This window comes from Mesorhizobium sp. M1273 (assembly GCF_040318195.1).
Classification (GTDB): domain Bacteria; phylum Pseudomonadota; class Alphaproteobacteria; order Rhizobiales; family Rhizobiaceae; genus Mesorhizobium.
The window spans coordinates 113,029-203,820 of the sequence record NZ_JAMYLV010000010.1; the positions used below are offsets into that span (position 1 = coordinate 113,029).

Here is a 90,792-nt window from a genome sequence, read left to right on the forward strand (position 1 = left end):
ATGATCACGAGGGAACCAGCCATCACCAGCAGGACGATGAGTACGCCAAATGCGAGCGCCAGCACGTTGTTGGTGTTGTCCGGGCCGGTTGTGATGTGGAGGAAAAACACCAGATGGATGCCCATCTGGGCAATGGCGAGAACCGCAAGCCCAAGTGGGATACCCGGTGCCCAGATGAGCGAGGTACTGGCGACCCAGAACGAGATCGCGGTGAGGATCACGGCGAACAGCAGGCCGATGCTGTAGACGAGGATTCCGGAGGACGCCGCTTCCTGCTCGGTCGCAATCGACTGGTCGCCGGGGGCGCGATCGAAGCGTGCTTCAGTCATTGGGTCACTCCCATCAGATAGACGACCGTGAACAGCCCGACCCAGACGATGTCGAGCGCGTGCCAGAACAGCGAGAAGCACTGCAGCCGGCGCTGGACGGCAGGCCGAAACCCCTTCGATGCGACCTGCCCCATCATCACCGCCAGCCAGATCAAGCCGGCGGTCACGTGCAGCCCGTGGCAGCCGACAAGGGCGAAGAAAGCCGAGAGGAAGGCACTGCGTTGCGGGCCGGCACCTTGCGCGATCATGTCGGCGAACTCGCGGATCTCGAGGGAGAGGAACGCGGCACCGAGCACGAATGTGAGCAAGGCACCCAGATATGTAGCGAAACGTCGCCTCGCCTTGACCGCCAGGCTCATCAGCCCGCATGTGTAGCTCGAGGCTAGAAGACACGCCGTTTCGATGGCTACCCTCGACTGATTGAACAGCTGGGCACCGGCTGGACCGCCCGCATTGGCATGCTGGAGCACGGCGTAGCTGGCAAACAGCGCGGAGAACATCACGATGTCGCTCAGCAGGAAGATCCAGAAGCCGTAGGCAACGACAATCCGCTTCGGCGCCGGTGCGCTGTGCAGCGCTTCGCCAGACTCAACAGCAACAGTGACGTTCATATCGCGACCCCCGCCTGGTGAAGCCGATCGAACTCCGCGATTTGCTCTGCCAGCACCTCGGTTTCGTCCCCGTCGCGGAAGGCGAAGACGAGGATCGCCAAAAACGCGCCGATCAGGCCGAGCCCGGCCATCCACCAGATGTGCCAGATCAAGGCAAAACCGATGACGACGGCAAAGAAGGCGTTGACGAACCCGACCGGACTGTTCTTCGGCACGTCGATCGCCTCGTACTGGCGCGCCGGCTGCGCGTGCTGTGTGCTGGCTCGCTGCTTGGCGACCCAGAAGCTGTCGCGCTCGGCCACTTGCGGCAGGATCGCAAAATTCCACGCCGGCGGGGGCGACGCCGTGGACCACTCCAGCGTGCGGCCGTTCCACGGATCTCCGGTCACGCGAAGCCTGTCGCGGTCGCGGATCGAAACAACCAGCTGAACGATCTGGCAGAGGATGCCGCCCAGAATGATGACGGTGCCGATCGCCGCCACCACCAGCCATGGCTGCCAGGCGACATTGTCGTAGTGTTGCATGCGCCGGGTCATGCCCATCAGGCCGAGAACGTAGAGTGGCATGAAGGCGACGTAGAAGCCGATCAGCCAGCACCAGAACGATGCCCTGCCCCAGCGCTCGTCGAGCTTGAAGCCGAATGCCTTGGGGAACCAGTAGTTATAGCCCGCCATAACGCCGAACACGACGCCGCCGATGATGACGTTGTGGAAGTGGGCAACCAGGAAAAGGCTGTTGTGCAGCTGGAAATCGGCTGGCGGCACAGCCATCAGCACGCCGGTCATGCCGCCGATGACGAAGGTCACCATAAATCCGATCGACCACAGGATCGGCACTTCGAAGCGGACGCGCCCGCCATACATGGTGAACAGCCAGTTGAAGACCTTCACGCCTGTCGGCACGGCGATGATCATGGTCATGACGCCGAAGAAGCCGTTGACGTCGGCGCTGGCGCCCATGGTGAAAAAATGGTGCAGCCAGACGAGGAAAGAGAGGACGCAGATCGCCATCGTCGCGGCCACCATGGAGCGGTAGCCGAACAGCGGCTTGCCCGAGAAGGTTGCGACGACCTCGGAAAAAATGCCGAATGGCGGAAGGATCAGGATGTAGACTTCCGGATGGCCCCAGACCCAGAACAGGTTGACGTACATCATCGCGTTGCCCTGCCCGTCGACCGTGAAGAAATGAAAGCCGAGATAGCGGTCGAGCAGCAGCATCCCCAGGGTGGCGGTCAGGACCGGGAAGGCAGCGACGATAAGCAAATTGGCGGCAAGCGACGTCCAGCAGAAGACGGGCATGCGCATATAGCCCATTCCCGGCGCCCGCAATTTCAGGATCGTGGTGACGAAATTGATTCCCGTCAGGAGCGTGCCGACGCCGGAGATCTGCAGCGACCACAGATAGTAATCGACGCCCACACCTGGGGAGAATTGCAGCTCGCTGAGCGGCGGATAAGCGATCCATCCCGTCTTGGCGAACTCACCGACGACCAGAGAGATGTTGATCAGCAGCACCCCCGAGGCCGTCAGCCAGAAGCTGACCGAGTTCAACGTCGGGAAGGCGACGTCGCGCACGCCAAGTTGCAGCGGCAGGACGAAGTTCATCAGGCCGATGACGAACGGCATCGCCACGAAGAAGATCATGATGGTGCCGTGCGCCGAGAAGACCTGATCGAAATGCTCCGGCGGCAGATATCCATGTGCGCCGCCGGCAGCGACGGCCTGTTGCGCCCGCATCATGATGGCATCGGAAAAGCCGCGCAGCAGCATGACCAGCGCCAGCAGGAAATACATGACGCCGATCCGCTTGTGGTCGACAGAGGTGATCCATTCACGCCAGAGATACGGCACATATCCTTTCAGCGTGACCCAGGACAGGAGGCCGACTACGGCCAGGACCATGAAGGCCCCTGCCCCCATGATGATCGGTTGGTCGAACGGGATGGCGCTCCAGTCGAGCTTGCCGAGCAGGTTCATTTATTTGTCCTTTGTGACGCCAGGTCTGCGAGCCGCGGGGGATCATTCGGCTGCATTGCGAGGCTCTGCACGTGGTTGAACAGGTCAGGAGCGACGTCTCCATAGGTGAACGGCGCTATCGACTCGCTTGGCCTGGCGAGTTCGGCATAGGCCTGCGCGTCGAGCATCGGTCCGGCGTCGTGCGTCGTATTCACCCACTGCGTGAAAGCCGCAGCCGGCACAGCGTCGACGGCAAATCGCATGTCGGCGAATCCCTCGCCGCTATACTGGGCAGACAACCCACGGTACCGTCCGGCGTGATCGGCCAGCAGTTGAAGGTGCGTCACCATGCCGGCCATGGCGTAGATCTGGCTGCCGAGCTGCGGTACGAAGAAGCTGTTCATCACGCCTGACGACGTCAATTCGAAGCTGACCGGGGTACCAACGGGGATGGTCAATCGATTGACGCTTGCGATGCCCTGGTCCGGATAGATGAACAGCCATTTCCAGTCGAGCGAGACCACCTGGACCCTGACAGGGTTGACCGTGGAGGCAATCGGCTTGCGCGGGTCGAGGTCATGCGCACCGACCCAGGCAACGCCGCCAACCAGCAGCACTGTCATGGCGGGGATCGACCAGACGAGCAACTCGAGACGGCCTGAATACTCGAAATCGGGCCTGTAGCGAGCGCGCCCGTTCGACGAACGAAACCAGAAAGCGACACCCAGCGTGGCGAGGATCGTGGGGATCACGATTGCCAGCATGATGCCGAGGGAGTTGAACAGAATCTGACGCTCGGCGGAAGCGACAGGTCCTTGAGGACTGAGAACGCCCTCCGAACAGCCTGCAAGGATTACCAGGCCGATCAAGGTGGTAGTCAGCAGCCTTAGCCGCATGTCGGGTCTCCTCATGATCAGCGTCCATCCCTCAAATTTGCATCTGCCAAAACAATTATGCTTGTACGGTGCTGCTCAGCCGGGGCCGATCATGCTCATAGAAGTGCTCATCAGCGAGACAGGCGCATCACTTCGGTTGCCTCGCCGATGAGCTTTCGACGCGCGCATGCCATTCGGTGCAGTGACGATTTGTGGAATGAAACGCTGAGCTTTAAGCGCGGTTCCGTGAACCGCCGGGCTGCGAAAATCCCAGTCCACAGTCGCGGAACCGTCTTTGCTGCGAAACAGATCGGCGGCAGGTTAAAGGAAGTTTTCCCTCACCATTTCCCAGACGTCCCCTCCGCGACCGTGCAAAACGGCGCGCGCCGAATAGAGTGCCATGCCGACTGCCGGCGCCGCTGCCATGAAGGGTGGCATGACCAGCTGCAATGGGCTGACATGCACGTGCAGCAGAGCAGGCCCCGGTTGCGCAAGCCAGCCTTTGACGCCTGCCTCGAGGTCGTCCGCCTTGGAAACCGTTTGGCCCCAAAGACCGAGCGCTCGTGCAACGTCGCCAAAGTTTGGGTTTTTCAGCCGCGTGAACGTATCGAGCATGCCCTCGGCCTTCTGCTCGATTTCCACGAAGCCGAGCTTGCCATTGTCATACACCGCAATCTTGATCGGCAGTTGCTCCTGGACCACGGTCATCAGGTCGCCGAAGAGCATGGAGAGCCCTCCATCACCGGCCAGACAGATAACCTGGCGGCCTGGCTGAGACTTCTGCAGCCCAATGGCCGACGGCATGCCGCCAGCCATGCTTCCGTGCAGCAGACTGGCAAACGTGCGGCGCTGACCATTGGTTTCGATGTAGCGGACAAGCCAGGCGGCCGGTGTGCCGTCGTCCGCCGAAAAAACCGCGTCTTTCGCTGCGTGGCGGTTGATCGCTTCGGTCAAATAGGTTCCGGGAATGCAGCCGTCACGACCAGCCACGGCCTTCGTCTTTTCCGATTGTCTGGCTTTGGCATAGCGCCGAACGTATTGGTCGCGGAAGGAGGCGTCGGTGCGCTCGACCAGCTTCGGCAGCAATGCTTCCAGGGTTGCCTTGACGTCGCCGACAACGCCCTTTGTGACTGGATGCCGTCGCCCGAGATGCGTCGGGTCGATATCGACCTGAATGATCCTCGCCTTGTCGGGATAGAACTGCCGCCAGGCAAAATCGGCGCCCAGAAGCAGCAGCGTGTCGCAGTCGAGCAGGACGTGATAGGCGGCCTCGTTGCCGAGCATGCCGGTCATGCCGATATTGTAGGGATTGTCGAACTCGAGAAAGTCCTTGCCGCGCGAGGTATGAGCGATCGGGGCCTTCAGCCTCTCGGCAACGGCCAGGATTTCCTGATGCGCGCCTTGGCAGCCGGCTCCGCCATAGATGGCAAGGTTGCCGCTGCTGTTGAGTATCCCTGCGATCTCATCGAGATCGGCTTCGCTGGGACGAACAATGGGCGCTGAAACGTGAACTGCATAGGGAATGTCGTCGGCCACTGTCGAGGCGGAAACGTCGGCCGGCACGATGAGAACGGCGACACCCCGCTTCGACAAGGCGGTCTGGCAGGCGATGACGGTTTTGCGTCGCGCCTGGTCCGGCGTATGGATCATGTCGCAGAAGACACTGCAGCTCTGGTAGATCTGTTTGAAATCGACCTCCTGGATGAAGTCGAAGCCCAGTTCGTCGCGGACAATCTGGCTTGCAATGAGAATGACGGGCGCGCGGTTTCGGTTCGCTTCAAAAATCCCGTTGATGAAATGCAGGCTGCCCGGGCCGCAACTTCCGGCGACGGCCGTCAAATGACCCGTCAGCTGTGCTTCGGCCTGCGCGGCGAAAGCGCCGGCCTCCTCGTGCCTCACCGACACCCACCCGATCTTGCTTCGCTCGAGCGAACGCGCGATCAGATTGAGCGTGTCGCCGACGACGCCGTAACAATGTTCGACGCCTGCGTTCTGCAGCGTTTCAACGATGATGTCTGCTACCTGCCTGCTCATGCCGCCTAGCACCTGTTAAGACCCTTTTGAGCCCTCAATATGCGGCGTCCCCGATGGCCGATCTTGGTTGGAACTGCGAGGATTTGGAGCGGATTGCTGCGGTGGTCCGCAGTTGCTTTTAAGCGCAGCAACAGGGGTCTGTCGGGCTGATGCAGTCAGCGGCGCCACAGGGTCTCGCGTTCGCGCCGCCAGTTGGCGGGGCTTTCGCCAAAGGCATGCCTGAAAAGCTTGGACAAATGCGCCTGGTCGGAAAATCCGACGCTCAAAGCGATCTCGCTCAGCGAAGCTGCGCTGGTCAGCATCAGGTGACAGGCCTCCTCAAGTCGCCGCCTCACGATGTAGGCATGCGGCGGTTCTCCGAATGCCTGTTTGAACGAGCGTGAGAAGTGGGCTGTACTCCGCCGCGCAACCTCGCTGAGATCACTCGCATGGATCGTTCGATGCAGGTTCCGGTCGATGAAGGAACGGACCCGGGCGATCTGCCAACCCGCCAATCCACCCGTTCTGGAACTGTTGACGCCAGAACGGCGCTCGATCTCCAACTGGAGGATGGATGACGCCGCAGCCAACGAGGTCCTTGCGGCATCCTGGTCATGCTCGAGTTCGCTTTGGGCTGCTTCAAGCAGCAACACGAGGCTGTTCGCCAGCGAGCCAAACTCAAGATCGATTTGAGATGAAACATCTGCAGCCTCGCTGTATTGCCTGTCCATATCGAACCCTCAACAAACATCGGTACCAGCCGGGCCGAACGTCATGCGCCGCCTCTCAAGGAGGGCCGGAGCATGGAACTTTCCGTGGTGACGGGCAGTTTGACGGTCCGCAATGCGGCGATCTATTGCACGCGGGTGGCGCGCAATAGCGTCATGGTCTCACTGGACTGAACTTTGGCTTACACCGGGAATAACCGCAGACCAAATATCGTTGGAGCCACCCCGGTCGATGCGGCTTCGCTTCAGGAGTATTGCGGTTCCTGGTCGGGAACCAGTTGCAGCTTTTCCGCCATTCGGCTGAGTGCGAGAAGCGAGTTGGCCTTCATCTTTCGCATCAGCCGGCTGCGGTGCACCTTCACAGTGGCTTCGGCGATGCCGATATCGCCGGCAATCTGTTTGCTGAGTCGACCGCGCGCGACCTCGATCATGATCTCGCGCTCCCTGGGACTCAGCGACGCGAACCGCTCCCTGAGGACGACCAGACCTTCTTCATTCTCCCGCCGGGCACGATCGCGAGCGAGACCGAGCTGGATGGCATCGAGGAGTTCCTGATCGCGAAACGGCTTTGTCAGGAACTCAATGGCGCCGCCCTTCATCGCCTGCACCGACATGGCGATGTCGCCATGGCCGGTGATGAAGATGATCGGGATCTCCCGGTTCGCCATCGCGAGCTGGCGTTGAAGATCAAGGCCGCTTCGTCCCGGCAATCTGACGTCGAGCACCAGGCAAGTAGGACCGTTCGGCGGATCCGCCTTGAGAAACTCCGGGATTGAGGCAAACAGCCGGGCCTCCAGGTCGAGCGATCGCAACAAACGACCGATCGAGGCTCGCAGGGCCGCATCATCGTCGATGACCAGGATGGTAGCGTTCGCATCCGACATCACTGCTGCTCACGATCAAAGGGCGTGCAAATGAGCCTTTGTCTCGGCTTGCAAGGTTCGCGTGGCTCCTCCGCTGCAAACTTAGTCCCGACCGATGGCCATGAACAGTCTCATTTTCCCTCCGACGTGTGCGCGGGCGTAAACGAAAGTTTATGCGCGCCGCGATCCGCTTGACGGGCATCCCGCCATACGGCGGCGGAATTTGCGTCCCGGCATAAGCCAAAGTTTACGAACACCAGTATTGCTCCTGCCTCACTCTTGGGCGCAGGCTGACCCATCGCATGGGGGGTGCGGGGGCGTTGTCGGGGCGCCGCACCGCAATTCCTGCGCATTCCGGAGCACACCTATGCCGGTAGTGTCGTTGGTCTCGGTCGTCGAAGACGACCAGTTCTTTCGCGAATCCATGAAAAGGCTCATGAGATCGCTCGGTTACGACGTTGCGATCTTCCCTTCGGCAGCCGATTTCCTCGCGTCGCCTTGCCTCGGCAAAACCGCCTGCCTGATCGCTGACGTCAATATGCCGGCAATGACAGGGCTCGAACTCCATAACCACTTGATCGAGGCTGGTTACGCGATCCCGACGATCCTCATTACGGCCTACCCCGATGACCTTGACCAGGCCCGCGCGATGAACGACGGCGTTATTTGTTACCTTCGTAAGCCGTTTGATGAGCGGCATCTGATACGGAATCTCCGTCAGGCTCTCCAGTTCGGTCGTCCGGGTGACGAGAAATAGTGGGTTCCTTGTCTGGGCTGGGCAAGGAGAACCGAAGCATGGCCCCACCTGATGCGTTCTTGTCTGCCCACAGCCGGCCACCGTGGGCATCGATGATCGACCGGCAGATCGACAGTCCCATCCCTACGCCGCTCGACTTCGTCGTGTAGAAAGCGTCGAAAATACGATCAATGTGGTCGGCATCAATGCCAGGCCCTGAATCGCGCACCGACACAAAAACTCCACCGGTCTGGGCTTGGTCAGTGCTGATTAACAACTCCCGGGGCCCTGCCTCGATTGTGCTCATGGCTTCGACCGCGTTCAGGATCAGATTCAGCACGACCTGTTGCAGCTGAACACGATCCCCCTGGACGTCAGCCAGCGCCTCCGTCAGAAGAGTACGGACCGAGACTCCGTTCGTGTTGATCGCGCCCTGCGCCAACCCGATCACTTCATCTATCGCCCCGTTCAGGTCGAAACGAGACTTTCGCGGCGGCGCTTTCTTGATGTGGTCACGTATGCGGTCAATGATATCCCCGGCTCGGTCGGAATCGCTGACGACAGAGGCGAGCGCTTCTCGGATTTCGTCCAGATCCGACGGATGTCTGTCCAGAAAATGCATCGCCGCACGGGCGTTGTTGCGGGCGGCGGCAATCGGTTGCGTGATTTCGTGGGCCAGTGAGGCGGCCAGTTCTCCCATCATGCTCAGGCGATTCATGTGCGCTAGATTCGCCTCCAGCTGACTCAGCCTCTCATGCTCCTCCTGGGCGTGCTTGCGTTCGGTCACGTCGAGGAGTGTGCTGACAACCTCCACAAGGTCTCCACTTGCCGAGAACTTGGGATAGGAGGTCGATTCGATATATTTGATGAGTCCTGCCGGCAGTGCGATTCTGTACTGGAGTTCATAGTTTTTCTTCTGCCGCACCGCTCGCAGGGCCTTTTCGCGCGCCCGTTCCAGATCATCGGGATGTATCCTTCGCTCAACGGCTTCGCGGCTCGGGAGACCGTTGCGCGGATCAAACCCAAAAATTCGATACGTCTCGTCCGACCAATAGAGAATCTTTGTATCGTTGTACGCCGCGGAACCGGTGTGACTCAGGCTTTGCGCTTCAGCCAGATAGGCTTCGCTGCGGCGCAACCGCTCTTCGGCCTCCTTGGCCTCATCGATGTCGACGGACAAGCCGTACCACTGGACGATGCGTCGCTGATGGTCGCGCAGCGGCTCACCCCGAGTATGGTGCCAGCGAAACTCGCCGTCTGCCCGACGCAGACGATTCACAGCCTGGTACGAAGTTCCGGTCTGAATTGCGTGCTGGAGAGCGCTTGCGGTTTCTGGAATGTCATCAGGATGCAGGAAGACCTCCCAACCGCCATGCTTGAAGTCCTCAAATCGCATGCCGGTATAGTCCAACAGGCGTTGATTGAGTTGGGTCGGTTCGCCGGCGGGGTCCGCTGACCAGAGGAGACCTGGTACCGTTTCGAAGATTTGACGGAGCTTGTATTCGCTTTCCCGAAGGGCCTCCTCGGCGTGTTTGCTTTCCGTCACATCGATCTGTGTGCCGATCATCTCGACAAGCTCCCCGCTTGGCGAGAATACGGGTTGGGCGATTGATTCGAGGTGTTTGGCCGTTCCATCGGGCAGTACGATTCTGTACCCGTGCGAGTAGCCTGTTTTCTCGCTGAACGAATGCTCGGCCTTCGCGCGCACCCCGTCCCGGTCGTCTGGATGGATCCGTTGCCACACCGCTTCGCGGCTCGGCATACCCAGTGCCGGATCAAATCCCCAGATCCGGTAAGCCTCCTCCGAAAAATAGAGAATCGTCGACTCGTTGCCAACCGACACTCCGGTATGACTCAGCCTCTGTGCCTCGGCCAGATGGGCTTCGCTACGGCGTAGCTGATCTTCGGCCCTCTTGCATTCATCGACATCGACACACAAGCCGTACCACTGGACAACGCGTCCCTGCCGGTCGCACAGAGGCTCGCAACGAGCGTGATGCCAACGAAACTCGCCGTCCGCCCGGCGTAGACGCGTCAGACCCTGGTACGCCGTGCCGGTCTGAATTGCGTGATAGAAAGCCTTCGCGGTTTCCGGATAGTCATCCGGGTGTACGAATGCCTCCCAACCGCCCTGCTTGAACTCCTCAAATCGCATGCCGCTATAACTCAACAGGCGCTGACCTACATGGGTCGGTTCGCCGTCGGGGCCATTTGACCAGATGAGGCCTGGTACCGTTTCGATGATTTGACGAAGCGTGAATTCGCCTTCCCGAAGGGCCGCCCGGGCTCCGTTGCAATGCTTTGACATAGATCGCTCCATGGCCGGCAGGTAGGAAGCGGGGGCACACACCGTGAGCGTATGCGCGGCGGCTTTGCGACCTAACCTGAAAGACCGCTGCCGGTGGCCAGAACCTTGCGCCTGCTGCCGCTAGTAGCCCGTTGATCGAACGAAGGCCCTGTCGATAGCGTCGAGCGAACGGCCACGCAGACGTGACGGTAACAATCGATTGTAAATTCGTCAATAGAGCTCAATATCGCTCATTTGAGCGGATAAAATGACGCCGAATTCCGGCTCGATATTTCGGTCGGAAGAGGTCCACTGGATTGGATGAAGCTGCTGCGTCCGGAAGAGGTCTGTTGGATTGAATGAAACTGCTGCGTCTAGCTGACTAGGCGTCGCGCAACACCCGCGTCGGTAATGAGCGTATTGATCCAGCGGCCGCGCAGAACCGCCGCAATCGCGTCTGCCTTTTCGAGGCCGCCGCCAATTCCGATGACATCGGGGATATGGCGTATTTGTGCACTGTTGATGCTGAGACCACGGTCGTCGAGCTCGCTTGGGACTTCGCGACCGTCCGCGGCGATCAATGTACCGCAGACGTCGGCCCGCACGCCCGCCGCGATCGCCTTTTCTCTCCATGCCTTCGGAAAGCCGGCCGAAAGGCAAGATTCCTCGGGAATCCAGGATCCCAACCCAATGACCAATACATCGAGGCTGTCATATTTGCCGATGGCGTTTGCCACCGAGGGTTCGTTGCGCAGGCTCTGGATCAGTTTGGGGTCTTCAGACCACATCGGGCTGTAGACCGGATACGCGATGCCGCCGCTTAAGCCGGCAAGGCGGTGTACCAGTTCCACCGGTGTCTGCGAGGTGTCGAGGCCGGCAGGCGTGCCGGCGACCTGTACCACATCTACCTTTGGCAGATGGGTCAACGCCTTGGCCATGGCTGCCAGTGTCCGCCCCCAGGCAATGCCGAGAAGCTGGCCATCGACAAGCGTCTCGTCGAGAAACGAAGCGGCCAAATTGCCGAGCGGTGTGGTCAGAGCGCTGGTCGAAAGGTCGGGCCCATCCAGCACCAGTACGGCCTTGAGGCCATAGATGCGACGGACCGCTTCTCCGAGTTTGGCATTCAAGTCCTCAGGCTCGGAAATGACGAACTCGATGATCTTCTGTTCTATCGCCGCATCGATAAGCCGAGCGACCTTGAAACGCGAGATGCCAAGATCATCGGCGATCTCGGATTTTGTCTTCCGCTCGACGAAGAAGAGCCGAGCGGCTAGCGAAGCCTGAACTCGCTGAAGTGGACGGCGCGGCATTCCGATCTCTCGATCCTGATTCCGATCGACCGAGTGCGAAACGCCTGGACGTCGCCAAGTCAGTCGTAAAATCGTCGTTTCTGCAAGATTCCAACTAACCATCGGCCGTAGAATCCCGCCCGAATGTACCTTGCGCTCGTATGAGCAGCAAGATGCTCACATATCAGAGGCTCGAGAATCGTTAGCACGTATGTCGTGATGACGGGTCGCCAACCCATAGACACTTGATCGAGGCGGGTCACGCGATTCCGACGATCCTCGTTATGGCCTACCCCGACGACCTTGATCAGATCCACGCCCTGAGCGTCGGGGTCGTTTGCTACCTTCGTAAGCCGTTTGATGAGCGGCACCTGATAGGGTGGCTTCGTGAGGCTGTGCAGTTTTGTCGACCGGGCGATGAGAATTCGTGAGCTCCTTGCCATCGACGGGCAAGGAAAACCTAAGTGCGGCCCCACCTGATGCATTCATGTCTGCCCACAGCCGGCCCCCGTGGGCTTCGATGATCGACTGGGAGATCGACAGTCCCATTCCTACCCCATTTGACTTCGTGGTGTAGAAAGCCTGGAAAACGCGATCGAGATTATCCGGATCGATGCCCGGACCTGAATCGCGCACAGATACGAGAATTCCACCGGTCTGGGCTTGCTCGGTGCTGATCGACAACTCCCGTGGCCCGGCCTTGAGCGTGCTCATGGCTTCGACCGCGTTCAAGATCAGGTTCAGCACGACTTGCTGCAATTGAACGCGATCCCCTTCGACAGGAGACAGCGCCTCCGCGAGGCGGGTTCGGACCGAGACTCCGTTCTCGGTGATTGCACTTCCCGCCAATCCAATCACTTCGTCGATCGCCTTGTTCAGATCGAAACGAGACTTTCGCGGGGGCGCTTTCTTGATGTGATCACGGATGCGGTCGATGATATCTCCGGCTCGGTCGGCATCGTCAACGATAGAGGCGAGCGCTTCCCGGATTTCGCTCAGATCCGGTGGATTTCTGTCCAGAAAGTGCATCGCAGCTCGGGCATTGTTGCGCGCCGCGGCAATCGGCTGCGTGATCTCGTGGGCCAGCGAGGCGGTCAGTTCTCCCATTACACTCACGCGGTTCATATGCGCGAGATCCGACTCCAGCTGGCGCAGCCTCTCATGCTCTTCCTGCGCGCGCATGAATGCTGTCACGTCGGTGCCGGTGCCGCGATAGCCACGGAATTCGCCCTCGGCGTCAAACACCGGCTTGCCGGTCACCTTCACATGGATGGAAGAGCCGTTCTGGCGAGCGGAGTGATATACGAAGTCACGGAACGATTTGCGTGCATCGAGAGTTGCCCGCAAAAGCCGCCATTTCTCTGGCTCGGTTTCAAGATCGAGAGCGCGATCCCAGCACGCCATGCCGATTCGATCAGCCGAGTCCGCACCAAACGCATTGTCGGTCAGGAGCGTAAACCTGTAGTCCGGACCGATTTCCCAAAACCAGTCGGAGGCACTTTCGGCGTAGTCGCGGAATTTCGCCTCGCTCTCGCGCACTGCCTCCTCGGTGCGCTTGCGTTCCGTCACATCGACATTTGTGCCGATCACTTCGGCAAGTTCTCCGATCGTGGAGAACAGGTGATGGCTGGTTGCCGCCAGATGTTTGACCGTCCGATCGGGGAGCACAATTCTGAACTCGCCCGAGTAATCTTCCTTGTGGCGCAACGCCTCCTGGATTCTTGCCCACACTCCATCTCGATCGTCTGGGTGGATCCGCTGCCACAAAGCGTCGCGGCTCGGAAGGCCGTCCCGTGGATCAAACGCCCAGATTCGGTAACTCTCGTCCGACCAATAAAGATATTGCATCGTTGTCGTATTAAGGGCCCAGGTACCGGTGTGGCTCAACCTTTGCGCTTCCGCCAGATAGGCTTCGCTGCGCCGCAACTGGTCTTCGGCTTTCTTGCGCTCCGTCACATCGATCTGTGTGGTGACAATCTCAGCCAGTTCCCCGCTTGGTGAGAACACAGTTTGGCCGATCGTTTCGAGGTGTTTGACCGTTCCGTCGGGCAGCACGATCCTGTAGCCGATCGAGTAGCCTCTCTTCTCGATCACCGCGCGCTGAACCACTTCGTTCAGTCGGTCGACGTCACCCGGATGGATCCGTTGGAACACCGCTTCGCGGCTCGGAACACCTTCCGCCGGATCAAACCCCCAGATGCGAAAAGTCTCGTCCGATCCATAGAGAATCTTCGTCTCGTTGTAGGCCGAAACACCGCTGTGACTGAGCCTCTGTGCTTCCGCCAGATAGGCTTCGCTGCGACGTAGCCGGTCTTCGACCTTCTTGGCTTCATCGATGTCGACAGACAGGCCGTACCACTGGACAATATGTCCCTGCCGGTCGCGTAGAGGTTCGCCGCGCGTATGGTACCAGCGAAACTCGCCGTCCGCTCGACGGAGGCGGTGCACAGCCTGGTACGACGTTCCGGTCTGAATTGCTTGTTGGAGAGCCCTTATGGTCTCGGAAGAGTCGTCTGGGTGCAGGAAAGCCTCCCATCCGCCATGCTTGAAATCCTCGAACAGCATGCCGGTGTAGTCCAGCATGCGCTGATTGAGTTGGGTGGGTTCGCCGGCGGGGTCCGTTGACCAGAGCAGGCCGGGTACCGTTTCGAAGATCTGACGGAGCCTATGTTCGCTTTCCCGTAGGGCGTCTTCGGCTCTCTTGCGTTCCGTAACATCGATCTGTGTGGCGACAACTTCAACAACAAGCTCCCCGCTTGAGGACAACACAGGTTCGCCAACCGATTCGATGTGTTTGACCGTTCCGTCGGGCAGTACGATTCTGTAGCTGTGCGAGTAGCCTATTTTGTCGCTGAGCGCGCGTACGGGCTGTGCGTGCGCTCGGTCACGGTCGTCGGGGTGAATCCGTTGGGTCACAGCACCAAGAGCCGGAATGCCTTGTTCCGGATCGAACCCCCAGATGCGGTAAGTCTCCTCCGACCAATAGAGAATCTTTGTCGCGGTATAGGCCGAGGCGCCAGTATGGCTCAGCCTCTGTGCTTCAGCCAGGAAGGCTTCGCTGCGCCGCAGTTGGTCTTCGGCTTGCTTGCGCTCCGTCACGTCCATGTTTATGCAGAAAAACTCGACAATCCTTCCGTCCGAAGAAAAAACAGGACGGCCGATTGTGTCGAGGTGTTTGACCGTTCCATCGGGCAGCACGATTCTGTACTCGATCGAGTAGCCTCCTTTCTCGGTGTACGCGCGCTCAGCCGTTGCGACCACCCGGTCCCGGTCGTGGGGGTGGACCCGTTGCGTCGCCGCTTCGAAGCTGGGAAGACCCCGTGCCGGATCAAACCCAAAGATGTGGTAAGTCTCTTCCGACCAGTAGAGAAGCGTGGTGTCGTTGTAGCTCGTGGAACCGGTATGGCTCAGCCTCTGTGCTTCAGCCAGGAAGGCTTCACTGCGGCGCAGACGGTCTTCGGCTCGTTTGGCTTCGTCGATGTCGACAGAAAGGCCGTACCACTGGATGACGTTTCCCTGTTGATCTCGCATAGGTTCGGCACGGGTATGGTGCCAGCGATATGCGCCATCCGACCGACGCAGACGGTGCACAATCTCGTAGGAAGTTACGGTCTGGATTGCCTGCTGGAAAACTTTTGCCGTTTCCGGACGGTCGTCGGGGTGTATGAATGCCTCCCAACCACTGCCAATAGTTTCTTCAAATGGCGCGCTGATATAGTCCAAGATGCGCTGGTTAACATAGGACATGTTGCCGTTGGGTTCGGCCAACCAGATGAGTCCTGGCACTGTCTCAAAGATCTGACGGAGCTTGTATTCGCTCTCCCTAACGGCCTCCTCTGCGTTCTTTTGATCGTCAACGTCGATGAGGACGCCGTACCAGCGGAGCACGCGGCCGTCGCTGGCCTTCAGCGGTGCTCCCCGCACATTGAACCAGCGATGCTGGCCATTGGCTCCGCGAAATCTGCAGACCACATCGGAAGGACTTTTGGTCTCGAGATTTGCGAGCCAATTCTTCACCTTGAAAGCGACGTCATCCGGATGAACTCTATCCACCCATCCCCAGCCGGTGATTTCGTCCAGCGGCGCGCCAAAATAGTCGAGCACACGCTTGTTGACGTACTCGATATTCCCCTCGGGCTCGGCTTGCCACACCAGCGTCGGAAGCGTTTCCACCAACAGGCGAAGCTCTTGCTCGCTGCTGAATGGAGCCGCTTCGGCTCCGTCACCGTCCTTTGACACGGGTCGCTCCATGGCCGGCCTCCAGATTCGGACCTGCCTGTTGCCGGAGACCATGTAACAGAGGACCGCTAACGATCCGGCAAAGGTGGCACGGTCACCTTATCTGCTGCGCCGGAGACGGACTATCCCCTCGCCTCATTCGGGCGATTGGCGAGCTTCAGGAGTTTTCGCCTCTCCTCCCAGGCCACAATCTGCAAGCTGGTATTGGCAAATCCAGCGAATGCGTTCGAGAAAGACGATCTCACATCGTCAATCCATATATGTCTGCAATGAGGGGCTTGTTCGACATGCGGCCAACCATTCATCCACTGCTGGCTTGCCTGTGGTGAGCCTTCCGAAAGATTGCCTGAAAAACGGTCCATACGGTGTCGGAATATTAGCGGAAGCTTAGCCGGGAGGGATGTCTGTCGCTTGCATCCGCATGCTGCGATTTGGTTGTTTCTGCGCACTCTGCCGCCACGCGCAAGGCGGCCCAAACGGCCCTCCCTATCTCGGATTGCGGTGCCGCGCGGCGCGCGCCGCGGCGTCCGCGGGAACGATTGTGACCTAGTGTTCCCTGTATTGCTCTCTGAGCTTCTTCTTGTCGAACTTGCCAACGCTTGTCTTGGGGAGCGCATCGACAAACAGGATTTTGTCCGGGATTCCGAATTTCGATATCACGCCGGCATCAGCAAAGGTTTTCAAATGCGCCTTTATCTGCGTGTCGCTGACATCGCCGCCTATGCGAGCATCCCGGATGACGAGCGCCAGCGGTCGCTCCCCCCATTTGTCGTCCTTGACGCCGATGACGGCTGCTTCCGACACACCCTGGCACTGCGACAGGATATCTTCGAGCTGCAGCGATGACACCCATTCGCCACCGGTCTTTATGACATCCTTGATCCGGTCGACGATGCGGACGTATCCGTCAGGCTCGATGACGCCGATGTCGCCGGTGTGCATATAGCCGTCGGCCCATAACTGCTCTGACGCTTCGGCGTTGTCGACATAGCCCTGCGTGAGCCAGGGCGCGCGCACGACGATTTCGCCCGGCGTTTTCCCGTCATGCGGCAGCTCGCTGCGGTCCCTATCGAGCAAACGGATATCGACCAGCGGCGCGGCCATGCCGGCCTTGGTGCGGATATCGATCTCCTGATCGGAGCCGCCTGCCAGATCGGCGGATTTCACCTGCGCCAGGCAAAGCAGTGGTGCACTCTCCGACATGCCGTAGCCCGCATAGACGTCGACGCCGAGCGCCAGCGCCTGTCTGGCAAGCCCCTTCGGCAGTTCGGATCCGCCGATCACCATCTTCAGGCCGGCGAGATCGGTGTTTGCCGCCGTGGCCGCGCCGAGCAGCATCTGCAGGATCGTCGGCACGCCGTGCGTGAAGGTTACGCCTTCGGTCTTGATCAGCCTGAGGAGCACGGCGGGATCGTAGCGTCCCGGATACACTTGCTTGACGCCGGACAGCGTCGCCGTCCACGGAAACCCCCAGGCGTGGACATGAAACATCGGGGTGATCGGCATGTAGACGTCGTCGCGGCAGAACCGGCCTTGTTTCGCAGCGCTGCCCAGGAAGGCCATTTCGGCGAGCGAATGCAGAACCAGCTGGCGATGGCTGAAGTAGACACCTTTCGGCGCACCCGTTGTGCCCGTCGTATAAAAGGTGGTGGCAATCCTGTTCTCGTCGAAGTCTGGGAAAGCATAGTCGGGCGAAGCGCCGCGCAGCAGCTCCTCATATTCGCCGGCGAAGGAAAGCCCACCTGTCTCAGGCACCGCTCGATCCGACATCAGGATCAGCGTCTTCACTTTGGGCAGTTGCTGCTTGATGCCTTCAAGAACCGGGACGAAGTCGTCATTGACGAGAAGCACCGACGACCCCGCATGATCGATCATGTAGGCGATCTGCTCCGGCGACAGACGCACGTTCACCGTCTGCAAGACCGCGCCCATCATGGGAACCGCGAAATAGGCTTCCAGGAACCGGTTGCTGTCCCAGTCGAGCACGCCGACGGTGTCGCCGGCGCGTACACCAAGCCTGTCGAGACTGTACGCCAGTCGCCCGATGCGCTCGCGCAACTGGCGGTAGGTAAACCGAGTCCTGTCCCGATAGACGATCTCCTGATCGGGTGCCTGCAGGAGCGGCGTATGCCACAGCTGCTTGATCAGCAGCGGATACTGATATGCGGCGCACGCGGGTCTCGCAGCCATGGCGGCGTCCTCGGGATATGTCGCTCGTCAGCGCTCGATGGCGAGGACGCCGGCCAAATGGCTTGATGATGGCGGGCCTCACCTGGCCCGCCTCGGTTCTAGGCGCCGCGATTGGCCTTACTCGACCGCGCCGCTTCCGCATTCGCCTTGTTTCGCAATTCCAGAAGTCCAAGCAGGACCTCGTCGCGCTCGGCGGCGAGATCGTCGATCGACCGCGAACCCACCTCGGCGTGAACACCATCGATCAGCTTTTTCTGCAACTCGGGCGTCAGTTCCGGCGAACCCAGCACCTTCCACCAAGCCGACATCGGACCGGTGAATTGCTGCAGGAAATGCTCCATGCCGCCCTGTCCGCCGCCGAGATGGTTGAGCAGAACCTGACCCATGATGCCCCACCGCAGCCCCGGTCCCCAGGAGACCGCGGTGTCGGCGTCGGCGACGCTGACGACGCCTTCGCCAACCAGATAATACACCTCGCGGGCAAGCGCTGCCTGCAGGCGATTGGCGACATGCCCGGGCACTTCCTTGTGCAGGCGGACCGTTTTCTTGCCCAGACCGGTGTAGAATTCTGACGCGCGCCGGATTGTCTCCTCTGACGTCTTGGCGCCGCCGACGATCTCGACCAATGGCACCAGATGCGGCGGATTGAACGGATGCGCGATCACGCAGCGTTCCGGGTGGTTCGGGCACCCCGACTGGATTTCGCTCATTGTCAGGCCGGACGAGCTCGAGGCGATGATCACATCGGCCGGCAGCAGTTCGTCGAGCTGGCCGTACAGCTTCTTCTTGAAGTCGATCCGCTCCGGTCCGTTCTCCTGGACAAGATTGGCGCTCTTGAGGGCCTCCGGCAGGTCGGCGTTAAAGGCCAGCCGCATCGGCGAGGCCCCCGGAGCGAGCCCCAGCCTGTCGAGCGCCGGCCAGGCCGCTTCGACGAAGCGCCGCAACGACGCTTCCGCATTGGGAGCGATATCCGTCGCCACGACATCCAGGCCCTTTGCCAGGAATTGTGCCGCCCAGCTGGCGCCGATGACACCCGTACCGATAATGGCGACCTGAGAGATTTGCTTGCTGCCAGCCATGGTCATTTCTCCTTCGAGGGGATTTCGGCGTAGGCGATGCCGGTGAGGTTACCTTGGGCGAAGAGAAACGCCCGGTTCTTGGAACCATCGAGCTGTGCGACATAAACGGAGCCGGCGAGGTCGGTGAAGAACATCCGATTGCCTGGAACGTCGAGCGCGATACCGATGCCTTCCATCAGATCGCCGACAAGGAGCTCAGGTCCATAGCCATTTCTGGCGGGCGCATCGATCGAGGCACGATTGACCGTGTTGCCGGCCGGCGGATTGCCGCGATCCGTCCAGTAGAGAAAGCGGCTTTCGAGATCGAGCTCGAGGTCGATCGGCTCAGGCAGTTCATCGAACCATGTTTCGATGTCCGTGCGACTGGCGGCGTCCTCGCCCCTGGGTATGTCTATACCCGCCCGAAAGATGCAGCCGAGGCCGGCATTGTCCGGACCCTTCTGCGTCCAGTAGATTTGTCCACGCACGGGATCGAGCGTGATGCCGACGCACCATTTGGTGGCGTCGCGGCTGTCGTCTTCGCCCTCGCCTGTCTGGACCAACGTCTCGATGTCGGTGCCGTCGAGATTTGCGCGCATCACCCGCATGCCCTCGCGGTCGCACCAGTAGAGCTTGCCGGTCCGCTTCTCCAGGTGGATCTGCTTGGGCGTGTGGGTGACGCCTTTGGGGACGATGACCGTGCGATTGCTGCCATCAAGGTCGGCGCGTTCGATGGTGCCGTCGTTGAGGTTGGGCACGCCCATATTGGTCCAGTAGATATGGCCGGCCTCGACATCGACCACGATGCCGTCAGGAACACGACAGCCGGTGACGATGACCTCCGGGCTGGAGCCGTCCGAATTCATCGAGTGAATGCGCCCACCACTCGCCTCGAGAACGAACAGTCGGCCAACCGTGTCCTTGCTGCCCGATGTTGATTTCGATTTCGTCGCGGAAGCGTCGTTCATGGATTTCTCCTTCGCGGCCTGGGGCCTCGATGCCAAAGCGCGGCATCACTCACATTCGATCGCAAGCCAACCGCTCTATGCGGCCGCTGCAGGTTTCCTGGTTTTGGTGAAGTCAGGCGGGCGCTTTTCCAGAAAGGCAGTCAGCGCTTCCTTCGCCTCCTCGGAGCGGACATGTACGCTGAACGCCTCGTTTTCGGCCCGCATCGCCGCCTTGACCTGTTCGCGGAAGGAACGCTTCAGAAGTCTCTTGGACGCTTGCAGCGCACCAGCCGGTTTAGCTGCCAGCTTCCGCGCCGTTTCGCTCGCCACCGGCAGCAGGTTCTCATCGAGCACGACCTGCGTGACCAGTCCCAACTCCGCGGCGCGCCTGGCATCGAACGCCGATCCCAGCAGAATCAACTCGGCCGCGCGGATGTGCCCGATCGCAGCCGGAACGGCGTAGCTCGAGCCAAATTCAGGCACCACGGCAAGGTTGATGAAAGGCATCTGAAACCTGGTGCTTTCGCCCGCATAAACGAAATCGCAGTGCAACAGCACGGTGGTTCCGCTACCGATTGCGGCGCCGCGCACGGCCGCAACGATCGGCTTGCCGAAATCAGCCAGCGCGTTCATCAGTCGGGCCTGGGGAGATTCTCCAGCGCCTGGAGGGTTCTTCAAAAAGTCTTGGATATCGTTGCCTGCGCTGAAAGCATCTCCCGCGCCGTGCCAAAGCACCACGCGGACGCTGTCGTCCTTGCCCGCGTCATTGAAGATATCGGCGAGCTTCGCGTACATGCTCGAAGTCAGCGCGTTCTTCTTTTCCGGCCGGTTCAATTCGACGCGAAGTATGCCTTCGGACCGTTCCGTCACTATCTCGTCCATCGTCTGCAACTCCCGTCCGTCCAGGATCTGTTTAAGCTCGGCAAAGCTCAAGCAGCTGCGGTACTTTACTCTAGGCGGCACGTCCTGGCGCTTTCGGAACCGTGCCGCCGGCGTGCAAGCTGTCTATCTCGCCGGTGTTGAAGCCAAGCTGCTTCAGGATCTCTTCGCTATGCTCACCTAGCTCGGGCGCGCGTCGGGCCGGAGCCTTGGTGACGCCATGCACCTGCAGCGGGCTGCCGATCGTGAGGTTAAGGTTGCCGCCGGCGCCTTCGAGCGGCACGACAATGTCGTTTGCCCTGAGCTGCGGATCCTTGATCACGTCGGCAGGTGCCTGCACCACGCCAAAGGTCAGATGGGCGTGTTCGAAGACTTCGATCCAGTGCGCCATCGGCTGCGCGGCAAAGGTTTGATCCAGGATCGCGGTGAGCTGCCCCGAATTCGCTGCCTGTTTCGCAGGGTCCGCGAAACGGGCATCCGTCAAGAGATCCGGACGGCCAATCGCATTGGAAAGAGCCGGCCATTTGTCGGGCGTCAGCACGATCAGGAACCATGTGTCGTCAGCCGCCCGATAGACATTCAAGGTCGCGTTCGGCGGGTTGGCGCGATCGTGCAGCGGGAAGAACGTAGCTTCGGCAAGTGCTGCCTGTGCCATGACTCCGGAAGCCCAGATGCCTGCAGCGAGCAGCGAAGTGGTGACGTACGAGCCCTTTCCGGTGCGTTCGCGCCGGTAAAGCGCGGTGACGATTGCCGAATAGAGGCTGACCGCCGTCGCATGATCACCGCTGCCGGTAACCGGGAAGGTTGGTGGGGCACCGGCATCGCGCGTCAGCGACAGCAAGCCGCTTCGTGCCCAGTACGCCGTGAGGTCGAAGCCCGGGAGTTGGGCGTCAGGACCGTTATCGCCATAGCCGGTGACATCCGCATAGATCAGACGCGGGTTCCATGCTGCGACATCGTCATAGCCGAGCTTCAGTTTTTCGCGCGCCGGGTGCGGTGTGTTGACGATCAGAACATCCGCCCACACGACTAGCCGCCGCAGGACTTCCTGCGCTTGCGGCGACTTCAGATCGAGCGATAGTCCACGCTTATTGCGATTATTGAGATGCCAGGGATAGTTGTCTTTTGACCGCGGTTGCGGCGGAACCTTGTAGCCAATGCGCCACGTGTCGCCGGTTGGCGGCTCGACCTTGATCACGTCGGCGCCGAAGTCCGACAGGATGACCGCGGCGGCTGGCCCCGCGATGAAGCTAGCCAAGTCGACCACCTTCAGTCCGGCGAAAATGTTGTCGGTTGCCATAGGGCTGTCCTTTCTGAATTGCCGTGTGCGTCGGGTTTCTTCAGCGTCCACGGAACTGTGGCGCACGCTTTTCCAGGAAGGCGGTCGTGCCTTCCTTCTTGTCCTCGGTTGCGGCGCACAGCCCGAAGTAGGCGGCCTCAAGCAGCAGGCCTTCGCCCTGGCTCGTCTCCATCCCCTTGTTTGCCGCTTCGAGCGCGAACCTGATGGCGACCGGGGCGTTGGCGGCGATCTTGTGCAGGATCGCCTCTGCGCGCGTGATCAGATCGGCAGCCGGAACGATCTCGTTGACCAGCCCGATGCGGTATGCCTCTTGCGCTGTGATCATCTCGCCGGAAAGGATGAGCTGAAGGGCGCGGCCCTTGCCAACGAGCCGTGGCAGTCGCTGCGTTCCGCCGCCGCCAGGCACCAAGCCCAGTGCCACTTCCGGCTGGCCGAACCTGGCCGTTTCCACGGCGATCCTGATCGTGCACGCCATCGCCGTCTCACAGCCGCCGCCAAGAGCGAAGCCGTTGACGGCCGCGACAACCGGCTTGCCCAGATTTTCGATGAGGTCGAGCACTCCTTGCCCGAAGCGGCTGGACTGCTCGGCCTCGAATGCCGATACCTGCGCCAGCTCGCCGATGTCGGCGCCCGCGATGAACGCCTTGTCGCCGGCGCCGGTCAGAATGACGCCGCGTATCGCTGCATCGTCGCGGGCATCCTCGAACGCCTTTTTCAGATCCGACCACGTCGGCGTGTTCAGCGCGTTGAGCACCTTCGGGCGATTGACGGTGACATAGGCGATTGCACCCTTCTTCTCATAGAGAACGTTTGCGAGCGCCGGGCCCGCCGTTTCCACGGCCATGATGATACTCCTGTTCAGGAAAGGGCGGCGAGCCAGGGTGGGGGGAGCGACCCCGGCTCGCCGCTGCTCAGACGAAGGCGCCAAGGCCGGTAATGGCTTTGCCGACGATCAGATTCTGCATCTGATATGTGCCCTCGTATGAGTAGAGCGCTTCGGCGTCGTTGAAGAAGCGCGCCACATTGTAGTCGGCAACGATGCCGTTGCCGCCGAGCAGCTCGCGGCCCCATGAAACAGTCTCGCGCGACTTTGCCGTGCAGAACGCCTTGGCCAGCGAGGCGTGGTGGTCGGCAAGCTTGCCTTCGTCATCCATCTGCGCCAGGCGAACCATCAGGCACTGGCAAGCGGTCAAATTGGCGAGCATCTTGGCCAGGATATCCTGCACCATCTGGAAAGAAGCGATCGGCTTGCCGAACTGCAGGCGCTCCTGTGTGTATCTCAGTGTCGCCTCGAACGCGCCCATCTGAATGCCGGTCGAAGCCCAGCCGACCATGTAGCGCGTCATCCGCAGCACCCGCGCTGTATCGCGAAACGAGTTGCCGCCCTGCAGGCGGTCGGCTTCCAACACGCGGACGTCCTTCAGCGTAATAACGCCGTTCTGAACGACCTTGAGCGCGATCTTGTGCTCGATCTTCTCGACGCTGAATCCCGGCGTCGTCTTGTTCTCGACGATAAAACCCTTCACCTGGTTGTCGTCGAGGTCACGCGCCCAGATGATCGAAACGTCGCACCACGTCGCGTTGCCGATCCAGCGCTTCTGTCCGTTGAGGAGCCAGGTGTCGCCCTCGCGCTTGGCCGTCGTGGTCAGCCCGCCGCTCGTGCCCGAACCGACCAGCGGCTCGGTCAGACCAAAGCAGCCGATCTTTTCCCAGCGCGCCATCGGCGGCAGCCACTTCTGCTTCTGCTCCTCAGAGCCGTCGAGATAGATCGAGCCCATAGCCAGGCCGCTGTGCACGCCGAAGAAGGTGCAGAACGAAGCGTCGACGCGGGCCAGCTCCATGGCGACGAAGCCGAACAGCTTCTGGCTGCCGCCGGCGCAGCCATAGCCCTCATAGCCGAGGCCGCCGAGCCCGAGCTCCTTGAACGAAGGCAGCAGCTCGAAGGGGAACGCGTCGTCGGACCAGTATTTGTTGATGATCGGCTGGACCTTGCTCTCCATGTAGGCCCGCACCTTCTTGACCACCGCCAATTCGTCTGGATTGAGGAGATCGGCCAGCTGGTAGAAGTCGCTGTTCGGCGCCGGCAAAGGCTTTGCCTGCCTCTCGTCCTTCGCTGCGGTTGCCACTGCCATCCTCGTTCTCCTGCTCGATTGTCCGATCTTTCGGAATGAAGTGCGTGAGCAGGACTATGGCTTCGGGCGGCGCTTTCTTCTTGGAGAACTCTGCGGCGGGTAGGACGCCTGTGCCCGATCATGCGCATCTGGATTCGTATGTGGAGTGCCATCAATCGTGACCCACAAACGGGGAGCCAAACGGACGGCGAAGACCTCTCGCCCTTTATCGAGGCGCCACCTGTTCCACGACGAGACCGGAAACGGCAATGGTTATGTCACGCAGCTTGGTGGCAAGATCCGTACTCACCAGCGTCAGCAGGTTGGTGCGGAGTGCCGGCCTGCTGGCCATGAACTCCACCAGCTGCTGCCAGTCCCACTTTACGACAGTTGCGTGGCCGCGAGCCGTCCGCGCCACGCCCCGTCAGCGACGCGACGGCTTCGAGAAATCGCCGCTTGGCGCGCCAGACAGAGTCACGGTGCTGTGGTTTCCTTAATCGGAACTGCACCACCCGCCAGGGGAGGCGGTTCGGAGATCAGCCGCGAACTGCGCTGGCCGGTCAGGTAGGACCACAGCCATTGCGATTGAACCCGCCAACGATTTTGAAGTTGGGGGAGAGCCAGCAGATGAACGAAAGCCCATATGAACCAGGTCAGGAAGCCAGCCATTCTCAGATGACCGGACTCCAGGATGGCGTAGTTCTTGCCGACGACCGCCATGTTGCCCTTGTCCCGGTAGCGAAACGCGCGCTTTGGTTCGTGCCCTTTGATTTTATCGGAGATCAGGCGGCCGACATAGCGCCCTTGCTGGATTGCCGCCTGCGCGACGCCGGGCACGGGTTGCCCGTTCTGTTGCTGTATGGACGCCGCGTCGCCGACCACGAATATGTCGGGTTGACCCGGCACATTGAGCGAAGGCTCGACCAGCGCCCTGCCCGCGCGATCCGCCTTGGCACCAACCATGTGGACGACCGGCGATGCGGCCATGCCTGCGGTCCACAAAACAGTTGCACTGGGAATTCTTTCGCCTCCCGCGATGACGCCCTCGGCGTCGACACTGTCGACCTTGACGCCGAGCAAGACCTTGACGCCGAGCTTGGCAAGGTGTCTGGCGACCTTCTTTGAGAGCGACGGAGCGAAGGTCGGGAGAGCCCGATCTCCTCCCTCGATCAAGGTAATCGTGCTGGTTGCCGGATCGATCCGCCTGAAATTCCCACGCAGCGTCACCCTAATCATTTGTGCGATCGACGCCGCGAGCTCGACACCGGTCGCTCCGGCGCCGACGAGCACGAAATTCATCTGGCGCGCGCGCTCATTCTCGTCATCGGTCGCTTCGGCCATCTCGAAGGCGCTCAGAATTTTGTTTCGGATCGCCTCCGCGTCGGCGAGAGTCTTAATCCCCGGTGCAAAGGCTGCGAACTCGTCATGGCCGAAATAGCTCGGGCGCGTGCCCGTGGCGACGACGAGGAAATCGAAGCGCACCTTGCGGATACCGATCCCGGGATAGACGGTATCGACGGTGCGATGGGGCAGATCGACGCCGACGATGTCGGCGAGCATCACATCCAGATTGGCCTGCTTTGCCTCCAGCTGCCGGATCGGCGCGGCGATCTCGGACGGTGCCAGCACGGCGGTCGCCACCTGGTAGAGCAACGGCTGGAAGATATGATGATTGCGGCGATCGATCAGGACCACGTCCGCATCGGATCGCTTGAGAGCCCTTGCCGCTGCAACGCCGGCGAAACCGGCACCCAGGATAACGACTCGCGGCCGCCTTGTGTGCGAACCATTGGCGTCAATTTCAGAGGGATCAATCTCGGCCAACATCGCTCATCACCTCATGACTCGTGCATCTGGCCGATCTGACGGCCATACAATGCGATACCTTCCTAATGCACATCCTGCTTGTACCGACGTGTCGCGAGCGGAATGATTTTGCGGCGTTCGGATGGTGGCAATTCACGTCACCGGCAGCCACAGATCGACGGTCGTGCCGCGATGAGGCGCGCTGACGATCGACAGCCCGCCGCCCTGACGTTCCATGACCTGCCGGACGGTGGCCAGACCGAGGCCGGTTCCATTTGTCTTGGTTGAGAAATGAGGCTCCCCCGCCATTTCCAGCGTGGCCTCATCCATTCCGCTGCCGGTGTCGGCGACGGTCAGGCGGATCATCGAGTTGCCGCCGCGCACCGGACCGGCGGGATAGCAGTCCTGTGCAACCGCGATGGTCACACGCCCGCCTTCCAGCATCGCGTCACGCGCATTCAAAACGAGATTGAACAACACTCGGTCGATCAGTTGCTGGTCGATGAAGGCCTTGGGGAGATTTTCGGCGATGTCGAGATCAAGACGAATGCGTCCCGACAACAAGCTTGCAAGCGGCGCCTGAAGCCGTCGCAGAAGGCTGCCGACATCGACCGCGGCAAGCTTGACCGGTTGGGGGCTCGCAAAATCCACAAGTTGCCGTGCGAGTGTCTTGGCGCGGAAGGCACAGTAGATCGCGCCGTCAATCCTTTTCAGCTGCCGCCCCGTTCCCGCCCCGCGACCTTGCATCTCCTCCAGGACCGACACGATCGGCGTCAGCAATATATTGAAATCGTGAACGATGGAGGCAAGCAACATGCGCGGATCGGGAACTGCAGCCAGGCAAATATCATCGTCAGCGACGCGCTGTCCCGATGTCATGTTGAAATTGTCGGCCATGGCTTCTCTCCATCGAGAGCGTCGGAAAGTCTGGTTTCCCTGAGCTGCATCTGATCACGTCTCAAGAGTCGGAGCTTGTACGCAGCATCCGATCCTTTGACGTTTCTCGCGGGATCTTCCCGGCCGTCGGGCAAGCCCGGCAATGCTCCGGTGGCATCGGCGTCACAATCGACATGCCGACGGGGTCGGTCACCGTTTCGGCAACCGCATGTCGGGCCGCCAAAATCCTTCAGCGCCACGCTATCGCTGTTGGAGCATGAACATGCAGCCGACGCAAAGCCGATACAATCAAATCGAGTTGGTGCCAGTAAGCTCCTGGCAAAGGCGATCAGCGACCGAAGCCCGAAAGGAACGACGTCGGGGCATCGAAAAACTCACCATCGAAATCAGATCAAGGAGACCATCTATGAAGACGATCGCGACGCTTGTTGTCATGAGCGTTCTTGCCACGCACGCGGCAGCGACCGAGCGGCACGACACTTTGCAGATGTCGTGCAATGCGATCGGCTCTGCCCTTGAACTGGAGCAAAGTTCCATTCTTCGACACCCGTCGTCACGCGTGGAGAACCTGATGCTTTCCGACCTGTATGTGCGTGATCGTGAGTCCTGCGGTCCCGATCAGACAGCTGTGCCGGCGCGGGTTCTTGCCGAGGGTGGCCCATGCAGCGTCTACCGATGCGCAACGGTCACCAAGACATTCAAGCGCCTCTGAAGCGCCCCGCGAACATGCCGGCGCAGCTGAACGCCGCCGGCGGCGTGGCGCACGTCACCTCGCGCCCGGTCGACTGATGCTGATCAACAGGGCGGATATCGCGCGTGCAGGCAGGTGTCACGACGCCTTGGCTATCACGTGCAGTTTCTGGTTCACGCTGAGCCTGCCCGGGTGAATGTCCCGCTCGCGCCGACCGGTGAAGCGATTCCTGATGACCGCGGCGATCGCGGTCGGCCTGTCGTTGGCGCTCGCCTCCCCGTTCGTGACCTCCACCCCGCAATCAACCGATCCGACCGGAGCTGCGCGATAGTTCTTTCGCGCCGTGATCGCGATTGGTCCCGTAAGGTCACAGCTTGAACAGCTGCCTGATGCGCGCCCGCAAGGGCGGTATCGTCGACGCGGCGTTGGCTCCGTTGCCTCGGCCGAGCCGAAGCTGCTCCGACGCGTTCCTCTTCGCGAGGAGCAAGGCCAGTTCATCGGCGATCGCGGGGCGATCCCGCAACAACGGCGCGAGGCCCTCCTGTGTGATCTCATAGACGACCACCAAGGTAAGAGCCTTGACGCTGCCTAATTCGCCGGCTTCCGTCAGAAGACCGCCTTCACCGAGGCAGTCACCGGGCGCAAGACGCCCCAGTACCATCTCGCTTGCGCCGTCGCGCCGGTTGACGGTCACAACGCCGCTGCGCACGATCATCAGCGACTTCAGCACCTCACCTTGCTCCGCCAGGGTCTCCCCCTTCCGGAACGTCCGGCGCGTCATCGTCGAAGCGAGCGTTTCCTTCTCGTCCTCGGTCAGCGGGGCAAACAGCGGGATCGCGTCCAGAAGCCGCCTCGGTGTCGTGTGGAAGCCGAACGGCATCTCGACCTCATTCGGGTTTGGGGATTGAGGGCCAATAGATCCCAAAGGCGCGGCAAGACTGAGTCCGGCCGCCTTTGCGTGGCGGAAGATCAGGTCGAAGATCTCGCTCTTTGCCTTGCCGGCAAGTGCCCTGTCGGCGACCCTGAAGGTAAGCTCCAGCTCCACCGCGCCTCCATCCAGCGACACTGTTTGGACGCTCGGCTCCGGTTGCGCCAATATCGAATTGCTGCTCAGGAGAACCGCGCGCATCACGTCAGCCATCGTCGACGGTGCGGTGCTCGACCGAAAACGGACCGTGAGCGTGACGCCATGGCTCCGCTCGGGACTGCTGAGATTGGTGAGTCTTGCTTTCGCCAGGTCGCTGTTAGGGACAACCACCAGGTCGTTTGCACCCGTTAGAAGGTGCGTGGCCCGCCAGTTCGTCTCGACCACCGCGCCTTCGATGCCGTTGCCCAGCACAAGCCAGTCGCCGATCCCGTAGGGCTTGGCAAGATTGAGCGCTATGCCCGAGAAGACGTCGCCCAGAGTGCTCTGCAGGGCAAGGCCAAGTACAATGGCGACCGCGCCGGATGTGGCGATCAGCGTTCCGACCGGAGCGTTGAAGACGTAGGCGATAATCGACAGGACCGCTGCCACATAGATGATGCCGACAACAAGATCCTGAAGAAGCCGCCCTTCACGGGGCTTTTGTTCGAGGATGAGAAAGACGCGGACAACGCCGATCAGCGACCATGCGGCATTGATCCACCAGATCACCTTGACGATATCAAGGAATACCCGCTCCAGCGTAGAGACATCGGTCGGACCGACCGCGTACGGGAGGATTCCGTGATAGAGCAGCAGCGCCGTAAGCGCCAAAAAGAATGCCAGCTGACCGACCAGGCGCAGCGTTGGTCGGCCGCGAAGCAGAATGCCCGTGACCAGCGCGCCGCTCGCCGCGACCATACCGGTTTGAACGATGGGATCGGCAATAACGTTGGATAGATGTGCGTAATCAACCATGGGATTGGGAACCACATATTGTTCAACGATAAGGGACCTCGGTGCGAAAGTCCTGCTATGCAGGCTTGCCACGAGGTTGGCGGTGGCGGCTGAGACTGCCGCTCGAATTGGACTGGAAGTCATTTTGCGGGCAGTGAAGAATTGCTTGTTGAAGAAGACGATCGCATGCGCCAGGCGCCCGCGGATTATGGCCCTCCTGACCTTGGCGCAAAAGCCGACGGCAGCTTTGCCGGTCTTCCTGCCGCGGCCACACCAAACTCATCCGACGAACCCTTCAAGTCCCAGGTTGCGTGCTGAGCCAGACGGTCATGCCGGGTTCCAGCCCTTCGGTACTGCCGTTTGGCTCAAGGCGGAGACGAAAGGAATTGAGATCGTGATCGCCGACGGCGCGGGCCGCGCGCCAGGTTGCGAATTCCCCCAATGGACGCAGTTCCGTCACACGAGCATCGATCTGGCGCCCGTCCTGCACCGTCAGCACCAGCGTTTTGCCGAGCGTTATGTCGTGCAGATCGTCTTCACGCAGCGTGAAAGCGAACCAGGCCTGACCATCCGCCTCCATCGTCATCACCGGCTTTCCCGGGCCGATGATCTCACCTGGCTCGGCAACGCGGATGCCTATTGTGCCGTCCGCCGGTGCGATGAGTCTGGTCTTGTCCAACTGGACCTGAATATCCCTGACTGTCGCCTCGGCCAGCGCCACCTGGGCATCGGCGAGAGCACGCTCCTCGGCGGTGGGACCGGCGCTCGCTTCTGCAGCTTGCGCCTGTTTGAGATCGAGGTCGGCCTTCGCCTTTGCAAGCGAGGCCGAACTCGTGTCGAGCGTTTGTTTGCTGGCGAAGTCCTTGCCGGCAAGTGCCGAGGCGCGGTCATACTGTTGCTGGGCGAGTACAAAGTTGGCCTGGGATGTCTGAATGGCCTGGTTGGCGATTGCCACCTCTTCCGGCCGCACTCCCGAATAGACGTTATCCCGCTGTGCCTTGGCGCTCGCCGCGGCGGCTTTGGCTTCACCGGCAGCTGCCGTCAGTTCCGGATTGTCGAGCACGGCAAGAAGATCGCCCTGATGGACATGCTGGCCCGCAATGACAGCCACCGTCGCCAGTCGCCCCGTAGCGTCGGGGGCGACGCGAATCTCGGTCTGCCGAACCATGCCGGCGATCGGCGGCTTTGCCTGCTCTGCCGAGGCTTCGCAAACGAAGCAGATTATCGCACCTGCCGCGGCCAGCGCGACTGCCGAACCATATCGCGACCTAACGAGCATCGGACACCCTCCAGCCCATGGTGATTCTGGCCGAGGCGATAGCAAGGATCGCGTAGACGCCGGTCAGCACCCACAGCCACATCCAGTCTTTCGAGACATCAGTCACCGTCGCTCCCATCTGGTTGATCCGCACCAGGCCGTCGATCCCGAAGGTGCTGGGAAGGATGAAGCTGGCGGTGCGAAGTATTGGCGGGATTGCTTCCAGCGGCCATGCAACGCCGACCAGGAAGAAGATCGGAAGACTGATGGCAATGAGCAGGAGAACCGAGGTTTCGCGCCGCTTGAACCAACTGCCGACGAACTGGCCGAGCAGGCTGACCGAGAGGATATAGGGAATGGCCAGGACGATCAGGTCGAGCACATGATCGCTTGCCGAGAAACCGTAGACCCTCGACAACACGACGAGGAACAGAGCGTAGCCTGGCAATGCAAGCAGCAGGTGGGCGAGACTTTGACCAATCACCGCCGACACGGTGCCACGACGGCGGCGCGCATCGTGGCCGCCCTGCTCGTAGGCCACCCCACCCAGCGTCGCCGACCCCATCAGCAGCGTCTGCTGCAGGATCAACAGGAAAGCAGCCGGAACGACGTAGCTGCCATAGCCGCCGGTGGGGTTGAAAAGGGGCTGGTTCAAAATCTCCACGGGCGAGCTTTTCGCGAGCGCCGCCCGGTAGAGGCTTCCATCCGGCCGGGCGCTGCGCGCCGCGAGCTCCGCTGTGACTGCGCCCACACCTTCCTGAATGCCCTGCAGCGTGCGGCTGTAGAGCAGGAAATAGGTTGAATCGACATAGGCAGGCAGCCTTGCCTGATCGCCCTTCAGTATCTCGCGCTCGGTTCCGGCCGGAATGCTCAATATGCCGAACACTTCGCGGCGAGCGAGTGCGGCCTGTGCTTCTGCCAATGTCGTCGGTCGAAGCACCACCTTCACCGCTTCGTCGGCATTGACAGCCTGGATGATCGTGCGACTGACGTCGGAGGAATCATCATCCACGACGGCAATGGGGATGCTCTTGATAAGTTGGCCGAGATAGGGTTGCGGGTAGAATAGGCCGTAGATGATCGGCGCCAGAACGATGAGGCTGAAGGCGCTGCGGTTACGTATGATCCGGCCATATTCGTTCGTGAATGCTCGAACAATGCCGATCCTTCCTCTAGCGCTGTCTTGTTCAGGGGTTCCAACCGGCTCTGGCCGCGGATGCCGAGCAACAGATCGCAACCTCAGCCAGGCCAGACCGAAATAGAGGACCGCCAATCCGCCCAGCATCATGAAAGGCTCGGCGGAATTCCCTGCCGGTACGCCGCGAGCCGCCTGGTCGAACAGGATCTGGATGTACCAGCGTAGCGGCAGCATCGCACCCCAGGCACGGGAGAAGCCGTTCATGGCCAGCACGGGAAAGCCGACGCCGGCAAAGCCGAATGCCGGCGAACAGATGATGCCGGTCAGGCTGAGACCAAAGGCAAGGTTCCTGACGAGAAGCTGCAGAAGCGCCCCCAACGACAGATAGGCAATGATCAGCTGGCAAGCGCCGGCGGCCACTAGCACCGGGTCGCCGCGGAAAGGTATTTCGAAGATGCCGTGAATGGTCCCCAGCCCAACAGCCATCATGACGAGGAAGATGCCGAAATAAGGTGCCAGCTTGCCGACGAGCGCGATGAGCATGCTATCGCCGGCCGTCGCCAGCCATTCCCGCATGTTGCGCGACCCGAACTCGGAGCCGACCGCATAGCCGGCGGAAATTGCGGTCACGATGTGGAGCACGGTCGGCAGGATGGCGCGCAAAAGGAACTGCGCGTAGTTCAGGGCGGGATTGGTCAGAACGTATTGCTCGACGGCAAGCGGACCCGGCGCGAAGGCGGCGCTGCGTGGCCCTGCCGGCAGGTCGGCAATTGCTGCCGATATCGCCGCCTGCAGCGAATTCGAGGCGACGTTGCCGGGCGTGAAGAACTGCTTGTTGAAGAAGATCACGACCTGCGGCCGGCGCCCCGCCGCGATATCGCGTTCGAGATTCTGTGGGACATAGACCGCTGCAATGGCCTCGCCGGAGCGGACGGCATGCATGGCTCCGTTAAGATCGGAGGAACGTCTCGCAAGATTGACGCCCGGTGCCGAGTTGATCGCCTGCACAAAGGTTTCGGACGTTCTCGACCTGTCCTGATCGACCACGTCGACCCGCAGATCACGGATGACGGCATTGCTGAACGTGGCGGCAAGGATCGCAAAGGCAATCAACGGGATACCGACAACGAGAAGCAGGGCGACCTTGTCGCGCCAGATCCAGATCACCTCGCGGCGAGCGACATCGACAATGCCGAAACGACGCCCGCTGGCCATCAGTGCACCCCGTTCCAATCGGCGTAGGCGCTCATGCCAGGCCTGAGGATGGGGAGCTTGTCGACCGGATAGGCCCGCACCTCGAAGGTCCTGAGATCGAAGTCGCCAGTCGCACGCGTTGCGCGCCACCCGGCATACTCGCCGCGGGTGGCAATCGTCCGCACCTCGACGGTTATGGGCATGTCACCAAGTGCAGGGATTTTGACCGTGAACCTGTCTCCTATTTTCAGACCCTTCACCAAGTCCTCACGGAGATCGAAATGCACCCAGACGTCGCTGAGGTCGACCAGCGAGAGCAATGGCACACCAGGCGAGACATATTCGCCAACCTCCGCGCCGAGCTGATAGACCTGCGCTGCAATCGGCGCCTTGACGGTCATCTCGTCGACCTGTGCCTGCAGGGTCGCGATCGCGGCCTCGGCCTTGGCGACCGCGGCCTGTGCCACGCCGCGTTCCTCGGCTGTGTAGCCAGCGACAGCTTCCTGATAGGCGAGCTTTGCCTGTTCCGAGGTTCGCGTCGCCACGTCCAGCGAAGCGGTCGCCTCGTCGAGCTTCGCGACCGACTCGAAGCCGCCCTGGGTGACCTGCTTGACGCGGTCGTAAGTCTGCTGGGCAAGCGTCAAGCTGGCCTGCGCCGAGGCGACCTCGGCCTTGCGTTCCGCCACCACTTCGGCGCGCGTACCGATCTGGATGCGCGTGAAGTCCGCCTGGGCGACGATCCTTGCTGCCTTCGCCTCGTTGAGCTTCGTCAACAGCTCCGGATTATCTATCGCCACCAGCAGTTGCCCGGCCGTGATGTTGTCGCCGCGCGACACCGGTCGCTGCCCTACCCTGCCGTCGATACGAGCCGCAATGTCAATGCGCGTGGCATCGGCCTCGCCTTGCACCAGGAGCGGCTGCGGCCGAACGAGATACCACAATGACAAACCAACGATCGCCAGCACGCTGAGCACGACGATGGCCGCCGCCATTTTCGAGGTTCTGGGCGGCTCAGCCGCAGCGGGCTCGACTGATGCGGGCGCTAGGCGATCCGGCAATTCATCCCGTGTCGCATTCGCACCGACCGCTGCGACGCTCCCCCGCAGCGACTCGTCAGTCGAAACTGATGTCTTGCTCATCGGGTCACGCGACATATCCGGCACCGTATGTCTCCCTTTGGTCTGGACAATGCCTGATGGCGATTGTCATCTTGTCTCGACCTGCTCTTCCAATGAGTTTGCGCTCTTGTCGGAGGCTTTCGAAAGCTGCCGACGCATCACCGCCCTTCATCGGAAGGCTCATCAAATCCAGGCGGCGTCTTTTTCCACGACACACCGTCATGGCCCATTTCATAGCCCTTCGCGTACAGCGCGCGCATGAACCTGTTGTCGAACGGGCTCTTCGCCTCCACCGTGAAGTCCGCCGGGATGTCTATGGCGTTGAAGTCGATCCCGTCGCGTTCGGCGATTGCGTAGAGCCGGTAAAGGTCGCCAATGGCTTGCGTCTTGATCAGCGACGACACCGCCTTCTCGGCGATATCCGGCAGGGTGGCCTTGACCGAGCTGTACTCCGGCGTGGTTCGACCATTGCGGATCACGTACAGCCGCGCCTTGACCCTGGTGTGGAAGGTCTTGTCGAGTTCGCCGAGCGTCAGGCCGGCAGGCATGAGGAAAACCTCGTTGGCGGTGCCGCCGTCGACGTGCATCTCGTGATAGGTCCTGCCGCCTGCAGCCACTTCCAGGTCGACTGGTGGAAAGATGCCTGGAATGGATGTTGAGGCGAGGATGACCTGGTTGAACAGTTTCCTGCGATCCGGCCGCCCGCTTGCCGCGATGGCTCCCATATCCCAGATGACTGCCCGGTCTGCATCGAGATTGGTCGTTCCGACAAACAGGCGGCGCCCCTTGGAATACTCGCTGGCAATCTTGGCCAGCATGGCGTCGGTGATGTGTTCATCGAGCATCTTGGCAAGCGGCGCGTTGCTGGTGAACGAACCGCTGGAGAGTGCTCCGAGAAGACTGTGTCTGGTGTAGATGTTGGCGTCGGTGACCTCGGTGAACCCTGCCTTGAGTTGGTCGTCATAGGCCGGACCAAGAAAGGCAAAGGGCGCGATCAGCGCGCCGGCGCTGATCCCGGTGACGATATCGAATTTTGGTCTGGTTCCAGCCTTGGCCCAGCCGGCAAGAATGCCGGCTCCGAAGGCACCGCTGCTGCCACCGCCCGACAGTGTAAGGGCGTTCAGTGCTCTGACATTGATGGACGGATCGCCCTTCGACGCCTTCAGCCTCTCATCGTGGAATCGGACAAGTCGTGCGGCCGGATAGCTGGCATAGGAATCGCCCCAGATCCGGATGTCGCGCTGGTAGCCGGGCGGCTCGGCGGCCGACGCCAATTGCTGTGGGACGCTGTCGCGGGGGGCGGCCGCAATGCATCCTATGAGCTGGCTTGCGCACAGGCCAAGCGCAATCATGCTGGCCCCTGCCCTTCGGGAGCGATTGACGAGGTTGCTGCCGCGCTGAAGGATGCGCATGGCGACGGGAGAACATGCAGTCGTGCGGCGAGAGAAGGACCGGGACCAGCTGCCTTCCGGTGACCATGAGGTCCGGACTGTCGTCATTGACCTTTCCTCATTCAAGCTAACGCGTAGCGAGAGAGGCTGGCAGCAGACTGCTCCTCAACCGTCTCGACACTTCTGCTCACGAAGCATCCTTCGACCACAGGCCGGTGTCCGGGGCTTGTACAAAGCGCTGGGTTTTTTGACGTCTCATGCATGATCGATATCGGAACTCACGCCGTCCGACGTAGCCGCCGGTAATCCCGCGATAACTGTCAAAAGCGCGGACACTTCCTACAAGCCCTGAATTTCAGCGCGTGGTCAGGTGCGAACCACGGAAACGAGGCCTCCCGACCGACCCTCTCGATAGCGCGCTGCGTGCAGGTACACGCACTCGCCGGTCGAGGCTCCGCACCGAACATCAATCCATTGCAAACGAGGACGACCATGCCGACAAATGCCACTCCTACACCCGGTTCCGAGCTGATTTCGCCGAAGGACCACACGCTGATCATGATCGACTTCCAGCCGCAAATGTCCTTTGCCACCAAGTCGATCGATGCCGTCCTGTTACGCAACAACGCCGCGCTGGTCGCCCATGCCGCCGCCGGCTTCGGCGTTTCGACCATCCTCACCACCGTCGCCGAGAAGACGTTCTCGGGACCGATGTTCGACGAGATCACAGCCGCCTTCCCCGGCCAGCCGCTGCTCGACCGCACCTCCATGAACACCTGGGAGGACGCCGCCGTCATCAGCCAGGTCAATGCGATCGGCAAGAAGCGCCTCGTCCTGTGCGGTTTGTGGACCAGTGTCTGCATCGTCGGCCCATCGCTTTCCGCGCTCGATCAGGGCTTCGAAGTCTATGTGATTGCGGACGCATGCGGTGACGTCTCCGAGGAAGCGCATGAGCGCGCCATGCAACGGATGATCCAGGCCGGCGTGCGGCCGATGACATCGCTGCAATATCTGCTGGAGCTGCAGCGCGACTGGGCGCGCGGCGATACCTACGAGCTGACGACGGGAACCGCCAAAAAGTTCGGCGGCGCCTACGGCCTCGGTGTCATTTACGCCAAGACCATGCTCGGCGCGCATGAGGGCTGAACCGTCCGCAGTGGCGCTGGCGAAGTCGCCGGCGCCGCCAGGCAATCCCTTCCATTCGCCCGGAGCGCCACATGAAACCCTATCTCATCTCGCTTGCCGCTGGCCTGCTCGTGGGCGTCATCTATGGACTGTTGAATGTCCGCTCCCCGGCCCCGCCGATCATCGCGCTCGTCGGCCTTCTTAGCATCCTCGTCGGCGAGCAGATTCCGCCGCTCGTCAAGAATATGTGGCGCAGCCAACCGGCAGCACTTTCATGGCTGCATCAGGTGCGCCCGCATGTATTCGGGCATTTGCCGCAAGGCGGCATGCCATCCGAAGCGTCGGAAGCCCGGCGCGCAGACAAGAGCACACAGGGTTGAATTCCAACATCTGCGAGGCAGCGAACCATGGTTGAAGACACCATCGCCGACCTGATCCTGCATCATGGGCTGATCACCACGCTTGACCGTTCCAACCCGACTGCGAGCGCCGTCGCCATCAAGGATGGCAAGATCCTGGCTGTCGGCCACGACCAGGACATCATGGCATTGGCTGGCGCCGGCACCAAGATTGTCGACCTCAAGGGCAAGCGCGTGCTGCCCGGGCTGATCGACAACCATACCCACGTCGTCCGCGGTGGGCTGAACTTCAACATGGAACTGCGCTGGGACGGTGTCCGCTCGCTGGCCGACGCCATGGCGATGCTGAAGCGGCAGGTCGATATCACCCCGCCGCCGCAGTGGGTGCGGGTCATCGGCGGCTTCACCGAGCATCAGTTCGCCGAAAAACGCCTGCCGACCATCGAGGAACTCAACGCCGTCGCCCCCGACACGCCGGTGTTCATTCTCCATCTTTACGATCGCGCTTTGCTCAACGCCGCAGCACTGCGCGCCGTCGGCTACACCAAGGACACGCCGAATCCACCCGGCGGCGAGATCGCACGCGACGCGACCGGCAATCCGACCGGCCTCCTGCTTGCCAAGCCGAACGCCGGCATCCTCTATGCGACGCTTGCCAGAGGTCCGAAGCTGCCCTTCGACTACCAGGTCAATTCCACCCGTCATTTCATGCGCGAACTCAACCGTCTCGGCGTGACCGGCGTCATCGACGCAGGCGGCGGCTTCCAGAACTATCCAGAGGACTACGCGGTCATCCAGAAGCTTGCCGACGACGGCCTCATGACGGTGCGGCTTGCCTACAATTTGTTTACGCAGAAGCCGAAGGAGGAGAAGGACGACTTCATCAAATGGACTGCCTCGGTCAAATACAAACAGGGGTCGGACTATTTCCGCCACAACGGCGCCGGCGAAATGCTCGTCTTCTCGGCCGCCGATTTCGAGGATTTCCGCGAGCCGCGTCCAGACATGCCGCCGGACATGGAAGGCGACCTCGAAGACGTCATCCGCATCCTTGCGCAGAACCGTTGGCCCTGGCGGCTGCACGCCACCTATGACGAGACCATCAGCCGGGCGCTCGACGTCTTCGAGAAGGTCAACCAGGATGTTCCGCTCGAGGGCCTGAACTGGTTCTTCGACCACGCCGAGACGATTTCGGACCAATCGATCGACCGGGTCGCGGCGCTGGGTGGCGGCATCGCCGTCCAGCATCGCATGGCCTACCAGGGCGAATATTTCGTCGAACGCTACGGCCTGGGTGCTGCCGAGGCGACACCGCCGATTGCAAAGATGCTGGAGCACGGTGTGCGCGTTTCGGCCGGCACCGATGCCACTCGCGTCGCCTCCTACAATCCATGGGTCTCGCTCGCCTGGATGATCACAGGGCGCACGGTCGGCGGCATGCCGATCTACCCGCGCCGCAACTGCCTCGACCGCAAGACGGCGCTTCGCATGTGGACCGAGAATGTCACCTGGTTTTCGAACGACGAAGGCACGAGAGGCCGGATCGAAAAAGGCCAACTCGCCGACCTCATCGTTCCCGACAAGGACTTCTTCGCCTGTACCGAAGACGAGATCTCCTTTCTCACCTCCGAACTCACCCTTGTCGGCGGCAAGGTGGTCTACGGCGCGGGTGATTTCGCCAATCTCGACGAGAGCGCCGTTCCGCCCGCAATGCCGGACTGGTCACCGGTCCGCGTCTTCGGCGGCTATGGCGCCTGGGGCGAAGTTGACAGAGCCGGGCGCCATGCGCTGCGAAGAACCGCGATCACCTCCTGCGGCTGTTCGTCCGCCTGCGGCGTGCACGGTCACGACCATGCCGGCGCCTGGACCTCGAAGCTGCCGGTGTCCGACATCAAGGGTTTTTTCGGTGTGCTCGGCTGCAGTTGCTGGGCTGTCTGATCAGGGGAGCCGCCCATGAATACGAACACTGTCTTCCCGGGACAAAGTCTCGCCGGCCGGCTATTCACCGCGCCTGCCGCGCGCACTCTGGCGTTGCTTGCCCTGTCTGCCGCCTACATCCAGGGGCCGATCGTCAAGCTCCTCGATTTCGGCGGCGCCATCGCCGAGATGGAACATTTCGCGCTTCTGCCGGCACCGCTTTTCGCCGCCGCCGTCATCGCCTTCGAACTGGCCATGTCGGCGCTGATTGTGACGGGATACTGGCGTTGGCTCTGAGCGCTGGCACTCGCCGTCTTCACACTTGCCGCGACATGGATCGCCCTGCGTTTCTGGGAGCTGCCGCCCGGCCCCGCACAGTCCATGGCCATGAACGCGTTCTTTGAGCACATCGGGCTTGCCGGCGCTTTTGTCTTCGTTGCCGGGAACGACCTTGCCAGCCGTCGAGGTCCTGCCAAATACGGCTCTTTTCGGAAAAGATGCGGCTCCCGACATCCATAAGGGGTAGCCAGGTGATAAGGATGGTTCGAGAACGATCATTGCCATTGCACCCGCGCCGCATTCGGAGTGAATCGCCAGAGGAATATTGCGCAAGCGGAGAGCTTCATGACCAGACCGTCGCTCGGCATACTTCTCAGTTTCAACGGCGGTTATGTCGACACGATGGGCTTCCTGGCCCTTGCCGGCCTGTTCACCGCCCATGTCACCGGAAATTTTGTGACGCTCGGCGCCGCGCTCGTCTTCGGAACGACAGGAATTATCGCGAAGCTGCTCGCATTGCCGGTCTTCTGCATCGTCGTCCTGCTCACGAGTGTGCTGTCGCTGCGCCTCAAGCTTGAAGGACGAAGAGCCATCGTCACGCTCCTGTCCCTCATGTTTGTGCTGTTCACGATTGCCGCTATCGACGCATACGTTCATGGCCCTGTCTCGAATGGCGACTCGGTGGCTGCGATAGGCATCGGGATGACTCTTGTAACGGCCATGGCAATCCAGAACGGGCTGCATCGGGCCCATCTTTCCAAGCTACCACCAACAACGCTGATGACCGGCACGACGACGCAGATCATGATCGATCTCGCCGACCTCATGTCCGGCACAGCAACCGACCACATGCGCGAGGTCAAGGAGCGCCTGAAACGCATGGCAGCCAGCCTCTTCTGCTTTGCAATTGGTTGCGCTGCCGCGGCACTGGCCTTCGTCGCCTCCCCGACTTGGTGCTTCGTCGTGCCTGTTGGCCTGGTCGCCATCAGCCTTCTGACCCAGTCCGGCGAACCGTCCGAGGCGTGAGCTCGGCAATCTCAAGGAACACGCCGCGCAAACCAAAGGACTGAGCGGTTTTCTCACCAGTCTCAGAATGGCGGGCCGGATAGCAGGTTCTTCACCACAGCGCCGCCTTGTTGACCCGTGGCGCCGGTGACGACGACGGTAAGCTTTTCGCTCATGATCCAACTCCTTGACCTAGCCGCTCAGACCCGTCCGCTTCGATATCCCTGCCCGGCTGAAAAAGCCGGCCGTGCTCAGCAAAGGCCACCACTGCCAGGGTGGCGAGGCCGCAGGCCAGAGTACCCACCAAGAGTGGAACCACTGTCCCGTCGAACGCCTGGCCGATGGCGAAGCCGACAAAGGCCCCCACGACCATGGTAATGAAGCCCTGAGCCGAGGCGGCAGAGCCGGCGATGTGACCCATGGGCTCCATCGCCAGGGCTCCGAAATTGCCCGCCATCAAGCCGAAGCAGAACATCCACAGCCCCTCCAGCACGAGGAAACTGACCAGCGTCTCGTGGCCGCTTAGACCAACCACCAGGTGGACGGCCGCGACGGCGATCGAAACCGCCAAAGCGCCCTCGCCCAGTAGCCGGGCGCCCAGCCGCGGCACCAAGAGCGCGTTCAGCAGGGACGCGATGGCGGTGAATACCGAGACCGCACCGAACACCAGAGCGAAGTCCTCGCCAGCATGGAACGTGTCGTTGATCACCTGCGAGGCCGACGTGATGAACCCGAACAGCGCGGCGAAAGCGAGGGCGCCGGCAAGGGTGTAGCCCATGCCCTGCCGGTTGCGGATCGTCATGCCGAAGGCCGCCAGGACCTCCTTGGCGTTGATGGCCCGCCGATCTCGCGGATGCAGCGATTCCGGAAGACCCGCGCCAAGCCAAACCGCCAGCGAGAGCGCCAACAGCGCCAGCGCCGCCAACAGCCAACGCCAGGACGCAAACGCCAGCACCGACTGGCCCAGCGCCGGGGCGAAGACCGGGCTCGCCATGAAGACCAGCATGGAGATCGACATGACCCTGGGCCATCCTTGGGCCATGGTAGCGGTCCCGGATCACCGAAACCGCGCCGACCCGGGCCGAAGCGATCGACACACCCTGAAGCGTGCGCGCCACAAGCAGTATTGGCAGGCTCGTCGCGACCGCCGCAAGGGCGCTGGACAGGGCGAACCCTACGAGGCCGGCGAGCAGCACGGGCTTGCGGCCATAGCGATCCATCAATGGCCCGTAGACGATCGTGCCCAAACCGATGCTCAAGCCATAGACCACAACCACCAGCTGGCTCGCGTTGGGTGAGCGGATGTCAAGATCGTGCGCAATCGTCGGGAGACTTGGCAGCATGCCGTCGAGGCCGAGGGCCCCAAGCATCATGAGCGCAGCCATCATAGCGACAAACGCGGCGAAACCACGATCGGGCGGGGATGGGGCGGTGTTTTCGGTCATGATGGCAATCTTTCCAAGAGCGTCCGCAGTCCGCTCCAGCTCGAACGAAAAGCACATGTTCGTTCGACCTGAAGCTCAAAGGCCTGTTGCGGCGGGTCAGGCGTTCAGTCGAGCGACGCCTGTGCGGACGTCGCCTGCCGCCCGGTTTGCAGCGTTCGGCTCCACCAGGACAGGTCATCCAGCAGAGCGGCCGCCGCCTGTTCGAGATGCGGATAATCCGCGAAATCCTTGCCCTGCTGCCAGATGCCAAGGAACTCGGCCATGCCGATGTTCACAGACTTGGGGACCGGCGCCATCTGAAGCTCGACGGCAACCAGGCGCAATTGCTCGATGGCCCGTGCGGCGCCGACGCCGCCATATCCGACGAAGGCTCCCGGCTTGCGATTGAATTGCTGGAAGGCATAGTCCAGCGCGTTTTTCAGCACCGCGCTGTAACCGTGATTGTATTCGGGTGTCACGAAGACGAACCCGTCGAGCTCGGCCAGCTTTGCCGCCCAACGTTCCGCGGCGGGGTCCTTTGGCGGCACCCAGGCCGGCGATGCCGGCTCATCGAAGAGCGGCATCGGGTAGTCGCGCAGGTCGACGGTCTCGAAGCTGAGATCCGTACGCCGAGCCGCAATCATGTGAAACCACGCAGCCGCACGCTCACTGAAGCGGCCCTGTCGCGTCGAGCCGATGATAATGCCGATATGCGGGTTCTTTGCCATGATGACGTTTCCATTCCGGTTGATCGAAGCAACGGGACTGGACTGCAATTCCCGCTGTCCCCGAAAGGTGGTCACCACATATTTGGTCGATTAGATGGGGATATTGGATTTAACTCCCCCATTTTTTGGAGGAATATCAACTGTGCTCGACCTCAACGACATCGGCCTGTTTGTGCAGGTTGTTCGCTTCGGCAGTTTCGCGGAGGCCGGACGTCGCCTGGGGATTCCTGCCAATACGGTCAGCCGGCGCATTCAGGAATTGGAAGAACAACTCGGCGCCCGGCTGATGCAGCGATCGACCCGGAAGCTGAAACTCACCGATGCCGGGCATGAACTCTACGGCAACAGCGCCGCGGCCGTAGACGGACTCGAACAAGCGGGAGAGGATCTGATTGCTGGCGCGCGAATACCCAGGGGGTTGATCCGTGTTGCAATGCCCGCCGACTTCTTCGACTTCTACAAGATGGAATGGGTGGCCGAATTCCTGGCCGCGCACCCGCAGGTGCGCATCGAGTTCGTCCTAGGCGACGCCACTGTCGATCTTATCGAAGAGGGCATCGATGTCGCGTTTCGAGGCACGCAGACGCGCAGTCCCAACCATGTCGTGCGCAAGATCCAAAGCCGGTCAGTCGGACTTGTTGCCAGCCCTTCCTATCTTGCTGCGCGCGGGACGCCGGCCACGCTGCAGGACCTGACCCGCCATGACTGCCTGTTTGTGCCACAGGCCAGGGATTATACGACCTGGCATCTGCAGGGCCCCGACGGGGTCGAGGAAGAAGTGACGGTCACCGGCCGCGTGATGGCGAACACCGCGCAAGCGATCCGAAAGGCGGCAATTGCAGGTCTCGGCATCGCATTGGCTCCGATCGCAGGGACGGCCGATTTCGCGGCGGGCCGACTGGTGCCGGTGCTGCCGCAATACGCGCGCCGCAATCTCTCCATGAGTGTCGTCTACCCCAGCCGGACTCATCTGCCATTGGCGGTTTCTGCATTCATCGATTCCGTCATCGGCAAAATGCGCATCGAAATAATGAGCGCACAAGGATTTCTGTAATCCGAAGCTTCAGGCCGCTTTGCAGCAATTCCATTGCCTGTGTTCCCTCCAGGTAAGGCTAGCCGCAAAACAGTGGCCTCGTAGACGCAGGCGAGAGCGGGGTGCTGCACCGCTTTGACTTCATCGCCTCAAAATTCTGCTCCCCCGGCCGGATTCTTGGTCCGACCGCGCGCCCGTCCTTGGTGCGGAAGCCGGCGTAAAGAGCTGCGCCATCAAAAGAGGCACTGACCTGGCCCAACCCAGCTTTTGTGCCATCACGAGGTCGGCCAACCACTAGCCGAGCAGCTCGGCGTCGGAACGCTCGGCAAGAACGTGCGCGACAATCGCCACAGCCGGAGGGTGGACGATCACGGTGCACGGGCATATCTGCCACAGACGCTTTCAACCCTGCGGGCGCAAGTCTGTCACCGGCCGGTAGAAGATCACACGCACCGACGGAACAAGCTGGTTGAGGTAGTCGAAATCCCGAACATTGCCGGTCAGGACCGTCGCGCCCAGCAGACCGGCCTGGTGAAAGATCAGCGCATCGTTGAGGAAGCGGCGTTCATGCCCCTCCCCTTTCGGCAGACGGCTCAGCCGGAACAGCAGACCGGCAAGCATGCCGGCGCGTCCCCAGGCTGTGGCGTCGGGTGCATGCAGCCGGCGCACTGGGATGTCTTCAATCGTGCCTGCAACCACTTTCAAGACCGACTTCGTCGTGGGGTGCACTGGCTCGAGCCGGCCGAACAGGTGGCTGAGCTCGGCAAGGCAGACGGCCGAGTGCTGACAGAGCCGATAGGTCAGAAGGTCATCGACCACTTTGGGCGTGCGGCCCTGAAGGACATCCAGATAGACGGTCGTGTCGAGAAGCAATGCACCGCCGACAGGCGGCTGGTCCCCTGCCCAGGACAGAGCGGAATCCGGCCGCCGTTCCAGCCCCCCGGCACGCCGCTGTGGTTTGAGGGAACGCAGTGCGCTCCCGAGATCAAACGCCAAGATCAATGTCTGCGGAGATGCTGCCCTTTCGGCGGACGAGCCGGGCGCCAAAATCGTCCTCGAGGGCCAGCCGCGACAAGGCGAGCTCCAGCAGCTCAGTGTCGGAGGTCACATGAGCGCGCTTCTTTGCCGCCTCGATCAATTCCGACGGCACCCTGCCGGAAAGGCGTGTGTTCTTGGCCGCGCCGAGAAGGCCGACCGCCCTCGCCTGCTCAAGCACCAGACGGTTCCGGGTGTGGGCGATCCGCTCCTCGCTTTCGGCTGCCGTTGCGCCACGTACGCTCATCCTGGATTCTCCTGTTGAACGAAACATAAGGGATGTTGAACATGAAGGCAAGGATCGGCACTGAGAAAGAGGGCCCTAGGAGGGTCAACACTGGATCGGACATGGTCCGTCGCCCGGTCATGCTATAGCACGACCCAGCGTGTGGTCGTACGCGTCCGGCGCAAATCTCGGGAGCTATTGGTCAAGCACCTCGCGGTGGACAATTGGGCGCTTTGGTCGCACGTTGGGGCTCTCACAATCGCACCACTGTGGCATTCAAATGATCGAGAGTTTCGATGGGCAGTCCCCGTAATTTCATGACGCCCATCGACGCGGTCGACACCAGCGACCTGCCTGACATTGTCGACGTCGTCATGGAAATGGGGCACCCGGATGAGGCTCCCTCCCCTCCCACGCGGGTCCTCGACTCGCGACAAGCATCACTGCCTGCGCATCTCGAAGAGCTGGCCGACCGCGCGCGCGATTACGTCGAGGCGGCGAGTTCGGCAAACACCCGTCGCGCCCATGCCGCCGACTGGAAGCATTTTTGCGCCTGGTGCCGGCGCCAGGCGTTTGATCCGCTGCCGCCAGATCCACAAGTCGTCGGCCTCTACATCACAGCCCAGGCCTCAGGATCGGAACGGGACAAAAAGTCTGTGTCGACCATTGAGCGCCGCCTGTCGTCGCTGACCTGGAACTATACGCAACGCGGTCAATCGCTCGACCGGAAGGACCGGCATATCGCGTGCTCGCCGGTATCCGCAATAAACACGCCTCCCCTCCTCGTCAAAAGGAAGCCATCCTGCGCGACGATCTTGTCGCCATGCTGGAAACGCTCGATCGTGGCACGCTGCGCGGACTGCGCGGCCGCGCCATGTTGCTTTTGGGCTTCGCCGGCGGCTTGCGCCGCTCCGAAATCGTGGGCCTCGATGTTGCGCGCGATGAAACCGAGGACGGCTGCGGCTGGATTGAATTTTCCCGGACAAGGGCGTCCTGGTTACGCTGCGAGGCAAGACCGGCTGGCGCGAGGTCGAGATTGGCCGCGGCTCGTCCGATGCCACCTGCCCGGTCGTCGCCCTGCAGACCTGGCTGAAGCTGGCCCGCATCGCGCATGGCCCCCTCTTCCGCCGCGTCACGGGGCAGGGCAAAGCTGTGGGCGCCGAGCGGCTCAACGATCAGGAGGTGGCGCGGCTGGTCAAACGCGCGGCCTTGGCCGCCGGCGTGCGCGGTGATCTTTCCGAGGGCGAGCGCGGCCAAAAGTTTTCGGGCCACTCGCTGCGTGCCGGCCTCGCGTCCTCTGCCGAGGTTGACGAGCGCTACGTGCAGAAGCAGCTTGGTCACGCCTCGGCAGAGATGACACGCAAATACCAGCGCCGGCGCGATCGCTTCCGCGTCAATCTTACTAAGGCGTCAGGATTGTAGAGTGCGGTACGCCCCCAGCCGCAGGTGACTCTGGATGCGCCAATCCACCCCGGCGCCACAGATCCAACCATCAAGTTGATGGGTTTCTAAGGTTTATTGGTGCGGCGCAAGCCTCCAACTTGAAGAGCTGTTCCCAGCTGGGAACTCAAAGTACGGGTTGTGCGAGAAGTTTGCTTTCGATGAGTCTCCAGGATCCTTCGCCGACACGCAGGAGCCTCTTCCACGACGCTGGAGGAAAGTGCGCCTGGACAGGACCCCCACGTGCCAAACAGTGCTGATTGCTGTCAAATCGCGTGGTACGCTTGGCGACGGATCCTAGCCGCTTAGTTGCCATTCGCGAGAGTCGCTCGGCCCGGAAGGAATGCCTCGCTGCAGGGTAGGGGCCGTGGGGCGTCTAACTTGTCAGCCTGGGGGCGATCACCGAAGTGACATCGGAAGCGGCGCGGCATGGCTGCATCACAAACACAACCCATCGTCTCGGACGCAAAGGATGGTGACTCCCCTAGGAACTGCGCGAGCTCAGTGCCTCCTTCACAACGGGAATTTCGCCGCCGCGCCAATGTGGGGGTATCTTTCCATGCGCCGAAACCTACCTGCGCTTCTGTAGGTTGCTCGCCGCCGTACGCGGAAGCCCGAGGCCAACTGGTACACCAACGTCGACTATCTACGAGAACAAAACGGGAAACGGGGCTCGCCCGTGCCCCATGCTGCGTGACCAACTTCATAGCTGTCTTTTTCAATGCCTGATGCGCAACTTTTACGGCACAGGGAAGCCAGCGATAGCGAAAAGTTCCCAGCTGGGAACTGCCCTGTGTCCATTTGCTCGAATTCTCCGAATCGGGCATACCTCCAGTAACGGAAAAACCGCGTAATTCGAAAAGTTGGCGTAGTTGGCGTGGCGTTAACAGCTTGTTAACCACAGTCGCTATCAATAGGCGCTGGGTGCAAGAGGAGAATCTCGGTGACGCGGCATCTAAGTAGCCTTCAGTTCATGAATACCTTTTCGACGAAACTCGAGAAGGCACTCAACAATCTTTCGCTGGCTCAGTATCCTCCTGATGCGATTCGTACCATGCGCAAATTCACTTCGACGGAAGTGGCAGCATTGCTAGGAGTGACCGAAGCTTACATACGACAGGTCTCCTTAAAAGGGCAGGGACCTGAGCCAGAGACAACGACCACCGGAAAGCGCCTATATTCTGTGGAGCAGGTGCTGGACCTTCGGATGCACCTGGCGGAAAAGGCACGGAAGAAATGGATCAATCCTCGTCGTGTTAAAGGCGAGGATTGCCAGATCATCGCGATCACGAACTTCAAAGGTGGATCGTCCAAGACAGCGACCACTATTCACTTGGGTCATTGGTTGGCACTACGTGGATATCGCGTTCTCGCAGTCGACATGGATCCCCAGGCGTCGTTAACAAGTCTGCAAGGAGCGTTACCCGGATTTGACTACCGAGAAGGTGACACCCTTTACTCAGCGATTCGGTTTGATGATCCGGTGCCAACGGAAAAGATTATTCATCAGACGCATATCATCGGATTCGACGTCATCTGCGCCGGTCTTGAGCTGACAGAATTCGAAACGGCCGTTACCCTTGAGATGCGCAAGAGCGGTGGAACCAGTTTTCTGCTTCGAGTGTCACAGGCCCTCGAACAGATCGTCGATAGCTACGACATCGTTCTTCTCGACTGTGCGCCGTCACTCAATTTCCTGACGCTTTCGTCGCTCACTGCCGCTACCGGAGTCCTAATCCCGGTCCCAGCGCACATGCTCGATGTCGACTCCACAGGGAAGTTTTTGGAGCTGGCCGCATCTTATATGCAAATCCTGGATGAGGCTGGTGCAGGCGCACGTTGGGATTTCGCCAAATTCCTCATCACAAAGTTTGAGGCCAACGACCACCCGCAAGCCAACATGCAGGCCCTAATGCGCCAAGTGTTTGGCGAGGATTTACTTCTGAATTCAGTCTCCAAATCCACTGCGGTTGCGGACGCTCTCACTTGGAAGCAGAGCCTCTATGAAGTGCAACGATCGAGGTTTTCGGCACCTAAAACTTATGATCGTGCAATCGAATCGATCAATGCCGCGAACGCGGAAATAGAAAGCCTCATCACAATGGCATGGAGGCGTGAACAGTGAGCCGTAAAGATTCTAAGGGCATGTTTGCTGCTGTTTTGGGGCAACTCGGGGAGGACAATTCGGAGGAGGGCGTCAGCCGCCGCACGTCATCGCCGCACCTGATGAAGGTGGCGGCTGGTGTTCGCCAAATGCAAGAGCGTAGCGATATCGCCGACAAGTTACTGAAGTCAGGCGAACAGATCATTGAACTCGATCCCGACAAAATACGGCCGTCGTCTATCACCGATCGATATGATGACGCCTACGAGATTTCCGCCATTGCTGAGATCACTGAATCCATGCGGGAGCGCGGTCAAATTGTGCCTGGATTGGTTCGGCCAGTACAAGGCAAGGATGGCGAGTTTCAAATCGTCTATGGTCGCAGAAGATTAGCGGCAGCTAAGCAGCTCGGGATCGGATTCAAAGCGGCCGTCCGCGAGTTAACTGATGAACAAGCAGTCATTTTCCAAGGCGAAGAAAACACCGCTCGAGAGGATCTTTCATACATTGAGAAGTGCGCTTTTGCGCTTGCACAGCAGGAAGCGGGATACAAACGGGACACCATCTGCGCTTCGCTGTCGACAGGAAAATCGCATGTCTCCGAGATGATCAAAATCGCCTCATCGGTAGACAAGGAGATACTGCAATCGATTGGTAAAGCTCCCGGGATTGGTCGAGGACGATGGCAGGAATTCTCGAACCGCTATTCCATAGACGGCTCACTCGCAAAAGCTTTCGATCTTATTCGCAAAAACAAATTCCGCGAGGCAACGTCCGACGACAGATTCATTATTCTGCTTGAGACGCTTCCATCGGATCAAAATGCGATCAAAGAAGCTGCGGGTCCGGCCAAGCCATCAAAGCCCAAGATTGCTATGAAATCCTGGGCTGCTCCAGACAAAACAGTCAGCGTCAGCCTCAAAGACAACGGAAAAACTACCATGATTGCCGTGGGAGAGGCTGAAGGATCGCGTTTCGCAGCGTTTATCGCCGGACAACTGGACGACCTGTTTGAGGCCTTTCGGAAGTCCATCACGAAACAAGGAGTCTGAAACCGCAAAAGAAAAAGGCCCCCGAACGGCAAGCCGTGGAAGCCTCTCTCTGAACTAAGCACTCTGAGAATCGCATCTCCACGAATCACTGTCAAGAGTCATTGGCGTCGTTTTGGCGAGCAGGTTTCTTTTGCCTAATCGAGGGTGAAAGAAAATGGAGACGAATATTGCGACGACGCCCTTTGGGCGGCGGCCGATGACGCTTGGCATGATTTCAAGCCAAGTCACCGCAAGGGCCATGGCGAAGGACGCGACCGTCCACAAATGGCATGTCTTCCAAGATATCAAGGACGCCAGGATCGCTCTGGGCGCCACTGATCGCGCTTTGGCTATTCTCGACGCGCTGTTGTCGTTCCATCCGGACACGACGCTTTATGGCGACAGCGAGCTGGTTGTATGGCCATCCAACGAGCAGCTGATCCGCCGCGCCAATGGCATGCCCCCAACGACCTTACGGCGACACTTGGCGGTTCTGGTCGAGTGTGGATTGATCATCCGTCGGGACAGTCCAAATGGCAAGCGCTTCGCCCGGAAAGGGCAGGCGGGCGAGATCGAGCAAGCCTATGGCTTTGACATCTCGCCGATCGTGGCGCGCGCTGAGGAGTTCAAGGATCTTGCGGATGCGGTCAGATCTGAGAAGAAGGCATTTCGTCTCGTTAAGGAGCGGCTAACCATATGCCGACGTGATATCGTCAAGATGATCGACACCGGCATTGAGGAAGGCGTGCCGGCGAACTGGGGCAGGGTTCAGCAGGCCTACCAGGCGATTGTTGGTCAGATACCACGCACTGCACCTAGGCAGACTCTCGAGGTGATTGCCGAAGAACTTGAAGGCCTTTGGGCTGAAGTGCGTGAGGCATTGGAATCATTTGTAAAAACACAGAAAGTGGACGCCAATGAGTCCCAAAATGGGCGCCACATACAGAATTCAAAACCAGACTCTAAATTTGAATCTGAAACCGGCTCTGGAAATAAAGATGAAGCGGGCGGCAACGTTGCGGACACCGACAACGTACGGAGCCTACCGAAACGCGAACTGCCGCTAGGGATCGTGCTGGATGCCTGCCCGAACATGCTTTGGCTCGTGAAGGGCGGCGGCGGAATCCGCAACTGGCGTGAATTTCTGGCCGCGGCCGAGGTTGCCCGACCGTCCATGGGCGTCAGCCCGAGCGCCTGGGAGGAAGCGCGAACGGCAATGGGTGAGCAGCAGGCGGCGATTACCATTGCCGCGATCTACCAGCGGCAGGACCAGATCAACAGCGCCGGCGGCTATTTGCGCAGCCTGACAGATCGAGCAAAGGTCGGAAAGTTCTCGGTCTGGCCGATGGTGATGGCCTTGTTGCGGGCCAAGCTTGACGCGTCGAAGACGACCGGAACCGGAGCTGAAGCCGCTGCCGTCGATTTGGAGGCGGCAGGCAAGGTTGTGCGCACCGAATCCCGGCTGGAAATCAGCGACGCGTTGCGCCGCAGCCTCGACAAGCCAGGGCGCGGATCATGATCAGCCGGGCGGGTTTCGATCCGTGGACGGTGGCTGCAGCGCTTGTCGGGACGAGCGTCTTATGAGAGCATCGAAGGCATGAAAAACCAACACGACCAGGAACCGACGCCCGATGAAACCGCCGGAATGGTGTGGTGGAACTCACTCGCCGAAACCGATCGAGCGGCTTGGCTGACGCGGGCCGGCAGCGCTGTTCCAGCTGATGCCTGGGCCGCGTACAAGCGGCTCGGGAATGTCGAGCGTCAGCCAGGGACCGCAAACTGAGGACTGTTGTGCAGCGGGATGACGGTCAGCTCGCGGGTAGTTCGGCGACGAGTCCAAGCCGGCGGGCTCGATCGAGTAGGTTCTTGACTGAGGAGGCAGACCATTTTGCGCTTCCTCGTGGGGTTCGCTCATGCAGGCGCTCGAGCTGGCCAGCGATGTCGCGGAGCGACAGGTCTGGGTTAGACTGCGAAATCCCTGCCACAAGAGTCATCAGGCGATCTTCGGGAGGCAGAGGAGACGCCCGCTTTAGCAGTGTGGATTCGGCCAGGTGCTGGGTGACGAGCCACCTCACTGCCCGCCGCAGTCGTTCAGGCGTCCAGTCGAGGCCGCGCTGCTTCAGGACCCGAGCGATGTCGTCCCAGTTATGGTCTGGTCGCATCCGGCGGACCGTCGGAAGCCACTGGTTCATAGTTGATTGTAGCCGTCGGCCATAAGCCGCCTTTTGTATCGCGGTCATTTTCGCCAGGGCTTCGGGCCTGCGCTCCCGGATACCAGGATTGCCTGGCAGTCGCCCCTTGGATCGCGCAGCGATGATGCCGGCCTTTGTCCGCTCCGAAATAAGCGCACGCTCGAGCTGGGCAACGGCACCGAGTACCTGTAGCGAAAACATGCCCTGTGGCGTCGACGTGTCGATTGGATCTCGGAGAGATCGGAAATGCGCGCCCTTCTCAGTCAGATCCTCGATCACCTGAAGAAGATGGCTGACCGAGCGCGCAAGGCGATCGAGACGCACGACGACCAGGACATCGCCGGCGCCGATGTCGCTCATCAACCGCAGTAGGGCCGGGCGAGCTCTCGACGCACCGGATCCATGTTCCTGAACGACGACGTCACAACCGGCCGATCGCAGCTCAATCTCCTGCGCTTCCGTCGCTTGTTCGTCCGTCGACACGCGCGCGTAGCCGACTTGCCGGCCTCTTGGTCGTCCGGAGCGTCGATCTTGCGCTTCACGGGCCATTTGCGGCGTCTCTCAGTATGGGAAATTGGCGTTTGTACAAACACCGAAGATATCAACAAACGATCGTTTGTAAACGTCTCTAGCCGCCCTTTACATCGCTCCTGCCGCTTCGATGAGCCGGTAAATCAACGTTTTCCGGCATCCTGAGCGTCCCAGGGCGTAGCGCTGTACAGTCCCGATATGAGGTCATTATCGATAGTGATTTTGCTCCCTAAAGAAACACGAGGTAAGTCCAGTGATAAGCTCACTAGCTTGACCAAGGCGAATCAGCCATCATGAAAACAATGGCTTACACGCTCGACAAACTGCCCCTGGAAACCCTGATCGGGCCGCTTGCCCGCGCGACCGAGGTTTTGGTCCGCCTCGACGAGCGGGTCGCCCGTTCGCCGGTCCGCGACGGCTTTGTCGAGCGCCAGCATTTTGCCGACGCGGCTTCCGCGCTCTGGCTCGAGGGCGAACTCGTCCACCTCGAGGACCTCGTGCTGCACGACGCCCACATGGACATCCGCACACCGACCCACGAACTCACCCGGGCGCATGCGGTGCTGCGAACCCGCCGGCGGATTTTTGCGCAAAAGCCGGACTGGGCGTTCAGCCGCGACGGTTTTCTGGCGCTGACCGGTCGCGGCGGCGCCATGCCGGCGGCGGGCCAAAAAGGCCGGGACGGGGAGGGGGCTGGAACTGCCTCTGTGGAAGCCGCCGATCGCGATGACGCCGAGGCCGACCGGCTGGCCGAAGAATTTGCCGAGATCGATGCCGTCCTGGCGCGCTCGTCGAAGATTCTCAGCGGCGCCGACGTGCCGGCGAAAGCGGCGCGCCCGGACGACCGGCCGGACCTAATTTATGATCTCGACTGGAATGAGGAAGAACGGCTGGCCGAATGGCAGGCTGTGCTCGCGGAAACGCGGGAATTCCCGGTCGTGCTGCGCGGGGCGGTCCTGCTCGAAGCCTGGTCGGACATCGAGGTGCTGCAGCATGCCACGTGGCTCGGGCCACTGTTCGTCGCCTCGCTGCTGCGGCAGGAGGGGCTCGCCGCTCACCATCTCGCTTGCATTCATCTCGGCGCGAAAAACATTCCGCGGGAGCGGAGGCGGGCGCGCAATCGCGGCGATCGGCTGCTCGCCTTGCTCGATGCCATTCACGACGCAGCAGTGGCTGGCCTGAAGGAGCATGACCGTCTCGTGCTGGCAAAAAGCCAGATGGAGCGGCGGCTGCGCGAACGCCGCGCCAGCTCGAAACTGCCCGACCTGCTCGAGCTGGTACTCTCGCGGCCGCTCGTCTCGACGGGCATGATCCAGGAGCGGCTAAAGGTGACAAAACAGGGGGCGCTCAACCTGGTCGGCGAGCTTGGCCTGCGCGAGATGACGGGGAGGGGAAGGTTTCGGGCATGGGGAATTGTTTAGTCCGCAGCCATTCGCTACTAACTTTACGAAATTATCGAACTTGACGAACTTGCGATCTGCAACCATATTGGGTGACGGCAGGAGGTTCTCATCATGACCGCTCCAAAACGCAGCAATCATAGCGAGACCGCATCGCATGCGGGAGTCGCCGCCCTGAGTTTCACGACAAAGCTGCCGGCACAGGCAGTCTTCAAGAAGATAGTGCTCGAACGCTATCAGGAAGCGATCGCACGCAGCCGCAAGATCGGCCATCGCGTATCGTTTCGGGTAGAGGTCGATGCGGCGGCTGATGCGCAGACGATCACGCCGGTCGAAGAGCAACCGATCGCTTCAGACGACATCTTTCCCGTCGAGGACACGGGTATGGATGCCGATCTCGAGGCGGCTCTTGCCGGAGCGCGCGCGCGTGGCCGCAAGCGTGTCGCCGAAGTTGTCGCCGGCGAGGACATGCTGAGCGCGGATGCCTTTGCCAAGCTGCTCGGCACGTCGCGGGTGACGGTCAACGCCAGGCGGCAAAGCGGACAGGTGCTCGGGATCGATGGCGCCAAACGCGGTTTCCGCTTTCCTGTCTGGCAACTCGACAAGGACGGTCGTCCCTTTGGCGCATTGGCGGCGCTGCATGCCATGTTGGGCAATAGTGCCTGGGCCGTCTATCGGTTTCTGGTGTCGCGCCATGGCGCCCTCGATGGCCGGACCGGCCTTCGAGCCCTTCAACAAGGCGATGACGCCTCGGTTTTGGCCGCGGCGGAAGGCATGGCCAGGGGCGATTTCGACTGAATGCCTGGCGTTCCACCTCCACCCGATTTCGGGCGTGCAAACCTCGAAATCGAGGCCATACCACGGGGTCGGACGTTCGGTCGGATCTACTGGAGCACCTACCCCGATCCGTTGGGATACGGGAAGTCGCCGAGCCGGTTCAGCGATCCTCGACGCCGCGGTGACGCCAACCGGTTTGGCGTTCTTTACCTCGGCGACTCCCTGAAGGTGTGCTTCCTAGAGACCGTGCTCCGCGACCGCCGCGAAGGAATCCTTGACGATCTTCCAATAGAGGAGGTGGAGCTGACCCGACGGCGCTATGCGGAGATCGCGACCACGACAGACCTACGCCTGGTCGATCTCAGAGGCGACAATGCCGTTCGGATGGGTGTGCCGACCGATGTCGTTCGGGCACAGCGCCAGAACCTGGCACGCCGGTGGTCACTGGCGTTTCACGAGCACCCATCTGAGCCCGACGGGATCATTTATCCCTCGCGCCTCAACGAGGCGACCAATCTTGCCATTTACCATCGCGCGGTACCGAAGCTTCAAGCGAGGCGTGTTGTGACCCTTCTCGGCGCGCGAGGGCTGGCTCAGGTTCTGGAGGATTTCAGGGTGGGGTTGGTGTGAAGATGCAGCTCGTATCCGTATCGCATGCGAAGATGGCTGTAGCGCCAGAAGCATCCACTAAGCCGGAGCAACGCAACGACCGGTGTGGGCCGGAATTGGAACGGCAGGTTAACTGCTCGGAACCTCCTTAAGCGGACCTGGCGAGCCATCTGATAGACCTTCAGAGTTAATGGCCAACGATAGCGATGTAGTCCGTGAATACAATAAATTGCACAGTGGCGTATTCCCTACCGTGCGACAACGTCACGGCGCGTCGGCTAAAGTCTATCGAATACGGAGCCCATCCTAGGGCTGAACAGTCGGTCATAGGTCCTCAGCAAATACCCATCCGTCATGCCGGCGACATAGTCACAGATGTGACGCAAGGGATCGGAAGCCTCCCTATATCGTTCAAAAACGTCGGCTGGCAGAAATTTCCCCGGGTCCGAACGCATCACCTCAAAGACAGCGATGACCATCATCTGGCCTTTGAACTCGAGGTGCTGAACGCTTGGGCTGTAGATGACTTCCTCCCGTACGAGGTCCTTGATCGCCACCACAAATGCCATCACCGGCGCCGGGAGCACGGCTTGATATTTAATCCGCGGTTCGGCGAACTCCGCTTTCTCGCGAATATCGACCGAAGGAATCACCATATTCAGAACGCGATTGATCTGATGTTTCCGCTCGTTCCCGTCGCCAAAGAGCCGGTTAGCAAACCCTGCATAGACGTCATTACCGTATTGGCCTGGGTATTCCGAATTAAGATAGTCCAACAGCGCGGTGCAATGCTGAGGCGTCACGTGCTTCTCGAAATCGACCCGCGAAATAAGCTGCATCGCCAGCACATCTTCGAGATCGTGAATACCGAAGCTGATGTCGTCTGCCAGATCCATCAGAGTGCATGCAAACGATTTATGCCGGGCTTCTTGATGCTTACCCGGCACGTCGTTGAACGCTTGGAACTCCTCTCGATCGGCCGGCGTGAGCGGCTCGAGAAGCCAGTCGACGACACCCTGTTCGCAATCGAGGTAGCATTTCGGTGGTTTCGACGCCTTTCGATCGAGGATTGGCGTACCACTAGTATCTTCCAGGAGCTTCGGTCTCTTGCTTGGGCTTGCGGCTTCCTTGTACGCGACTGGATATTTGAGCACGCCGAGCATCGTTTCGCGCGTGAGGTTGGAGCCAGCCGCTTTCGACATCTTCTCAAGCTTCGAGAGGATGCGAAGCGTCTGCCCGTTACCCTCAAAGCCGCCGGCATCGCGCATGCAATAGTTTAGCGCTACCTCACCGCCATGGCCGAATGGCGGATGGCCTAGATCGTGCGTGCAGGCGATCGCCTGCATCATGCTTCGCTCGGGCAGGTAATGGATTGCATTGTGGCTAGGCAGATTGTGCCGGAGTTGGATTGTCAGCCCGACAGCTATCTGAGCTACCTCGAGGGAGTGCGTGAGACGTGTTCTGTAAAAGTCGCTGTCGCCCAGATTCAAGATCTGGGTTTTGCCTTGGAGGCGCCGAAATGAAGCTGAGTGGATGACGCGCGCATAATCGACATCGCCTGGCGTGCGCGCGTCGAATGATCGTTGTTGCCATGCCTCGCGGCGATCTGCCCACACCATCGCCGCTCCCCGCAAACGACACAACTAAGATGACCCGTTCAGCTGGCCTTTAACCTCGAACTCACCGGGTAGACCAAGATCAAGACATTAAAGGTGGTGTCAAAGGCTTCTGCAAGGCACTCATGGGCGTGGCCGTTGCGATCGGCGACCGAGACAGGTTTCGCCCGTCTCACTTTGCGTCCGATGGAAAGCACTTAATAAGGTTGATGTGCCCGTTTCCGTGCATCTTCATTGGAACAGCCAGGCCAGCATCCATCCCAACGATGTTGGGACACGAACATTCAACCGCACGTTCTAAGGCCACGAACTTGCGAGGCGCCCAGCGGTAACCTTAGCTTCTGAATGAGCTGTTGACATTTGCATAAGGTTGCATGATGTTGCGGCATGATGCAGAATGATCGGCCTGATTTTCTATCGCTTGCGGATGCCGCCGATTATGTCGGTGTCTCAAAGGATACTCTTCGACGTTGGGATGCCGCCGAGAAGCTGAAACCCGTAAGGCGGCCGGGCAGCGGCTACCGCTTTTATCGACGGGCTGACCTCGAACCATTTCGTCTCGAATATAAGCGCGCCGAGCAAGCGGTTTCGGATGATGAACATCTTTTTCAAACTCTGACGGCCGACATCGAGGCGAACGTCTTGGTACGCGAGCCGCAGCAGGGCGCACATAAGGCAGTTCGCACCCACTTCGCGGCATCGAATGAGCCTGTGATACTCCAGATACCGGTCGGTTGCGGAAAGACGGGTGTCATCGCCACGTTGCCCTTTGGCATTGCCCAAGGACGGGCGCTCGTCATCACCCCTAATCTGACGATCAGGAAAGGAGTCGCAGAAGCGCTGGACATCACGAACCCCAAAAACTTCTGGCGGCGCGCCGCCGTGCTGCACGATTTCTCAGCTGGTCCATTCCGGGCTGTTTTGGACGGTGTCGACGCCAACCTTCACGATTGCAATGACAGCCAATTTGTCGTCACAAATATTCATCAGCTCGCCAGTTCGGCCGACAGGTGGTTGCCGCAGTTCCCGCCGAATTATTTCGACATTATCATGGTGGACGAAGGCCACCACAATGTTGCAGCAAGCTGGACCAAGGTCTTCGAGAAATTTCCGAATGCCAAGGTCGTCAGCCTCACAGCGACGCCGTTCCGCGGCGATGGCACACGTCCGCTCGGCAAGGTAATCTATCGCTATCCCTACACCAGGGCGATGGTGAAGGGATACATTAAGCAGATTCATTCGCGCAACGTCGCACCTTCAGAACTATATTTCACCTACAGGGACGATACACGTCGCCATACCTTGGAAGAAGTGATGACACTCCGGGAAAACGCTTGGTTCCGCCGGGGCGTTGCGCTTGCGCCGGAATGCAACGCCCACATCGTCGACGCGAGCATTAAGTACCTCCGGGAACTACGCGAGCGCACCGGCTTCAGGCACCAGATTATAGCAGTAGCCTGCTCCGTCGATCACGCCCGCCAAGTGCGCTCCCTGTACGAAGAGCGCGGGCTGAAAGCGCAGGAAATTTATGGCGAGATGGCCGACGAGCTAAAGGACCGGGTGATCGAAAACCTCCGTGGTGGGAGGCTCGATTGCATCGTGCAGGTGCAGATGCTGGGGGAGGGCTTCGACCATCCCCCGCTTAGCGTCGCCGCGATCTTCCGACCCTTCGCCAGTCTCTCTCCCTACATCCAATTCGTCGGCCGCGTGATGCGTGTCGTGCATGAGGCGAAGCCGGAACACCAGGACAACAACGCTTATGTCGTCTCTCACGTCGGGTTAAACACCGATGCGCATTGGGACGACTTCCGTGAGATTGACTTCGATGACCAGGCCCTCATCAGAAAATGGCTGCAGGGTCAGGACGAGGAGCCGGAAGGGGACGGCAGCGGTGAACCTCGTCGCTTTGACGTTGGCATGTTGGTCGACAGCGAGATCATTGGATCGTTCATCAACCGCTCGTTTCTCGATCCCGAAGACGACCGCGTTCTTGAAGAAATGCTCAACCACGAAATTGGAGGCGGGATTCGGCTCCGCGACCTTATCAAGAAAGAAGTGCTGCGCGAAACCTTGCGGAATAAACAACAAGACCGCGCCGATTTGGCCGAGGTCGCGAGCCTGCCAGTGCAGCCGCAAAGCCGGCGCGTTCAAGCCCGCAGGCGGCTTTCGCAGCGCACGAATTCCGTCGTTGCCCGCATCCTGAAGGACCTTGGATATACGATTGCAGGCCGTGAAGTCGGTAAGGCGATCAAGACGGTCGCTGGCCGAGACAACCGGGCAGCAGTCGCCAGCCTCTTGCACACCGCAGTCAACGAGCATCTGGGCATCGCCTCGGGTAGCCGGAAAGAGCCCGGCGCCGACGACAATGAGGATGCACTGGCGGCTCTGGACATGCTCGGCGATCAGGTTCGGGACGCCATTCGAAAGGAGATCGGGTCATAATGCCCAAGGTTAGAGATATCCTTATTCATGTATCCGTCGAAGAGGCGCAACGACAACGAAAATGTCGGCGTAACACCAGTCACACAATTGCAAAGGGTGAGATATGCCTTGTCGTCAAAACAAATCCAACAAACGATGATTATAGTTATAGCTTGGTTCCGGCTAAAGAGATGCTCGACACAGCATGGGCTAAGCTAAAGATCATTTACGCAAGTCTGGGAATCGCGCCGCCATCATAAGGTGACCACCTGATAATCACCGGTAGGGGGAAAATTGAACCGTGCAACAGACAATGGTACGCGCCCTTGATCAAAACTGCAGGCCCCGACAAGCGGCCGAGTATAGCCTGCGCGAAGATCGTTTCCTTGTGCCGCCGCGCATTAATGTCCGCTTTCGAGAAGCGGTTGGGTTGACTTGAACGGCAGAAACGCGGCGCGTTCCCGCCTGGCAGCTTTGGGCCGTGGAACGAACCCGCTGCGCTGGAGGGGCGCCTGCGGTTGAGGTAGAGATCAAGAACCGGTCGTCGCGCTGGCGTTGAGCGTCGTTCGGCTCGAGCAGAGCATGACGGGCTTCTTCAACAAGGAGCCTGACCATGCACCATCCCGTTCTCGATGCACCCATCAGCCCGCTGCGCCAGCGGCTGATCGACGACATGAACATGCGGCGTTTCTCACGCGAGACGCAGCGCAACTATCTCCGCGATATCGGACGCCTGGCGACATTCCTCGGGCGTTCACCAGACACAGCGACCGCCGACGACCTACGTCGGTTTCAGATCGAGCAGCAGGAAGACGGCGTTCCCGTGCCGACGATGAACAGCATCGTGTCGGCGCTGCGCTTCTTCTTCACCCAAACGCTCGACCGCCCGGACCTGGCGCGTCGGCTCGTCCGGCTGGCGCATCCGCGCAACCTGCCCGTGGTGCTCAGCCGCGACGAGGTGGCCCGGCTGCTCAACGCCACCACCTGCCTCAAGCACCAGGCCGCATTGTCAGTCGCCTATGGCGCGGGCCTGCGTGTCGCCGAGGTGTCGATGCTGAAGGTTGCCGACGTCGACAGCGAGCGCATGCTGCTGCGCGTCGAGCGTGGCAAGGGCGGGCGCTATCGCAACGCCATGCTCTCGGAGGACCTGCTCTTGTTGCTGCGTGAGTGGTGGAAGGTCGGACGTCAGCAGGGCGTGATGCACCGCGACGGCTGGCTGTTCCCCGGACAGCACGCGATGAAGCCGATCAGCACGCGGCAGCTCTATCGCATCGTCGTCGAGGCGGCCCAGGCCGCCGACATCGCCAAGCGGGTCGGGCCGCACACGCTACGCCACAGCTTCGCCACCCACCTGCTGGAGGACGGCACCGACATCCGGATCATCCAGGTCCTGCTCGGGCATGCCAAGCTCAACAACACCGCCCTTTACGCGAAGGTGGCGACCCGGACGGTGCGTGCCGTGACGAGCCCGCTCGACAAGCTCGGGCTGTTCAAGCCGGGAGAGGTCTCGCCCGACATCTGAGCCGTGCGTGCCTCGATCGAGGTCGCCGACATCTTCCGTGCTGCCGGACCCGTTTACCGGGCTGCCCATGCAGGTCACCTGAGCCTCGCCCAGCTCAAGGTCATGTCGGCGATCGAGTATTGCCGCACCGCAGCCCTTGGCGGTCACGTCGAAGCCTGCGAGGACTGCGGCCAATGGCGCATCGCCTACAACTCCTGCCGCAACCGGCACTGCCCGAAGTGCCAGGGCGCGGCCGCACGGACGTGGTTGGCCGAGCGCGAGGCCGATCTGCTGCCGGTCGGCTACTTCCATGTCGTGTTCACGCTGCCCGCCGAGGTCGCCGACATCGCCTTCCACAACAAGGCGCTCGTCTACGAGCTGCTGTTCAAGGCGGCAGCGGAGACGATGCTGACGATCGCTACGGATCCGAAGCATCTCGGCGCGCGCATCGGCATCACCGCCGTCTTACACACATGGGGATCGGCGATGACGCACCATCCGCATGTCCACATGATCGTGCCGGGCGGCGGCATCGCGCCGGACGGAAGCCGCTGGATATCGTCGCGCCCGGCCTTCCTGCTCCCGGTGAGGATTCTCGGGAAGCTGTTCCGCCGCCTGTTTCTCACCCGGCTGGTCGCGCTGCACGAGGCGGGCCGGCTCAGCTTCTTCGGGTCGATCGCGCACCTGATCAAGCGGCGGGCATTCCTGCGCCATCTTGCTCCCATCCGGAAGAAGCGCTGGGTGGTCTATGCCAAGGCGCCGTTCGCGGGACCGGAGGCGGTACTCGCCTATCTGTCGCGCTACACGCACCGGATCGCGATTTCGAACAGCCGGCTGATCGCCTTCGACAAGAGCGGCGTCACCTTCCGCTACAAGGACTACCGCCGCGACGGCGCCGATCGTCAGCAGGTCATGGTGCTCGCGACCGACGAGTTCATTCGCCGCTTCCTGCTTCATGTCCTGCCACGCGGCTTCCATCGCATCCGGCACTACGGCCTGCTCGCCGGTTCCGCTCGCAAGGCCAGCCTCGCGCTGGCGCGCGAACTGCTGGGCGTCGCCGCGCCGCCCGACCCCGGCGACCCCGATGAACCGGACGACTTTCACCCGCCATGCCCCTGCTGTGGCGGACGCATGATTGTCATCGAGGTGTTCGAACGGTGGAAGCAGCCGCGTGGACCGCCGGATGCGCCGACGACAAACCGGCAGAAGTGTCCATGACCCGGCATGGCATGCTCCAGCGTTCAGCCGCAGGCGCCCAGCCTCCGGCAACGGACCCACGCGTGTCCATGGTGATCATCGACGCCGAACGGGTCGCGTCCGGCCGCGCGCCGAGCCGACAATACCGCGTGGCTGAAAGGCGAAGCGGTCCGTCCGCATCAAACCCGCCGCTTGCCGACGGCGGTCGCGCCGTCGCCGACACCAGCCGCAAATCGAAATCCCCATAGCCATCGACTGTGGCCCACGGGTTCCTTCCTCGGGGACTTTCGTACGCCTGCCGGCGCCCGAAACTCTTCACGCCTCCAGACGGTCTGCTGTTAGAGGGCATAACGCAGATAGCGGACGTTCGGCTACCGACCCCATTTCGGCCATTCAAGCCCTACTCACGCCGCAGCAGATTCTGGCCCAAAGCGGACATACGCAAAGCGTGGATTGGCGGAAGAACCGAAAAGTTTACCGTAGGCCAGAGGTAGGCGTCGTGATAGTAATAGAGGAACCTCAACATGGACGGTTAGAATATGGCAAAGTCCCCGAAAAGTTCACCTGAAACAGCGGCGCCGACAGCCGGCCCCAAACACAAAATAACTCTGACTATCGTTGTCAATGGTGAGCCAGTGGCTGTGGAAGCCAATGTCAATTCGCCGTTGCATACAGTTATCGCTAAGGCGCTAGCTGATTCCGGAAACGTCGGCCAGCCGCCGGAGAACTGGGAGCTGAAGGACGAGGCAGGAGTTGTCCTAGATGCAAGCAAGAAGATCGAGGACCTTGGGATCATTGAGGGCCAGAAGTTGTTCCTGAGCCTCAAGGCCGGTGCAGCAGGTTGATCGAAGGTCAGTTCGTCGACGAGTCGGTTTCTAGACGTAAGTTTGACCGCGAAGTCGCGCAGTACCGAAAGCTTGACCATATATATCGTCGGCGAGGCTGGTTCCTTGTCGAGGCCGACTTTCCGACTGTAGTCGTGTTGTTTGCCGCCCTTAAAGTTAAGCCCCCGGCACTGGTTTGCGCAGTGCGATTGGATTTTACCAACTACGACCTTGTCCCTCCGTCGGTGAAATTCGTAGATCCTGGTACCGGCGCGGAACTGCCCTTCAAGAGCTTGGGCTTCCAGATGCTCCGTTTGAACGGCATCGAAAATGCCTCGCCTGAAACGATAACCGCTCTAGCGCAGCAACAACGCCTACCGGCTCAATCTTTGCTTCAGGCACACGACCCTGACGATGTCCCTTTCCTTTGCTTGCCCGGGGTACGCGAATATCACGACCACCCGGCCCATACAGGTGACTCATGGCTTTTGCATCGTCGCTCTGGAGAAGGCTCCTTGCACTTTATTCTCGAGCAAATCTGGGCCAGCGGAATCAACCCGATCCAAGCGGCCAATTACCAGATTCAGATCGCCTTCGCGGGGTTCCAGCACAACCCAGCAGCCTTTCCAAGGTAAGGAGCAGCCTTGCCACTGCCGAGAAATTCATTGTCCCCCGGGCTGCATTCGATGATGTGCACGCGCATCTAGTCGAGGTAGGGCGATCCGGATACGAGGGACTGGGCCTTTGGGTCGGTCGCATAGGAGCGGGCACAGCCACAGTGGAACGAGCACTCATTCCCGAGCAGAGGCTCATTCGTGGCCCTGCTGGTGTCGGCGTGCTTGTCGACGGGGCCGAGTTGCACCGTATCAACGTTTGGCTCTTCGATAATGGTCTACGCATCCTGGCGCAGATTCACAGCCACCCCACGGATGCGTATCACTCCGACACCGACGACGATAATGCGTTAGCAACGACGGTAGGCTCGCTTTCCCTGGTCGTTCCAGACTTCGCGAGAGGGCCGGCGGATTTGTCCCAAACAGCCGTCTATCGGCTTAACGGCGCCGGAGACTGGCTCCCCGTAACCGCCGTGGATGTAACACGTCTCATTGAAATTGTGGATTGACCTAGCATGGCGCTCGCAAGCTATTTCGGCCGTGCCGCAACCGCCGCCTCGCAAGTGCTGCAGGGGTTCCAGACAAAGGATTTCGAGCAGCTACTCAACGGGCTGGTGATTGGAATTGCCTTTGACGAAACTGCCTGCTCTAGCGAGGGCAGAGCATCGCTAGATCTCGCGGTCCGGCTGGTCGCCCGCCTTTACCCCAATATCTGTTTCCTTCCGGAAGGCGACGAGGCCAAGAAGTTGGCACGTAGCCTCAGTGCGCTAGCGCGCTCTATAAACGGACAAATCGATATAGTCCGCCCACGCGTAGGGGCGCCCTCACAGTGCCTGGTCGTCGGCTTGGCAAGCCCGGATGTCGCCTGCCCTCAGATGTTCTTGGGGTCTGACGGTTGGATGGCCAAATTCTCAACAGAGCAGCCGGTGGGTTCCGGCAATAGTAGCAATATGTTCGGTGCAGGTGCTGCAGCGTGCATCGCCGCATCGAATTTGTTTCGAGCGATATTCAACGAGCAGATCGGCGGAGCGACGGTGGACCGTTCTGTTTCGTTCTCACTGTTTGACTACGCACCTGGATCCGATGCCAACCCGCCACTTGAGGCTAACACCATCCTCGATGCCGTGTTCCTGTTAGGACTGGGTGCAATCGGCAACGGCGCGGTATGGGCCCTCGCGCGCGTGCCCGGCCTCCAAGGGCAGTTGGGGATCGTCGACGGCGAGGAGATCGACCAAGGTAACCTGCAGCGCTATGTGCTAGCTCTGGAAAAGGACGTCGGCGGCAGCAAGGTGAAGCTTGCCCGCCGTCACTTGACATCTCAAGCTCGCTTCTCGCTTGAGGAGCACCCTTACAAATGGCAGACCCTAGCGGGGTCGCACTCGCTGCAGCACGTTGCGATCGCGCTAGATACAGCGTCTGATCGCATCGCGGTCCAAGCTGCCTTGCCTCGCTGGACCATCAACAGTTGGACGCAGCGGGGGGATCTTGGCGTGTCGCATCATCGCTTCGATGGCGAACTGGCCTGCCTGGCGTGTCTTTATCTACCTACTGGATCCGTTCCGGATGAAGATCAGGTCATTGCTCAGGCACTAGGCCTTGAGGACCGAAAAATGGATATCGTGCGACCCATGCTTCACAGTGGCGCGCCCGTCAACGTGGAATTGATGCATGAGATCGCAAGCCGCCTGACGGTCCCTGTTGGGCCGCTACTTCCATTTGTCGGCCAGCCGCTAAGAAGCTTATATCAGGGAGCGATATGTGGAGGCGTGGTCTTCGAGCTGACTGGGGGCAATAAGCCCGTACGCGTCGAAGTTCCGATGGCCTTCCAGTCAGCGATGGCCGGCATCATGCTGGCCGCAGAAGTCGTCAAACGCGCCGCCCGCAGGGATGCGCCCAGGTGGACAACCGCGAAGCTAAACTTGCTCCGCAAAATGCCCTCTGACGTGATTACAGAGCGCAGAGCAAAGGATCGTCTGGAGCGCTGTATCTGCCAAGATGCGGATTATCTGGATGCATATCGGGCAAGATACAAACCAGTGGCGTCGCACTGACGGCGATGAATTTCCCGCCGCCGTCGCGCCGCTAGCGGCTGCAGCCTCTGATGCCGACGCCGCGAGAGGTAGTGCATCTCGCGGCCGAAGCGCTGCGAAAGCTGACAACCGCCATCGAGTCCGGCAGAGGGTAAGGTGGGCGCCATCATAGCATACGAACTTGCCGCCCCAATGTCTGCTATGAGGCGCGTTCCCGCCTGGCAGCTTTGGGGCCGCAGAACGAACCCGCTGCGCGGGAGGGCGCCTGCGGTTGAGGTAGTTGAGGTAGAGGACACGGGCCGATCGTCGCGCTCGCATTGAGCGTCGTGCGGAGGCGGCAGAGCATGACGGGCTTCTTCAACAAGGAGCCTGACCATGCCCTATCCCGTTCTCGATACACCCGTCAGCCCGTTGCGCCAGCGACTGATCGACGACATGAACATGCGGCGCTTCTCCCGGGAGACGCAACGCAACTATCTCCGCGACATCGGACGCCTGGCGACATTCCTTGGGCGATCACCAGGCACGGCAACCACCGACGACCTGCGCCGGTTCCAGATCAAGCAGCAGGTCGACGGCGTTCCCGTGCCGACCATGAACAGCATCGTGTCGGCGCTGCGCTTCTTCTTCACGCATACGGTCGATCGTCCCGATCTGGCGCGCAAGCTCGTTCGTCTGGCGCATCCGCGCAAGCTGCCCGTGGTCCTGAGCCGCGACGAGGTTGCCCGGCTGCTCAACGCCACCACTTGCCTCAAGCACCAGGCCGCGCTCTCGGTCGCCTATGGCGCGGGCCTGCGCGTCGCCGAGGTGTCGATGCTGAAGGTCGCCGACGTCGACAGCGAGCGCATGCTGTTGCGCGTCGAGCGCGGCAAAGGCGGGCGATATCGCAACGCCATGTTGTCAGAGGACCTGCTCGCGCTGCTGCGTCAGTGGTGGAAGGTCGGGCGGCAGCAGGGCGTGATGCACCGCGACGGCTGGCTGTTTCCGGGGCAGCATCCGATGAAGCCGATCAGCACGCGGCAGCTCTATCGCGTGGTCGTCGAGGCGGCCCAGGCCGCCGGCATCGCCAAGCGGGTCGGGCCGCACACGCTGCGCCACAGCTTCGCCACCCACCTGCTGGAGGACGGCACCGACATCCGGATCATCCAGGTCCTGCTCGGGCACGCCAAGCTGAACAACACCGCCTTCTATACCAAGGTCGCGACACGCACGGTGCGAACGGTGACGAGCCCGCTCGACAAGCTCGGCCTATTCAAGCCGGGAGAGATCTCGCCCGACGGCTGAGCCGTGCGCACCTCTGTCGAGGTCGCCGACATCTTCCGTGCCGCCGGGCCCGCCTATCGGGCCGTCTATGCAGGTCATCTGAGCCTGCAGCAACTCAAGGTCATGTCGGCGATCGAGCAATGTCGCACCGCGGCCCTCGGCGGGCATGTCGAAGCCTGCGAGGACTGCGGCGAGTGGCGCATCGCCTACAATTCCTGCCGCAACCGGCATTGTCCCAAGTGCCAGGGCGCGGCCGCGCGGACATGGCTCGCCGAGCGAGAGGCCGACCTGCTGCCGGTCGGATACTTCCACGTCGTATTCACGCTCCCCGCCGAGGTCGCCGACATCGCGTTCCAGAACAAGGCGGCGGTCTACGACGTGCTGTTCAAGGCGGCATCGGAGACGATGCTGACGATCGCGGCGGATCCAAAGCATCTCGGCGCGCGCATCGGCATCACCGCCGTCCTTCACACTTGGGGTTCGGCGATGACGCACCATCCGCACGCGCACATGATCGTGCCGGGCGGCGGCATCGCGCCGGACGGAAGCCGGTGGATATCGTCGCGCCCGGCCTTCCTGCTCCCGGTGAGGGTTCTCGGCAAGCTGTTCAGCCGGTTGTTCCTCAACAGGCTGATCGCGCTGCACGACGCCGGGCGGTTAGCCTTCTTCGGAACAATGGCACACCTGGCAGATCGCCGGGCCTTCCTGCACCATCTTGCTCCCGTCCTGAAGAAGCGCTGGGTGGTCTATGCCAAGGCGCCGTTCGTGGGACCGGAGGCGGTGCTCGCCTACCTGTCGCGCTACACCCACCGGGTCGCGATCTCGAACAGCCGCCTGATCGCCTTCGACAGGAACAGCGTCACCTTCCGCTACAAAGACTACCGCCGTGACGGCGCCGACCGTCAGCAGCTCATGGTGCTCACGATCGATGAGTTCATCCGCCGCTTCCTGCTCCATGTCCTGCCGCACGGCTTCCATCGCATCCGGCATTACGGCCTGCTTGCCGGCGGCTCCCGCAAAGGCAGCCTCGCACGCGCCCGCCAACTCCTGGATGTCGCCGTGCTGCCTGATGACGGCACATCAGGCGCACCGGACGACTTCCGGCCGCCATGCCCCTGCTGCGGTGGACGCATGATCGTCATCGAGGTGTTCGACGCTGGAGGCAGCCCGCGCGGACCGCCGGGAGCGGCGGCGACGAACCGGGAGACCGCCCCATGACCCGGCATGGCATGGCTCAACCTGCAGCCGCGGGCGTCCCGTCTCCGGCAACGGACACACGCGCGTCTATGGTGACTGTTGCTACCGACAGGGTCGCGACGAGCCGCGGGCATGGCGGCCGGAAGTCGTCCGGTGCGGTACCGGGCCGGCTAAACCGCGCGGAGGCGCAACGAAGCGGCCTGTCCGCATCCATCCCGGCGCTTCTCAGCGGCGGTCGCGCCATCGCCGACCTCAGCCGCAGATCGAAATCTCCATAGCCATCACATTGTGGCCCGCGGGTTCCTTCCTCGGGGACTTTCGTACGCCTGCCGGCGCCCGAAACTCTTCACGGAAGCGGAAGGGCGGCTCTCGAGTGCCGATAGCAATAGCTGCCGTTGTGTAACCGGCTCAAAATAGTCCGCGCCTACCTGCATTGCATAGGGTGTTGACGGTCCTGCAGAGCGTTTGCGCAAAACCTCACGGCGTCAGGACTTCACCCTCTGGCGCATCAGAGAATTGAAGGATGGGTTCGCGCTATGAGTTCCGCGGCCGGCCGCCAGGCCGAGGCACCGCACGCGACCCTTGGCGCTGGCGAAACAGTTAGGGGCGAGGCTTCGCCGCGGCCAGTTGCGAAGAGAAATCGATCGGTGGGGGCCGATGGGCCAACACTGCTGCAATGAAGGACGAGCCCGCATGCCTCTGATATTCGCCCTCGGCGAGGCCAAGGAGGGTGGCCCGCCGGTCAGGCGTGGCAATGTCCATGCCAAGGTCGACGGCCTGATCGGCCGAAGGCTGAGCGTCGATGCGCAGATAGCGATCCCCCAGTTGATGCCGTAGCATGAAATCAATCATCTGCTGCTGCGACGAGATGATCGTGGAGATCAGCCGTTCGTTGGTCAGCCAGTCCTTGCCAGACAGAGACCTTCCGAGGGATTTAGGAAGCGAAAACCCGGTTGTGGTGGTTCCGATGCTCAGCACGCGAAGATCATCGCCCTTCTGGCCGCAAAAATTGATCGCCTCGTGCACCGCGCAGATGTCAGGAGAGTTGGCGACGAGACCACCGTCGACATAGAAACTGTCGCCCATCGATGCCAACGGGAAGTAAAACGGTGCAGCCGACGTCGCCATAGCCACTTCAGCTGCGTTGCGGACCAGATCAATCACGAAATTGGGGTGATGCGGCGTCTTGAACATCTGGACGCTGCCCTTGGTCATGTTCACCGCCGGAATCAGCAGGCGGTTTTTGGCTTCGCCAAGCAGGGTCTTGGCGCCAACCACCTTGTCGACGGTCGCCTTCAGCGGGGCTGGATCATACTTCGGCCCGCTGCTGTACATGTCATACTTGGCTCGATACTCGCCAAGGAACGTCCGCGGGGGTGCGCGGTAAGGGAAGATTTTCAAACCCTCGCTTTCGAACGTTTCGCGGATCTCCTTGGCTGTTTTTCCCATCCCAAGACCGATTGCGATGATGCCGCCGATGGACGTGCCGGCGATCATGTCGAAACACTGGCCGATCGGCCGTCCGAGCCGTTGCTCAAGTCGTTCGAGTACAGAAACCGTGAAAAGGCCGCGATAGCCGCCGCCACTCAAGCTGAGGATATGAAACGACAAGTTTTTCCGCCCTCCAAGGTTTTCAATACGGTTCCGATTTTGTTCTTGTCGCGAATCCTAGTAACATCGAACCCTGATTCCCACATGATGATTCGATCGGTAGATTTCAAGGGACGGGTAATTCTATGGCCAATGTTTCGAAGCTTCTCTACTCCAGTACCGCGTCGGCACCGCATTTCCTCGCCAACATCAAGGCCGAGGACGACGATTTGCGCCTGGCCCGGCAACTGATCCGCGACCACCTGCGCGCCGCCTTCGAAAAAGGCGGCGTTGCTGCATTCGGCTTGGCGATCAGGCCGCGCTTCTTCACGCAGGGCAGTCACGCCTATAGGACGCTGAACGACCCGGCTTGGACGCCGCCGCAGCAGAAGGACTTGGACGACGGTTGCTACCTGCCCATGTCCTTCGTGAAGGGACCGGGGCTCGTCGGTCGATCAAAGCCCTCCGTGGCGGCCGATGCGTTCTTTCAGTTCGTCGACCAGGCGCTGATCGAACTTACCGCCCAGCAAGACGGCTGGCGTTTCGTCAGGAAGCCGACCTGTGCGCGCCTGATCATTTCCAAGTCGGCGCACGTCGATGTTCCGCTCTACGCCATTCCGGATGCGGAATTTGTTCAGCTTCAGGAGCGCGTCAACAAGCATATTCTCGCATCCGAGGACGCGAAGCGGCCGGACCGTTGGGACGCGCTGCCAGAAGATGCCGTCTTGCTGGCCCACCGTGAGGAAGACTGGATCGTTTCGGATCCACGCAAAATCCACACCTGGTTCCTCGAGGCGGTGGACACGTATGGCGAAGTCCTGCGTCGCGTTTGCCGTTACCTGAAGGCCTGGCGCGACCACCACCACCCGCACCTTGACAGCGTCTCCTCGATCCTCCTGATGGCCTGCGCCTTCATGGCCTTTGAGGAGAAGACCCGCCAGTTGTTGCCGAGCCGCGAGGACGAAATTCTCCTGCTGGTCGTCAAGAGGCTGCCGACCCTCCTGAACCAGGACATCGCCAATCCGGCCGTGTCTTCGGAGAACCTCAATCGGATGGCAGCCGAGCAGCGCAAGTTTGCCGAATCCAAGGCGGAAGAGTTCCATTCACGCCTGTCCCATGTGGTGACGACCAGTACGGTTGCCAAAGACGCGGTCGCCAACATGGTGTTCATCTTCGGTGAACGCCTGCCGGACCGTCCTGACCTCGTGACCATCGCCGAAACCGCAACCGTGACGATCCTGTCTCAGCCGCGCAAGGAAGTTGCCGCTCCCGTGGTCGGACGCTCGACGAGTGGCTGACCTGCGCCTCGTCAGGGTTCATGATGCTCTGACCCAGCGGGGGTTCAAACGGAACTGGCAGCTGCCGGAACGGTCTGTGTTCTCCGGAATTTTGGACACTGGCGGCCTCGATTTCCCTGTCGATATCGAGGTCACGGACCTTGATTTCGTCACCTATCCGTCGATTCGGTTGCACGCCTCGTGGAAAGCACCGGCGCGCAAGCTGCCGCATATCATCGGCCCCAATTACCTAGTGTGCTACTATGCCCGTGGCGCTGTCATCCTTGACCGCTACAATCCCGGCGGCTCGGTCCTGCAGTGCCTCGACCAGGCCGAGCGCGTGTTGCGTGACGCCATCCGGGGTCGCTCCGATGGCGATTTTGCCGATGAATTCCAAGCCTTCTGGGGCACCGTGGCCGCATATATCGACCTACCGGACGGATACGGGGGCCCGGCCACTGTCAAATACATTACCCTCGCTGACGATGGTAATCCGGTTCCGGTCGTCGCGACCGACCAATCATGGCTTGTTGAGCGCGACCGCAGGCGCCATGTCGACAAGAGCGATGGCGAAAGGGTCGAGGTGATCCGGATCGACAGTCCCCTTTCGGTCGACCCGGCCTTGCCGTGGCCGCCGACCTCGTTGCTGGCGCTTAACAAGTGGCTTGAAGGCGCCGCGCCCGAAGCCCTCGGCAGAGTCGAACGGCTGTTTACGACCGGCAGCGGTTCGCTGCGCGCGGTCGTGCTCTCAGCCGAAAACGGCCATTTCTATTATCGGGCGACGCTGCCGCCACGCTTCCGCACCAAGGAACTCCTGAACAACCGGCGCGTCGCCCTGCCACGCATCCTGGCGCAGGCCGCGAAGGACGTCGAAGTCGAGCAGGCGGGCGGTGTTCTGGCCGACCGCGCACATGTTTTCAGCCGCAATCTGGGTGGCGCCTATGACCTCTCTGATGCGCGGATCGCCCTCATCGGTTGCGGCACCATTGGCGGGTTTCTCGCCCAACAGCTTGCGCAGTGTGGTTGCGGCTCCGGAAAGGGTAGCTTGACCCTTTATGACAGCGAGAAACTGAGCCCGGCCAATCTTGGCCGCCATGTGCTCGGCGTGCCGTTCATCGACCGCAACAAGGCGGTTGGGGTAGCGGAACTCCTCAAGACCCAGCTTCCGCCTCTCGACGTGACGGCTCGGAACCGTGACTTTACATGGGACGACCTGACCCGTGGCACGTACGACTTGGTCATCGACGCGACCGGCGAGGAAGCGTTTTCGATTGCGCTGAACGCGCATGCGGTGCAGGGCCGCCCTGATACGCCGCCCGTACTGTTCGTGTGGCTTGCCGGGAACGGCGCTGCGGCCCGGGCCATCCTCACCGGTTCACCCGATCATGCGTGTTTCAAATGCCTGAAGACAGACCTAGCCGGCGGAGAACGGTTCCCCACGCTCAAAGCTGGTGTAGAGGTCGCCCTGCTTAATGTTCGGGGTTGCGGCGACACCGCGTTTGCGCCCTTTCCGGTGACCCGCCCGGTCACGGCCGCTGCGATGGCATGCGACATGGTCCTCGACTGGTCGAACGGCGGCGCATTCCACCATTTCCGGGCCCAGGTTTTTGATGAACGTCTTGCACGGCTCACCAAGAGCGGAAGCCCTGGACCGCTTAGCCAGTGCCCTGCCTGCGGGGCGTGCCATCCGTGATCCGCGAATGGTCACAACAGCGTTATGTGATGGTTGCGCCCGTGGTCTTGGCCACGATCGGCGCGTTCCTTATCGGTGATGAACGGCGCAACGAGGCCGGAGGCATCCTGATCGGCAGCTATCGCGGGAGCCATGTCGAGGTCGTGGGGTGCACGGTGCCGATGCCGCTCGATGTGCGCAGCGGCTACCGCTTCGACCGGCGGGATCCCGGCCACCAGGCCGCGGCGCTGAAAGCATGGCACGCGAGCGGCAGTACCGAAACCTTTGTTGGCGAGTGGCATAGTCACCCCGAGCCCCACCCCACGCCTTCTGGTCGCGATCGACAAACGTGGGCCGATATCATGAAGAAGAACTCCAACCCGTTGGTCTTCCTGATTGGCGGATGGGAAAGCCTCTGGTGGGCCGTCGGCGAACGCGGCTTGGTCGTGGAGGCGGCGCCTCTAGACAGCGAACCTAGCCCACTCCTGGCCGCGGTAGGGAGCCTGCCATGAACAATTGCCCGCGCAGGGGCCTTCGTAGGCTATGTCATCCGGCTCGACCGGCGGGTTGTCGAACCCAGCCACGGCGACAGGTCCGCGCCAGCTGTCCCACAACCCAACTCCAAACCAAGACCCTCTGATAGTCAAAATGGCTACCATCGCTGCTTAAAGACGGGCCACCGGGCTCGAAGATTAATGAACTAGCTATGTTTCGATTAAGCCATCACAACTGACTTCCGCATTACAAGGCGTCAAGCCCACGACATCGTCAGGCCGTGAACAAATTAACCGAGATGGACGATCACGCGATTGCGGCCGCCAGTCTTCGCTTCATACAGGGCTATATCCGCGCGCTTTATCAATCCGGCAACCGTATCGGCCCCCACGAAGATAGAGGACACGCCAATGCTGATCGTGACTTCGATCGCTTTACTATCATAACCGACGGAAAACGGCATCTGGGCGATTTCGACGCGAATGCGTTCCGCAACCTTTTCCGCCACCGCACAGTTGGTATCCGGCATCACCACGACGAATTCGTCGCCCCCGTATATACATGCAAGGTCAATACCGCGCACATTCTTGTGCAGCCGGCGCGCGCACTCGCGCAAGACGTCGCTACCTGCATCATGGCCGTACGTGTCGTTGACCAACTTCAGGAGGTCGACGTCGGTGATTAATATCGACAGCGGACGTCGGCGGGCCACGGCTCGGTCGAACAGTGTCTGTAGGTGGCTGTCTAAATAACGTCGGTTGCGCAGCCCTGTTACAGGGTCGATCACCGCCATCTCGATGGTCTGGGTGACGCTGGCGCGCAGTTGGTCATTGTAGCGCTTGCGGCGCACCTGCGTGCGCAGCCGCGCTTTCAGCTCCTGCTGGTCGATCGGCCGCGTCAGATAGTCGTTGATGCCGAGTTCGAGGCCCCGGATGATGCGCCCCTCTTCGCCTATGTCAGCCAGCAGGATGATCGGCAGGAAGCGGGTTCGGTCGAGCGAACGTAACTGCGAGCACAGCCGTAGCGGATCGAAATCGGCAAAGGCGGTCGAGATAAGCACGCACTCATACGGTGTTTCGGCAGCTCTGAAGAAGCCGGTATCCGGATCGGTGGCAATGTCGAGCTCGGCCTCGCCGTGCAATATTTTCTGGATGTGTTCGAAGGAAGATTTGCGCTCGTCGACCAGAAGCGTTTTCGGATTCGCTCCATCAAACATGGACCTACCGTTCAAAAGGTCCTCGATACCGATGTCGTGGGTCGTCGAAACCCGCAGGCGCAGTTCATCGGTCAGCAACTTCAGCCTGACTAGGCTCTTAACCCGCGTCATCAACTGCAGGTCGTTGATCGGCTTGGTCAGGAAATCGTCAGCGCCGGCCTCAAGGCCACGCACGCGATCCGTAACCTCGTCAATTGCGGTGATCATGACTACGGGGATATGCGAAGTCGCCGGACCGCTCTTCAGTCGCTTGCAGACCACGAACGCGTCCATGTCGGGCATCTTCACATCGAGCAGTACCACATCAACCTTGCCGTTTTCACAGGTCTCGATGACATCAAACTCGTTGGACGCCGTCAGCACCTCAAAATATTCAGCCAATAGTCTGACCTCGAGCAACCGCACATTGGCAGAGATACTGTCGACGACGAGGATTCGCGCGGTCATGACAGGCCCAGACTAGAGTTTAATTGAACACTATCGGCTACAGTAGATGCAAACACCGAGCGCTAGACGCGCGTTCGGCCAACAAGGTGTTACCACCATCTCCGGTGCCGTATTTCCAAAAATAAGATTGCCAGTGCCATGGCGCGTTGTGTCAGCTTTGAGGCTGCGGTAGTGATTACGTCAATGGCCGAAAGGGAGCGCGAAGCTGACGCCAGCGGCGAATTTGAACCGAATACCTCGTCATCCCATGTTCATGATTTGTGCTTCGAAAGTCGCATAAACGGCAACGTGGAACGATCAGGAGGGCGGTTGGTGTGTGGATAGTTAGACCTGGCCTATTGTCGATTGTGCCAGCCGGCGCGCATTTTCGCGGCCATGGTGGCGGAGCATGTTGAATTGGCGTTGTTTGAGCAGTCACTCGGCAACATCGAAGGCCTGCATCGGCCGTTCTGTGATCGCGTGGCTGACGCTGCGGAGAAAACCGCAGGATCGATTCTTTTCGATGTTCGTGTCGACGGCGATAGCTGCGTTCAGCGGATGGCCGCGATTGGGTATAGCGTCACCGGCACAGCAATAATCGTGATGGCGAAGAACGGACAACTTAGATGCGCATCGGTGAACGGGGACACCGCCGTTTTGGTGGCAGAATTGGCTGCCTGGTATGCGTCTCCGCTGAGTGAGCAAGCGAAGGTTGACCACAGCGGAGCGGCCATCATCCTGCTAGCCAAGCTTCGGAGCTCAGGTCACTTCGCCCGTTTCTAGCTGAGCGCCGCTTCCTACCTTGCGGGCCAAAGCAGCGGAAAGATGATATTCGACTGCAAGTGTGCTTGGCGTCCAACTTGTCAAATTCACCGAGTATCGAAAACGTTCTAAGCAGATGGCGCGGCGGCGTTGAGGCACCGGGTCCGCGGATACCAGCCAGCAGCCTCTCCGCAGTGAGTCCCGGCTTCGTGCCCGTCCTCAAACTGCTCACGTTGAACGCCGGCGCGACTGGCTCCGGACGTAGATCGATCCGAACCACCTGGCATCACCCTTGCGACCCGGGCTTGCTGCTCGCAGGGCGGCGTCAGTCTTCGGTGAAGGTGGGGCCTGCCGCTCGTTGCCGAAATCAAGCTGCGACCTTCTTGCGGGTCCGCTTCGTCGGTGCCGCCGGCTCCGGCGCTTTCGGTTTGCGGCCGAGCCCCATCGTCTTGGCTAATGCCGAGCGCGCGGCGGCGTAATTCGGCGCGACCATGGGATAATCAGCCGGCAGACCCCATTTGGCGCGATATTCATCCGGCGTCAGCCCGTAGTGGGTCGACAGATGCCGCTTCAGCGACTTGAATTTCTTCCCGTCCTCAAGGGAGATGATGTAGTCCGGTGTCACCGACTTCCTGATCGGTACCGCAGGCTTTAGCGCTTCCGGCATTTCTGCGGAAACGTTGTCGACCGTGCCTTTCAGTGCTGCATGCACTTGGCCGATCAGGGCAGGGAGATCTCCCACCGGGACCGGATTGTGGGAGACATAGGCTGAGACGACATCAGCGGTGAGTTCGATGAGGACGTCGGTGTTGTTGTCGGCTTCTTCTGTCATGAAAACTCTCCGGGGTGGCTTGAAGACAGTCCGCGAAGTGTTGCTTCATAGTGGCGGTTATCGGTGAAAGCAATAAAGCCCCGGCAGGACTATTGCGATGCTGCGGTTAATAGCGATGCACCCCGCCTTTTGGGCGCATATTGATCCGGTGGGAGCAGACCCGGTCCTCATAGAGCTGCCGCTACTCTCCGCTTGATGTGGAAGGGATAATCGTAAACAATTTCCACGCCCACCGCCGGGTACCACAGCAGAATTTGGTTTCGAGGCGGCCCCGCCTAAGAGTGGTGCCGCTTGCGGTGCGTAGGACTGCGCTGAACTGGTCGGGTCTTCATTGCGATTGACGTGATTTCTCGAAATGAAGGGGTGACGTAGGGTCGCCCAAGTATTAATTTTTCTTGGGCGGGTTTGAGGAGGCCAACGTGAGAACTCACGATAGCGTAGTTCCAGGATGGGAGTTCTTAGCCGAGGACGAGGCGATTGACGCTGCGATCGACAAATACGGCAAAGACCCGACGACGTCGGTCGCGTATTGTGCGTTCGAGACGTTTGGCGATCGAGGCGGACCCGAGCATCGGTTTTGGTTTGACCTGTTTGTAAAGCTCGCAAAATCGGATCACGTGGGTTGGGCGTAGAGCTCGGTCTCAGTTCTCGCGTCAGCTAGCTAATTTAGATGCTCCACAAAGCCAAACAGCCATTCGACCTACGCCGGAGACAATCGTGTCCCGCGGCGTGGTTGAGCTTGCGGCATTGGTCGCCGGCGCCCTCCCGCATTGGCTAGGCTGATCAGCGCGCCACGGCTGGCTGGTTCCTCAACCGCGTCGCGCTGATCGGCTCACAGATCGGGGTGGGCTATGTCGCTCTCCAGTCACATGACGTCTTCCTCTACGCCAGCATGATATTTTCCATCGCGTCGCGTTGATCCGCGCCCGGACCCTGACTCGAGTGAGGTAGTCTCGGTTGTTAATGCGCACGCTGTGGCTGCAGGCACGGGCCGCTGTCTGCGGCGTGGCGTGAATGTGCTGCTTTAGCGGTGAGAACAGCGACTTGGTGTTGCTTGGTCAATTACCGAGGTGGCGTCGGCGTTTCAGCGGACCGCCGCTTGGCGCCAATGGCTTAAGACAGGGCAAAGGCTTGCCATTACCGCCATTTGCTGCATCCTATCTGATGGCAGCGGCCGGTACGGCCAGCCAAACGGACACGTAGACACCTGCGGCAAGGAAACACCTATATGGCGACTGGAACGGTAAAGTGGTTCAACGCGACCAAGGGCTTTGGCTTCATTCAGCCTGACAGTGGTGGACAAGACGTTTTTGTCCATATTTCTGCTGTCGAACGCGCTGGGCTGTCGACGCTCGTTGACGGCCAGAAGGTCAACTATGAGATAGAACAGGACCGGCGGACCGGCAAATCGTCGGCCGGCAACCTGAGCAAGGCTGGCTGAACCAGCCATGTGATTTCGGCAAGCGCATGAAGCACGCAAGCTTCAGTGCACCAAGATGATCAAGTCTGGTGGCCTACAGGCATGTCGTTGAAGTGCCACCTTCCTGACCTATATGCGCGGTGCGTCGGATGTTTCCTCCCATTCGTCCGGCGCGTTCCCCTCTGGAGGTTTTAACCTTCATACCTGGCCGGACCTTTGGTCCGGCCTTTTTCTTGCGCGAGAAATGCTGAGGCGACGACGTCCGGCCGCTGGTTGCGCGATCTCGATGCCCAGAATCGTCCAATATCGCGTTGCCACTTCATCGGGTGAGAACCATGATGAGAGCTGTCAAGTCGATGGCTTACCTTCGCCACCCGGCAGGCGGAAGATTGATCCATGGCTGTTTTCTCGGCCTGCCATTCTTGTCGGTCCATTCGAAGGGCAATGGCAATTCGCCGCCTGCTTTTGCAGATATTTTCGCAAGAGATGTGGAAGAATTGACTACGCTGCAGGCTTGTCGAAGACCATGGGCAACCCACGGTTCGACGCCATCTCGACGACCAGCTCTTCGATTGCTTGATCGGAAAGCCGGGTCTGCAGTATCGTACGAATCCGTTTGACCAGTTCGTGCACCGGCAAAGGCAAGAGATCCTCGGCATCATCGATAAGCCGACTGACTTCGATCACAACGTCAGCATCGATGTCGCTCGGCAAATTTCGCATATGCCATCTCCGATCGAGGTAAATATTGCCGTCTTCCTGACCGTTGTCGAGTCAAGCAGATGAACGTCGGGTTGTTTCCACGACGGCAGGGCTTGATGTTCTGCTTCGGCTGCACAAATCCCGGTCATCGCTGCGACGGGCGTGAAGCCCAGCTTCCCCCAGTCACTTTGGAAGCCCTCGAGGCTACTATCAATTTGGACCTCAGTCGCTGCGTAGGATTTTCGCTTCTAACGCCGCTGTAACAAAGGCCCGTCTCGCTACCGGCGTCCGGGCTTCACCACGCAGAACCTGAAGACATGCATCCATAGCCAGTTTTCGTTTCTTCGTCTGATGAGGGAAACTCCGCAGCAGGATCGTGGCTGCGTCGTTCACATCGAATATGACGCGCTCACGGTCATGCCGACCAACTTGCACCACCACGGGCCGGACGAACCTGCTCGACATGCAATTGCACTCTCAATTCCGACCAGAACACGGTCTTCGCGTATCATGACGTGGGGTCAATTCATACATGTATTGGCTAGGGCCCGAAGAGAACCTGCAGTTGCTCAATCTCAACACAAATTGCCTGTCCAATTTCAGCAGGCCGTTACCTGAAATCCGGATGGGTCCAAGTCTTGGTGTGCAAGAAAGCAGCGCGGAATTCTGTCGCGGCCGGAAGGTGAACGGCGCTTGGTCCCAGGCTCGGGCTTTCCGAAGCCCGCGCCTTCCTTCCTGGGTGGCAGCCTTGAAGCGGCGGCTGCTGCAATGGCGACCTGATAGGGCGCGCTGGTGCAGGAGAGGAAGAGGGCGGGCGGGTTGCGGTGGCGGGTAAAGGTCCGGGAGAGAGTCTCCCGGCGCCCGCCAAGGAGCAACACCCATGACCCAGATGGAAATTCTTGCGCCAGAGCGCAACGAGCGTGCCGGTTACAAGGTCGACGTCAGCCGCGGCCAGCGTATTGGCCGCGTGTCGTCAGAATGGTTCAACCGGCCGGCGGACGAGCGATACCTGTCGCTTAAGGACCTTGGAAATGCGGTGAAGAGCCGGTCGGAGCGCAGCAAGACCCGCATCGTCGAAAGTGAGCTGATCCGCGTCGAGGCCAGCCGCGACGATCCGGAGCGTCTGAGGCTAATGCTGCCCGATGCGCGTGGCCCTGTTGCCCCCACGCATTGGAGTTTTGGCCAACTCGCCTCCTTGGTCGGCGCACCAGCCACCTATCTGCGGCAGCTTCCAGCCCCGCTCGCGGCGATCAACCTTCAGCACGGTCTCCTCAACCACCGCGCCGAACAGGTTAAGACGCTGGAAATCGAGAACGGGCGCCTCGAGTTGCGGGCGGTGACAGGCCCGGATTACGGCAGAATATTTGACTCAGAACTCGTCGACGCCGTGCAGAAAATCGCCGGCAACGGTACTGGCGACACCCGTTGGAAGGTGCCAGGAGTGCTCGATTGGTCGACGGGAATCTACAATCCGCACGTCGACATCTCCCGCGACACCACGACGCTCTACGCGTCAGATCGCGATGTCTTTGTCTTCCTCGTCGACGATCTGAACCCGATCGAGGCCGGGCGGCTGCCGAATGGGGAACCGGATCTCTATTTTCGCGGCTTCTACTGCTGGAACTCCGAAGTCGGAGCCCGCACGCTCGGCATCGCGAGCTTCTATCTGCGCGCAGTATGTCAGAATCGAAATCTGTGGGGCGTGGAAGATTTCGAGGAAATCACCATCCGCCATTCAAAATACGCGGCCTCCCGTTTTGCCCTGGAAGCCGAACCGGCCCTGATCCAGTTTGCCGATTCCTCGCCCATGCCGTTCGTCAACGGCATCAAGACGGCGCGGCAAAGGATCGTTGCCCGAGACGAAGACGATCGCCAGGGCTTCCTGCGCAAGCGCGGCTTCTCCAAGTCCGAGACCACGAAGATCATCGATACTGTTCTCATGGAGGAAGGCAGACCACCGGAATCGATCTTTGATTTCGTGCAGGGCATCACGCGGGTCGCGCGCGACAAGTCGCATCAGGATGTCCGCCTGGACATGGAGGGCAAAGCCAAGAAGCTTCTCGATTTCGCCAACTGAGTCCACAGAAGCCGGCGGCGAAAACTCTCGCCGCTGGCCTCGTCTCCGGCCGTCTCCATCAATTCCAGCGCGGTCCTCCTAAGCAGGAGGACGGCGCTTTTTTCGTGGATAGAACCCGGTGAGCCAACATGCTGGAGGCCCCTCGGGCGGCTCGGTCGCGTCGAGATCCGCGAGCCGGGGCCGGGTCGGCGTGAGGCCTGGAGGCAGAGGGGGGAGGGGAGGGTTTCCTGACGGGCTTGGAGGTTCGGGGAGAGGCCCCGGGCCGCCCGTCATGGAGAACCTGACCATGGCAAAGAACGCCATTCAGAAGATCGCGATGAACGCCGCGGAGAATATTCCCTATGACAAGCTAATGCTGTCGCAGAAGAATGTTCGGCGCATCAAGGACGGCGTGTCGATCGAGCAGCTGGCCGAAGACATCGGACGGCGAAAGCTGATCCAGAGCCTGAACATCCGTCCCGTGCTCGACGGCGAGGGCGAGGAGACCGGCACGTTCGAGGTGCCCGCCGGCGGCCGGCGTTATCTCGCGCTCGGCATCCTCATCAAGCAAAAGCGCCTGGCGAAGACCGAGCCAATCCCCTGCATCGTCAACCGCGGGCAGGAGACCTCGGCCGAGGAGGATTCGCTTGCCGAAAACCTGCGGCGCGCCGACCTGCACCCGCTCGACCAGTTCCGGGCCTTCAAGACGCTCAGCGATCAGGGTCTTGATCCCGAGGAGATTGGTGCCCGCTTCTTCGTATCGCCGGCGACGGTGAGGCAGCGCCTGCGGCTGGCATCGGTATCGCCGAAGCTGCTCGACCTCTACGAGAATGACGAGATCCGGCTTGAGCAAATCATGGCCTTCTCGATCTCGGACGATCACGGGCGCCAGGAGCAGGTCTGGGAGCGAATCTCCAGCTCCCACACGCAGGAACCCTATTACATCAGGCGTCTGCTGACGGAGACCACCGTTCGCGCCGACGATCGCCGGGCCGTCTATGTCGGTGCCGAAGCCTATGAGGCTGCCGGTGGGGTCATCCTTCGCGACCTGTTCGAGCAGGATTCCGGCGGTTGGTTCCAAGATGCGGCGCTCCTCGAGCAGCTTGTCTTCGACAGGCTGAAGGTGGATGCCGAGGCGATTCGCGCCGAAGGCTGGAAATGGGTCGAGGCGGCGATCAGCTTTCCCTATGGCCACACCTCCGGCATGCGGCGCATCTACGCCGAGGCGCAGGAGCTCAGCGCCGAGGAGATCGAACGCTACGACGCGCTGAAGGCCGAATACGACAAGCTGGATGCGGACTACGCCCAGGCCGAGGATGCCGACGAAGCAATCGAGGCGAAGCTCGACCAACTGGGTGCCGAGCTCGATGCGATCAATGATCGTCCTCAAAGCTACGATCCCGCCCAGAAGGCCATTGCCGGTGTGTTCGTTACGCTTTCCGCGAACGGCAAGCTCCAGGTCGACGCCGGTTTCGTGCGGTCCGAGGACGAGCCGCGGACCGAAACCGGCGACGTCGATGAGGGGGAGGAAGGGTGCGCCGACGGCGGAACCCGATCCAATGGCGACGACGATGGCGATGGTGTTGTCGTCAACGGCAAGCCGGTGAACGACAGCGCTAGTGACGACGGCGAGGACGATGGCATCAAGCCACTGCCCGATCGGCTCGTCTTCGACCTGACAGCGCAGCGGACGCTGGCACTGCGCAACGCGCTCGCCGGTGACGTCGACATCGCCTTCGTCGCCGCACTCCATGCCTTCGTCCTGCAGGTCTTCTATCGCTTCGCGCCGGACACGTGCCTGGAGATCAGCCTGAAGAGCGGCAGCTTCAGCCAGGTCGACGGTCTTGCCGAGACATCCTGGGCCAAGGAGATCGCCGAGCGGCACGAAGCCTGGGATCGCGATTTGCCCGATGAAGCGGATGGCCTGTGGGACTTCCTTCTCGGCCTCGACGAAGCAAGCCGCAAGGCGCTGTTCGCGCACTGCGTCTCGCTGACTCTCAATGCGGTGGTCGAACCCTGGAACAGGCGACCGAAGGCGCTCGAGCATGCAGAAGTGCTTGGCCGCTCGCTCCAGTTCGACATGGTCGACGCCGGCTGGACGCCTACCGTCGAGTTCCTCGGGCGGCTCACCAAGGCGCGGATTCTACAGGCTGTCCGTGAAGCTCGTGGCGCAGACTCCGCGCAGCTGATCGACCACATGAAGAAGGACATCATGGCCCGTGAAGCCGCCCGTCTTCTCGAAGGATCAAGCTGGCTGCCCGAGCCGCTGCGGCTTGAGGTCGATGAAGTGGCTACCGATGCGGGCGACGCGGTTGCCGGCGACATGTCGGAAGAGGCGGCTCTCGACGGCGATGCCGCCGAGCTGCCGGCCTTCCTCGCCGACGATGCGGATACGTCGTCCGATGAGCCTGTGACCATCGACGGCGACGAGGCGGACCACCTCCAGGCCGCTGAATAATCGGCCTCACGCTCGCACCGGGCCCGGCACTCTCGCCGGGCCCTTTTTCGTTTTCCGACATGGAGAAACCCGCATGTCCGCACATATCGTGTACGAATCCGCTGCTCTGGGGAGCGTTATCCAGTACAGCGACGGCACCGCGAAACCGCCGGCTCGCTTCACCAAGAAACTCGCCGCCTGGGAGAGCCGCAACGGCGTCGGTCGCCTGGTCAGGAAGGAACCGCCTCGCGAGCGCGAGACCTATAGCTCGCCGGCCCATTTCACCCTGCATGAGGGCGATTTCGGGCAGGGCGGCATCATCGTGGTCTCAGACGAACCTGGTCCGTCGAGAGCGGCCTGCGTTTCGAGATCATCGAGCGTCCCACGATCGGCATGGTCCGCGTCCTGCAGGAACTCGGCGACAGCCCGGAACTCCTCTATCTCGCCAAGGATCGCGAGGCGGCCGAACGCTGGCTCGCCATCAATTCGTACAGCCGGGCCTATCTCGAAGAGGTCTCCGCCGATGAGGTCGGCGCCGACGGCATCGAGGGCCGCACGGCCGCCTGATCGCTTCACCATTTAACCCCGCCCGATGATGGGCCCGGGATCGCGCGAGGGATCGCGGGCCTGTTCCATTTCATGGAGATCGACATGTTCGACTGGAACAGAAGCTGCTCCTATGACGAGCAGCAGAAGAGACGTTTTCACACGACAGCCCGTTCACGGCTGAAGAAACTCGCTGCCCAACTAAACCTGCCGCAGGGAAGCTTTGACCTGCGCTCGAACAAGGGGGGCATTGCCGTTTCCGGCGAAATTATCCTGCACCATGACCGCGCCTACATCCAGGTCGGCCAGTTCGGTTTGTCCTCAGGTCACGGCATCCTGATCCGCACCTGCAAGGGCCGCAAGGACTATACTGGCGGGGCCAACCACTTCGTTGCGCTCGGCATGCTCGACGACATCCCGGCGCTCGCCGCCGCCGTGCGTGGCATCACCGGGGTTGGTCGAGACGCTTCGCCTTCCTCCGAACGACGCGCCGCCTGAACCCTGCAAACCCCATCATCGCCGGTACAACGCGCGCCGACCGCAGGCTCGGCCAGTCGACAACTTCAAAACCACCAAGCAGTTGCCACGACGCGGTTCATGCCGCGCGTGGCCGATCTGCGTTCAGGAGAACTCCATGACCGCACATCCACCCTTCAGGAAGGTGCTTAACGGCGTCGCCACCCGAGAGCAGATGTTCCAACTGTTCAGCCGACACAAAGACACTCCCGGCATCGATCCGCTTTCCGGCACTCCCTATTCAGGCGAGTGGTTCCAGATCACCGCGTCAGAATATCACTTCATGCTCGATTTGCTGCCGCCGCTCTTCATGCGCACCGGCATGTTCGGCATGTCGGAGTTCAAGGCCGGCAACGTGACCAGCGTATTCTTCGCGATCCGGATCCGGGGCCGCGAACGCTGGTTTCATGGCTTTTGCGACCTCACGGATCGACAGTCCCCGGACAAGATGCGCGCCGCCATCATCGCCCACGAGACCGGCGCGAGCGACAGCATGACCCGCGAGGAAAAGCTCGAGGCGATCTGGAACGCGACGCATCCCGACTTCAAGGGGATCGCCGGCGAGATCAATCCCCACGCCTGGCCCGCGGAGCATCGTGGCAAACGCGTCGTTCTCGTCAACAACGGTGGCCACGGCACGATCCTGAAACTGCTCGAAGAGCTGTCGGACGACGAGATCGACAGCCGCATGCCGGCAATTCGCGCACGCCGCGCCAGGAGGGGAGGGGACAACGATGAGGACCCTTCGTAAGCAGCCGACACGGGCGGACAAGCGCAGCTATGAAGCGTATTCGACTTATACCGTCGGCTTGGGTGTCCCAGATCGTTGCCGATACCGGCGCACACCGCCACCCACCGCAACCATCGACCGCAGTTCCGCCCCGGACGGACGCCGATGCGAAAGCCAACTCTCCAGCGTTTCGCTCGCCGATGCAACGCGGGGTTCGGACAGGTCGAATGGCATGCCGAGTTCAACGCTGAGAACGACCAGGCGCCCACTGTGCTTACGCCGCGGACCTTCGCAAACCCGCAGCATGCTCACCGAAAAGGACGATCGCTGGTCACCCCTCACCATACCGTCATGGCCCAAGACAGCGGGGATCCTTGTCCAACGCATTGTCTGAATCGGTGACTGCCAATCGATTCACGACATTGATGGAAATCTGAGATGCCGTCCCAGCCTATGGAAGGGCCGGCATCTCCCCGTCACCGACCCGCCAGGTCCACGCACCCATCTCCGGTCGGTTCGCGATCATATCCTGCAACGAAGCCTCGTATGTCTCGTCCGAACCGGCGGGGACGACAAAGAGCGCGATCGGCTCATCCCTGTTCTGGAGCAAAGCGTTGGCGATCGGCTGGTCGGTTTGCAGGTCGTAGCGCAATCCCTTCACGCTCTTCTCGTGAAGGCGCGCAAGCGCATCGACGAGCCGCTTTTCCGGCACCGTCTCGTAAGGAATCCAGTTCTCTGATACCACCATCAACGCGACCTCCTCGACAATGGCGAGGCCGGCCGGGTTCAGTCCGAAGTTCGCGATCACCATCAGATGTGAGCTGGAATCCGCTCCCCACAGCGACAATTCTTTCTCGAAACGAGCCTGCAAGCGGCGGTGCAATGCATCGTCGATGATGAAGGGAAAGCCGGGCAAATGTCTTATGACAAGTTTTTGGCCGGAGCGGGCAGGAACAATCTCTTTCACCTCGCCGACCAGAACCAGTAGCTTTCGTGGGCCGGATTTCGGCGGTAGAGCGGCAGCAAGGGCAGCGTTACGACGATGTTCGATCGCTTGCCTGTTCTCGGCGCGAAACGGCTCGGGTACGAACACGATATCCGCGAGCAATCCGCCCCTCACCGTCATTTGCCCGGCAGCCTCGAGCAGATGCCAGCGGACATTCCACCAATGTCGCTTGCCGGCCCATCGGGATGTCCAGACCGTCAATTCGGCCTCGTGCCAGAGATAATGAAGGAGGCCACGCAGCGACATCCTCCTGGGATCGGCGGTTACGCTGGCGGAGCTCTCGCCAGCGGGCACCGACGCTGCCCGGCTCCCCGTCTTCGACAGGCTGAAATCGAGCTTCAAAGCCGCCATGCCGCTTTGCGGATCGAGCTGTATCGCGCTGCCCATCAAGGCGCCCAGGCCGGATAGTTCGTAAGGCGATTCATACGAATCGCAGGACGGATCATGCCCGCCGCCGCTCAGTGGCATGCGCTTGATCAGATGAAGGTCGCCGATGCGAGCGATGTACATCGGGCAGCCCGGCTCGCGGCACAGGCATAGCGGACGCTCGGTGCGGGTATAGGCGTTCGCCAGCGCAGCCTGCAGGTCAGGCGCTCCCTCCTCGTAGACCTCACCGCCAATTCTGAATCGTCGCATCACCTCCGCAGCTCCAGGTCGCCGCCGCATCCCTGTCCGCGCATTGAGTCATGGCTTTGCGCTGAGTGCAACCCCTTTGGTGCATCGGCGCCAGAGGCAGAGGGGAGCCGGGAGGAGTGCGGCCCGGCTGGCGCGGAGAGAGTGCCGGCGCGGGCGCCACTCCCCTCTCGCGAAGGACATCTCCATGAACATCGTTTCGACCACGTCGACCGTTGCCCGGACGGCCGCTCCCCTCGCCGCGCCGGCACAGATCTATCAGGCGGGAATGCGGCTTCTGCCTTTCCTCGAACAGGGCGAGCCTGTCACCACCGCCGCACTGCGCGTTGCCATGACCGACAGCTTCGGCGGCAGCGATGCGCAAGGGTTCTGGGTCTGGAAGGACGCCTATGAGGCGCTCGAAGTCGCCCAGGTGCTGTTTCTGCGCCGGTTCGGCCCGGCGATCCTGTCCCGGTCGACCACGCCGCAGGCAACACTGGCGATGATGAAGCGCATCGCTGACCTTCTTCCCACCCATACGCGACGGTCCGACGAGAGCCAGGCCATGCAGCAGCTCTCCACGCCCTTGCCGCTGGCCTTCGTCACGGCGCACGCCGCGGCGATCGCAACTTGCGACCTCGTTCTCGAACCCTCGGCCGGCACGGGCCTGCTGGCCGTCCATGCGGAGATGGCGCGCGCATCGATCGCCCTCAACGAGCTTGCCGCGACGCGGGCCGATCTCCTCGGCCTGCTGTTTCCCCGGTTCACCGTCTCGCGGCACGACGCCGCCCATATCGACGATCATCTCGACGCGGCCATGGAGCCGTCCGTCGTCCTGATGAATCCACCCTTCAGCGTCGGCGCCTATGTCGACGGCCACGTCACTGACGCGGCATGGCGGCATCTCTCCTCCGCATTCGCACGCCTGCGTCCGGGCGGGCGCCTGGTCGCCATCACCGGCACCGGGTTGTCTCCGGAAAACCCCAAATGGCGGCCCGCCTTCGAACGGTTGCAGCAGCAGGGCACCACCATCTTCACCGCGGCGATCGACGGCCGTGTCTACGCCCGCCATGGCACTACTACTGAGACCCGCCTGACAATTATCGACAAGGTACCGGCCGCCGACCCGACCTGCTTCGTCCGGTCGCCCGGCAAGGCCACGGATGTCGAAACGCTGCTCTCCTGGATCACGGATCTGCCGCCCCGGACACCGGGCGGCTTTCCGGACTCGATCGGTGCCCAACCGAACGGGATCCTGAGCAATGCCGCCATGCACATGGGTGCCCGATCGTGGACGAGAGCCGCACCCCTCGGTGTCTCAACGGCTGCTGCGAAGGCCATCCAATGGGTCCGTCCGATTGTGCGGGCGAAGCCCGCTCGCCGGGTCACGGCAAACAGCACGCCTGCCGTCCCGATCGCCTATGAGCTGCGCGACTGGATTCCGGAGGAGGGCGGCCGGCTTACCGACACGATCTACGAACCCTACGCGCTCCAGTCGATCGACATTCCCCGCGCCAAACCGCATCCGACCCCGCTGGTGCAGTCGGCCGCGATGGCCGCCGTCGCGCCGCCCAAGCCTTCCTATCGGCCGCTTGTTCCTAATGCGATCATCGACGAGGGCCTTCTGTCGGACGCCCAGCTCGAAAGCGTCATCTATGCCGGCGAAGCCCATTGCGGCCATCTCACCGGAGCCTGGACGGTTGACGAGACCTGCGATGTCGTCTCGGCCGCGCCAGAAGGTGCTGCGAACGCTGTCCGCTTCCGCCGTGGATGGTTTTTGGGTGACGGAACCGGCTGCGGCAAGGGGCGGCAAGTCGCCGGCATCATCCTCGACAACTGGCTGCAGGGCCGCCGCCGTGCGATCTGGATTTCCAAGTCCGACAAATTGCTGGAAGACGCCCAGCGCGATTGGGCGGCACTTGGCCAGGAAAAACTCCTCGTGCAGCCGCTCTCACGCTATCGGCAGGGCACGCCGATCCGCCTCGCCGAAGGCATCCTGTTCACGACCTACGCAACGCTCCGCTCGCAGGAACGGGAGGGCAAGAAATCCCGGATCGCTCAGATACTCGACTGGGTGGGCCAAGAGGCGAGGAGGGCCGAAGGCCCGACGGGGACTAAAGAAAGCCAGACAGGGATTGGAGAAAACCCGTCGGGGGCAAAAAAATCTTTCGATGGCGTCATCGTCTTTGACGAAGCGCACGCCATGGCCAACGCCGCTGGCGGCAAAAGTGAGCGTGGCGACGTCGCGCCGTCGCAGCAAGGCAAGGCAGGCCTGCGGCTGCAGCACGCGCTGCCCGATGCCCGCGTTGTCTACGTCTCCGCGACCGGTGCGACCGCCGTCGAGAACCTCGCCTATGCGCAACGTCTCGGCATCTGGGGCAGCGAGGATTTTCCATTTGCCAACCGTGCCGAATTCGTCGCCGCGATCGAGGACGGCGGTGTCGCGGCGATGGAAGTGCTCGCCCGCGACCTCAAATCGCTCGGCCTCTATACGGCGCGTTCGCTCTCCTATGACGGGGTCGAATACGACCTTCTCGAGCACGCGCTGACCGACGAACAGATCCGCATCTACAACGCCTATGCGGACGCCTTCCAGGTCATTCACAACAACCTGACCGCCGCACTCGAGGCGACCAACATCACCAGTGAGGCTGGCACGCTGAACCGCAACGCAAAATCGGCGGCGCGCTCGGCCTTTGAAAGTACCAAGCAACGTTTTTTCTCGCATTTGATCACCTCGATGATGACGCCGACGCTGATCGGCGCGATCGGACAGGATCTTGCCGGCGGCCATTCGGCGGTCGTGCAGATCGTCTCGACCGGCGAAGCGCTGATGGAACGGCGACTTGCCGAAATCCCGACCGAGGAATGGTCGGACCTGCATGTCGACGTCACGCCGCGGGAATATGTCGGCGGGTACCTGATGCATTCCTTCCCGACGCAGTTGTTCGAGGAATACTCGGACGCCGATGGCAATGTCTATTCGCGGCCCGTTCACGACGAAGATGGCAATCCGGTTCAGTGCCGGGAGGCCGTTCGCCGGCGCGACGAGATGGTCGAGCGGCTTGCGTCGTTGCCGCCGGTCGGCGGTGCCCTTGACCAGATCATCCATCACTTTGGCACCGACACCGTCGCCGAGGTGACCGGCCGCTCGCGGCGCATCGTCAAGAAGACCGGCCGCGACGGTATCGACCGGCTTGCCGTCGAGAACCGCCCGGGCTCGGCCAATCTCGCCGAGACCCAGAGTTTTATGGATGACCACAAGCGCGTGCTGATCTTTTCCGACGCCGGCGGCACCGGCCGCTCCTACCACGCCGATCTCGGGGTCAGGAACCAGAGGCTGCGCAAGCACTATCTGCTCGAGGCCGGCTGGCGCGCCGACAATGCCATCCAGGGTCTCGGACGGACGCACCGCACAAATCAGAAGCAACCGCCCTTGTTCCGGCCGATGGCCGCCAATGTGAAGGCGGGCAAGCGCTTCCTGTCGACGATCGCACGACGGCTCGACACGCTGGGCGCGATCACGCGCGGCCAGCGCCAGACCGGCGGGGCAGGGCTGTTCCGTGCCGAGGACAATCTCGAAAGCCCCTACGCGCGGGCCGCACTTCGCCAATTCTACATGCTGCTGCATCAGGGCAGGATCGAAGGTTGTTCGCTCACGACGTTCGAGACCGTGACCGGGCTGTCGCTGACGACTGACCAGGGCGGGGTGCGTGACGAGCTGCCGCCGATCACGACCTGGCTCAATCGCCTGCTGGCGCTGCGCATCGAAACCCAGAATCTGCTGTTCGAGGTGTTCGAGCAGCTGATGGCGGCTAAGATCGAAGGCGCCATCGCCGCCGGTAACTACGACAGGGGGCTGGAGACGATCACGGCGGAGAGCATCGTCGTCACCGATCGCCGCACCGTCTACGCGCACCCGGTCTCGGGCGCGCAGTCGCATGTGCTGACCGTCGCGCGCAAGGACCGGATTCTGCCGCTCAGTCTCGTCGACGCGCTGGCCATCGTCCGGGCCGAGCCGCAATCGGTTCTGTTGGTGCACACGCGGTCGAACCGCGCGGCGATCCGGCTGCCGACGGCGAGCCTGATGCTCGACGACGGAACCGTCGAACACCGAGTGCGCCTGCTGCGGCCAACGGACGGGCTGCGCTTCGGTCTCGACGCGCTTGCCGAAACCCACTGGCAGCCCGCCGACCGAAAATTGTTCTGCGACCTGTGGCAGGCAGAAGTCGCCGCCGTCCCGGAGTTCACCACCAGCACCTTTCATATCGTGACGGGTCTGCTGCTGCCGATCTGGCGTCGGCTGCCGGACCATGATTGTCAGGTCTACCGGATCCAGACCGACGCCGGCGAACGCATCATCGGCCGCCACATCGCGCCGACGCTGGTCGCGACCATGTTGCGCAATCTCGGCGTCGACGATGTTCCGACCCTCGCTCCGGACGAGGCATGGACCGGCTTGATCGAGGGGCGGATCGGGTTTCAGCTTGCCGACGGCCTGATCCTGCGCCGCAGTCGGGTCATGAACGACTACCGTGTCGAATTGATCGGCTTCACCGACGCGATGGTCCCTCGGCTGAAGGCGCTGGGGCTGATCTCCGAGATCATCTCCTGGAAGCTGCGGCTGTTCATCCCGACGACCGCGCAAGGGTCCGCCATTCTCGCCACGCTTATCGACAGCCATACGCTGGTTGGCGTCACCGACCGTACAGCAGCGGTTTGAGGGGGAGGCGGTCATGTCCGGCTCGGCATCCGAGCTGGCCCCCCCCCCCCGCGGACAATACCCCGCGGCGGGCGCCCCAAATAAGAAACCACCCCCACGCGATGGGCCAAAAAAGAAGTGAGCGGGATGTCG

At 61.1% G+C, this 90,792-nt stretch carries 70 protein-coding genes and 4 pseudogenes (1 of these 74 only partly in view); 36 read left to right on the forward strand and 38 right to left on the reverse strand.

What is annotated here, in order from left to right; genetic code table 11:
• From cyoD to NKH30_RS13605, 7 genes are all read right to left on the reverse strand, one after another.
• Positions 1–329 carry the 5' portion of a cytochrome o ubiquinol oxidase subunit IV gene (gene cyoD, locus NKH30_RS13575; protein ID WP_352980436.1) on the reverse strand. The gene continues 61 nt to the left of window position 1, outside the view, so 329 of the gene's 390 nt are visible here — the first part of the coding sequence; it begins with the start codon at positions 327–329; its stop codon lies beyond the left edge, outside the window.
• On the reverse strand, positions 326–940 hold the full coding sequence (gene cyoC / locus NKH30_RS13580; RefSeq protein ID WP_352995770.1) for a cytochrome o ubiquinol oxidase subunit III: 615 nt from the start codon (positions 938–940) through the stop codon (positions 326–328). Before cyoC ends, cyoD begins: the two co-directional genes overlap by 4 nt.
• Positions 937–2,910, reverse strand: coding sequence for a cytochrome o ubiquinol oxidase subunit I (gene cyoB, locus NKH30_RS13585; protein WP_352995843.1), 1,974 nt, complete (start codon positions 2,908–2,910; stop codon positions 937–939). The genes cyoC and cyoB overlap by 4 nt, the downstream gene beginning before the upstream one ends.
• Before the next feature lie 2 nt (positions 2,911–2,912).
• Positions 2,913–3,806 (reverse strand): ubiquinol oxidase subunit II, encoded by an 894-nt coding sequence (cyoA, locus tag NKH30_RS13590; protein ID WP_352995772.1) that lies wholly within the window; start codon positions 3,804–3,806, stop codon positions 2,913–2,915.
• Between the two features lie 285 nt (positions 3,807–4,091).
• Positions 4,092–5,804: a thiamine pyrophosphate-dependent enzyme gene (locus tag NKH30_RS13595; RefSeq protein WP_352995774.1), complete on the reverse strand. Its 1,713-nt coding sequence runs from the start codon at positions 5,802–5,804 to the stop codon at positions 4,092–4,094.
• 155 nt (positions 5,805–5,959) lie between these two features.
• On the reverse strand, positions 5,960–6,514 hold the full coding sequence (locus NKH30_RS13600) for a helix-turn-helix domain-containing protein (protein WP_352980432.1): 555 nt from the start codon (positions 6,512–6,514) through the stop codon (positions 5,960–5,962).
• A 242-nt stretch (positions 6,515–6,756) separates the two neighbouring features.
• The gene (locus tag NKH30_RS13605) at positions 6,757–7,395 is read right to left on the reverse strand and encodes a response regulator transcription factor (RefSeq protein ID WP_352980431.1); all 639 of its coding nucleotides are present in this window, start codon (positions 7,393–7,395) and stop codon (positions 6,757–6,759) included.
• Between the two features lie 346 nt (positions 7,396–7,741).
• Here NKH30_RS13605 and NKH30_RS13610 point away from each other — a divergent pair, with 346 nt between their 5' ends.
• Complete coding sequence (locus NKH30_RS13610) at positions 7,742–8,131, forward strand: response regulator transcription factor (protein WP_352980430.1); 390 nt, start codon at positions 7,742–7,744, stop codon at positions 8,129–8,131.
• Here the strand turns inward: NKH30_RS13610 and NKH30_RS13615 are convergent.
• From NKH30_RS13615 to NKH30_RS13675, 13 genes are all read right to left on the reverse strand, one after another.
• Positions 8,037–10,418: a PAS domain-containing protein gene (locus tag NKH30_RS13615; RefSeq protein WP_352980429.1), complete on the reverse strand. Its 2,382-nt coding sequence runs from the start codon at positions 10,416–10,418 to the stop codon at positions 8,037–8,039. The genes NKH30_RS13610 and NKH30_RS13615 overlap by 95 nt on opposite strands.
• Positions 10,419–10,771: 353 nt before the next feature.
• Positions 10,772–11,707 carry a sugar-binding transcriptional regulator gene (locus NKH30_RS13620; protein WP_352980428.1) on the reverse strand — a complete coding sequence of 312 codons (936 nt, stop codon included), beginning with the start codon at positions 11,705–11,707 and terminating at the stop codon, positions 10,772–10,774.
• Between the two features lie 261 nt (positions 11,708–11,968).
• Positions 11,969–15,937: a PAS domain-containing protein gene (locus NKH30_RS13625; RefSeq protein ID WP_352980427.1), complete on the reverse strand. Its 3,969-nt coding sequence runs from the start codon at positions 15,935–15,937 to the stop codon at positions 11,969–11,971.
• 534 nt (positions 15,938–16,471) lie between these two features.
• Positions 16,472–18,115, reverse strand: a complete 1,644-nt coding sequence (locus NKH30_RS13630; protein ID WP_352995776.1) for a fatty acid--CoA ligase — start codon at positions 18,113–18,115, stop codon at positions 16,472–16,474.
• A 98-nt stretch (positions 18,116–18,213) separates the two neighbouring features.
• Positions 18,214–19,194, reverse strand: a complete 981-nt coding sequence (locus NKH30_RS13635; protein ID WP_352980425.1) for a 3-hydroxyacyl-CoA dehydrogenase NAD-binding domain-containing protein — start codon at positions 19,192–19,194, stop codon at positions 18,214–18,216.
• Positions 19,195–19,196: 2 nt separating this feature from the next.
• Entirely contained in the window at positions 19,197–20,141 is a 945-nt protein-coding gene (locus tag NKH30_RS13640; RefSeq protein WP_352980424.1) for a 3-hydroxyacyl-CoA dehydrogenase, read from the reverse strand.
• A 75-nt stretch (positions 20,142–20,216) separates the two neighbouring features.
• On the reverse strand, positions 20,217–21,002 hold the full coding sequence (locus tag NKH30_RS13645) for an enoyl-CoA hydratase (protein ID WP_352995778.1): 786 nt from the start codon (positions 21,000–21,002) through the stop codon (positions 20,217–20,219).
• A gap of 70 nt (positions 21,003–21,072) precedes the next feature.
• Positions 21,073–22,299, reverse strand: coding sequence for a CaiB/BaiF CoA transferase family protein (locus NKH30_RS13650; RefSeq protein WP_352980422.1), 1,227 nt, complete (start codon positions 22,297–22,299; stop codon positions 21,073–21,075).
• Between the two features lie 40 nt (positions 22,300–22,339).
• Positions 22,340–23,143, reverse strand: coding sequence for an enoyl-CoA hydratase-related protein (locus NKH30_RS13655; protein ID WP_352980421.1), 804 nt, complete (start codon positions 23,141–23,143; stop codon positions 22,340–22,342).
• A 67-nt stretch (positions 23,144–23,210) separates the two neighbouring features.
• Positions 23,211–24,431: an acyl-CoA dehydrogenase family protein gene (locus NKH30_RS13660; RefSeq protein ID WP_352980420.1), complete on the reverse strand. Its 1,221-nt coding sequence runs from the start codon at positions 24,429–24,431 to the stop codon at positions 23,211–23,213.
• 205 nt (positions 24,432–24,636) lie between these two features.
• Positions 24,637–24,762, reverse strand: coding sequence for a hypothetical protein (locus NKH30_RS13665; protein WP_352995780.1), 126 nt, complete (start codon positions 24,760–24,762; stop codon positions 24,637–24,639).
• Between the two features lie 122 nt (positions 24,763–24,884).
• A complete protein-coding gene (locus NKH30_RS13670; protein ID WP_352980419.1) occupies positions 24,885–26,237 on the reverse strand; it encodes an NAD(P)/FAD-dependent oxidoreductase in 1,353 nt (450 codons plus the stop codon).
• Positions 26,238–26,369: 132 nt separating this feature from the next.
• Positions 26,370–27,113, reverse strand: a complete 744-nt coding sequence (locus tag NKH30_RS13675) for a sensor histidine kinase (RefSeq protein ID WP_352980418.1) — start codon at positions 27,111–27,113, stop codon at positions 26,370–26,372.
• A 406-nt stretch (positions 27,114–27,519) separates the two neighbouring features.
• Here NKH30_RS13675 and NKH30_RS13680 point away from each other — a divergent pair, with 406 nt between their 5' ends.
• Positions 27,520–27,825, forward strand: a complete 306-nt coding sequence (locus tag NKH30_RS13680; protein WP_352995782.1) for a hypothetical protein — start codon at positions 27,520–27,522, stop codon at positions 27,823–27,825.
• A 346-nt stretch (positions 27,826–28,171) separates the two neighbouring features.
• On the opposite strand, the gene NKH30_RS13685 is transcribed toward NKH30_RS13680, so the two are convergent.
• The 5 genes from NKH30_RS13685 to NKH30_RS13705 all read right to left on the reverse strand — a co-directional run bounded on the left by NKH30_RS13685 (position 28,172) and on the right by NKH30_RS13705 (position 35,725).
• A complete protein-coding gene (locus tag NKH30_RS13685) occupies positions 28,172–29,686 on the reverse strand; it encodes a cyclic nucleotide-binding domain-containing protein (RefSeq protein WP_352980466.1) in 1,515 nt (504 codons plus the stop codon).
• Positions 29,687–29,960: 274 nt separating this feature from the next.
• Entirely contained in the window at positions 29,961–30,944 is a 984-nt protein-coding gene (locus NKH30_RS13690; RefSeq protein ID WP_352980416.1) for an HlyD family secretion protein, read from the reverse strand.
• Positions 30,934–33,276 carry an ABC transporter permease gene (locus tag NKH30_RS13695; RefSeq protein WP_352980415.1) on the reverse strand — a complete coding sequence of 781 codons (2,343 nt, stop codon included), beginning with the start codon at positions 33,274–33,276 and terminating at the stop codon, positions 30,934–30,936. The genes NKH30_RS13690 and NKH30_RS13695 overlap by 11 nt, the downstream gene beginning before the upstream one ends.
• Positions 33,276–34,247, reverse strand: coding sequence for an HlyD family secretion protein (locus tag NKH30_RS13700; RefSeq protein ID WP_352980414.1), 972 nt, complete (start codon positions 34,245–34,247; stop codon positions 33,276–33,278). The genes NKH30_RS13695 and NKH30_RS13700 overlap by 1 nt, the downstream gene beginning before the upstream one ends.
• Positions 34,248–34,531: 284 nt before the next feature.
• Positions 34,532–35,725 (reverse strand): patatin-like phospholipase family protein, encoded by a 1,194-nt coding sequence (locus NKH30_RS13705; protein ID WP_352980413.1) that lies wholly within the window; start codon positions 35,723–35,725, stop codon positions 34,532–34,534.
• Between the two features lie 531 nt (positions 35,726–36,256).
• On the opposite strand from NKH30_RS13705, the gene NKH30_RS13710 reads away from it, so the two are divergent.
• The 5 genes and pseudogenes from NKH30_RS13710 (at position 36,257) to NKH30_RS13730 (ending at position 40,470) form a co-directional block, all read left to right on the forward strand.
• Complete coding sequence (locus tag NKH30_RS13710) at positions 36,257–36,910, forward strand: hydrolase (RefSeq protein WP_352995784.1); 654 nt, start codon at positions 36,257–36,259, stop codon at positions 36,908–36,910.
• Positions 36,911–36,981: 71 nt separating this feature from the next.
• Positions 36,982–37,269, forward strand: coding sequence for a XapX domain-containing protein (locus NKH30_RS13715; RefSeq protein WP_352980411.1), 288 nt, complete (start codon positions 36,982–36,984; stop codon positions 37,267–37,269).
• Positions 37,270–37,296: 27 nt separating this feature from the next.
• Positions 37,297–39,186 carry an amidohydrolase gene (locus NKH30_RS13720; protein WP_352995786.1) on the forward strand — a complete coding sequence of 630 codons (1,890 nt, stop codon included), beginning with the start codon at positions 37,297–37,299 and terminating at the stop codon, positions 39,184–39,186.
• Between the two features lie 15 nt (positions 39,187–39,201).
• A pseudogene (locus NKH30_RS13725) lies at positions 39,202–39,684 on the forward strand (DoxX family protein).
• A gap of 105 nt (positions 39,685–39,789) precedes the next feature.
• Positions 39,790–40,470 (forward strand): YoaK family protein, encoded by a 681-nt coding sequence (locus NKH30_RS13730; RefSeq protein WP_352980409.1) that lies wholly within the window; start codon positions 39,790–39,792, stop codon positions 40,468–40,470.
• Positions 40,471–40,621: 151 nt separating this feature from the next.
• Here NKH30_RS13730 and NKH30_RS13735 read toward each other — a convergent pair whose 3' ends face one another.
• The 3 genes and pseudogenes from NKH30_RS13735 to NKH30_RS13745 all read right to left on the reverse strand — a co-directional run bounded on the left by NKH30_RS13735 (position 40,622) and on the right by NKH30_RS13745 (position 42,601).
• Positions 40,622–41,467 carry an MFS transporter gene (locus NKH30_RS13735; protein WP_352995788.1) on the reverse strand — a complete coding sequence of 282 codons (846 nt, stop codon included), beginning with the start codon at positions 41,465–41,467 and terminating at the stop codon, positions 40,622–40,624.
• A 73-nt stretch (positions 41,468–41,540) separates the two neighbouring features.
• Positions 41,541–41,951 (reverse strand): annotated as a pseudogene (locus NKH30_RS13740) (MFS transporter); the annotation flags it as partial.
• A gap of 47 nt (positions 41,952–41,998) precedes the next feature.
• Positions 41,999–42,601, reverse strand: a complete 603-nt coding sequence (locus tag NKH30_RS13745) for an NADPH-dependent FMN reductase (protein ID WP_352980408.1) — start codon at positions 42,599–42,601, stop codon at positions 41,999–42,001.
• A 142-nt stretch (positions 42,602–42,743) separates the two neighbouring features.
• Here NKH30_RS13745 and NKH30_RS13750 point away from each other — a divergent pair, with 142 nt between their 5' ends.
• Positions 42,744–43,655, forward strand: coding sequence for a LysR family transcriptional regulator (locus NKH30_RS13750; RefSeq protein ID WP_352980407.1), 912 nt, complete (start codon positions 42,744–42,746; stop codon positions 43,653–43,655).
• Positions 43,656–44,036: 381 nt separating this feature from the next.
• Here the strand turns inward: NKH30_RS13750 and NKH30_RS13755 are convergent, their stop codons facing one another.
• Positions 44,037–44,630, reverse strand: a complete 594-nt coding sequence (locus NKH30_RS13755) for a type II toxin-antitoxin system VapC family toxin (RefSeq protein WP_352980406.1) — start codon at positions 44,628–44,630, stop codon at positions 44,037–44,039.
• On the reverse strand, positions 44,620–44,916 hold the full coding sequence (locus NKH30_RS13760) for a hypothetical protein (RefSeq protein ID WP_352578990.1): 297 nt from the start codon (positions 44,914–44,916) through the stop codon (positions 44,620–44,622). The genes NKH30_RS13755 and NKH30_RS13760 overlap by 11 nt, the downstream gene beginning before the upstream one ends.
• 275 nt (positions 44,917–45,191) lie before the next feature.
• On the opposite strand from NKH30_RS13760, the pseudogene NKH30_RS13765 reads away from it, so the two are divergent.
• The 4 genes and pseudogenes from NKH30_RS13765 to repC all read left to right on the forward strand — a co-directional run bounded on the left by NKH30_RS13765 (position 45,192) and on the right by repC (position 50,989).
• Positions 45,192–46,317 (forward strand): annotated as a pseudogene (locus tag NKH30_RS13765) (site-specific integrase).
• 961 nt (positions 46,318–47,278) lie between these two features.
• Positions 47,279–48,460 (forward strand): plasmid partitioning protein RepA, encoded by a 1,182-nt coding sequence (repA, locus tag NKH30_RS13770; protein WP_024927411.1) that lies wholly within the window; start codon positions 47,279–47,281, stop codon positions 48,458–48,460.
• Positions 48,457–49,491 (forward strand): plasmid partitioning protein RepB, encoded by a 1,035-nt coding sequence (repB, locus tag NKH30_RS13775; protein WP_352656752.1) that lies wholly within the window; start codon positions 48,457–48,459, stop codon positions 49,489–49,491. Before repA ends, repB begins: the two co-directional genes overlap by 4 nt.
• Positions 49,492–49,645: 154 nt before the next feature.
• Positions 49,646–50,989, forward strand: a complete 1,344-nt coding sequence (repC, locus tag NKH30_RS13780) for a plasmid replication protein RepC (protein WP_352995790.1) — start codon at positions 49,646–49,648, stop codon at positions 50,987–50,989.
• A 289-nt stretch (positions 50,990–51,278) separates the two neighbouring features.
• Here the strand turns inward: repC and NKH30_RS13785 are convergent, their stop codons facing one another.
• Entirely contained in the window at positions 51,279–52,211 is a 933-nt protein-coding gene (locus tag NKH30_RS13785) for a recombinase family protein (RefSeq protein ID WP_352980403.1), read from the reverse strand.
• A gap of 284 nt (positions 52,212–52,495) precedes the next feature.
• Between NKH30_RS13785 and NKH30_RS13790 the strand changes: the two genes are divergently transcribed.
• The 3 genes from NKH30_RS13790 to NKH30_RS13800 all read left to right on the forward strand — a co-directional run bounded on the left by NKH30_RS13790 (position 52,496) and on the right by NKH30_RS13800 (position 55,000).
• A complete protein-coding gene (locus tag NKH30_RS13790) occupies positions 52,496–53,614 on the forward strand; it encodes an RHE_PE00001 family protein (protein ID WP_352995792.1) in 1,119 nt (372 codons plus the stop codon).
• 93 nt (positions 53,615–53,707) lie between these two features.
• Entirely contained in the window at positions 53,708–54,391 is a 684-nt protein-coding gene (locus NKH30_RS13795; RefSeq protein WP_352995794.1) for an XRE family transcriptional regulator, read from the forward strand.
• Positions 54,392–55,000, forward strand: a complete 609-nt coding sequence (locus NKH30_RS13800; RefSeq protein WP_352995796.1) for an RES family NAD+ phosphorylase — start codon at positions 54,392–54,394, stop codon at positions 54,998–55,000.
• Between the two features lie 257 nt (positions 55,001–55,257).
• On the opposite strand, the gene NKH30_RS13805 is transcribed toward NKH30_RS13800, so the two are convergent.
• Entirely contained in the window at positions 55,258–56,598 is a 1,341-nt protein-coding gene (locus tag NKH30_RS13805) for an anti-phage deoxyguanosine triphosphatase (protein ID WP_352995798.1), read from the reverse strand.
• A gap of 384 nt (positions 56,599–56,982) precedes the next feature.
• Between NKH30_RS13805 and NKH30_RS13810 the strand changes: the two genes are divergently transcribed.
• The 9 genes from NKH30_RS13810 to NKH30_RS13850 all read left to right on the forward strand — a co-directional run bounded on the left by NKH30_RS13810 (position 56,983) and on the right by NKH30_RS13850 (position 67,663).
• A complete protein-coding gene (locus NKH30_RS13810) occupies positions 56,983–59,037 on the forward strand; it encodes a DEAD/DEAH box helicase (protein ID WP_352995800.1) in 2,055 nt (684 codons plus the stop codon).
• A 592-nt stretch (positions 59,038–59,629) separates the two neighbouring features.
• On the forward strand, positions 59,630–60,538 hold the full coding sequence (locus NKH30_RS13815; protein WP_352995802.1) for a site-specific integrase: 909 nt from the start codon (positions 59,630–59,632) through the stop codon (positions 60,536–60,538).
• Between the two features lie 3 nt (positions 60,539–60,541).
• Positions 60,542–61,735, forward strand: coding sequence for an IS91 family transposase (locus tag NKH30_RS13820; protein ID WP_352995804.1), 1,194 nt, complete (start codon positions 60,542–60,544; stop codon positions 61,733–61,735).
• Between the two features lie 518 nt (positions 61,736–62,253).
• Entirely contained in the window at positions 62,254–62,559 is a 306-nt protein-coding gene (locus NKH30_RS13825; protein WP_352995806.1) for a DUF2604 domain-containing protein, read from the forward strand.
• Positions 62,556–63,173 (forward strand): putative metal-binding protein, encoded by a 618-nt coding sequence (locus NKH30_RS13830; protein WP_352995808.1) that lies wholly within the window; start codon positions 62,556–62,558, stop codon positions 63,171–63,173. The genes NKH30_RS13825 and NKH30_RS13830 overlap by 4 nt, the downstream gene beginning before the upstream one ends.
• Before the next feature lie 143 nt (positions 63,174–63,316).
• Complete coding sequence (locus NKH30_RS13835; protein WP_352948976.1) at positions 63,317–63,661, forward strand: hypothetical protein; 345 nt, start codon at positions 63,317–63,319, stop codon at positions 63,659–63,661.
• Between the two features lie 6 nt (positions 63,662–63,667).
• Positions 63,668–65,203: an E2 ligase fold family C protein gene (locus tag NKH30_RS13840; protein ID WP_352995810.1), complete on the forward strand. Its 1,536-nt coding sequence runs from the start codon at positions 63,668–63,670 to the stop codon at positions 65,201–65,203.
• 354 nt (positions 65,204–65,557) lie between these two features.
• Positions 65,558–66,466 carry a tyrosine-type recombinase/integrase gene (locus tag NKH30_RS13845; RefSeq protein WP_352995812.1) on the forward strand — a complete coding sequence of 303 codons (909 nt, stop codon included), beginning with the start codon at positions 65,558–65,560 and terminating at the stop codon, positions 66,464–66,466.
• 3 nt (positions 66,467–66,469) lie between these two features.
• Entirely contained in the window at positions 66,470–67,663 is a 1,194-nt protein-coding gene (locus tag NKH30_RS13850; RefSeq protein ID WP_352995814.1) for an IS91 family transposase, read from the forward strand.
• Between the two features lie 579 nt (positions 67,664–68,242).
• On the opposite strand, the gene NKH30_RS13855 is transcribed toward NKH30_RS13850, so the two are convergent.
• Positions 68,243–69,253, reverse strand: a complete 1,011-nt coding sequence (locus NKH30_RS13855; RefSeq protein WP_352995816.1) for a CBASS cGAMP-activated phospholipase — start codon at positions 69,251–69,253, stop codon at positions 68,243–68,245.
• 125 nt (positions 69,254–69,378) lie between these two features.
• Here NKH30_RS13855 and NKH30_RS13860 point away from each other — a divergent pair, with 125 nt between their 5' ends.
• From NKH30_RS13860 to NKH30_RS13870, 3 genes are read left to right on the forward strand one after another with little or no spacing between them, the layout of a single operon-like run.
• On the forward strand, positions 69,379–70,530 hold the full coding sequence (locus NKH30_RS13860) for a CBASS cGAMP synthase (RefSeq protein WP_352995818.1): 1,152 nt from the start codon (positions 69,379–69,381) through the stop codon (positions 70,528–70,530).
• The gene (locus NKH30_RS13865; RefSeq protein WP_352995820.1) at positions 70,523–72,202 is read left to right on the forward strand and encodes a ThiF family adenylyltransferase; all 1,680 of its coding nucleotides are present in this window, start codon (positions 70,523–70,525) and stop codon (positions 72,200–72,202) included. The genes NKH30_RS13860 and NKH30_RS13865 overlap by 8 nt, the downstream gene beginning before the upstream one ends.
• Positions 72,199–72,693 (forward strand): Mov34/MPN/PAD-1 family protein, encoded by a 495-nt coding sequence (locus NKH30_RS13870; protein ID WP_352995822.1) that lies wholly within the window; start codon positions 72,199–72,201, stop codon positions 72,691–72,693. Before NKH30_RS13865 ends, NKH30_RS13870 begins: the two co-directional genes overlap by 4 nt.
• A 272-nt stretch (positions 72,694–72,965) precedes the next feature.
• Here the strand turns inward: NKH30_RS13870 and NKH30_RS13875 are convergent, their stop codons facing one another.
• On the reverse strand, positions 72,966–74,339 hold the full coding sequence (locus NKH30_RS13875; protein ID WP_352995824.1) for a PleD family two-component system response regulator: 1,374 nt from the start codon (positions 74,337–74,339) through the stop codon (positions 72,966–72,968).
• A gap of 375 nt (positions 74,340–74,714) precedes the next feature.
• On the opposite strand from NKH30_RS13875, the gene NKH30_RS13880 reads away from it, so the two are divergent.
• Complete coding sequence (locus tag NKH30_RS13880) at positions 74,715–75,101, forward strand: hypothetical protein (RefSeq protein WP_502911465.1); 387 nt, start codon at positions 74,715–74,717, stop codon at positions 75,099–75,101.
• Between the two features lie 346 nt (positions 75,102–75,447).
• Here NKH30_RS13880 and NKH30_RS13885 read toward each other — a convergent pair whose 3' ends face one another.
• Entirely contained in the window at positions 75,448–75,912 is a 465-nt protein-coding gene (locus NKH30_RS13885) for a Ros/MucR family transcriptional regulator (protein ID WP_352995828.1), read from the reverse strand.
• Between the two features lie 419 nt (positions 75,913–76,331).
• Here NKH30_RS13885 and NKH30_RS33135 point away from each other — a divergent pair, with 419 nt between their 5' ends.
• Positions 76,332–76,544 carry a Y4oE-related protein gene (locus NKH30_RS33135; protein ID WP_502911464.1) on the forward strand — a complete coding sequence of 71 codons (213 nt, stop codon included), beginning with the start codon at positions 76,332–76,334 and terminating at the stop codon, positions 76,542–76,544.
• Between the two features lie 596 nt (positions 76,545–77,140).
• Positions 77,141–77,353: a cold-shock protein gene (locus NKH30_RS13890; RefSeq protein ID WP_127298034.1), complete on the forward strand. Its 213-nt coding sequence runs from the start codon at positions 77,141–77,143 to the stop codon at positions 77,351–77,353.
• A gap of 480 nt (positions 77,354–77,833) precedes the next feature.
• Here the strand turns inward: NKH30_RS13890 and NKH30_RS13895 are convergent, their stop codons facing one another.
• Together NKH30_RS13895 and NKH30_RS13900 are read right to left on the reverse strand one after the other, a co-directional pair.
• On the reverse strand, positions 77,834–78,055 hold the full coding sequence (locus NKH30_RS13895; protein WP_352995830.1) for a hypothetical protein: 222 nt from the start codon (positions 78,053–78,055) through the stop codon (positions 77,834–77,836).
• Positions 78,056–78,256: 201 nt separating this feature from the next.
• Positions 78,257–78,499 (reverse strand): DUF982 domain-containing protein, encoded by a 243-nt coding sequence (locus tag NKH30_RS13900; RefSeq protein WP_352995832.1) that lies wholly within the window; start codon positions 78,497–78,499, stop codon positions 78,257–78,259.
• Between the two features lie 415 nt (positions 78,500–78,914).
• Between NKH30_RS13900 and NKH30_RS13905 the strand changes: the two genes are divergently transcribed.
• From NKH30_RS13905 to NKH30_RS13925, 5 genes and pseudogenes are all read left to right on the forward strand, one after another.
• Positions 78,915–80,111: a DUF932 domain-containing protein gene (locus NKH30_RS13905; RefSeq protein WP_352980303.1), complete on the forward strand. Its 1,197-nt coding sequence runs from the start codon at positions 78,915–78,917 to the stop codon at positions 80,109–80,111.
• A 286-nt stretch (positions 80,112–80,397) separates the two neighbouring features.
• Positions 80,398–82,548, forward strand: a complete 2,151-nt coding sequence (locus tag NKH30_RS13910) for a ParB/RepB/Spo0J family partition protein (protein WP_352980302.1) — start codon at positions 80,398–80,400, stop codon at positions 82,546–82,548.
• Between the two features lie 73 nt (positions 82,549–82,621).
• Positions 82,622–83,094, forward strand: a pseudogene (locus tag NKH30_RS33140) (UCP036055 family protein).
• Positions 83,095–83,178: 84 nt separating this feature from the next.
• Positions 83,179–83,571: a hypothetical protein gene (locus tag NKH30_RS13920; RefSeq protein WP_352980300.1), complete on the forward strand. Its 393-nt coding sequence runs from the start codon at positions 83,179–83,181 to the stop codon at positions 83,569–83,571.
• Positions 83,528–84,340: a DUF1419 domain-containing protein gene (locus NKH30_RS13925; protein ID WP_352738423.1), complete on the forward strand. Its 813-nt coding sequence runs from the start codon at positions 83,528–83,530 to the stop codon at positions 84,338–84,340. The genes NKH30_RS13920 and NKH30_RS13925 overlap by 44 nt, the downstream gene beginning before the upstream one ends.
• A gap of 430 nt (positions 84,341–84,770) precedes the next feature.
• Here the strand turns inward: NKH30_RS13925 and NKH30_RS13930 are convergent, their stop codons facing one another.
• Positions 84,771–85,961: a DUF1173 domain-containing protein gene (locus tag NKH30_RS13930; RefSeq protein ID WP_352980299.1), complete on the reverse strand. Its 1,191-nt coding sequence runs from the start codon at positions 85,959–85,961 to the stop codon at positions 84,771–84,773.
• Between the two features lie 184 nt (positions 85,962–86,145).
• On the opposite strand from NKH30_RS13930, the gene NKH30_RS13935 reads away from it, so the two are divergent.
• Positions 86,146–90,660, forward strand: a complete 4,515-nt coding sequence (locus tag NKH30_RS13935) for a strawberry notch-like NTP hydrolase domain-containing protein (RefSeq protein ID WP_352995836.1) — start codon at positions 86,146–86,148, stop codon at positions 90,658–90,660.
• Positions 90,661–90,792: the final 132 nt, after the last annotated feature.

What these genes read in the sequence shown, in the direction of transcription:
- cyoC (WP_352995770.1), bottom strand. Translation starts at nt 940, where the DNA reads ATGAACGTCACTGTTGCTGTTGAGTCTGGCGAAGCGCTGCACAGCGCA.
- cyoA (WP_352995772.1), bottom strand. Translation starts at nt 3,806, where the DNA reads ATGAGGAGACCCGACATGCGGCTAAGGCTGCTGACTACCACCTTGATC.
- NKH30_RS13595 (WP_352995774.1), bottom strand. Translation starts at nt 5,804, where the DNA reads ATGAGCAGGCAGGTAGCAGACATCATCGTTGAAACGCTGCAGAACGCA.
- NKH30_RS13600 (WP_352980432.1), bottom strand. Translation starts at nt 6,514, where the DNA reads ATGGACAGGCAATACAGCGAGGCTGCAGATGTTTCATCTCAAATCGAT.
- NKH30_RS13605 (WP_352980431.1), bottom strand. Translation starts at nt 7,395, where the DNA reads ATGTCGGATGCGAACGCTACCATCCTGGTCATCGACGATGATGCGGCC.
- NKH30_RS13610 (WP_352980430.1), top strand. Translation starts at nt 7,742, where the DNA reads ATGCCGGTAGTGTCGTTGGTCTCGGTCGTCGAAGACGACCAGTTCTTT.
- NKH30_RS13615 (WP_352980429.1), bottom strand. Translation starts at nt 10,418, where the DNA reads ATGTCAAAGCATTGCAACGGAGCCCGGGCGGCCCTTCGGGAAGGCGAA.
- NKH30_RS13620 (WP_352980428.1), bottom strand. Translation starts at nt 11,707, where the DNA reads ATGCCGCGCCGTCCACTTCAGCGAGTTCAGGCTTCGCTAGCCGCTCGG.
- NKH30_RS13625 (WP_352980427.1), bottom strand. Translation starts at nt 15,937, where the DNA reads ATGGAGCGACCCGTGTCAAAGGACGGTGACGGAGCCGAAGCGGCTCCA.
- NKH30_RS13630 (WP_352995776.1), bottom strand. Translation starts at nt 18,115, where the DNA reads ATGGCTGCGAGACCCGCGTGCGCCGCATATCAGTATCCGCTGCTGATC.
- NKH30_RS13635 (WP_352980425.1), bottom strand. Translation starts at nt 19,194, where the DNA reads ATGGCTGGCAGCAAGCAAATCTCTCAGGTCGCCATTATCGGTACGGGT.
- NKH30_RS13640 (WP_352980424.1), bottom strand. Translation starts at nt 20,141, where the DNA reads ATGAACGACGCTTCCGCGACGAAATCGAAATCAACATCGGGCAGCAAG.
- NKH30_RS13645 (WP_352995778.1), bottom strand. Translation starts at nt 21,002, where the DNA reads ATGGACGAGATAGTGACGGAACGGTCCGAAGGCATACTTCGCGTCGAA.
- NKH30_RS13650 (WP_352980422.1), bottom strand. Translation starts at nt 22,299, where the DNA reads ATGGCAACCGACAACATTTTCGCCGGACTGAAGGTGGTCGACTTGGCT.
- NKH30_RS13655 (WP_352980421.1), bottom strand. Translation starts at nt 23,143, where the DNA reads ATGGCCGTGGAAACGGCGGGCCCGGCGCTCGCAAACGTTCTCTATGAG.
- NKH30_RS13660 (WP_352980420.1), bottom strand. Translation starts at nt 24,431, where the DNA reads ATGGCAGTGGCAACCGCAGCGAAGGACGAGAGGCAGGCAAAGCCTTTG.
- NKH30_RS13665 (WP_352995780.1), bottom strand. Translation starts at nt 24,762, where the DNA reads ATGGCCAGCAGGCCGGCACTCCGCACCAACCTGCTGACGCTGGTGAGT.
- NKH30_RS13670 (WP_352980419.1), bottom strand. Translation starts at nt 26,237, where the DNA reads ATGTTGGCCGAGATTGATCCCTCTGAAATTGACGCCAATGGTTCGCAC.
- NKH30_RS13675 (WP_352980418.1), bottom strand. Translation starts at nt 27,113, where the DNA reads ATGGCCGACAATTTCAACATGACATCGGGACAGCGCGTCGCTGACGAT.
- NKH30_RS13680 (WP_352995782.1), top strand. Translation starts at nt 27,520, where the DNA reads ATGAAGACGATCGCGACGCTTGTTGTCATGAGCGTTCTTGCCACGCAC.
- NKH30_RS13685 (WP_352980466.1), bottom strand. Translation starts at nt 29,686, where the DNA reads ATGGTTGATTACGCACATCTATCCAACGTTATTGCCGATCCCATCGTT.
- NKH30_RS13690 (WP_352980416.1), bottom strand. Translation starts at nt 30,944, where the DNA reads ATGCTCGTTAGGTCGCGATATGGTTCGGCAGTCGCGCTGGCCGCGGCA.
- NKH30_RS13695 (WP_352980415.1), bottom strand. Translation starts at nt 33,276, where the DNA reads ATGGCCAGCGGGCGTCGTTTCGGCATTGTCGATGTCGCTCGCCGCGAG.
- NKH30_RS13700 (WP_352980414.1), bottom strand. Translation starts at nt 34,247, where the DNA reads ATGGCGGCGGCCATCGTCGTGCTCAGCGTGCTGGCGATCGTTGGTTTG.
- NKH30_RS13705 (WP_352980413.1), bottom strand. Translation starts at nt 35,725, where the DNA reads ATGATTGCGCTTGGCCTGTGCGCAAGCCAGCTCATAGGATGCATTGCG.
- NKH30_RS13710 (WP_352995784.1), top strand. Translation starts at nt 36,257, where the DNA reads ATGCCGACAAATGCCACTCCTACACCCGGTTCCGAGCTGATTTCGCCG.
- NKH30_RS13715 (WP_352980411.1), top strand. Translation starts at nt 36,982, where the DNA reads ATGAAACCCTATCTCATCTCGCTTGCCGCTGGCCTGCTCGTGGGCGTC.
- NKH30_RS13720 (WP_352995786.1), top strand. Translation starts at nt 37,297, where the DNA reads ATGGTTGAAGACACCATCGCCGACCTGATCCTGCATCATGGGCTGATC.
- NKH30_RS13730 (WP_352980409.1), top strand. Translation starts at nt 39,790, where the DNA reads ATGACCAGACCGTCGCTCGGCATACTTCTCAGTTTCAACGGCGGTTAT.
- NKH30_RS13735 (WP_352995788.1), bottom strand. Translation starts at nt 41,467, where the DNA reads ATGTCGATCTCCATGCTGGTCTTCATGGCGAGCCCGGTCTTCGCCCCG.
- NKH30_RS13745 (WP_352980408.1), bottom strand. Translation starts at nt 42,601, where the DNA reads ATGGCAAAGAACCCGCATATCGGCATTATCATCGGCTCGACGCGACAG.
- NKH30_RS13760 (WP_352578990.1), bottom strand. Translation starts at nt 44,916, where the DNA reads ATGAGCGTACGTGGCGCAACGGCAGCCGAAAGCGAGGAGCGGATCGCC.
- repC (WP_352995790.1), top strand. Translation starts at nt 49,646, where the DNA reads ATGGAGACGAATATTGCGACGACGCCCTTTGGGCGGCGGCCGATGACG.
- NKH30_RS13785 (WP_352980403.1), bottom strand. Translation starts at nt 52,211, where the DNA reads ATGGCCCGTGAAGCGCAAGATCGACGCTCCGGACGACCAAGAGGCCGG.
- NKH30_RS13790 (WP_352995792.1), top strand. Translation starts at nt 52,496, where the DNA reads ATGGCTTACACGCTCGACAAACTGCCCCTGGAAACCCTGATCGGGCCG.
- NKH30_RS13795 (WP_352995794.1), top strand. Translation starts at nt 53,708, where the DNA reads ATGACCGCTCCAAAACGCAGCAATCATAGCGAGACCGCATCGCATGCG.
- NKH30_RS13800 (WP_352995796.1), top strand. Translation starts at nt 54,392, where the DNA reads ATGCCTGGCGTTCCACCTCCACCCGATTTCGGGCGTGCAAACCTCGAA.
- NKH30_RS13805 (WP_352995798.1), bottom strand. Translation starts at nt 56,598, where the DNA reads ATGGTGTGGGCAGATCGCCGCGAGGCATGGCAACAACGATCATTCGAC.
- NKH30_RS13810 (WP_352995800.1), top strand. Translation starts at nt 56,983, where the DNA reads ATGATGCAGAATGATCGGCCTGATTTTCTATCGCTTGCGGATGCCGCC.
- NKH30_RS13815 (WP_352995802.1), top strand. Translation starts at nt 59,630, where the DNA reads ATGCACCATCCCGTTCTCGATGCACCCATCAGCCCGCTGCGCCAGCGG.
- NKH30_RS13825 (WP_352995806.1), top strand. Translation starts at nt 62,254, where the DNA reads ATGGCAAAGTCCCCGAAAAGTTCACCTGAAACAGCGGCGCCGACAGCC.
- NKH30_RS13840 (WP_352995810.1), top strand. Translation starts at nt 63,668, where the DNA reads ATGGCGCTCGCAAGCTATTTCGGCCGTGCCGCAACCGCCGCCTCGCAA.
- NKH30_RS13845 (WP_352995812.1), top strand. Translation starts at nt 65,558, where the DNA reads ATGCCCTATCCCGTTCTCGATACACCCGTCAGCCCGTTGCGCCAGCGA.
- NKH30_RS13860 (WP_352995818.1), top strand. Translation starts at nt 69,379, where the DNA reads ATGGCCAATGTTTCGAAGCTTCTCTACTCCAGTACCGCGTCGGCACCG.
- NKH30_RS13875 (WP_352995824.1), bottom strand. Translation starts at nt 74,339, where the DNA reads ATGACCGCGCGAATCCTCGTCGTCGACAGTATCTCTGCCAATGTGCGG.
- NKH30_RS13880 (WP_502911465.1), top strand. Translation starts at nt 74,715, where the DNA reads ATGGTGGCGGAGCATGTTGAATTGGCGTTGTTTGAGCAGTCACTCGGC.
- NKH30_RS13885 (WP_352995828.1), bottom strand. Translation starts at nt 75,912, where the DNA reads ATGACAGAAGAAGCCGACAACAACACCGACGTCCTCATCGAACTCACC.
- NKH30_RS13890 (WP_127298034.1), top strand. Translation starts at nt 77,141, where the DNA reads ATGGCGACTGGAACGGTAAAGTGGTTCAACGCGACCAAGGGCTTTGGC.
- NKH30_RS13895 (WP_352995830.1), bottom strand. Translation starts at nt 78,055, where the DNA reads ATGCGAAATTTGCCGAGCGACATCGATGCTGACGTTGTGATCGAAGTC.
- NKH30_RS13900 (WP_352995832.1), bottom strand. Translation starts at nt 78,499, where the DNA reads ATGTCGAGCAGGTTCGTCCGGCCCGTGGTGGTGCAAGTTGGTCGGCAT.
- NKH30_RS13905 (WP_352980303.1), top strand. Translation starts at nt 78,915, where the DNA reads ATGACCCAGATGGAAATTCTTGCGCCAGAGCGCAACGAGCGTGCCGGT.
- NKH30_RS13910 (WP_352980302.1), top strand. Translation starts at nt 80,398, where the DNA reads ATGGCAAAGAACGCCATTCAGAAGATCGCGATGAACGCCGCGGAGAAT.
- NKH30_RS13920 (WP_352980300.1), top strand. Translation starts at nt 83,179, where the DNA reads ATGTTCGACTGGAACAGAAGCTGCTCCTATGACGAGCAGCAGAAGAGA.
- NKH30_RS13930 (WP_352980299.1), bottom strand. Translation starts at nt 85,961, where the DNA reads ATGCGACGATTCAGAATTGGCGGTGAGGTCTACGAGGAGGGAGCGCCT.
- NKH30_RS13935 (WP_352995836.1), top strand. Translation starts at nt 86,146, where the DNA reads ATGAACATCGTTTCGACCACGTCGACCGTTGCCCGGACGGCCGCTCCC.